This is a genomic window from Paenibacillus profundus, from assembly GCF_021369635.1.
GTDB classification, from domain to species: domain Bacteria; phylum Bacillota; class Bacilli; order Paenibacillales; family Paenibacillaceae; genus Paenibacillus_B; species Paenibacillus_B profundus.
The window spans coordinates 1-115,343 of sequence record NZ_JAJNBZ010000010.1 but is presented as its reverse complement, the minus strand read 5'-3'; the positions used below and the strand labels follow the sequence as shown (position 1 = coordinate 115,343).

General features: G+C 50.1%; 111 protein-coding genes and 1 pseudogene (1 of these 112 running past the window's edge). 26 read left to right on the top strand and 86 right to left on the bottom strand.

The genetic code is table 11. From position 1 onward, the window contains the following. From LQV63_RS14390 to LQV63_RS14375, 4 genes are all read right to left on the bottom strand, one after another. Positions 1 to 669, bottom strand: partial view of a cyclase family protein gene (locus tag LQV63_RS14390; RefSeq protein ID WP_233697241.1) — the 5' portion only. 6 nt of this gene lie to the left of the window's left edge; the window shows 669 of its 675 coding nt (coding positions 1-669); the start codon lies at positions 667 to 669; the stop codon falls past the left edge of the window. Between the two features lie 10 nt (positions 670 to 679). Further along, entirely contained in the window at positions 680 to 1,474 is a 795-nt protein-coding gene (locus LQV63_RS14385; RefSeq protein ID WP_019424052.1) for an SDR family NAD(P)-dependent oxidoreductase, read from the bottom strand. Positions 1,475 to 1,550: 76 nt separating this feature from the next. After that, complete coding sequence (locus LQV63_RS14380; protein WP_233697240.1) at positions 1,551 to 2,714, bottom strand: UxaA family hydrolase; 1,164 nt, start codon at positions 2,712 to 2,714, stop codon at positions 1,551 to 1,553. Between the two features lie 63 nt (positions 2,715 to 2,777). Beyond that, positions 2,778 to 3,116, bottom strand: coding sequence for a UxaA family hydrolase (locus LQV63_RS14375; RefSeq protein ID WP_233697239.1), 339 nt, complete (start codon positions 3,114 to 3,116; stop codon positions 2,778 to 2,780). A 155-nt stretch (positions 3,117 to 3,271) separates the two neighbouring features. Here LQV63_RS14375 and LQV63_RS14370 point away from each other — a divergent pair, with 155 nt between their 5' ends. Continuing rightward, complete coding sequence (locus LQV63_RS14370; RefSeq protein WP_233697238.1) at positions 3,272 to 4,291, top strand: LacI family DNA-binding transcriptional regulator; 1,020 nt, start codon at positions 3,272 to 3,274, stop codon at positions 4,289 to 4,291. A gap of 186 nt (positions 4,292 to 4,477) precedes the next feature. On the opposite strand, the gene LQV63_RS14365 is transcribed toward LQV63_RS14370, so the two are convergent. Continuing rightward, positions 4,478 to 5,836 carry an aminotransferase-like domain-containing protein gene (locus LQV63_RS14365; RefSeq protein WP_233697237.1) on the bottom strand — a complete coding sequence of 453 codons (1,359 nt, stop codon included), beginning with the start codon at positions 5,834 to 5,836 and terminating at the stop codon, positions 4,478 to 4,480. Between the two features lie 283 nt (positions 5,837 to 6,119). Between LQV63_RS14365 and LQV63_RS14360 the strand changes: the two genes are divergently transcribed. Further along, positions 6,120 to 7,040 (top strand): DMT family transporter, encoded by a 921-nt coding sequence (locus tag LQV63_RS14360; protein ID WP_019424057.1) that lies wholly within the window; start codon positions 6,120 to 6,122, stop codon positions 7,038 to 7,040. Positions 7,041 to 7,113: 73 nt separating this feature from the next. On the opposite strand, the gene LQV63_RS14355 is transcribed toward LQV63_RS14360, so the two are convergent. From LQV63_RS14355 to LQV63_RS14325, 7 genes are all read right to left on the bottom strand, one after another. Next, a complete protein-coding gene (locus LQV63_RS14355; protein WP_233697236.1) occupies positions 7,114 to 8,958 on the bottom strand; it encodes an ABC transporter ATP-binding protein in 1,845 nt (614 codons plus the stop codon). Continuing rightward, the gene (locus LQV63_RS14350) at positions 8,939 to 10,681 is read right to left on the bottom strand and encodes an ABC transporter ATP-binding protein (RefSeq protein WP_233697235.1); all 1,743 of its coding nucleotides are present in this window, start codon (positions 10,679 to 10,681) and stop codon (positions 8,939 to 8,941) included. The genes LQV63_RS14355 and LQV63_RS14350 overlap by 20 nt, the downstream gene beginning before the upstream one ends. A 972-nt stretch (positions 10,682 to 11,653) precedes the next feature. Continuing rightward, positions 11,654 to 12,544, bottom strand: coding sequence for a carbohydrate ABC transporter permease (locus LQV63_RS14345; protein WP_407672922.1), 891 nt, complete (start codon positions 12,542 to 12,544; stop codon positions 11,654 to 11,656). Between the two features lie 107 nt (positions 12,545 to 12,651). After that, complete coding sequence (locus tag LQV63_RS14340; protein ID WP_019424061.1) at positions 12,652 to 13,527, bottom strand: carbohydrate ABC transporter permease; 876 nt, start codon at positions 13,525 to 13,527, stop codon at positions 12,652 to 12,654. Between the two features lie 825 nt (positions 13,528 to 14,352). Further along, positions 14,353 to 15,726, bottom strand: coding sequence for an extracellular solute-binding protein (locus tag LQV63_RS14335; RefSeq protein ID WP_233697267.1), 1,374 nt, complete (start codon positions 15,724 to 15,726; stop codon positions 14,353 to 14,355). A 204-nt stretch (positions 15,727 to 15,930) separates the two neighbouring features. Then, positions 15,931 to 17,634, bottom strand: a complete 1,704-nt coding sequence (locus LQV63_RS14330; RefSeq protein WP_233697234.1) for a response regulator transcription factor — start codon at positions 17,632 to 17,634, stop codon at positions 15,931 to 15,933. Then, the gene (locus LQV63_RS14325; protein WP_233697233.1) at positions 17,634 to 19,445 is read right to left on the bottom strand and encodes a cache domain-containing sensor histidine kinase; all 1,812 of its coding nucleotides are present in this window, start codon (positions 19,443 to 19,445) and stop codon (positions 17,634 to 17,636) included. The genes LQV63_RS14330 and LQV63_RS14325 overlap by 1 nt, the downstream gene beginning before the upstream one ends. Positions 19,446 to 19,630: 185 nt before the next feature. On the opposite strand from LQV63_RS14325, the gene LQV63_RS14320 reads away from it, so the two are divergent. The 4 genes from LQV63_RS14320 to LQV63_RS14305 all read left to right on the top strand — a co-directional run bounded on the left by LQV63_RS14320 (position 19,631) and on the right by LQV63_RS14305 (position 23,665). Then, complete coding sequence (locus LQV63_RS14320; protein WP_019424065.1) at positions 19,631 to 20,272, top strand: helix-turn-helix transcriptional regulator; 642 nt, start codon at positions 19,631 to 19,633, stop codon at positions 20,270 to 20,272. Between the two features lie 15 nt (positions 20,273 to 20,287). Continuing rightward, positions 20,288 to 21,457: an alanine racemase gene (locus LQV63_RS14315; RefSeq protein WP_233697232.1), complete on the top strand. Its 1,170-nt coding sequence runs from the start codon at positions 20,288 to 20,290 to the stop codon at positions 21,455 to 21,457. Between the two features lie 22 nt (positions 21,458 to 21,479). Then, positions 21,480 to 23,114, top strand: coding sequence for an N-acyl-D-amino-acid deacylase family protein (locus LQV63_RS14310; protein ID WP_019424067.1), 1,635 nt, complete (start codon positions 21,480 to 21,482; stop codon positions 23,112 to 23,114). A gap of 80 nt (positions 23,115 to 23,194) precedes the next feature. After that, a complete protein-coding gene (locus LQV63_RS14305; protein WP_019424068.1) occupies positions 23,195 to 23,665 on the top strand; it encodes a RidA family protein in 471 nt (156 codons plus the stop codon). Positions 23,666 to 23,774: 109 nt separating this feature from the next. Here LQV63_RS14305 and LQV63_RS14300 read toward each other — a convergent pair whose 3' ends face one another. The 4 genes from LQV63_RS14300 to LQV63_RS14285 all read right to left on the bottom strand — a co-directional run bounded on the left by LQV63_RS14300 (position 23,775) and on the right by LQV63_RS14285 (position 28,453). Then, positions 23,775 to 25,406, bottom strand: a complete 1,632-nt coding sequence (locus tag LQV63_RS14300; protein WP_233697231.1) for an extracellular solute-binding protein — start codon at positions 25,404 to 25,406, stop codon at positions 23,775 to 23,777. Positions 25,407 to 25,517: 111 nt separating this feature from the next. Beyond that, on the bottom strand, positions 25,518 to 26,414 hold the full coding sequence (locus LQV63_RS14295) for a carbohydrate ABC transporter permease (protein WP_019424070.1): 897 nt from the start codon (positions 26,412 to 26,414) through the stop codon (positions 25,518 to 25,520). Positions 26,415 to 26,444: 30 nt separating this feature from the next. Continuing rightward, positions 26,445 to 27,374: an ABC transporter permease gene (locus tag LQV63_RS14290; RefSeq protein WP_233697230.1), complete on the bottom strand. Its 930-nt coding sequence runs from the start codon at positions 27,372 to 27,374 to the stop codon at positions 26,445 to 26,447. 125 nt (positions 27,375 to 27,499) lie between these two features. Continuing rightward, positions 27,500 to 28,453, bottom strand: coding sequence for an AraC family transcriptional regulator (locus tag LQV63_RS14285; protein WP_233697229.1), 954 nt, complete (start codon positions 28,451 to 28,453; stop codon positions 27,500 to 27,502). A gap of 307 nt (positions 28,454 to 28,760) precedes the next feature. On the opposite strand from LQV63_RS14285, the gene nhaC reads away from it, so the two are divergent. The 7 genes from nhaC (at position 28,761) to LQV63_RS14250 (ending at position 35,236) form a co-directional block, all read left to right on the top strand. Then, positions 28,761 to 30,164 carry a Na+/H+ antiporter NhaC gene (gene nhaC, locus LQV63_RS14280; RefSeq protein WP_233697228.1) on the top strand — a complete coding sequence of 468 codons (1,404 nt, stop codon included), beginning with the start codon at positions 28,761 to 28,763 and terminating at the stop codon, positions 30,162 to 30,164. Between the two features lie 664 nt (positions 30,165 to 30,828). Next, positions 30,829 to 31,185 (top strand): hypothetical protein, encoded by a 357-nt coding sequence (locus LQV63_RS14275; protein WP_233697227.1) that lies wholly within the window; start codon positions 30,829 to 30,831, stop codon positions 31,183 to 31,185. A 67-nt stretch (positions 31,186 to 31,252) separates the two neighbouring features. Beyond that, the gene (locus LQV63_RS14270; protein WP_019424077.1) at positions 31,253 to 31,420 is read left to right on the top strand and encodes a hypothetical protein; all 168 of its coding nucleotides are present in this window, start codon (positions 31,253 to 31,255) and stop codon (positions 31,418 to 31,420) included. Positions 31,421 to 31,700: 280 nt separating this feature from the next. Further along, positions 31,701 to 32,534, top strand: a complete 834-nt coding sequence (kduI, locus tag LQV63_RS14265; protein WP_019424078.1) for a 5-dehydro-4-deoxy-D-glucuronate isomerase — start codon at positions 31,701 to 31,703, stop codon at positions 32,532 to 32,534. Then, the gene (locus tag LQV63_RS14260; protein WP_019424079.1) at positions 32,535 to 33,287 is read left to right on the top strand and encodes a DeoR/GlpR family DNA-binding transcription regulator; all 753 of its coding nucleotides are present in this window, start codon (positions 32,535 to 32,537) and stop codon (positions 33,285 to 33,287) included. Between the two features lie 26 nt (positions 33,288 to 33,313). After that, a complete protein-coding gene (kduD, locus tag LQV63_RS14255; RefSeq protein WP_019424080.1) occupies positions 33,314 to 34,072 on the top strand; it encodes a 2-dehydro-3-deoxy-D-gluconate 5-dehydrogenase KduD in 759 nt (252 codons plus the stop codon). A gap of 30 nt (positions 34,073 to 34,102) precedes the next feature. Further along, positions 34,103 to 35,236, top strand: a complete 1,134-nt coding sequence (locus tag LQV63_RS14250; RefSeq protein ID WP_233697226.1) for a glycoside hydrolase family 88 protein — start codon at positions 34,103 to 34,105, stop codon at positions 35,234 to 35,236. Positions 35,237 to 35,334: 98 nt separating this feature from the next. On the opposite strand, the gene LQV63_RS14245 is transcribed toward LQV63_RS14250, so the two are convergent. Beyond that, on the bottom strand, positions 35,335 to 36,207 hold the full coding sequence (locus LQV63_RS14245; protein WP_233697225.1) for an AraC family transcriptional regulator: 873 nt from the start codon (positions 36,205 to 36,207) through the stop codon (positions 35,335 to 35,337). A 175-nt stretch (positions 36,208 to 36,382) separates the two neighbouring features. Here LQV63_RS14245 and melA point away from each other — a divergent pair, with 175 nt between their 5' ends. Continuing rightward, positions 36,383 to 37,681, top strand: a complete 1,299-nt coding sequence (gene melA, locus LQV63_RS14240) for an alpha-glucosidase/alpha-galactosidase (protein WP_233697224.1) — start codon at positions 36,383 to 36,385, stop codon at positions 37,679 to 37,681. 224 nt (positions 37,682 to 37,905) lie between these two features. On the opposite strand, the gene LQV63_RS14235 is transcribed toward melA, so the two are convergent. After that, a complete protein-coding gene (locus LQV63_RS14235) occupies positions 37,906 to 38,631 on the bottom strand; it encodes a TerC family protein (protein WP_019424084.1) in 726 nt (241 codons plus the stop codon). A gap of 370 nt (positions 38,632 to 39,001) precedes the next feature. Here LQV63_RS14235 and msrA point away from each other — a divergent pair, with 370 nt between their 5' ends. Continuing rightward, entirely contained in the window at positions 39,002 to 39,985 is a 984-nt protein-coding gene (gene msrA / locus LQV63_RS14230) for a peptide-methionine (S)-S-oxide reductase MsrA (protein WP_233697223.1), read from the top strand. Between the two features lie 15 nt (positions 39,986 to 40,000). Here the strand turns inward: msrA and LQV63_RS14225 are convergent, their stop codons facing one another. From LQV63_RS14225 to LQV63_RS14215, 3 genes are all read right to left on the bottom strand, one after another. Then, positions 40,001 to 40,891: a protein phosphatase 2C domain-containing protein gene (locus LQV63_RS14225; RefSeq protein ID WP_233697222.1), complete on the bottom strand. Its 891-nt coding sequence runs from the start codon at positions 40,889 to 40,891 to the stop codon at positions 40,001 to 40,003. Then, complete coding sequence (locus LQV63_RS14220) at positions 40,888 to 41,913, bottom strand: Gfo/Idh/MocA family protein (RefSeq protein ID WP_233697221.1); 1,026 nt, start codon at positions 41,911 to 41,913, stop codon at positions 40,888 to 40,890. The genes LQV63_RS14225 and LQV63_RS14220 overlap by 4 nt, the downstream gene beginning before the upstream one ends. A 919-nt stretch (positions 41,914 to 42,832) precedes the next feature. Beyond that, a complete protein-coding gene (locus LQV63_RS14215) occupies positions 42,833 to 43,375 on the bottom strand; it encodes a hypothetical protein (RefSeq protein WP_233697220.1) in 543 nt (180 codons plus the stop codon). A gap of 243 nt (positions 43,376 to 43,618) precedes the next feature. Here LQV63_RS14215 and LQV63_RS14210 point away from each other — a divergent pair, with 243 nt between their 5' ends. Then, a complete protein-coding gene (locus tag LQV63_RS14210; RefSeq protein ID WP_233697219.1) occupies positions 43,619 to 44,467 on the top strand; it encodes a DegV family protein in 849 nt (282 codons plus the stop codon). Between the two features lie 206 nt (positions 44,468 to 44,673). Here LQV63_RS14210 and lepB read toward each other — a convergent pair whose 3' ends face one another. The 8 genes from lepB to LQV63_RS14170 all read right to left on the bottom strand — a co-directional run bounded on the left by lepB (position 44,674) and on the right by LQV63_RS14170 (position 54,801). Then, positions 44,674 to 45,177 carry a signal peptidase I gene (gene lepB, locus LQV63_RS14205; protein WP_233697218.1) on the bottom strand — a complete coding sequence of 168 codons (504 nt, stop codon included), beginning with the start codon at positions 45,175 to 45,177 and terminating at the stop codon, positions 44,674 to 44,676. Positions 45,178 to 45,255: 78 nt separating this feature from the next. Beyond that, positions 45,256 to 45,852, bottom strand: a complete 597-nt coding sequence (locus tag LQV63_RS14200; protein ID WP_019424091.1) for a hypothetical protein — start codon at positions 45,850 to 45,852, stop codon at positions 45,256 to 45,258. 71 nt (positions 45,853 to 45,923) lie between these two features. Then, positions 45,924 to 47,678, bottom strand: coding sequence for a sensor histidine kinase (locus LQV63_RS14195; RefSeq protein WP_233697217.1), 1,755 nt, complete (start codon positions 47,676 to 47,678; stop codon positions 45,924 to 45,926). A gap of 13 nt (positions 47,679 to 47,691) precedes the next feature. Beyond that, positions 47,692 to 49,275 (bottom strand): response regulator, encoded by a 1,584-nt coding sequence (locus LQV63_RS14190; protein WP_233697216.1) that lies wholly within the window; start codon positions 49,273 to 49,275, stop codon positions 47,692 to 47,694. Between the two features lie 201 nt (positions 49,276 to 49,476). Beyond that, positions 49,477 to 51,150, bottom strand: coding sequence for an extracellular solute-binding protein (locus LQV63_RS14185; RefSeq protein WP_233697215.1), 1,674 nt, complete (start codon positions 51,148 to 51,150; stop codon positions 49,477 to 49,479). A gap of 83 nt (positions 51,151 to 51,233) precedes the next feature. Next, positions 51,234 to 52,130 (bottom strand): carbohydrate ABC transporter permease, encoded by an 897-nt coding sequence (locus LQV63_RS14180; RefSeq protein ID WP_233697214.1) that lies wholly within the window; start codon positions 52,128 to 52,130, stop codon positions 51,234 to 51,236. Between the two features lie 30 nt (positions 52,131 to 52,160). Further along, a complete protein-coding gene (locus LQV63_RS14175; protein WP_233697213.1) occupies positions 52,161 to 53,138 on the bottom strand; it encodes an ABC transporter permease in 978 nt (325 codons plus the stop codon). A 430-nt stretch (positions 53,139 to 53,568) separates the two neighbouring features. Further along, positions 53,569 to 54,801: a metallophosphoesterase gene (locus LQV63_RS14170; RefSeq protein ID WP_233697212.1), complete on the bottom strand. Its 1,233-nt coding sequence runs from the start codon at positions 54,799 to 54,801 to the stop codon at positions 53,569 to 53,571. A gap of 203 nt (positions 54,802 to 55,004) precedes the next feature. Between LQV63_RS14170 and LQV63_RS14165 the strand changes: the two genes are divergently transcribed. Further along, entirely contained in the window at positions 55,005 to 55,826 is an 822-nt protein-coding gene (locus LQV63_RS14165; RefSeq protein ID WP_233697211.1) for a DeoR/GlpR family DNA-binding transcription regulator, read from the top strand. 196 nt (positions 55,827 to 56,022) lie between these two features. Here the strand turns inward: LQV63_RS14165 and LQV63_RS14160 are convergent, their stop codons facing one another. The 4 genes from LQV63_RS14160 to LQV63_RS14145 all read right to left on the bottom strand — a co-directional run bounded on the left by LQV63_RS14160 (position 56,023) and on the right by LQV63_RS14145 (position 60,150). Then, positions 56,023 to 57,921: an FtsX-like permease family protein gene (locus tag LQV63_RS14160; RefSeq protein ID WP_233697210.1), complete on the bottom strand. Its 1,899-nt coding sequence runs from the start codon at positions 57,919 to 57,921 to the stop codon at positions 56,023 to 56,025. Continuing rightward, positions 57,896 to 58,660, bottom strand: a complete 765-nt coding sequence (locus tag LQV63_RS14155) for an ABC transporter ATP-binding protein (RefSeq protein ID WP_019424100.1) — start codon at positions 58,658 to 58,660, stop codon at positions 57,896 to 57,898. The genes LQV63_RS14160 and LQV63_RS14155 overlap by 26 nt, the downstream gene beginning before the upstream one ends. Before the next feature lie 272 nt (positions 58,661 to 58,932). Next, positions 58,933 to 59,280, bottom strand: a complete 348-nt coding sequence (locus tag LQV63_RS14150) for a hypothetical protein (protein ID WP_019424101.1) — start codon at positions 59,278 to 59,280, stop codon at positions 58,933 to 58,935. Between the two features lie 528 nt (positions 59,281 to 59,808). Continuing rightward, a complete protein-coding gene (locus LQV63_RS14145; protein WP_233697209.1) occupies positions 59,809 to 60,150 on the bottom strand; it encodes a hypothetical protein in 342 nt (113 codons plus the stop codon). Between the two features lie 239 nt (positions 60,151 to 60,389). On the opposite strand from LQV63_RS14145, the gene LQV63_RS14140 reads away from it, so the two are divergent. Then, positions 60,390 to 62,570, top strand: coding sequence for a HelD family protein (locus tag LQV63_RS14140; protein WP_233697208.1), 2,181 nt, complete (start codon positions 60,390 to 60,392; stop codon positions 62,568 to 62,570). 196 nt (positions 62,571 to 62,766) lie between these two features. Here LQV63_RS14140 and LQV63_RS14135 read toward each other — a convergent pair whose 3' ends face one another. The 10 genes from LQV63_RS14135 to LQV63_RS14090 form a co-directional block, all read right to left on the bottom strand. Further along, positions 62,767 to 63,507 carry a hypothetical protein gene (locus tag LQV63_RS14135; RefSeq protein ID WP_233697207.1) on the bottom strand — a complete coding sequence of 247 codons (741 nt, stop codon included), beginning with the start codon at positions 63,505 to 63,507 and terminating at the stop codon, positions 62,767 to 62,769. An 82-nt stretch (positions 63,508 to 63,589) separates the two neighbouring features. Further along, positions 63,590 to 64,249, bottom strand: a complete 660-nt coding sequence (locus tag LQV63_RS14130) for a hypothetical protein (protein ID WP_233697206.1) — start codon at positions 64,247 to 64,249, stop codon at positions 63,590 to 63,592. Positions 64,250 to 64,285: 36 nt separating this feature from the next. After that, the gene (locus LQV63_RS14125; RefSeq protein WP_233697205.1) at positions 64,286 to 64,738 is read right to left on the bottom strand and encodes a hypothetical protein; all 453 of its coding nucleotides are present in this window, start codon (positions 64,736 to 64,738) and stop codon (positions 64,286 to 64,288) included. A 19-nt stretch (positions 64,739 to 64,757) separates the two neighbouring features. Next, the gene (locus tag LQV63_RS14120; protein ID WP_233697204.1) at positions 64,758 to 66,011 is read right to left on the bottom strand and encodes a sensor histidine kinase; all 1,254 of its coding nucleotides are present in this window, start codon (positions 66,009 to 66,011) and stop codon (positions 64,758 to 64,760) included. A 49-nt stretch (positions 66,012 to 66,060) separates the two neighbouring features. Further along, on the bottom strand, positions 66,061 to 67,707 hold the full coding sequence (locus LQV63_RS14115; protein ID WP_233697203.1) for a hydroxysqualene dehydroxylase: 1,647 nt from the start codon (positions 67,705 to 67,707) through the stop codon (positions 66,061 to 66,063). A gap of 532 nt (positions 67,708 to 68,239) precedes the next feature. Beyond that, the gene (locus LQV63_RS14110; protein ID WP_233697202.1) at positions 68,240 to 68,974 is read right to left on the bottom strand and encodes an ABC transporter permease; all 735 of its coding nucleotides are present in this window, start codon (positions 68,972 to 68,974) and stop codon (positions 68,240 to 68,242) included. After that, positions 68,971 to 69,732 carry a fluoroquinolone export ABC transporter permease subunit gene (locus tag LQV63_RS14105; protein ID WP_233697201.1) on the bottom strand — a complete coding sequence of 254 codons (762 nt, stop codon included), beginning with the start codon at positions 69,730 to 69,732 and terminating at the stop codon, positions 68,971 to 68,973. The genes LQV63_RS14110 and LQV63_RS14105 overlap by 4 nt, the downstream gene beginning before the upstream one ends. Beyond that, entirely contained in the window at positions 69,729 to 70,583 is an 855-nt protein-coding gene (locus LQV63_RS14100; protein ID WP_233697200.1) for an ABC transporter ATP-binding protein, read from the bottom strand. Before LQV63_RS14100 ends, LQV63_RS14105 begins: the two co-directional genes overlap by 4 nt. Positions 70,584 to 70,585: 2 nt before the next feature. Then, complete coding sequence (locus tag LQV63_RS14095) at positions 70,586 to 71,206, bottom strand: TetR/AcrR family transcriptional regulator (protein ID WP_233697199.1); 621 nt, start codon at positions 71,204 to 71,206, stop codon at positions 70,586 to 70,588. Positions 71,207 to 71,441: 235 nt separating this feature from the next. Continuing rightward, a complete protein-coding gene (locus tag LQV63_RS14090) occupies positions 71,442 to 72,236 on the bottom strand; it encodes a lipid II flippase Amj family protein (RefSeq protein ID WP_233697198.1) in 795 nt (264 codons plus the stop codon). A gap of 166 nt (positions 72,237 to 72,402) precedes the next feature. Here LQV63_RS14090 and LQV63_RS14085 point away from each other — a divergent pair, with 166 nt between their 5' ends. After that, the gene (locus tag LQV63_RS14085; RefSeq protein WP_233697197.1) at positions 72,403 to 72,891 is read left to right on the top strand and encodes a copper amine oxidase N-terminal domain-containing protein; all 489 of its coding nucleotides are present in this window, start codon (positions 72,403 to 72,405) and stop codon (positions 72,889 to 72,891) included. Positions 72,892 to 72,984: 93 nt separating this feature from the next. Continuing rightward, positions 72,985 to 73,272: a hypothetical protein gene (locus LQV63_RS14080; protein ID WP_233697196.1), complete on the top strand. Its 288-nt coding sequence runs from the start codon at positions 72,985 to 72,987 to the stop codon at positions 73,270 to 73,272. Positions 73,273 to 73,362: 90 nt separating this feature from the next. Here LQV63_RS14080 and LQV63_RS14075 read toward each other — a convergent pair whose 3' ends face one another. The 4 genes and pseudogenes from LQV63_RS14075 to LQV63_RS14060 form a co-directional block, all read right to left on the bottom strand. Then, positions 73,363 to 73,932, bottom strand: coding sequence for a GNAT family N-acetyltransferase (locus LQV63_RS14075; protein ID WP_233697195.1), 570 nt, complete (start codon positions 73,930 to 73,932; stop codon positions 73,363 to 73,365). Positions 73,933 to 74,111: 179 nt separating this feature from the next. Continuing rightward, positions 74,112 to 74,555 carry a flavodoxin gene (locus LQV63_RS14070; protein WP_019424118.1) on the bottom strand — a complete coding sequence of 148 codons (444 nt, stop codon included), beginning with the start codon at positions 74,553 to 74,555 and terminating at the stop codon, positions 74,112 to 74,114. A gap of 218 nt (positions 74,556 to 74,773) precedes the next feature. Beyond that, positions 74,774 to 75,592: a GNAT family N-acetyltransferase gene (locus tag LQV63_RS14065; protein WP_233697194.1), complete on the bottom strand. Its 819-nt coding sequence runs from the start codon at positions 75,590 to 75,592 to the stop codon at positions 74,774 to 74,776. A gap of 50 nt (positions 75,593 to 75,642) precedes the next feature. After that, a pseudogene (locus LQV63_RS14060) lies at positions 75,643 to 76,097 on the bottom strand (NUDIX domain-containing protein). Between the two features lie 264 nt (positions 76,098 to 76,361). Here LQV63_RS14060 and LQV63_RS14055 point away from each other — a divergent pair. The 5 genes from LQV63_RS14055 to LQV63_RS14035 all read left to right on the top strand — a co-directional run bounded on the left by LQV63_RS14055 (position 76,362) and on the right by LQV63_RS14035 (position 82,043). Continuing rightward, on the top strand, positions 76,362 to 78,077 hold the full coding sequence (locus tag LQV63_RS14055; RefSeq protein ID WP_233697193.1) for a peptide ABC transporter substrate-binding protein: 1,716 nt from the start codon (positions 76,362 to 76,364) through the stop codon (positions 78,075 to 78,077). Positions 78,078 to 78,187: 110 nt separating this feature from the next. Continuing rightward, positions 78,188 to 79,126, top strand: a complete 939-nt coding sequence (locus tag LQV63_RS14050; protein ID WP_019424122.1) for an ABC transporter permease — start codon at positions 78,188 to 78,190, stop codon at positions 79,124 to 79,126. Next, positions 79,123 to 80,073, top strand: a complete 951-nt coding sequence (locus LQV63_RS14045; RefSeq protein WP_019424123.1) for an ABC transporter permease — start codon at positions 79,123 to 79,125, stop codon at positions 80,071 to 80,073. Before LQV63_RS14050 ends, LQV63_RS14045 begins: the two co-directional genes overlap by 4 nt. A 21-nt stretch (positions 80,074 to 80,094) precedes the next feature. After that, a complete protein-coding gene (locus tag LQV63_RS14040; protein WP_019424124.1) occupies positions 80,095 to 81,087 on the top strand; it encodes an ABC transporter ATP-binding protein in 993 nt (330 codons plus the stop codon). Beyond that, complete coding sequence (locus LQV63_RS14035; RefSeq protein WP_233697192.1) at positions 81,084 to 82,043, top strand: ABC transporter ATP-binding protein; 960 nt, start codon at positions 81,084 to 81,086, stop codon at positions 82,041 to 82,043. Before LQV63_RS14040 ends, LQV63_RS14035 begins: the two co-directional genes overlap by 4 nt. Before the next feature lie 69 nt (positions 82,044 to 82,112). Here LQV63_RS14035 and LQV63_RS14030 read toward each other — a convergent pair whose 3' ends face one another. From LQV63_RS14030 to LQV63_RS13845, 38 genes are all read right to left on the bottom strand, one after another. Further along, positions 82,113 to 83,183 (bottom strand): acyl-CoA dehydrogenase family protein, encoded by a 1,071-nt coding sequence (locus LQV63_RS14030; RefSeq protein WP_233697191.1) that lies wholly within the window; start codon positions 83,181 to 83,183, stop codon positions 82,113 to 82,115. A 104-nt stretch (positions 83,184 to 83,287) separates the two neighbouring features. After that, positions 83,288 to 83,746, bottom strand: coding sequence for a GNAT family N-acetyltransferase (locus LQV63_RS14025; RefSeq protein WP_019424127.1), 459 nt, complete (start codon positions 83,744 to 83,746; stop codon positions 83,288 to 83,290). A 68-nt stretch (positions 83,747 to 83,814) separates the two neighbouring features. Beyond that, positions 83,815 to 84,102, bottom strand: a complete 288-nt coding sequence (locus LQV63_RS14020) for a hypothetical protein (protein WP_233697190.1) — start codon at positions 84,100 to 84,102, stop codon at positions 83,815 to 83,817. Positions 84,103 to 84,152: 50 nt separating this feature from the next. After that, positions 84,153 to 84,965 carry a class I SAM-dependent methyltransferase gene (locus LQV63_RS14015; protein ID WP_407672921.1) on the bottom strand — a complete coding sequence of 271 codons (813 nt, stop codon included), beginning with the start codon at positions 84,963 to 84,965 and terminating at the stop codon, positions 84,153 to 84,155. A gap of 45 nt (positions 84,966 to 85,010) precedes the next feature. After that, entirely contained in the window at positions 85,011 to 85,856 is an 846-nt protein-coding gene (locus tag LQV63_RS14010) for a class I SAM-dependent methyltransferase (protein ID WP_233697189.1), read from the bottom strand. Between the two features lie 154 nt (positions 85,857 to 86,010). Then, positions 86,011 to 86,526 (bottom strand): GNAT family N-acetyltransferase, encoded by a 516-nt coding sequence (locus tag LQV63_RS14005; RefSeq protein ID WP_233697188.1) that lies wholly within the window; start codon positions 86,524 to 86,526, stop codon positions 86,011 to 86,013. 52 nt (positions 86,527 to 86,578) lie between these two features. After that, complete coding sequence (locus LQV63_RS14000; RefSeq protein WP_233697187.1) at positions 86,579 to 86,830, bottom strand: DUF2164 domain-containing protein; 252 nt, start codon at positions 86,828 to 86,830, stop codon at positions 86,579 to 86,581. 221 nt (positions 86,831 to 87,051) lie between these two features. Next, complete coding sequence (locus LQV63_RS13995) at positions 87,052 to 87,759, bottom strand: ABC transporter ATP-binding protein (protein ID WP_233697186.1); 708 nt, start codon at positions 87,757 to 87,759, stop codon at positions 87,052 to 87,054. Positions 87,760 to 87,819: 60 nt separating this feature from the next. Further along, positions 87,820 to 89,070 (bottom strand): hypothetical protein, encoded by a 1,251-nt coding sequence (locus LQV63_RS13990; protein WP_233697185.1) that lies wholly within the window; start codon positions 89,068 to 89,070, stop codon positions 87,820 to 87,822. Positions 89,071 to 89,330: 260 nt separating this feature from the next. Beyond that, the gene (locus LQV63_RS13985) at positions 89,331 to 90,278 is read right to left on the bottom strand and encodes a 5'-nucleotidase (RefSeq protein ID WP_019424135.1); all 948 of its coding nucleotides are present in this window, start codon (positions 90,276 to 90,278) and stop codon (positions 89,331 to 89,333) included. A 29-nt stretch (positions 90,279 to 90,307) separates the two neighbouring features. Continuing rightward, positions 90,308 to 90,478: a hypothetical protein gene (locus LQV63_RS13980; protein WP_233697184.1), complete on the bottom strand. Its 171-nt coding sequence runs from the start codon at positions 90,476 to 90,478 to the stop codon at positions 90,308 to 90,310. 5 nt (positions 90,479 to 90,483) lie between these two features. Further along, a complete protein-coding gene (locus LQV63_RS13975) occupies positions 90,484 to 91,044 on the bottom strand; it encodes a GrpB family protein (RefSeq protein WP_233697183.1) in 561 nt (186 codons plus the stop codon). Beyond that, positions 91,044 to 91,502, bottom strand: a complete 459-nt coding sequence (locus tag LQV63_RS13970) for a GNAT family N-acetyltransferase (protein WP_233697182.1) — start codon at positions 91,500 to 91,502, stop codon at positions 91,044 to 91,046. The genes LQV63_RS13975 and LQV63_RS13970 overlap by 1 nt, the downstream gene beginning before the upstream one ends. A gap of 17 nt (positions 91,503 to 91,519) precedes the next feature. Beyond that, positions 91,520 to 92,071, bottom strand: a complete 552-nt coding sequence (locus LQV63_RS13965; RefSeq protein WP_233697181.1) for a hypothetical protein — start codon at positions 92,069 to 92,071, stop codon at positions 91,520 to 91,522. Between the two features lie 209 nt (positions 92,072 to 92,280). Next, the gene (locus tag LQV63_RS13960) at positions 92,281 to 92,832 is read right to left on the bottom strand and encodes a DUF402 domain-containing protein (protein WP_233697180.1); all 552 of its coding nucleotides are present in this window, start codon (positions 92,830 to 92,832) and stop codon (positions 92,281 to 92,283) included. 495 nt (positions 92,833 to 93,327) lie between these two features. Continuing rightward, positions 93,328 to 94,128, bottom strand: a complete 801-nt coding sequence (locus LQV63_RS13955) for a hypothetical protein (RefSeq protein ID WP_233697179.1) — start codon at positions 94,126 to 94,128, stop codon at positions 93,328 to 93,330. Between the two features lie 111 nt (positions 94,129 to 94,239). Next, the gene (locus LQV63_RS13950; RefSeq protein ID WP_233697178.1) at positions 94,240 to 94,992 is read right to left on the bottom strand and encodes a vWA domain-containing protein; all 753 of its coding nucleotides are present in this window, start codon (positions 94,990 to 94,992) and stop codon (positions 94,240 to 94,242) included. A 37-nt stretch (positions 94,993 to 95,029) separates the two neighbouring features. Further along, entirely contained in the window at positions 95,030 to 97,051 is a 2,022-nt protein-coding gene (locus LQV63_RS13945; protein ID WP_233697177.1) for a serine/threonine-protein kinase, read from the bottom strand. A gap of 237 nt (positions 97,052 to 97,288) precedes the next feature. Further along, complete coding sequence (locus tag LQV63_RS13940; protein ID WP_233697176.1) at positions 97,289 to 97,564, bottom strand: WXG100 family type VII secretion target; 276 nt, start codon at positions 97,562 to 97,564, stop codon at positions 97,289 to 97,291. A 98-nt stretch (positions 97,565 to 97,662) separates the two neighbouring features. Beyond that, complete coding sequence (locus LQV63_RS13935) at positions 97,663 to 97,986, bottom strand: DUF4176 domain-containing protein (RefSeq protein ID WP_233697175.1); 324 nt, start codon at positions 97,984 to 97,986, stop codon at positions 97,663 to 97,665. Between the two features lie 153 nt (positions 97,987 to 98,139). Then, positions 98,140 to 99,306, bottom strand: a complete 1,167-nt coding sequence (locus tag LQV63_RS13930) for a WXG100 family type VII secretion target (protein WP_233697174.1) — start codon at positions 99,304 to 99,306, stop codon at positions 98,140 to 98,142. 5 nt (positions 99,307 to 99,311) lie between these two features. Continuing rightward, a complete protein-coding gene (locus LQV63_RS13925; protein WP_157259750.1) occupies positions 99,312 to 100,151 on the bottom strand; it encodes a hypothetical protein in 840 nt (279 codons plus the stop codon). A gap of 6 nt (positions 100,152 to 100,157) precedes the next feature. Beyond that, entirely contained in the window at positions 100,158 to 104,159 is a 4,002-nt protein-coding gene (gene essC, locus LQV63_RS13920) for a type VII secretion protein EssC (RefSeq protein WP_233697173.1), read from the bottom strand. Positions 104,160 to 104,188: 29 nt separating this feature from the next. Continuing rightward, entirely contained in the window at positions 104,189 to 104,518 is a 330-nt protein-coding gene (locus tag LQV63_RS13915; RefSeq protein WP_233697172.1) for a hypothetical protein, read from the bottom strand. Positions 104,519 to 104,907: 389 nt separating this feature from the next. Further along, positions 104,908 to 105,636, bottom strand: coding sequence for a CoA-transferase subunit beta (locus LQV63_RS13910; RefSeq protein WP_233697171.1), 729 nt, complete (start codon positions 105,634 to 105,636; stop codon positions 104,908 to 104,910). Then, positions 105,633 to 106,469, bottom strand: a complete 837-nt coding sequence (locus tag LQV63_RS13905) for a CoA transferase subunit A (protein ID WP_233697170.1) — start codon at positions 106,467 to 106,469, stop codon at positions 105,633 to 105,635. Before LQV63_RS13905 ends, LQV63_RS13910 begins: the two co-directional genes overlap by 4 nt. 11 nt (positions 106,470 to 106,480) lie before the next feature. Beyond that, on the bottom strand, positions 106,481 to 107,812 hold the full coding sequence (locus tag LQV63_RS13900; RefSeq protein ID WP_233697169.1) for a CoA-disulfide reductase: 1,332 nt from the start codon (positions 107,810 to 107,812) through the stop codon (positions 106,481 to 106,483). 1 nt (position 107,813) lies between these two features. Continuing rightward, positions 107,814 to 108,152 carry a type 2 periplasmic-binding domain-containing protein gene (locus LQV63_RS13895; protein ID WP_233697168.1) on the bottom strand — a complete coding sequence of 113 codons (339 nt, stop codon included), beginning with the start codon at positions 108,150 to 108,152 and terminating at the stop codon, positions 107,814 to 107,816. Positions 108,153 to 108,171: 19 nt separating this feature from the next. Further along, entirely contained in the window at positions 108,172 to 108,444 is a 273-nt protein-coding gene (locus LQV63_RS13890; RefSeq protein WP_036705509.1) for a EutN/CcmL family microcompartment protein, read from the bottom strand. Between the two features lie 17 nt (positions 108,445 to 108,461). Beyond that, positions 108,462 to 109,127, bottom strand: a complete 666-nt coding sequence (gene pduL, locus LQV63_RS13885; RefSeq protein ID WP_233697167.1) for a phosphate propanoyltransferase — start codon at positions 109,125 to 109,127, stop codon at positions 108,462 to 108,464. Positions 109,128 to 109,141: 14 nt separating this feature from the next. Continuing rightward, on the bottom strand, positions 109,142 to 109,417 hold the full coding sequence (locus tag LQV63_RS13880; RefSeq protein WP_019424156.1) for a BMC domain-containing protein: 276 nt from the start codon (positions 109,415 to 109,417) through the stop codon (positions 109,142 to 109,144). Positions 109,418 to 109,468: 51 nt separating this feature from the next. Next, positions 109,469 to 109,744 carry a BMC domain-containing protein gene (locus LQV63_RS13875; RefSeq protein ID WP_019424157.1) on the bottom strand — a complete coding sequence of 92 codons (276 nt, stop codon included), beginning with the start codon at positions 109,742 to 109,744 and terminating at the stop codon, positions 109,469 to 109,471. A gap of 37 nt (positions 109,745 to 109,781) precedes the next feature. Then, positions 109,782 to 110,057, bottom strand: coding sequence for a BMC domain-containing protein (locus LQV63_RS13870; protein WP_233697166.1), 276 nt, complete (start codon positions 110,055 to 110,057; stop codon positions 109,782 to 109,784). A gap of 1 nt (position 110,058) precedes the next feature. Then, entirely contained in the window at positions 110,059 to 110,565 is a 507-nt protein-coding gene (locus LQV63_RS13865) for a BMC domain-containing protein (RefSeq protein WP_233697165.1), read from the bottom strand. Continuing rightward, positions 110,562 to 110,852 (bottom strand): BMC domain-containing protein, encoded by a 291-nt coding sequence (locus tag LQV63_RS13860; protein ID WP_233697164.1) that lies wholly within the window; start codon positions 110,850 to 110,852, stop codon positions 110,562 to 110,564. The genes LQV63_RS13865 and LQV63_RS13860 overlap by 4 nt, the downstream gene beginning before the upstream one ends. 32 nt (positions 110,853 to 110,884) lie before the next feature. Next, positions 110,885 to 111,211, bottom strand: coding sequence for a BMC domain-containing protein (locus LQV63_RS13855; RefSeq protein WP_233697163.1), 327 nt, complete (start codon positions 111,209 to 111,211; stop codon positions 110,885 to 110,887). Positions 111,212 to 111,235: 24 nt separating this feature from the next. Further along, a complete protein-coding gene (locus LQV63_RS13850; RefSeq protein WP_233697162.1) occupies positions 111,236 to 112,744 on the bottom strand; it encodes an aldehyde dehydrogenase family protein in 1,509 nt (502 codons plus the stop codon). A 6-nt stretch (positions 112,745 to 112,750) separates the two neighbouring features. Further along, positions 112,751 to 113,524: a class II aldolase/adducin family protein gene (locus LQV63_RS13845; protein ID WP_267934045.1), complete on the bottom strand. Its 774-nt coding sequence runs from the start codon at positions 113,522 to 113,524 to the stop codon at positions 112,751 to 112,753. Positions 113,525 to 113,857: 333 nt separating this feature from the next. On the opposite strand from LQV63_RS13845, the gene LQV63_RS13840 reads away from it, so the two are divergent. After that, the gene (locus LQV63_RS13840) at positions 113,858 to 114,619 is read left to right on the top strand and encodes a DeoR/GlpR family DNA-binding transcription regulator (protein WP_233697160.1); all 762 of its coding nucleotides are present in this window, start codon (positions 113,858 to 113,860) and stop codon (positions 114,617 to 114,619) included. A gap of 93 nt (positions 114,620 to 114,712) precedes the next feature. Here LQV63_RS13840 and LQV63_RS13835 read toward each other — a convergent pair whose 3' ends face one another. Beyond that, on the bottom strand, positions 114,713 to 115,135 hold the full coding sequence (locus LQV63_RS13835) for a DUF4183 domain-containing protein (RefSeq protein ID WP_233697265.1): 423 nt from the start codon (positions 115,133 to 115,135) through the stop codon (positions 114,713 to 114,715). Positions 115,136 to 115,343: the final 208 nt, after the last annotated feature.

The following is a 115,343-nucleotide window of genomic DNA, read 5'->3' as shown; positions in this document are numbered from 1 at the left end:
TGATTCAACCTCCCATTGGAAGGCCACCACACGGGCCGGAGCGCCACTTGAATCACGGATGTGAATCGGCAGCGCCATGACATGCCAATCTCCCTCACGAAGCGTCGGATCATTCAACTGCAAGCCTTCCGCCACCCAGATGTTCGCTCCCAAGACGATGCGGTGTGTCTCCTCGTTTTCTTCTCCTGTGCCGCCGATGCTGAAATGATCGATGCCAACTGCCTTAATGCCCCGTTCAACCAAATAACGGGCGCCTTCGTTGGACAAATAAGGAGACTCATAAATCCATTCCTTCGTCCAACCGCGCTTCTCACCCCAACCGGTATACAGCAGCACAATCGAATGCTCGTTCAACTGCTCCTCATACGGTTCCAGATCCGCACGCCCGATCGGATGCTTCGCCCCTCTGTCCTGCAGCGGCACGAACACCATCCGCCCTTGAAACTGCTGCACTGGAATGCGATCCAGCGTAAGATCGAATTCGCCGAGATGGGCAGGCGCATCCATATGGGTTCCGGTATGCAGGTTCATCGTAATCTTCTCCAGCTTCCAACCGTCCCGCGGTCCTACACAGATGTAATCCATCTTCGGCGGTTCAAAGTCCGGCAGCACCGGACACAGATGATACAGATCCTGCGACAGATCGACCATTCTCGAAATGTTAAGCATATGCCGTCACCTACCGTTCCATATGGTCTTCCGGTTGTGCCGCCTTAACGGTAAGGCCGCCGTCCACCATGAGCAGATGACCGTTCACCTGCATCGCTTCCTCGGACGCCAAGAATACAACTGCATCGCCGATTTGGCGTGCCGTTCCGAGCCGCTTCATCGGATTCGCCTGCTCTTCCTTTTCACGCATGCCTGGAGCTGCCAAGAAGTCCGTACACATATCGGTATCGACCGTGCTAGGCCCGACCGCGTTCACGTTAATGTTATATTTGCCCAGCTCGATCGCCATGCCCTTCGTCAGCATATGAGCAGCTGCTTTTGAAGATTGATAGTGCGGAATAACAGGGCTTGTGACCATCAAGCTGGCTGTCGACAGCACGTTGACGATCTTGCCGTATCCCTTCTCAATCATATGTTCCGCCGCGCGCTGCGACGTCATGAAGATTGCTTTGACGTTCGTGTTGTACGTACGATCCCACGTTTCTTCCGTCACCTTCATGAACGACTCGAACGGCGCGATGCCCGCGTTGTTCACGAGCACATCAACGTAGCCCAATTCCTTCTCGACTTCGTCGAACATGTTCAGCACTTCAGCCTTGCTGCCGATGTCCGCTTGCACGACAACCGCCTTACGACCCAGTTCCTCAACCTTCTGCTTTACAGCCAATGCCTTCTCGTAAGATGACGCAGAGGCGTAATTAATTGCGACGTCCGCTCCTTCTTCCGCCAATCGATATACAATCGCTTCTCCAATACCGCGGCTCCCCCCGGTAACTAATGCAATACGTCCCGCTAAACGCCCCATGTTAGTTCCTCCTGTTATCCCATAAGTAATCATTGATTATAAGTGCGTGTTCAAAAAGCACCCTTTTGAACATCTTCTATAAGCTCGGACCGATTCGGTTAATGCTGAACTCCGCATGGCCGAGCACTTCCGCCTTCGTCAATTGACCATCGCTCACGGCGCGAATTTCATCCCAAATATGGTTGCCCGCTTCCTGCAAGGAGACGCTTCCTTCCAGCATTCCGCTGACGTCCACATCCATGTTGTCTGCCATCCGTTCCGCGCAGATGCGGTTGCCGGTAATCTTGATCACCGGAATAACCGCTGAGCCGGTAGGCGTTCCGCGCCCCGTCGTGAAGCAGACCAAATGCGCGCCGCCTGCCGCCATGCCGGATACGCATTCGATGTCATTGCCTGGCGAATCCATAAAATATAGACCGCCTTGCGGAATCGACTCGGCGTATTCAATTACCCCTTCAATCGGCGCTGTTCCGCACTTGCTGATGCAGCCGAGCGACTTCTCCTCGATCGTGCTCAAGCCTCCGGCAATGTTGCCCGGACTCGGATTGCCGCCGCGCATATCGGCTCCCATCCGCTCGACTTCCTTCTCGAAACGGTTCACGATATGATACAGATCGTCCGCCGTCTCCGTCGTGCGGCAGCGGTCTGCCAGCACATGCTCCGCCCCGATAATTTCCGTCGTTTCGCCAATAACGATAGTGCCGCCTTCGGCAATAAGCGCATCGGCAGCCACGCCAAGAGCCGGATTCGACGCGAGACCACTCGTCGCATCGGATCCGCCACATTTCACGCCGATCTTCAGCTCGGAGAACGGAATTGCTTCCTTCGTCATCGCATCCAGCTTCGTTCTCATCTCCTGCGCTAACTGAACTCCATGCTGAATCGCTTTGACCGAACCTCCAACGCTCTGAATATCAAATACTTCCACGAGCTTGCCTGTCTTGCGAATTTCCTCTGCCAGCTGTGTCGGATCGACGACCTCGCAGCCCAAGCTTACGATGACGACCCCGCCGACATTCGGGTTCTTGCCCGTTCCAGCGAGCACGTCGAAGGTGCGATCCTTATCCGCGCCAATCTGGCTGCAGCCGTGCTGATGAGGGATAGCCACCGTATTCGGTACGAGCTGCTGAATACGGTTGCACACTTGATTCGAGCAGATAACGGTAGGAATAATTAATAGATGATTGCGAATCCCGACCTCACCATTCGGTCTCCGATAGCCTTGAAACGTTAAACTCATGCTAGGTTCCCCTTTCCCGTACAAATGAGCTATGCTTGCTATTTCAGGTGCCTGTCGGCTCCGTTACGCTTCCGCCGAGGATGGCTCTCCCCCAGCCTGATCTCCGCGCCCCCGAATCCCTTCGATATTGTGCACATGCACATGATCGCCGACCGGAATGTCGCAGACGGCGCGCCCGATGACTTCCCCATACTTGCGCACATGATCGCCTTCCGTTATGTGAATGACTGCCACCTTATGACCGAAAGGAATCGGCTGATTGACTGCTAGCGACACTGAATTCCCTTGAACTTCGCACGTAATGGTCTCGCCTGGAACAAGCTCCCTCAGAGCGGTCGCGACATGGTCGCGATCATCCATTACGATAACGCTTACACCCTTTTGCATGGCCTTTTCTTTCACGCAAATCCCTCCACCTTTAAATGGAAATGTTACCGTTAACTCAACGATATCACCTGTTCCCCTTGATGTCAATGTTACAAATAGAATAAAATGAAATCGGTATAACTATTTTCGTTCTCGTACCCATTTCAATAAATTATAGGAGAATTCAGTCTATGGCTACCATTTATGATATTGCGAAACGGGCCAATGTGTCGGCGATGACAGTATCACGGGTCATTAACAACACGGGCAGAGTCAGTGAGAAAACCCGTACGAAGGTTAAGAAAGTAATGGAAGAGATGCACTATATCCCCAATTCCGTTGCCCGCTGCCTTGTGACACAGGAGAGCAAAATATTGTCTTTGCTCATTACAGACATAACGAATCCATTTTTTACAACGATGGCGCGAGGTGCGGAAGACGCTGCGATGCGGCACGGTTACCGGCTCATGTTCGGCAATAGTGACGAGAGCTTTGCAAAAGAGAAGGACTATGTAGAAATGATTTTGTCCATGCGTGTGGACGGCGTGCTATTTTCACCGAGCGGTGACCGTTCCCGCGAGCATTTGGAGTGGCTCACCCGTCAGAACGTTCCGTTCGTGCTGCTGGACCGCGAGGTTCCTGGCGTAGAATGCGACGCTGTACTCGGAGACAGCCGTATCGGCGCACAGCAAGTGGTTCGGGAAATGATCCGCTGCGGACACCGCCGCATCGCGCTCGTGAACGGTTCGCAGGACGTATCGACAGCACGGGAACGTCAGGCAGGGTATACGGACGCATTGCAGGAGGCTGGCATTCAATATAACGATCAATTGGTGATGGAGACAAGCTATCTGGGCGAGCATGGGCCGTTATCGCTCGCTCATTGGATGGATTTAGCGCCGGGACAGCGGCCAACGGCTATCTTTGCCGCGAACAACATGCTTGCTTTGTCCGTGCTCAAGGCCGTCCGGGAAATGGGCCTGCGCGTTCCCGAGGACCTCTCGCTCGCTTGCTTCGACGATTTCGGCTGGGCAGAAGAGGCGAATCCGTTCTTCTCAGTCGCTTCGCAGCCTGCGTACGAATTCGGGGAGAAAGGAATTCAACTGCTGCTGGAGCGCATCAAAAATCAGGACGTGCCTCCGAGACGCATTGTGCTCCCTTGCAGCGTACATATGCGTCAGTCGGTCGGACAGCTGCAGCCCGTACAATAAGGCTAGGCTCGGAGTTGCTATAAGAGGTTGTTCTACACTGCGCTCCTTCTTCAGGAATGCTTCCGCTGCAGTTTTCTTACGAAAACTTGTACTTCTCGGTGCTGAAAAGGGGCCACTTGAACCTGCACTTTAAATATTTATAAATAGTACCGGCAAGGAGATACCCTGACAATTTTGGCACAGGACTTACAGGGTCTCTTTGTCGTACTTATTAATCTCTAGCATGACACGTTCAATTCCCCTCTCTATATCCTCGATTTTTACATTCGAGACGTTTAATTTCAGCAGTGAGCTCTTCGGAAAAGAAGATAAATAATTCGCTTCCGCCATGTCGACGAGAATGGATTGCCGCTTCAACCTCGCCATAAGCTCTTGACCCTGCACCCTCTTATCCAGTGACATGTACGTATGAATGCACGGATTACCCGCCGGTGTATAACGGTACAGCCCCTTGCTTTGGCGCTGCGCTTCTTCCAATGCAGAGGTCAAACGTTCCGTTCGCGACGAATAAGCGGAGCGAATCTTCTGCTTGTGGCGCTCGAACATGCCGTTCTTGATGTAGATCTCGAGCGCTGCCTGCGACAGCATAGAGCTGTCGACATCAAGCAGCTTCTTATATTTGTGGAACGGCTCGGCAATGCTTGGCGGGATGACGGCGGCACCGACGCGCAAACCCGGAAAAATGATCTTTGAGTAGCTTTTTAAATAAATGACATGCGCAGAGCGATCATAGGCATATATCGGATCCGCCTTAGCATCCCGATCCAAATCGGCCAAATAGTCGTCCTCCACGATATACACGTCATACCGCTCCGCCAATTTGGCGATCGTCTTTTTCTGCTGCTGAGAGTAAGACGTTCCAAGCGGATTATGAAAGCGCGGCATCGTATAGAAAAACTTAATTCGTTGCGTCTGGAACAGCCGTTCCAGTTCCTGCAGGTCTATGCCTTCGCTCGTGCGCTCAATCCCCAGCACGGGCACGTTATGCGTCTCCACATATTCGATATACAAATGATAGCCCGGCTGTTCGATCAATATCGTATCCTTCCCGTTCGGAAACGGAATGGTCGTCAGCAGCGCCAATGCTTGTTGAATGCCAGAAGTGATATAGATGTGATCTGCACTCGTAAACACTTGATAATTCGCCAACTGCTTCTCGATCACCTTGATTAACGAAGGCAGCCCTTGCCTGGTTCCATACACAAATAGTTCATTTTTGTAAATATCGATCGCTTTATTGATGCATTGCTGAAAATCCAAATACGGAAACACCTCTGGATCCGGTGCAGAGGAGGCAAAATCGACCGTGGACCGATCGCTATGCCGCCGCGGTTGCTTTCGTTTCATCACATAATATCCGCTTTTCGCAACAGAGTACACCATATGCCGCTGCTCCAGTTCATCGAGCGCACGGATAATCGTGCTTTTGCTGCAGCGATATTGCTCGGCCAGCATGCGAATCGATGGCAGCTTGTCCCCCTCTTTGTACTCGCCGCTCTGAATCCAATGCTCCAAGTCATTTAACAAGGATAAGTATTTATACATAGACGCCTCTCAACCTCATTCCGAATTCTATACCGGTACAGATATAGTTTATTTGTATTGTATCATGTAGGGGGATTTAATACGATGTAACTATACCGGCCGGTACCTATTAAGCGCGCTTCACTGTGTATGAGAGATCATACAGGTAACTTTCGGATTAGGTGCAATGCTTTGGCACTCCTTCCGCAGCAGCTGAAAAACAGCCGGCTCTACTGGACAAAGCATAGTCCACGTGCCGTTTAGCCGCTCAACTTATATACACCTCTATAAAGGAAGTGGAACCATGATAGATTCATCCCAGAAAAAGGCTTATCTTGCAGCTATATTATACGCCTTCATCATCGGCTTCTCGTTCGTGTTCGTAAAGTTGGCCCTGACGGCAACCGATCCGATGAGCACGCTCGCCCATCGCTTTACCATATCCATTGTCATCGCAACCATACCTGTTATATTCGGGTGGGTAAAGCTGAACATAACGCCCAAAGACATTGTGCGCATCCTGCCGTTGGCGCTGTTCTATCCGGCGATGTTTTTCGCCTTCCAAGCGTTCGGCTTAGTCTACGCCAGTTCCTCCGAAGCGGGAATCATTCAGGCGGCGGTGCCGATTTTCACGATGCTGCTTGCTTCCTATTTTTTAAAAGAACGTTCGAGTCTATGGCAGAAGCTGTCCGTCGCCTTGTCCGTTGCCGGGGTCATTTACATCTTCGTCATGAATGGAGTCGCCATTGATGCTTCCAACGTGAAAGGGACCGTTCTCATCTTGTTGTCCGCGCTCGCCTCGGCAGGGTACAACGTGATGGCGCGGCCGATGACGCGCAGATTCAAGCTCATCGATATCACGTATATGATGACGCTCGTCGGCTTCCTGACGTTTAATGTGATGTCGCTCGTGAACCACGGCCTGAACGGTACGGTATCGCTCTACTTCGCGCCTTTCACGGATACGACGTTTATTATATCGATCTTGTATTTGGGCGTGTTGTCTTCACTCGTCACCTCCTTTTTGTCCAACTACGCCCTCTCGCATATGGAAGCCTCGAAGATGAGCGTGTTCGGCAATTTCGCCACGCTCATTACGATGATTGCCGGCGTCCTGGTGCTAGATGAGCAGCTGAAATATTTTCACCTGATTGGCGCCTGCATGATTATTCTCGGCATATTGGGAACTGCATTTCTCGGCAAACGCAAAGCGAGAGCGCATTGACGCCAACGAAAAGCCAAACACACGTTGCTCGTAATCCGCAACGTGTGTTTGGTGTTCCTTATAACCCGAATTCTTACCCGCTAATGCGATGGAATTGACTGTTCACCAAGCCGTGGTAAAATCCTCTCTGCGCCATCAGAGAATCGTGCGATCCTTGCTCGATAATGGTGCCCTCTTCCAGCACGAGAATGAGATCGGCTTGCCGAATCGTATTCAGCCTGTGTGCGATGACGATATTCGTTCGCCCCTTCATCAGCCGGTACAGCGCCTCTTGGATTTTCAGCTCCGTGATCGTATCGATGCTGCTCGTCGCCTCATCCAATATTAAGATAGCCGGGTCGGCCAGCAGCGCGCGGGCGATGGATAACAGCTGCTTCTGCCCTTGGCTGATGCCGCTGCCGTCCTGCTCCAGCACCGTGTCGTACTGCTGCGGCATCTTCATAATGAAGGAATGGGCATTCGCCAGCTTGGCTGCCCGCTCCACCTCGGCGTTGGTCGCATCGAGCTTCCCGTAGCGGATGTTGTCGCGAATCGTGCCTTGGAACAGGTAGGAATCCTGCAGCACGAACCCCATATGCAAGCGCAGATTGTTCCGCTTCACTTCCTTGATGTCAACGCCGTCGACACATATATGTCCGCCGTCCGAATCATAAAAGCGGGAGAGCAGCTGCACAATCGTCGTCTTTCCCGCTCCCGTCGGACCGACCAAGGCGACTGTTTCACCAGGAGACGCATGGAACGAAATGTCTGTGACCGTCTGCCCGCCCTTGTCGTAGGCAAAGGACACGTCTGTGAACTCGATTTCGCCGCGCACTTCCGCAAGCTCGACCGCCCGCTGCTCATCCTTGCTCTCCTCATCCTCTTCGAGCACTTCGAATACGCGCTCCGCTCCGGCGATTGCGGATAGAAACGTATTGAACTGGTTCGCCAAATCATTGAGCGGGCGCGTAAACTGCCGCGCATATTCGGAAAACGTGACGATGACCCCTATAGTAATCATGCCTTGAACGGCAAGCACGCCGCCCGCTCCGGCGATGATCGCAAAGCTCAAGTTGTTCAGCACATTCATCAGCTTCGGAATGAAGCCCGAGTACGTCTGCGCCCAGTAGCCGGACATCTTCAGCTTCTCGCTCTTCTCGACGAACTGCGAGATGACTCTTTGCTCCTGCGAGAACGTCTTGACGATTTTTTGACCAGAGAACGTTTCTTCGATAAATCCGTTCAAATCCCCCAAATTGCGCTGCTGTTCCTTGAAATATTTCCCCGTCCGCTTCGTAATCCACTTCATGCCAAGAAACATGAGCGGGACGATGATTAACGTAATCAAGGTCAGAAGCGGGCTGAGCCACAACATGAGTGTAATCATGCCGATGAACGTCAATATGCTGGATGACAATTGAATGAACGAGCTGTTCAGCGTCTGGCTCACATTGTCGATATCATTGGTGAGGCGGCTCATGAGCTCGCCATGCTGCCGCTTAGCAAAGTACGATACCGGAAGCCGATGCAGCTTACGGAACAGCTCCGTCCGCATGCTGTACACTGCTTTCTGGGCGATCCCTATCATCCAGTAGTTCTGCAGCCAGAGCGATGCGAAGTTCAGCACATACACGCCCGCTATGAGCACGATAAGCAGGATGAGTCCCTGACTGTCGCTCGCCACGATGAACTGATCGACGGCTATCCCCACGAAAAAAGGTCCGAGCAGCCCCATAATGGTGCTTGTCAGTACCATGATGAAGATGAGCGTTAATAGCCCTTTATAGTCCGCTAAGTAGGACCAGATTTTTTTCAGCGTGCCCGCCCAATCTTTCGGTCTTGATTTGGACTTGCCTCCCGGTGCGGCATTGTTCTTGCCGATCGCTCCATGAGTTTCCCTTGCGCCAGGTTGAACAGGCTTATGTGACGGTATTGGCATGGGTTGCAACCTCCTCTCCGAACTGGGATTGAACGATGCGTCGGTACATCTCCGAATGCTGTGAGAGGGATGCATGATCGCCCTGTGCCAGCAGCTTGCCATCCTCCAGCAGAAGAATGGTGTCGGCCTGCAGCGCCGTGCTGATTTTTTGCGTAATAATCAAGGTTGTACACGGATACTCTTGGAGCGATGCGAGCAATCTTGCTTCCGTATTGACGTCCAAGGCGCTCGTGCTGTCATCCAAGAGCAGAATCGCCGGCTTCCGGATGAGCGCCCGCGCGATAGACAAGCGCTGCTTCTGACCGCCGGACAGATTGACGCCCTTCTGTCCCAACACCGTGTCATATTGCTGCGGGAGCCTCATAATCGTGTCATGGATCTGGGCGTTGCGGGTGGCGGCAATTACTTCTTCCGTCGTGGCGCCTTCTTTGCCCCATTTTATATTATCCATGACCGTTCCCGAGAACAGGAGCGCTTCCTGCGGCACGAATCCGATGCCGCGACGAAGCGTATCAAGCTTCATCGTCCGGATATCCATATCATCGATCCGCACGCTTCCTCCGCTCACGTCATATAGGCGGGGAATGAGCTGGAACAACGAGGTCTTCCCCGAACCGGTTGCGCCGAGGATGGCGACCGTCTCTCCCGGATGTGCAGTGAATGTAACGGACTGCAGGACAGGCACCGTCGTTCCCGGATAGCGAAACGACACGTCCTCAAACGCTATCTTCCCGTTCCGGATGGACAGGGATGCATTCGCATCGTCGGCATCGGTTATATCCGCATCGGTGCCAAGCACCTCCGCTACCCGCTGCCCCGACGCCTTCGCACGGGAAATGACCATCAATATCATCGACACCATGGACATGGCTCCCGTCATCCGTGCCGCATAATTAACGATAGCGACGACATCGCCGACGTTCACTCCGCCTGCATTCACTTCCAAATGGCCGAACCAGAGGATGCCGAGCACACTAAGGTTCATGATGAGCAGCAGCAGCGGAATCGTCAGCTCGACGAGGCGCAGAGCGGCTACGGTCTTGGCCATCAACTCCTCATTGGACTTCGCAAACCGTTTGTTTTCATGGCGGTGCCGCACGAATGCTTTGATCAATCTCATGCCAAGCAGATTCTCACGCAGCACGCTGTTCGCCTCGTCCAATTTTTCCTGGACGGAACGGAACAACACGAATCCCTTGCTCATAATCCAAATGAGGAGCACAAGCAGAAGCGGCATGACCACCGCCAATATCAGGCCCAGCTTCACGTTAACGGCCAGCGCCATGATTAGACCGCCGATAACGAGCAGTGGAGCCCGCATCATGATGCGCAAGCTCATGAATACGACGTTCTGCATTTGCGTCACGTCGCTCGTTACGCGGGTAATCAAGGTAGCGGTCGAGAATCGATCGAAGCTGGCGAAAGAAAACGATTGGATTTTTTCGAATAGATGTTTTCGGATGTCGAAACCAAAGTTCTGACTGACGCGGGCAGCATAAAACGAATTGATGATGCCGCAGATGAATCCGATCAAGGCCAACGCGACCATGAATCCTCCCCAGCGAAGCACGACGGAAAGATCTTGCTGCATAATGCCTTCATTAATAATTTTGGCAGCGATTAAAGGATGCCACAGCTCTACAGTGAGCTCGATAAGCATTAGGAAAAGCGCGATGCCCATCGGCCTTCGGTACGGAATGAGAAACGATAACACCTTGCGCATGAATCAGCCTCCAACGATTATGATATAGTTCCATTATTTTACAATTTTAATGGGAGCATTTGTATTCTATTATACAATATCCGGCCTCGGGCAGACTGAATATTTCAAAATTCACGTAATCTAGTCGTAACATAGGGAAGCCGCAAGGAGTCGGCGCGTTCTCGTCATGCACTCCTGCTGCTAATGCGTATTGCTTGAGTCCCGTCTCACGTCTTCGGTTCAGTAAATGCAATAATACACGCTCTAACTGCATTTGTACATTTACTTGACCCATTCCCATTGTTCGAAAATTGTTGTGCTGGACTGCAAAAGTGAAGTTTATTTTTTTATAATAATATAAATAATGGCAGTTTCAATATTTTCAACTGCACAATTGCATTCAGCCCATTTCTATCCTACCCTGCCACCTTCCGAAAACACTGCCGCCTCTGCCAACTGAGCTGCACATACTCCTCCGCCAAACCTGCGTTCAGCGTCCAAACGCCTGAGTAACTGCTGCTTCCACCAGCCTTCAGCATCCAAGCGTCTGAGCACCTGCTGCTTCCACCAGCATTTAGTATCCAAGCGCCTGAGTACCTACTGCTTTCACTAACTTGAGTACTTGCGCCCGCCCTATCCGTTCAATCATACTTCAGAACATAAAAAAAGTGCCGGTATAGAAGGAAACCGACAGGTAGCTTCCTTCCACCGACACGAATGGGTTGGGGGCAAGTTCGTCCTCGAGGGAACTGTTATGCCATCGACATGCAATTGTAATCCGATAACGAACTCACCCCAGGATGGGTCGTATGAGTAATAGGGTTAAACATGACACAAAAATTAACTGTGGTAGAACATGAGATAAGTAACCGCCAGTCATGGCATCGCCTGTCTTGAATCCTATTGTAGTCTCTGTTGGTGCAACCAGCCATTTAACTTACTTACAATCAGCTTACATTGTTGTAAGAGTGGTAACATCCTGTTCATTGTCTGTTACCCTTTTACCGCTCCCGCCGCCATTCCTTTCATCACCTGTTCCTGAAACAGGATATAGATGACGATCGTAGGCAGCGCCGCCATGCCCAATGCCGCCATCGTCAGCTTATAGTCCGTTGAGTAGCCGGTGGCGAATACGGATAGACTGAGTGGCAGCGTCTTCAGCGCCGGACTGTTGATGAACACGAGTGCAAAGGCAAAGTCGTTCCAGAAGCGCAAAAAGCCGAGGATGGCCACCGTCGCCAACGCCGGCAGAGAGACCGGAAGCATGATGCGGGTGAAAATGCCGGTGTAGCCACAGCCGTCGACGAGCGCCGCTTCCTCCATTTCCTTCGGAATATTGGCCAAGTAAGCCGCCACGATAAAGATAGCGATAGGAAGCTCAAATGCTGTATACGGCAATATAAGAGCAGCATACGTGTTCAATATCCCCATCTGATTCATCATCATAAACAGCGGCACGAGCGTGCTGTGAATCGGAATGAGCATGCCAAGCACGAACAACAGATGAATGAAGGCCCTGCCGCGAAACGTGAAGCGCGCCAAAATATAAGCCGCCAACGCCCCCAGCAGCAAAGTGAGCGCTAACGACAGTGTCGTGACGATGAATGAATTCAGCATGGACAGTCCCATCCCCGATACTTCCCAAGCACGGGCGAAGTTCGACCATTGCCAGGATTGCGGCAGTCCGAACGGATGCGCGTAAAATTCCTCATTCGTCTTAAACGCGCTCAAATAGAGCCAAATGAGCGGATACAACGTAACTACAGCATACACGGCCAATCCGCAAGAAACACAGAAGCGTGTGATGTGCTCCTTCCATCGTCTGACTGACATCTGATATGGCCCCCGAGCCCGCACGGCCGCTGCTGCTGAGGATGATTTCATACCGATTCCCTCCTTTCAAATTACGTGTTCAAAAAGGTCCCTTTTCAGCACCAAGGAGTGCAAGTCATCGCAAGAAAACTATATCGGAAGCATTGCTCTCATTGCTCTCATCTCTGCTCCTTCTTCATCAGCCATTGCGATCCAGCGACCATCAGCAAGCTGATAATAACGATAAGGGTGGATACAGCACTGCCATATCCGAAGCGATAGACGGTAAAGGTGCTGTTGTACATATACGAGGCAAGCAGCTCTGTCGCATGAGCGGGACCGCCATTCGTCATGACATAAATCAGATCGAACGCCTTCAAGCTCCCCGAGATGCACAGAACGATCGTGACCTTGAGCGTATCCCAGATGAGCGGCAGCGTAATGAAGCCCAGCTTCCGCAAGCCTGTCGCGCCGTCCAGATGTGCCGCATCGTCCATTTCAGACGGGATGCTGTGCAGCGCAGCCAAAAACATAATTAAATACGGGCCGATATAATTCCACACGATCGGAATCGCAATCATCCACATGGCGATGCCAGGTTCGGATAGCCATGCGCGCCGCCACTCTTCGAGACCGACAGCACTGAGCGCCGCATTCAGCAGCCCTGTCTGCGGATGATAGATGTTGCTCCAAATAATCCCGATTACGACCGATGAGAGCACCATTGGCATAAAAACAGCAGACCGGACGAAGCGCTGAAACCATGTGCCGCGCTTTAAGAGCAGTGCTAGCAAGAGCGCGATCGGCACCTGACCGAAGACAGAGGCAACGACAACGATCATATTGTTGCGGAGCGACAGCCAGAAGACCGAATCCTTAAGCGCTTCAACGAAGTTATCCAAGCCGATGAAACGGGCAGCCCCGATTCCTTTCCAATCAAAAAATCCGTAATAAGCCGACCAAAAGATCGGAATGATGACAAAAATGGTGTACAAGACGAGCGCGGGGGTCAATCCTGCCGTAATAAACGACCGTTTATTGGTCCAAGCGCGCATAGGGGCTCCTCCTTCCTCTGTACGAAAGACGCTCTTTCTAGCTAACCCGGTTAAGAAAATCACTATCGAATTGTTCACGTCCATACAATGGCGCGTTCAGGCTGAGGTGCTCCGCTTCATCCACCCCTTTGGTTCATTCTCCCCCTCCTTCAGGAGGCGGCACGAACAAGGATGACTCTAGCTATCTGTCATGATGAGCGACCGCTGCATGGCATGGTATATACAATTGGCAGATATCTTATCCCCATCGTCATCCTTCCTGACGGTATGGAGAATGGACATCAGGACCTTTTGCAGAGTAGTCCGACAACCTATTCTCGTTGGGCGCTCCCATTCTGAATAAAGGGGAGAAGAACCTAATAGGAAGTTTGCCAAAAAGCCCTTTTGCTCACTAGCCCCACTACTCAGAAAATGCGAACCCCATCGAATCGCCGTTTGGCTAAACTTAATCACCCTTAACTAAAGGGATTAGACCCTTCTTCCCGTTTTCAGAATCCGCTCTCCCCCGCAATATTGCACCTTTTTTCACAACTTAATTACTCCTTGTTGCGCACTCGTCATTCATTGCGCAATCTGAATCATTGGGAGAGTGAACAAAAGGGGGAATTAGAACAGGATTGAGAGACTGCGAATGCTAGCGTTGAGATGCGTATTTGAAGAGGGAAACCGCATCATTCAGGCCACCACCAATTGACTAGGCGACTTCGTGGCCCAGAACACTTATAGTTTCTTATCTGTTATGGCAACGGGCGCGCCCCGCCAACATGCTAGCTGGCAGGGCGCCGTCCCCATTTCCAACCTCGTTCAAGTTCAGCGCCTCCCGGCTTACTTGCCAAGCGCTTTCGCCTGCGCCTCCTGAATCTTCTGCGCCACGCCCTCGGGCTTGCCGCCCATCAGCAGCTCCTGCAGCCCGTTGTTGACCGCATCCGTTCCGGCGCTCGTTAAGACAGCGTCGTATACCGGCGTGCGCTTCACTTCATTGACGAGTCGGTTTACCTTGGCAAAGAGCGGCGATACTTTGCTCTCATCCAGCTCCAGCTTGAAGCTGACCAACTGATTCGCTTCCAGTGTCCGCTTCTGCGCCTCTGGTCCAGACATGGCGTAAATCAAGTCGTAAGCCGCTTCCTTGCGCTTGCCTTCTACCTTTTTGCTCAATCCAAGACCGACGCCGACGACACCGGACAATGTCTTCGGGTCACCCTTCCCGCCTGGGACGGACGGGAGAACGGTCGCGCCCATTTGCTGCAACGCCTCCGGCGTCGCATTCGCGGACAGGTTGGTCAAGGCCCAGCCGCCGTCAATCATCATCGCCGCTTGACCCTGGGCGAACATCATTTCCATCTGCGTGTTGTCTATGCTGTTCGCTCCATCTTGGAATGCGCCAGCCTCCTGTAAACCTTGGAACAACTCCAGCGCTTTGACGAATTCCGAATCCGTAAATTGGGCCCCGTCCTGATTTGCCGCCTTCAGAAACCATTCCGTTCCGGTCACTCGGTCGGCGAGCGAGCTAATAATGCTTGATTGCGCCAGCCATGCCGCCTTGTTGCCAAGTGCAATCGGCGTCACTTTATTCTCCTTCAGCGTCGCGACCGCCTGCATCAAATCGTCCCACGTCGCAGGAACTTGAAGACCGTGCTTATCCAATAACGCCTGATTGTAATAAAGAATGGAGGTTGGCGAAAGTCCCATCGGCGCGCTGTATGTGGCCCCGTCAAGTGTAAAATCGTCAAACGCTCCTGGGAGGAAGCCACTTTTCCAATCCGGCTTGCTGTCGAGCAGCTCATTGATCGGCTGAATCAAGCCGCCGCCGTGAAATTCTTTCGTCATCGTGCCCGGCCACATAAGGAATACGTCAGGCATTTCATTGGCTGCCGCTACCGTCTTCAAGCGCGTTTTATAGCCATCCGGCGGTATCGCCTGAATGTCTAAGGCGACATGCGGATGGTTCTGCTTAAATTGTTCGATAATGTCACGCATCGCCTGGGCGCGCAGATCGTCTCCCGTAAAGTTATGCCATAAAGACAGCTTTACGGACTCACCGCTGTCCTTCCCGCCGCCTTGGTTAGCGGACGAATTCGACTCCGAGCCGCCCGCTGCTCCATCCTTGCCTGACGTCGTTGTGCCCGTTCCGCCTGCACATGCGGTAAAAATGGAAACGACAAGCAGGAACACGAGCACAGAAATCCACCGTTTGCGCATCATAACCCTCCTGACCATTCTGTTCATGTTCACCGGACCTATTCTGCTGTCGTCAGCGCGGGTATCTCGTCATCGCGTTCCGGTGTATACCCAGTATAAGTAAGCGCTTTAATTATGCGTTAGGGAAAAAATCAAGCCGCAACGGGGAATCTTTTCAGCTCTGGCAGGTTGTTCTGGCGGCTCCCTTTTGATTGCGCACTATTGTCAACATTTGTCCCGGTATTCGGATGGAGTGCAGCCGATATGCTTCTTAAACAGCTGTGAAAAGTATTTTAAATCCTCATAACCGACCAACTGAGCCACGGCCGACACTTTAGCGGAGCCGTCTTGAAAATAGCGGCAAGCCTGAGCCATACGGGCTTGGGTCACATATTCAATATAATTGATGCCCGTTTCTTGCTTGAACCTGTCGCTCAAATGGTTCGGATGCACCCCGACGACTCGAGCCACATGCTGCAGCGTCAGACTGCCGTCCGCCTTCTCGCGAATGTAATTCATGGCGCGGGTAACCACTGATGCGGAGGAGTCCGCAATGACATCGCGAAAATATTGCATCGCTTCCTGCAGCGCAATGAACAGCGCACGCTCCCATTGCTCCGGCGCGGCCGTACGCGGCGAGGCTAGATCAGGCGCGGGCCGGCCAACAGCCGCGCAATCGGCTCCGGCGCTTGAAGCCGGCTCGGACGCAAGCCCGAAGGCGCGGGCCTGCGCATGTCGAGATGCGCTCCATGACGCGCATGCCACCCCGCCATCCTGAGCGCAGCATCCGCTATCCGCCGGCTGCAATCCGCCAGCCTGTGCCGGCGCGGACACTTCAGCGCACCGTTCCAGCCAACGCCGCGCCGCGATGAGCAGCGATTGGCCGTAAGACTGAATCGAGGCCGGAGTCGCTTCCGGTTCGTCAATAAGTCGCTGGACCTGTTCGTGCACGAAACGGCGCAGCTCCTCGGGCTCGCCTGATTTCAAACAGCGAATGAGTTCTGCTTCATCCTGCGCAGTACAAATGGAAGGCCGCCCTGCCCGTGAAGCTGCCTCCTGCCAAGTCAGCATTCTTTTGTTGCCTTTGAACCAATGGTACGCATAAGCCTCCTTCGCGGTGCGGCACGAATCGCGCACCTCTACCGGCGCTGTCACCAAGCGGCCGATTCCGGCAAACAGCCGGCATTTCAGCTTGCGCTCGATTAGCGCAAGCTCATAATCCCACGAGTCCGAGCTTATGGCCGTCCCTTCTGTCAGACGCAGCACAAGCAAGCGGGACTCCTCACGCAGCGCAAGCCCCGCCACCATTTCTGTCAGCATATTGCCGACCGCAAACAGCAGCAGCTTCTCCTGCGCTTCGCCCCAGCCTTCCGCCTGAATGCATGCCACGTCAAAGACGACTTTCCGTGTCGACGAGTGCGTCCTGTCTGCCAACAGCAGCGTATCCACCAGCATGCGGCACTCCGCCTCGCTCAGCGGCTCATGCAGCAGCTTATGCAGCAGCTGTTCGCGGTAGGTAGCTTCTATCTTCGACATGCTCTTGCTGCGTTCCAGCTTCTCCACTATCCGCTCCTTGGCGCGAATCGCCGCTCTCATAATGTCGTCAGGTCGACTCGTCTTCAGCAAATAGTCGCACACTCCTTCCCGCAGCGCCCGCTGTGCATAGCGGAAATCATCATAGCCTGTCAGCACAATCATCTCCGTGTCCGGACTCACCTCGCGAATGTAAGCGGCAAGCGTCAACCCGTCGGCGCCGGTCATGCGGATATCGGTCAGCACAAGATGCGGCTTATCCGCTGATATCGCCTCCATCGCCTCTTCCGCCGATGCACACGGAGGCAGCACCTCAAATCCTAAATCATGCCAAGTTATCACTTGAGCAAGTCCAGTGCGAATAATGACTTCGTCATCCACAATTAACAATTTCATCAATAAGACCCCTTTCCTTGCTCGTATGTGCAGCCTGGCGACGGAATCGCAAACGTAACGGTCGTTCCTTCTCCTGCGATACTTTCGATGTGCAAGGACGCGCCCTCGCCATAATGAAGCTGCAATCTGCGCTGGACATTGAATAGGCCGTAACCGCTGCCGGCGCTTGCATCACCGCTTGGCGGCCGACGTTCTCCCGTCCGCAGCTGCCGCCTGAGGCTCTCCGCCGCATCTGGACTCATACCAGCGCCATTATCCCGAACAATAAATTGAATTCCCCCCTCATCTGCCATCAACATTTCCAAATAGAGAAATCCGTTATTTCCATGCGCTCCCGGTTTCAGAACCCCATGCAATAAAGCGTTTTCAATTAACGGTTGCAGCAGCAGCTTGAGCATTGGCGCCTCTTCCAGCTCAACCGGCAGCACGATCTGGAACTGAAACCGTTCCGGATAGCGCATCGCTTGAATATGCATATAATTTTTCACATGCTCCACCTCTTGGCCAATCGTGCAATATTCAAGCCCCCGGTTCAGGCTGAAGCGCAAAAAGTCACCCAGCGCCCCTACCATCTCGGCTATTTTCCCGTTTCCATCCATCCATGCGAGCCACTGCACGGAAGAGAGCGTGTTATATAGAAAATGCGGATGAATTTGTGCCTGCAGCGCTTGCAGATCCGCTTCCATTTTTTGCGCTTCATTCCGTTTCACCTGCTCGGTCAATTCGCGGATATTATCGCTTAGCCGATTATAGCTGCGCACGACAAAGCCAATTTCGTCTTGCGAAGTGAGCGGCAGCGGCCGGAACGGGGAATCCGGCTGCACCGATCCGATCGAACGGGCCAGCCGGACAAGCGGCTTCGTAACCCGTCTGACGAAATAAGCAACTGCTGCCACGATCACAAGCAGGGCAACGCCCACCGTCACGGCAGTCAATTGAAGCACATAGCGGTTCTGTTCGCTGAACGTCTGGTACGGGATCATCGCGTACACATCCCATGGGGCGAGCGGAACCTTCATGGTCACGACCACATGGCGGCCGCTCCCTTCCCCGACATCGAAAAACTGCGCTTCGTTGCCCGTAATCGCGCCGCCAAGCGACGCAAGCTGCGGTTGCCAGGCGGCAGCCGTCGCATCATCGGCTCCAGAAGCGACGATGTTCCCCTCGTTATCTGCAAGAATGAGGCTTCCTCCGCCTTCCACGACAGCATTGCCCAGCCGGGCGGTCAGCGCATCCCCGTCGATGCCGATGGACAGCATGCCAAGCGATTCAAACGTATTCATATTGCGAATTGGCCGGACAAGCGACACCGTGCGTTTGCGCCCCAGACTCGTATCGATCGGAATCGGAGGGGACCACCAGGTCGGATGCTCCTCCCAATAATCAGGCGAGGCCGGAACTTGCTGGAACAGCGAGGAGGTCAAAATCGTCGTGTTGGACAGCTCTGGATTTCCGTTGAGCGGAATGATGCGGATGTCGGCAATGTAGTCTTTGGAAAAAGCCAAATTCGTCAAAAATCCGATCATGCGCAAATAGTCGTTGGCGCTGGCCCGCTCCTTCTTCGCCAAATAGGTCTGAACATCATGCTGTCCGATTAAGAAGACAGACATATTCTCGACGTCCTGGGCAATCATCTCGAGAATGGCGCTAATCTGTCTCAACGTGTTCAAGCTCGCCTGCTTCGTCTTCTCCTCGGTAATCGACCATGCGGTGCGGTAAGAGACGTAGCCGAGCAGCATGACCGGCAAAATGATGCAGGCCAGCAGCAAAATCAACAATTTTCGGTGCAGCGAACGTGCGATCCAATTCACAATTAGCCCTCCTTCCTATTTCTTCCTCTGTCACGATCATTATGCAGCATTAATTTTTGTTAGGTCAACAAACTTTTAGTTTGATCGCTGGCAAAATTATGATACGATGAGGTGGAGAGCGATGGAGCATGAAATTATGAAATGGCTCCCATCCGCAGCTCCACTTCAATTTGAGGGAGGATGCAATGGAATCCATACAAGAAGAACTTCCCTTTCTACAGGCAGTTGTCAAAGGGATAGCCGCCCAGTTCGGCGATCAGTGCGAGGTTGTGCTCCATGATTTGACGCTGCCGTATGATCGTACGATCGTTGCGATTGAAAACGGTCACATTACGGGCCGCCATGTCGGTGATCCTGGCACGAATCTTGGCCTAGAGCTGTTGCGCGGCACACAGCAAGACGGCAATAAAATCAACTATATTACGCAGACGAAGGATGGCCGCTTGCTCCGCTCCACTTCATTGTATATGCGCAATCGCGAAGGGCAGATTATCGGGTCGCTATGCATTAATTACGATATTACCGACCTGACGATGGCGGAGAAAGCGCTGAAGTCACTCACCATGGCCGGATTACAGCCGGAAGTGAAGGAATCGTTCGTGACCAATGTGAACGATTTATTGGATACTCTCATTCAAGAAGCTCAGGCGCAGATCGATAAACCGGTTGCATTGATGACGAAGGAGGACAAGATGAAGCTGCTCGTTCTTTTGGACGACAAAGGGGCCTTCCTCATCAAAAAAGCCGGGGAGAAAATTTGCACGTACTTGGGCATATCGAAATATACGTTATATAGCTACTTGGAAGAAGCCAAGCAATCTACCTAACGGAGCGTGAAACTCATGACGAAGGAACTGCAAATCGGACAAATGGAGAACGTTGCTGCTCTATCGAATCTATCCGTTCAGCATCCGCAGCTAGCAATAGCCGAGACTCCTTTTCTGCTCATCGATTTGGAACGAACAGAGCGCAATATATCCGCAATGGCTCAAGCGGCAGCCCAGAATGGAGTGCAGCTGCGTCCCCATCTGAAGACACATAAGATGCCGCGCATTGCGCAAATGCAATTGCATCATGGCGCCTCCGGCATTACGGCAGCGAAGGTGTCAGAAGCGGAGATCATGGTGGAGCATGGAATTCTCGATATTTTCATTGCCTATCCGCTCGTTACCCCTTCCAAAGTACGCCGGGCGATCGCTTTAACTTCACGAGCCCGCATTATTGTCGGGGTCGACAGCATCGCCGGCGCCGGCATACTGGAAGAGATCGCGCAGGAGTGCGATGTTGTGCTTGAGGTGCGGCTGGAAATCGACACTGGCTTGAAGCGCTCGGGCGCGCGTGCAGCCGACATTATGCCGATAGCTCAATTCATCGCGCACTGCCCGCACCTGCAGCTTGGCGGCATCTTCACCTTCCGCGGAGCGCTGCTGAACGGAGAAGGTACGCTCGATGTGCAGAGCGCGGGGCGCGATGAAGGCTTGACCATGGTCCGGATCGCAGACATGCTGCGTGAAGCCGGTCATGACATCCGGGATGTCAGCGTCGGTTCGACTCCAACAGGCACTTATGCGGCTGCCGTTCCTGGCGTGACGGAAATCCGTCCGGGCACATACGTGTTTCAAGACCGCATGCAAGTCGAATTCGGCGGATGCATGCTCGATGACTGCGCCGGTTGCGTAGCCGTTACCGTCGTCAGCTGCCCGCAAGACGACATCATTATCGTCGATGGCGGCAGCAAAGCATTCGCTACCGACGTACAGCCGAACACGCCCCCACTTCTTTTGCAAGGCTTCGGTCATATTATGGAAGCTCCCGAAGCCGTGTTGGAGCGATTATCCGAGGAGCATGGCACGATTCGTATTACGGCCGGTCATTCCTTCAAGGTCGGCGATCGCTTACATATTATTCCTAATCACATTTGCAGCACTCTTAATTTATATAACAAGGCATGGCTTGTTCAATCGGACTGTGCGGTCCACGTTCCGATCGAAGCACGCGGACACAGCTGGTAAACATAATGAAGGAGGAAGGATCATGCTTGATGTAATCATTCGGAATACACGCGTTGCCGACGGTACCGGCAACCCTTGGTTTTGGGGCGAAATCGGAGTAAAGGACGGACAGATTACCCATGTCGCGTCTCCGGGTTCCATTGATGTCGAGGCACGGGACACGATTGATGCGCAAGGGCACATCATCGCTCCTGGATTCATTGACGGACATTGTCACTCCGACCTGATGATTATGGATTACCCTGACAGCAACATTAAAATGCAGCAAGGCGTAACGACTGAAGTTGTCGGCAATTGCGGCTTGGCGCCTGCACCGTTCGTGCCCGCACGCGGCGACTTGCTGCGGGAATACATTACGCCAGTCATTGGGACAACGAACAAGCCGTGGACGTGGAACAGCATCGCAGAATATATGGACGCCGTTCAGAGCTGCTCTCCAGCCGAGCACCTCGCTACCTACGTAGCGCACGGCGCGCTCCGAATTGCCGTCATGGGCTTCGATCATCGTCCGCCTACGCCTGCGGAATTGAATGAAATGAAGACGATTCTGCGCGAAGGAATGGAAGCGGGCGCTATCGGCCTCTCCATCGGCTTGCTGTACGCGCCAGGCAGTTACGCGGACAAAAATGAAATTGCGGAATTGTCCCGCGTCGTCGCCCAATACGGCGGGCTGCTGTCCACGCATATTCGCGGCGAAGGACGCCACCTGCTCGCTTCGATTGATGAAGTGATCTGGATTGCGGAGCAATCCGGAGTGACTCTGCACATCAGCCATCTCAAAGCTGCTGGAAAGCGCAGCTGGGGCCAAGTGCTGGATGCGCTCGAGCGCATTGAAGCGGCGCGGGCCCGCGGAATGGACGTCACATGCGACGTATATCCGTACCATGCTGGCTCCACCACGCTCACGACGGTGCTGCCGCCTTGGATCTTGGAAGGCGGCTTGCCTGCCACGCTGGAAGCGCTACAGCGTCCGGCTATCCGGCAGCGTCTGCATGAAGAGCTGGCAGAGGAGCAAGACACATGGGACAATCTCGTCGCTTCCACCGGCTGGCACAGCGTCGTTATCTCTGCGGTGCAGACAGATCGCAACAAAGAGCTCGAAGGGCTATCGATTGCGGATGTTGCCGCGAAGCGCGGCATTCACCCTGTCGATGCCATGATTGAACTGCTGCTGGAAGAGCAAGGCAAGATCACCATCGTCTATTACCATATGGCAGAATCCGACGTCGATCAGGTCATCGCTTATTCGCGCTCGCTCATCGCTTCTGACAGTCTGCACTGCGAGACCGGCAAGCCTCATCCGCGGCTCTATGGAACGTTCCCGCGCATACTTGGCACATATGTGCGCGAGCGCAAGCTGCTTACCGTGGAGGATGCGGTGCGCAAGATGAGCGCCTTTCCGGCGGCGCGCTTCCGCCTAGGCCGACGCGGCCTGCTTGTGCCGGGATATGCGGCGGATCTCGTCGTCTTCAATCCGGACACGGTGCAGGATACGGCCACCTTCGAAGAACCGCGCCAGTTCCCTAACGGAATATCGCATGTGTTCGTTAACGGTCAGCTTGCGCTGCGGCACGGCGAATTTCAGTCCGTACACGCCGGTTCCATGCTCAAAGCGGAACGCCGCCTTCAGCTTCACCATACTTGCGGTTGCTGCTGACCGCTTCATCAGGAATGGATTGACTAATCAATTTTTTTAACTACTTATTTAACATACTACCTACTAAAGGAGCGAATAATATGGGTCAAATCGAACAACGTCTGCAGCAATTAGGAATCGAGCTGCCAGCTGTAGGGGAACCGAAATTTTCTTATATTCCTTGCAATCGCACAGGCAATCTATTGTACACATCAGGCATGGATTGCCGAATTGACGGCGTGCTCATGTATGAGGGCAAGGTCGGCGCGGAGCTGACGATTGAAGAAGGCCAACGCGCCGCGCGCCAAGTCATCATTAACGCCTTGGCTGTCATCAAGCATGAGCTTGGCACCTTGGATAAAGTGGCCAAGGTCGTGAAGATGCTAGCGTTCGTCAACAGCGCACCGGGATTTGCCGATCAGCCTTACGTCATTAACGGGGCTTCGGATTTGCTTATCGAGGTGTTCGGAGACGCAGGAAGACACGCGCGTTCAGCGATTGGCACGAGCGACTTGCCGTTCCATACGCCAGTCGAAATCGAAATCATTGTGGAAGTAAAAGAAGAAGCATAGATTCACATAGATTCAACACACATTAAACCGCAATAATGCCGCAGACTGCGCCAGAGGTTTTATCCCTCTGAAACAGCCTGCGGCCTTTTCATTTTTCATGCGCATCAGTCTATTTTAGTTTTTTCACGTTTTCCTGCCACTTCTCGGTTTTATAAGCTAATAGCTTGGCGTAACCGACTTGCTGCGCCTTCGTCTCGGCCTCATCGAGAAGCCGCAGCACATCATCGTCACTTTTGGCATTGAGAAGGATCTTCGCCCTCGTTTCGGAATAAATATCCGCTATGCTTTGCGCGGCAATGCCTTCCTCCGTGTCTCCCGGCGGGTCCAAATTGACAAATTCGGTTCCATTATATTGGGTCTTCCACGTTATTTCAGTTTGCCAGCGCGTTTCCCAATTCCGCTTCTCCTCCGGCAGTGTCTGTTCAAATTTGCTCTTGGATGTATCGACGTATACCGTATTTCCGTTCCATTGGAAGTTGATGGTGGAGTCCATCAGTTTGTTGCGGTTCTCGATGTCCGTCGTGAACTTCTCTGTAAAAATCGGCGCATCGTCCGCATCTGTCCCCTCCCAATACAACCCCTCAGGTCCCCAGAAAATAATCCGTTGACCTTCCGGTCCGGTCAGCCAATCCAGAAATGCGAATGTCGCTTCGGGGTTGTCCGCCGCTTTCGTAATCACGCTGACATTCCAGCCGAGCTGCTTGAAATCGCCCGGATATATTTTGTTTTTATCCAAGCCTTCTTTGCGCAGCGGCCATACCATCATATAGCCGTCATCCGGGTCCTCCGCTCTCAGCATATTGTCCCCTCTCGAGGCGAATTCGGTCGGACTGGAGCCGGCCAGCACCGCAACTCTGCCAGATACGATTTTCTCTGCCAGTTGATCTCTCGTTTGCGACATCGTATCCTGCGACATTAATCTCTCACGGAACAGCCTGCTGGCATAGACCATCGCCTCGCGAAACACGGGATCCGTAAATATCGATGTCAGCTCGTCACCCATCGGCACGGCTTGCATGACGTTGAAGAGGGAAGGGCGGTTTTCCGCAAAGGCGGACGTCAATATTTCCACTCCTTCTGCGCCTGATCCGACTTCGAGCGGCACTGCGTTCGGATAGTTCTGCTTCACCTTTTTTAGATACGCATATAAATCATCGGTTGTCTCCAGCTTGGGGGAGCCGAGTTCCATATATATTTTTTTGTTCACGACATAACCGGCATTTCCATTTGGCTGCGTCGTGTACCAGTTCGGAAACTGATAGATTTTCCCGTCAGGGGAGCGCAGCATATTGAGCGTTGATTCCCCCGCCCATTTTTTTAAATTCGGATACTTGTCCAAATATTCATCTAACGGCACCAGCAGATCGGCTGCTCGCAATCGCTCGACATCGGCACCACGCTCCAACCAAATGACATCGGGCAATTCGTCGGACGCGATCATCGTATTAAGCTTCTGTTTGGCATTGCCTCCGGAACTAATCGCGGTAATCTCCACTTTTTTATTCTCTCTAATCCATTTCGTGGCCAAGTCCTTGCCCCACGGCGGCATCGTATACCAATCATAGTTGCCATAGAAAGAGAAGGCTATCGTCGCCTCTCCAAACGCTGCCGCATTGATTAGCTCCCCCTCTTGTTTGTTCCCGGCAGCTTCTTGTTGGGTCGAAGGGCCGCATGCCGCTAGCAGCGATGCAAGCATCACCAACGCAAGGCTCAACGCCATCCATGTTCTCCCGTGCTTCATTTTCCCTATCCCCTTTCCCCTCGTTGCAGAATGAATCCCGTCACTTATAAATACATGCATCGGCAAAGCGGTATGCGCTGTATAGAAAGCAATCTGCGCTGCGCTTAACCGTTATTCCTTCAACGATCCGATGAGGACTCCCTTGACAAAATATTTTTGCACAAAAGGATACACGCAGATGACCGGCACGGTCGCAACCATCATCGTTGCCATGGAGAGCGACTTGCTCGTGATCGTTTTCATCCGTTCCATGTGGCCTTTCGCTGCGGAATCCATTTGCGCCATTTGCTCGCTCATAATGTTGGAGCTCAAAATCTGCTGCAGCTTCGTCTGGATAGGCAATAAATCCAAATTGGAAATGTAAATGCTCGGCGTGAACCAGTCGTTCCAATGGTATATGGCCGTGAACAGCGATAACGTAGCCAGCACGGGACCGGATAGCGGCAGCACGATGCGGAATAAGACGCCCCAGTTCGTACATCCGTCTATCTTCGCCGACTCCTCTAATCCGTTGGGAAGACCCATAAAGAATGTCCGGAAAATAATCATGTTATATACGCTAATCAGTCCGGGAATAATCATGACCCAGAACGTGTTCATCAGACCCAACTCCCGGATTAATAAAAAGGATGGAATGAGTCCGCCCCCGAAATACATCGTAATAATGCCCATAATCATGTACAGCTTTTTCCCGATCAGCTCCCTCTTCGTCATCCCGTAGGCAAAGATCGCCGTTGCCAATATCGCCAAAACGGTGCCGATAAGCGTTCTGATTACCGATATTAGAAACCCATTCAGCAAGCGGGCATCCCGAAATACAATTGTATAATTGTCTACCGTCAGATCACGAGGCCAAAAGGTAACTCCGCCCAAGAGCGTATCCGTGCCGCTGTTAAACGAAATAACCGCCGCATTCCAGAATGGATAAAACGTAACAAAGCCCAATACCAACAAGCAGACGTGAATGAGGAAAGACATCACTCTGTCGCCAAAACCATCCTTAACCAAGCTGCATCCTTCTCTCTATCCATAATCGCGTCACCACAAGCTGTTCCCTGTCCTCCGGGCAATATAGTTGGCCCCTGCCAGCATCGCGACGCTAATGACCGCTTTGAACAGCCCAGCTGCCGTCGCGTATGAAAACCGGGAGTTCTGAATGCCGATCCGGTACACGTATGTATCTAGCACGTCGGCAACCTCCCTGACGGCAGGACTCGCTCCCAACAGCAAAATGTCTTCAAAGCCGGCATTCAGCAAATTGCCGATGGCCAGTATCATGAAGATGATAATGATCGGCATAATCGCGGGCAGCGTAATGAGGAACATTTGCTTGAAGCGGCTGGCTCCGTCAATGGAAGCCGCTTCATACATGTGCGGGTCGACACCAGCAATCGCTGCCAAGTATACGATGGAGGAGAAGCCAATCTCCTTCCATATTCCCGTGGTGACAAGAATCGTCCAAAAGTATTCTGGCATAGAAAGAAAGTTGATTGGTTCGTCAATCACTCCGATACGCTCAAACAACATATTCACACTTCCGTTGTCCGTCGATAATAGCGACATGACAAAGCCTGATACGATAACCCACGATAGAAAATGCGGCAAATAGCTGACGGTTTGAATCACCCGCTTGAACACCATGTTTTTCACTTCGTTCAGCATTAGCGCCAACAGGATCGGGGCCGGAAAGCCGATACAGAATTTGAGCAAGCTAATGACGACCGTATTGCGCATGACATTCCAAAACTCGGGCGCTTGAAAAAACATGCCGAAATGCTTCAAGCCGACCCATGGACTGTGCAGAAAGCCTTTAAATATGTTGTAGTCTTGAAACGACATAAGCACGCCGTACATCGGGATGTAGCTGAACACAAAAATGAACGCTATTGCGGGCAGCACCATGAGCTGAATATCCCATTGTTCAAAAATACGCTTGAAGCGGCCTAGTAACACCATGATCGTATGCATTCCCTCCTTGGTCGGTCCGTGAACTGCAGACCGAAATACTTCATGTCATGGCCGATGTCTTACTTGATTGTAAATTGCGGCCTGCCCTGTTTCCTCCAGTATTCTTCTGCTTAGACTGTATAATGTTATCGTTTTGCAAATCCCCCTGACCGTACTTCGCTCGGCGCATAACCCGTACTGCTTTTGAATAGCCGATAAAAGTTGGACAGATTGCGAAAGCCGCATTCTAGCGCAATGTTAATAATCTGCAAGTCTGACGATTCAAGCAGCCTCACTGCATGCTTAATGCGGACGGAAATTAGGTATTCAACGGGCGAGACGCCGACCGTTTGCTTAAACACGGCACTGAATCGGGATGGGCTTAAGTAGACAAGTCCGGCAAGCTCCTTTAAGGTCCACGGCCGGGCGAAATCCCGATCCATCGCTTGAATGGCGGCGCGTACCTTCACATCATGTTCGGAGCTAGGATGCCGTGCTGCGCCGTCTGGAGATAGCGGAGCTTCGCTGCGCAAATAACGGCTCACATAAGCCAAAAACCGGATGAGGTGCGATCGCACTATCGATACATGTAACGGCTGACTCCGGTTGTACTCCTCCTGCATGTCGCTGAGGATGGATTGCAGCAGCTTGCTGTGGTCCCGGCTAAGCAGATGCGTAAAATGTATGCCCAGCTCTGCAAAAGGCGCCAGCAGATCATGCTCGTAGCGCAGATCATGTACAAACCAGGAAGCGTCAAAAGCCGTTACCTGCATAACGAGATGTTCTTTTTCATATGCCCTGTGCAAATCATTCGAGTTAATCAGCAAAATATCTCCTTCTTGAAAATTAATCCGCTGCCCATTGATGATGTAATGGCCCGATCCGGATTTAATCCAATTAATCTCCAGCACATCATGGCGATGAAGCCGCTGATATTCCGGCGCTACGCCAATCGTATCGATAATATGGATCGGGAATTGTCTCGACAAAGTCATAGCGACTTCCTCGCAAGGAATCGTCGCTTCCTGACACGAAATCAACTTAGCATTCCCCTCCCGTGACACGCCTTTGTCTCCAGCCCGTTCTATTGTTGCACTCACTTCCATATTCACCAGCCTTTTTTAGTGTTTATAAATATCAAAATACCATTATAACATTTATAAATGCAATATTGTTTTTAATACACGCAAATAAGGCTCACCGCTGATATGAGCGCTGAGCCTTCAAAAAAACTGGTTATTGTTACCGTTGACCTTATAGTCAAGTCACGATAAGTTATAATAGGTTTATTCACTTGCTTTAACACGGACAAGCGTGTAAGCGAAGAAGCGATTATGTAATCAAGTCATACGTTAATATCGAACCAGCTATGAACTACAATGTATATAGTATCAAGGAGATGACACCATGCAAGCCCACCAGCAACACAACGAGACTCGTCCGCTTAGCTTCGCGCAAAGTGTTACGATTTTCACCAGCATTATCGTCCTGCTCTTACTTACCATTCTCGTATGGCAGGCAGAGCCCCATATTCCGCTCATCACCGCCGCCGTATTGACCGGGTGTCTGCTGCTCGCCTTCGGCCAATCGTGGAAATCGGTTGAACAAGCACTCATGCGCGGACTTCAGGCATCCGTCATGCCGGCGGCGCTGCTATCTCTCATCGGCATTCTAATCGCAGTCTGGATGATGAGCGGTACAGTTCCGACACTGCTTGTATATGGAACCACTTGGTTCCAGCCGCAGTGGTTCACAATTAGTGCGATGCTGCTTACCGTCGTCGTGTCGATGTTCGTCGGCAGCTCACTTACGACCGTCGGCACGTTCGGTGTCGCCCTGGTCGGCATGGCAGGCTCTATGGGCGTCCATCCAGCCATCGTGGCGGGTGCCGTCGTATCTGGTGCATGCTTCGGAGATAAAATGTCTCCGCTCTCCGATACGACCAATTTCGCATCTGCCGTCGCACGCGTGCAAATGCCTGATCATATCCGGAACATGACGCGGACGACCGTGCCGGCATTCGTATTGACCCTCGCCGCATTTTTCTTTTTTGGTTCATCGTCCCAGACAGACTTGTCGCAGCTCGAAGCGATGCAGCGTGATATTAGCCAGTCGTTTCATATTCACCCACTGACGCTGCTTCCGCTTGTCGTCGTGCTTGCCGCAGCCTTTAAGCGGCTGCCCATCATCATTACGATGCTGCTCGGTATCGGCACAGGCTTGCTCATAGCGCTGTTCATTCAAGGAGATTTCGCTGTTACGCAATGGATTGTTATGATGAACCACGGATATCAAGGCTCCTTCCAACTGGAAGAAGTCGCGCGCATCGTCAATCGCGGCGGGCTTCAATCGATGACCGGGGCCATTACACTTATCGCTATCGCATTCGCATTAGGCGGACTGCTGCAGCACTGCGGAGTCATCCAGACGATGTTCAATCGTCTCATCGCTCCGGTAAAGAGCAAAGAAGCGCTCGTCGTAACGAGCGGGCTCAGCTCCATTGGCGTCAATATCATTACCGGTGAACAGTATATGTCTATTCTGCTGCCGGGCCAGCTCTTTGAAGAAGAATATGAGAAACGCGGCATTCCGCGCGTTACCCTCTCACGCACATTGGAAGATTGCGGGACCTTGGTCAATCCGCTCATTCCGTGGGGTGTCAGCGGAGCGATGATGACGAGCGCATTGGGACTGACGGTGCTCGATTATGCGCCGTACGCCTTTTTCCTCTGGCTGTCCCCGTTGGTGACATTTGCGTTCGCGCTCATTCCGGGCTTGAAGAGAGAAACTTTGGGTATGGCTCGGAAATGATAGGCATATCAATTGAAGCGGGTTTGCGCGGAGGCGCAATACTCGCTTCTTTCTTTTTGCATCCGTTTGTGGATTTTTCCGGTTCGGCTTCTCTCAAGGCAATTGCCTTACCGTTGTGCAAGCAGCTTTGCTTTCTCCAGACAGATAAGGATATGAAAAGGAAACGAGGTAAATGGTTCTCTTCGGACGAGGTCGAAGCAAGATCCATTGGAAAACATACAGTAAAATGTATGGACTCTACGGCTAAATGGCATGCAGACTGTAATTTGTCCAATGGATCGGGCTCTTTTCAGCCATTAGTGCGGATGGAGTGTCAAGCCATTGGATGAACTCCAATGGAACCGACCCGAAAGAGCTGCACCCCGCTATTTCATTGGACGAAATCCAATGGATGAAACAAAGGCCCAAACCTTCCGCCCTGCTTTTTCTCTTCGGGCAGGAGACGGGTCGGATGTTTATCATCGCACACAATCTTATCTTATAATCCTTCCCGCAATCAGCCGGGTCCTGTTCCAGTGAATTAGACAGTTACAAGGCAGCATTATCACAGAACAACAATACCCGAAAATGATAGGCATTGTCCCCCTTCTCTTGTTATGATACGCTTTAAGTATCTATGTGCACGACAAGGTGCATACCATTCGGAATGAAAGGGAGGAACTTGATGATTAAACATGTGAACGGCCGCTTGCCCCGCTGCGCCGTCATCATCATTTGCGTGCTCATGCTGCTCTGTTCCTCCCTGCTGCCTGCGCTGTCAGCAGATCCGCTCGGACAGCCCAGCGCGGATGCGGAATACGCCCATGCGCTGCATTATGAGACGGTGGTCGGGATTCCGCATCACTATATCGTGAAAATTCATACGTTCATGCAATGGGCTGTTCTCTTTTTCATTTACCTGTTCATTCTCATAATACGGAATATCGTTCCCAAATATTTATTCGATGTGCCTTTCCGCCTTCTATTGCTCAGCATCTGTCTCATGCCCTTAAAGTTTACCTCCAAGTACGTCGTTCGCTGATCGGATGTATACAGTTCTATCATACCGGCAGTAAACAACGATAGTTACGAGGAGGAATAATTTCCATATGAACCAGATCAATGAACAGGAACAGCATGAACTTACGAAGAAGCAGGGCAAGCATTCTTCAGGATTGAAGACGGATATGAAAGTCATTAATCGAGATATGATGAACATCATCATGTTCATTGTACTATCAGCGGCAGTAATCGCTGCACTTTACTTCCTACTGTAGAATTAATGTTCATCACCCCTATCCTGCTCAGCGCCATGCTGAGTAAGATAGGGTTTTTTATTGTGTTGCAACACGGCGCTTAAGCTGTTTGTAACATTTCTACGTTCATTTCTACGTTCATCTCAACGTTCAATTATATGTTCATTTCCATATTAAAAGCTATATTTTTTCATAAAATAAACTTATATAAACATTCAATTGAACTTAAATGAACATTGAGCTATAATAGACAGCATCAGGCAAGATTAACCAATCATTCATTCATAGGAGGAATCATAACATGGAAATGCGTCACGCAAGTCATCCAGAGAGTGCGAAAGGCTACGATACGGATCGTCTGAGAAAAGAGTTCCTGATTGAGAAGCTGTTCGTGGAGAACGAGATTCAGATGGTGTACAGCCACGTCGATCGTTATATTATTGGCGGTGCGCTGCCAACAACAGGCACACTGCAATTGGAAGCGGATTCAAAGGAAATCGGCGCCGATTATGTGCTGGAGCGTCGTGAAATCGGTATCATCAACGTGGGTGCTGCCGGCATCATCAACGTTGACGGGACGGAATATGCCGTGGAGGCGCGCGACTGCCTATACATCGGCATGGGAAGCCGCGATGTGACGTTCGCTAGCCGGGATGCCGCGAATCCGGCACGCTTCTACTTCATCTCCACACCAGCTCATAAGACATATCCGACCGTGCTGCTGCCGATTGCCGAAGCTACGCCGCAGCATCTTGGCAGCTTGGCTTCGTCTAACGAGCGCACGATTTATAAATATATCCACAAGGGCGGCATTCAAAGCTGTCAACTCATGCTCGGCATGACGCTGCTGAAGCCGAACAACATGTGGAATACAATGCCTTGCCATACTCACGACCGACGCTCCGAAGTATATTTCTACTTCGACATGCCAGAAGACGGTCTTGTCTTCCACTTCATGGGGGAGCCGCAAGAGACGCGGCATTTGGTCATGCGCAACGAGCAGGTCGCCATCTCACCGAGCTGGTCCATCCATAGCGGTGTAGGCACGAGCAATTATACGTTCATTTGGGCCATGGCCGGCGAGAATCAAACGTTTGAAGATATGGATATGATTGCCATGAAGGATTTGAAGTAAATGTCGAACGTAAAACGCCATCAACAGATTATGGAACTTCTCATTCAACAAGGCGAAGTCAAAGTAAACGAGCTTAGCGAGCAGCTTCAGGTTACCGGCAAGACGATTCGCGCGGATCTTGAGCTGCTGGAAGAGCAAGGCTTGCTTACCCGGGTTCATGGCGGAGCCGTGTTGAAGCATATGTCCGACCTCGGACTGCTGCCGGTGCAAGCACCGAACCAGCAGCACCTAACCGAAAAAGCAGAAATTGCTGAGAAAGCCGTACGCCTCATAGAGCCAGATGACATCATTGCGCTTGATGGCGGCAGCACGACCTTGGAAATGGCAAAGCGATTGGACAATGCGCCCATTACCGTCATAACGAATGATTTATTCATCATCGCTGAGCTGACGCGCAAGCCGGAGATACGACTCGTCGTGCCCGGCGGATACCGCAATCGGAATCTGCTCGTCAGCAGCGAAGCGGTGCAGTTGATACGCAAGTTGAATATCCAGAAAGCTTTTATATCCGCCACAGGCATTCATATCGAAAATGGCTTGACGATCTATACCAGCGAGCTGTATGAGCTAAAACGCGCATGGATTGACACGGCGAAGCGAACTTATGGTGTTGCGGATTATACGAAATTCGATAAATCGGCTCTGCTCACCTTCGCAACGCTGCAAGAAATGACCGCCATCATTTCCGATCATCAGCTGCCGGCGGACGTTCAGGAGAAATATGCGGCAGCCGGCGCATCGATATTGCTGTAGGTCGTCAAGCTCAAGGAGGAAAGATCATGCAATTGTTCAATTTACATGGTCGTACTGCGGTAGTCACGGGAGGAGCCGTCGGCTTAGGCTTCGGCATGGCTTACGGGCTTGCGCAAGCTGGCGCGGACCTGGTGCTCATTACGAGCAACGGCCCGCGCGGGGATGCGGCAGAGAAGCTGCAAGCCCTTGGCCGCAAGGTTACTTTTATTCAGGCAGATCTAATGGACTTAGACGGAATGAACGATGTTGTGAACTCATGTGTGGAAGCAGCCAATGGCAAAGTGGATATTTTGGTCAACAATGCGGGCATTATCCGCCGTACCCCTGCCGCCGAACATTCGCTGCAGGATTGGCATGACGTGCTGCAGTTGAACCTGAATTCCGTCTTCTATTTATGTCAAGCCTTTGGCAATCATATGCTTCAGCAAGGCTCTGGCAAGATAATCAACATTGCTTCCATGCTCTCCTTCCAAGGAGGGATTAATGTTCCTGGCTATACTGCAGCAAAACATGGGATTGCCGGCGTCACCAAAGCACTTGCCAATGAATGGTCAAGCAAAGGCGTGTACGTCAATGCTATAGCTCCCGGCTACATGGCCACAGACAATACCCAGCAGCTGCGCGATGATCCGAAGCGCAGCGCCGATATATTAGGAAGAATTCCTGCAGGCCGTTGGGGCACACCTGAAGATCTGGCCGGTCCGGTCGTCTTCTTGGCATCTGCTGCATCGGACTATGTGAATGGACATATTTTGTGCGTTGACGGCGGATGGATGAATCGTTAATCAACGGATATCGATTGGGAGGAACGAGAGATGGACAATGTATGGTCAGCCGCAATTCATGACGCTGTGCAGAAGACGAAGGCGAATATTGCACGTTATGGGGACCAATTTCCTCACGTAAGCAAAAACGGAACATACTTGCTGAATGATAATACCGATTGGACTGACGGATTTTGGAGCGGTATGCTGTGGCTCTGCTATGAATATACGCAAGACGAGACGTTCGCCGAAGCGGCACGCAAAACCGTCCAAAGCTTCAAGCAGCGCTTGGAGCAGGATGTGGCGCTGGACCATCACGATATCGGCTTCCTCTACTCCTTATCAGCGAAAGCCCAATGGATAATTGACGGAGATGAAGAGGCGAAGCAGCTGACGATCCGAGCGGCGGATAAGCTGCTGAGCCGCTGGCGGGAAGAAGGACAGTACATCCAAGCTTGGGGGCCAAAGGGTGATCCGAAGAATGGCGGATGCATCATTATCGACTGCCTGATGAACCTCCCGCTATTGTATTGGGCATCGAATGCTACTGGAAATCCGCGTTATGCAGAGGTTGCGCGCATTCATGCGGAGCAGAGCCGCCGTTATTTAGTGCGGGGAGACGATTCCTCTTATCATACCTTCCACTTTGATACGGACACAGGGATTCCGATTGGAGGCTCGACACACCAAGGTTACAATAACGGATCTACTTGGACACGGGGACAAGCGTGGGGTGTTTACGGGTTTGCGCTATCGTATCGCTATACACAGGAACAGCACTATTTAGAAACATCCCGTCGCATGGCCCAGTATTTCTTAACCGAGCTGCCCGAGGACGATGTAGCCTATTGGGATTTCAATGCTGCGATAGACGAGAACACAAAACGCGACAGCTCCGCGTCAGCCATCGTGGCAGCGGGTCTGTTGGAACTGCTGGATCATTTGCCGGCAGATGATCCGGACAGAAGCTTCTTCGAGGACGGCCTTGACCGTTCGCTGCGCTCACTCGTTGCGAACTACTCAACGATGAATCAACCAGAAGCGGAAGGCCTCATCGAGCATGGCTCTTACGCGGTTCTGCTCGGACACAGTCCTGACGACTTTACGATTTGGGGCGATTATTACTACCTGGAAGCGTTAGTACGACTGGAAAAAGGAATAAAAGGCTATTGGTATGAGCGCTAATTGTAATTGTTTATATCGTTCTCTCTTGTAATTCCAAGCCCCCTTCATTGCCGGATTCATGTGACGATCGGCGATAAGGGGGCTCTTTATATGATGTGTTAACGATACGAGCAATCGGTCATTTGCTGAGACTGCAGTTCGATGCGATGGGCAGTAGGGGCACGAGTATACCATTTTTTATACAGCTTGGAAAAGTAGAGCGCATCTTCATAGCCTACTGACGCGGCAATCTGTTCGATCGTCAGTTGGGTCGTCATAAGCAGCGTTCTGGCCCGCTCCATCCGAATCCGCAGGAGAAATTGCATCGGAGGCTCACCCATCTGCTTGCGGAACATTTTCGATAAGTATGTCCTATGATAACCAAGCATGTGCGCAAGCTCATCGATGGATATCGCTTTGTCATGCTGTAATGTAAGCCAACGCGCCGCTTGTTCCACCTGACGTTCGATATCTGTGCGCATATCGCCTTTAGAGCCGCCTCTCCCGGTGCTTGCCACGCGAGCATATTCGGCAAGAGCCACTCGGAAGTAGCCTTCGGCTTCAATGTCGCTTGCTTCCCCTCCCTGATGCAGCGCTTTCATTGCATTGCGGAATAGAGCCTCCACCCGGTGCTTTCGATAGCCTTTCAGTACAGGAACATGCGGGCCAATGCCTATATTGGCAAGTATTTGCTCTGCATTATTACCACGAAAGCCAATCCAACGGTATTCCCACGGGTGCTGTTCATTTGCCTCGTAATATACCAATTCGCCTGGGAAGATAAAGAAGCTATCTCCTGCGCTGACTTCAAATTCCTGTCCCCGCATCGCGAACTTTCCCTTGCCGGACAGCACGCAATGGACGATCCCATAGTCATGCACCGTCGGACCGATTCGATGGCCTGGTTCCGTATTCGATTGGCCACTGAATAAGACGGTCAGTTCACCGCGAGACGGAGCTTCGTTGATGGCGATATTCGCTCGCTCAGCCACAGCGTCCCCTCCCTTTTTCGGCTACAATGCTCCATACTCATAATCATTTTGCCCATACACAGTTTCACCAAATTCAGCTACATTGATTGTACAGCATTTTATTCCATGTTGCATCAGACCATATGAACTTTAAAAAAAATCAAACTTTTCCTCTCGCAGAAAGGATGAAGGAATCATGGGCAAAATTACTTTTCTAGGTGCCGGCAGCACCGTATTCGCTAAAAACGTGCTGGGAGATTGCATGTTAACTCCGGCACTGCAAGAGTTCGAACTCGCTCTGTTCGATATCGATCACGAACGGCTGCACGATTCGGAACGGATGCTGAACAACCTGTTGTCTACGTCTGGCAGCACATGCCGCGTCGTCGCCTATCACGATCGCAAAGAAGCGTTGCGCGGAGCCAAATATGTCGTCAATGCCATTCAAGTGGGAGGCTACGACCCATGTACGATTACCGACTTTGAGATTCCTAAAAAGTATGGACTGCGCCAAACGATCGGAGACACGTTGGGCATCGGTGGCATCTTCCGCAACCTGCGCACCATCCCGGTGATGCTTGACTTCGCGAAGGACATCCAAGAAGTATGTCCTGACGCTTGGTTCCTCAACTATACGAATCCGATGGCTGTTCTGACGAATGTCATGAATACATATGGCGGTGTTCGTACGGTCGGTCTCTGTCATAGCGTGCAAGCGTGTGTGCCTCATCTGTTCCGCAGCTTGGAGCTAGACGCAGAAGGCGTGCAAGCGAAGATCGCCGGAATTAACCATATGGCCTGGCTTCTGGAAGTGACTAAGGACGGTGAAGATTTATATCCGGAAATTAAACGCCGGGCGATAGAGAAACAAAAAGAAAAGCATCATGACATGGTGCGCTTCGAACTAATGTTCAAGTTCGGCTATTATGTAACAGAGTCATCAGAGCACAATGCGGAATACCATCCTTATTTCATTAAGAAGCAGTACCCCGAACTCATTGAGCAGCTTAGCATTCCACTTGACGAATATCCGCGCCGCTGCGTCCATCAAATTGAACAATGGAAGCACATGCGCGAGCAGTTGGTGAACAATCAACAATTGGAGCATACACGTTCGCACGAATATGCTTCATATATGCTCGAAGCGATGGAGACGGGCGTGCCGTTCAAGATCGGCGGCAACGTGATGAACACTGGATTGATTACGAATCTGCCGAAGGAAGCTTGCGTGGAAGTGCCGTGCTTCGTCGATCGCAGCGGGATCACGCCAACTTATGTCGGGAATCTGCCTCCACAGCTTGCTGCACTGAATCGCACGAATATTAATACACAACTGCTTACGATCGAAGCGGCCATGACAGGCAAGAAGGAGCACATCTATCACGCAGCCATGCTGGATCCGCATACATCGGCAGAGCTAAGCATGGACGATATCGTCTCCTTGTGCGACACTCTGATTGAAGCGCATGGCACTTGGCTGCCAACGTTTAAATAAGTCAGTTTTTACAGTAAAGAGGGCGCTCCGGGAGGGGCGCTCATTTCGTCGCCGCGATTGGTTCCAGCTCGTCCGCTAGTCCTCAGCGGTCATCATGTATCGCGCGAGTCACTTGTGTGTCATGATCAGCATATACATATATAAATGAGCCGCTAGAACGATTCTAGGGCTCATTGCAGTGTGCTCTGCACGGCTGTGCAATGCATTTGTTTTGTTTACATTGTTTATTGCGCACGTTGACGCATGTCGTCGGAATTGTCTGGCAGCTGTTGTTGCTTCTTTTTGCGGTTGCGTTTAATGATAAGACCGGTAGCAACGACTAGGACAACGACGATAATTTCGAATCCGTACTTAATAACCGGGTTCTCAAAATAAGGTGCAATCGACTCGAATTTTTCGAATTCGCCGACGAACATTTTGGCAGATGTCCAAGCAAGAACCGCAGACCCGACAACGATAATAGCCGGATAGCGCTCGATGAATTTCAATACGATGGTACTTCCCCATACGACGATTGGCACAGAGATGGCAAGCCCTAAGACGACAAGCCCACCGTGTCCTCCCGCCGCTCCGGCAACGGCCAAGACGTTATCCAACCCCATCGCGGCATCGGCGACAATAATCGTCCGTACCGCTGCCCAGAAGTTCGTGCCGGCTTGCACGTTATGCTCTTTCTCCTCCACCATGAGCTTAATGGCGATCCAGAGAAGCACGGCGCCACCTACAACGAGCAGGAACGGTATTTTCAGGAGCCACACGACTCCCAAGGTCGCTAGCGCGCGGATAATAACGGCTCCGACTGTCCCCCATATAATTACTTTTTTCTGGTCCTGCTTCGGCAAGTTCCGAGCCGCCAGACCGATGACAATTGCGTTATCGCCGGCAAGTACCAAATCGATAACAACAATAGACAGCAACGCCGTCCAGAATTCTAATGAGAATAATTCCATCTGTTGCATCCCCCTTATCTTTAGTATGTATTACGGACGCGAAAAACATGAACGCCGTTACCACGAGGTAACGGCGCTCAGATCAAAAGAGACCTTCACCAACGTTACAATCGTGGCAAAGGTCTCGCAAACAACGCTATACGTTGCCAGTATAGCCGAGGACCGCTAGGGAACGGATCCCGTAATGACGACTTATACTGTGCTAGCTACTCCCCTTTGGAGTATTCATTTTCGGTGAACTAATAATAACATCGAATAATGAATTGTTCAACCCTTATTTTCACCTATTTTTCAAGGTGCACGGTTGAGCCATTGTTCAATCGGGTACAATTGGTTATGATTATTTTATTGAAAAGGAGGTAGCCTATAAATGAGTATTCTTGATGAACATGCCCCATTGGAGCAAGCGACTTTTGCCGGTGGCTGCTTCTGGTGTATGGTAACACCGTTTGAAGAGCTTCCTGGCATTCACTCCATCATTTCTGGCTATACAGGCGGCCATACCGATTGTCCTACATACGAGGAAGTATGCACCGATAAGACAGGACATGCGGAAGCCGTGCAAATTACGTTTCAACCGCAGTTGTTCCCTTACGAGAAGCTGCTTGAAATATTTTGGCAGCAAATCGACCCTACCGATGAAGGCGGGCAGTTCCACGATCGCGGCTCATCGTATCGGACGGCGATTTTCTATCATAATGAAGAGCAGCGGCAGACAGCAGAGCAATCCAAGCTTGAATTGGAACAGAGCGGCCGCTTCGACAAGCCGATCGCCACTGAGATCTTACCCGCGGGAACGTTCTATCCCGCTGAAGAACATCATCAAGATTATCATATGAAAAACCCTGCGCATTACAAGCGGTATCGCAAAGGGTCTGGCCGGGATGCCTTTATCTCTTCCCATTGGGCGATTCAAGCAAAGGATAAGATCGGGCTGAAAGATACATTGAATTCGATGCAATATCATGTGACGCAAAATAGCGGAACCGAGCCGCCATTCCAGAACGAATTCTGGGACCATAAAGCAGAAGGCATTTATGTAGATATCGTATCTGGCGAACCTTTGTTCAGTTCGAAGGAAAAATTCGATTCCGGCTGTGGTTGGCCAAGCTTTACGAAGCCGCTTCGTCCGCATCACGTCGAGGAACAGCTTGACTTATCGCACGGCATGGTTCGTATGGAGGTGCGCAGCCGTTTCGGGGAGTCGCATCTCGGCCACGTCTTTGACGATGGTCCGGGTCCGAATGGATTGCGGTACTGTATTAATTCCGCCGCCCTCCGCTTTATTCGTAAAGAAGATCTGGAACGAGAAGGATATGGAGAATTTTTGTCTCTGTTCGAAGCTCAGTCATAGAACAAATGAGATCAATCACGTCTGCGCAAGCGTGAGCAAAATGCCTGTCTTATCGTCGGACATTTTGAACCGGGGAATTTGGTTGCAGTGTTCATCCTGTCGCTCGTTCGCTTCCAGCACTGCCAAGCTCTGTCCAATCCCGGTATGGACTACATATTGAATCCATGCCTCCGTCGTACGCTGACGGTCGTCAAGGTGCCAAGGATATAGCCCATCCGTTACGAGGAGCAAATGCGTCATGCCTTGCAGCGCGATGCTGCCATACTCCATATGCCATTCGACAGCCGGATCGCCGTTTAATACACTGTAGCCTGGATTGGAGTTCGCGTGTGTCCGATTGTTTGCAAGCATAGCTTGAACCTCATCCGGCCGTTCATGCTTCAACCAGGCTTCGTCATTCTGCTGCCATGTCTCAAGCGCGTGCGAGTCATAGTATTCGACACGGTCATGCGTTATAGTTCGTATTTGTCCCGTCTCATAGACGGCATAAATCATACAATCTCCCGTCTGAACCCAATGCGCGTGAGTCTCATCCAGCAGTACGAAGGCGTGAACAGCACCGAAGCGCCGTTCCTTTCTGCTGAGGTCGATTCCTTGCTCCAGCATAATTCCGTTCAACCGTTCGTTCGCTTGCAGGCTCGTGCGCACCAGCAAGTCGAGCGGACGGGATGATCGGTCTGGGTCAGTGACGGCAGAAGCCCATGGCTGTGCCACAGTCCGCGCTGCCAGCTCCCCCGCCGTTCTCCCCTCATCATCCAGAGGCACTTGTATTCCCGATACGCCGTCAATGACACCGAATAATCGTTCCTCCGGAAACACGACAAGCCGATCCTCATTCCGTGTTCCTTGGCCTTTCCTCGTTACGGCGTCGATAAGCAACTGATAGCTGAAGCTGACCGGCTTCATGAACTCAACCCCTGCGCTAACAGCGTCGGAATATGGATCGTCTTGCCCAGCTTGGCGCTCTCGATCGCTCCGAACACCATCGCAATGCTTTTCAGATTATCTTCCGCATTCGTCTCCGCCGGCCGTCCTTCCTCCAGCGCGAGGAACATTTCATCCAAGCACCCGAAATGCCCCTCCTGCCCGTTCCAATCGGTCGTTCCTTGCGTTCTGCTCCCTTGACCATCCTTGTCAAAGGATTCGGCCTCTATCCGCTCGCCATCCCATATAGCGGTCCCTTGGCTTCCTACTACGCGCCATGAAGCCTCCCAAGAGGTTGGAAATCCTTGTGCACACCAGGATCCGCGGTAATTGAACATCGAGCCGTCATTCATCTCGAACGTGCATATTGCTGAAGCGCTGCCACGGTACCAAGAGCCGGGCGGGTTCCACTCCTGGCAAGTAACGTTGATAGGATCCGCGCCTGTAATGAATCTAGCTTGGTCGAACGTATGAATCGACATATCCAATACAAGCGGACTCGCCATTTCTTCCCGGAAGCCGCCGAAGCGGGGAGCAAGGAAGAAGTCGGCTCCGATGAACCCGACCGAACCTATTGCGCCTGTCCGGATTAGTTCGCGGTAGGCTCGAATGGAGCGAAGATAGCGACGGTTCTGCATAATGGCCAATGACCGCTGTGCTTGCCGGGCGATCTTCGTTAATTGCACAGCTTCGGACATGTGCGCCGCGAGCGGCTTCTCCGCCATAACGTGGCAGCCCATTTCCAACGCCGTTCCAGACGTGCTGAGGTGCGCATTGGGTGTCGTAATATCAAATACCAAGTTAGCCCCACTGCGCCGGATTGCTTCCTTCAGATCGGAATATAAGCCGCAGTTCAAGTCATGTCTATCAGCCATCGAGAGCGACGCTTCCGCCTGCACATCCACCAAGCCGACAATAGCTGCGTCATGGCGCGTCTTCACATATTCAATCCAAGTGTTGGCCATTTGTCCGCAGCCGGCAACGACAATGTTCCATTGTGCCACTTTTAAGCACTCTCCTTTGTTAGCATAATGATCATCTAATGTTCGGTTTCGTCATGACTTCAGCATTTCCTGCCTCCAATTTAAGAAAAACACTCTCGAGACCTTTATAGCCATAAGGAATGTCTCCACAATCTTGCTAATGATCATAAAAATCGCCTGAAGACGTACCATCTGTTAAATAGCAAGGCATCGACTCTTCATAATTAACGAGATGTTCCGTCCGTACAGTGGTGCGTTCAGACTAAAGGGGATTTGCTTTATCTGGCTCTTTGCTTCATTCTCCCCTTTCATCAGGAAGCGGCACTCCCAATCATGACTCTGAACGCTGCCAAATTACTGCTGCCTTGCTCAGCTGCTTCAGCGCATGGCATCTATTTAAAACTCCCGCACCGAGCATAGAAATCAATGTCTCTGACAGGCTGCTTGACATAGTGTATACACGAAATGGTATGCATGCACCTTATTCTCGACGTTATCCTTCCTGATTGTATGGGAGAATGGATCTAAGAGCCATTGAACGGAAGCCTGACATCATGCTCTTTATTTAAGGACGGATTTTCAAGCCAAATGCGACAGTTCTTCAAAAAAACAATTCCTGTTCTCCGTGATCGAAGTAAGTTCCATTGGAAAATATACAGTAAAACCGATGGTTCAAGCGGCTAAATGGCGTTTAGACTGTACTTTGTCCAATGGATTTGGCTGTTTTTCAGCGATTGCTCGAAATGAGAGTCGAACCATTGGATCAACTCCAATGAAACCTGCCGTAAAGAGATATACGCTGTTGTTTCACTGTACATATTCCAATGCAGGATGAGACAAGGGAGATACGGCCCAGCCTTTAGATCCGCTTTCTCTCCTGACAATCCGCCCAACTTTATAAAATTAAAAAAAGACCAAAAAAGGTCTTTTTTTCCAGAGGCTATGATTGCTTCGACGCAAGCTTGGCAGCTTGTCCGAATAATCCCATCAGCATGAAGACGACAATAATGTACAGCAGGAACATTGGCGCGGACATCGCTGAAAATACCATGGGGGATGCCAAAGCAAAACCGATCATGCTCATGGAACATACTAATGCAATCACAAAATATAACGACCTGCGGCGGGCCGTATGAGCAAAGGAGGCTTGTCCCCTCTCTAGCGCAATCTCTCTTAATCCGCTGCACATCAGCGTCACTAACGTAATATTCAATCCGGTCTCCACAACGCTGCGAATGACGCCGAACCAGGCACGGAACAGTGAAGGCGTTCCGGAGATAAGGAGCGGCTGCAGCACCTCGATTATCGCCAGCACAATTAGCGGTATACATACGTTCTTCGCTTGACGGTACCGAACGGACTCAGCAGACAGCTCATTTAGCCCGCTCCATATCAGTGCTAGCCCTACAATATCAGGTAACAGGTCAATGCCGCCCGGGGCATAATCTATAAAGAATAAAAAACCCCATTGAATACGTCTCATTGCTTTTGCTTCTGTAATCATCTTCGCTGCTCTATATCCTTTCCATTCGATATATTCATACCCGTATGTAGTGTAAATTCTGTTTCAGTATACCCTCATGGCATATCGCACGCAACAACCAGCGGAATTTGGAACATTTTTCTACAGCCGTCAATGGGGCTGGCGCATGTATGTTTTTTCATTTTGCAGTATAATGGTTAGATGTCTCATGGAAAGGTTACATATCATTCGGGAGGAAGCATCATGAACAACGTAAAACTATTTTCGGACAGTACATGCGATCTGCCGAAAGAACTGATTGAACAATACGATATCGGCATCATTCCGTTATACGTTACTTTCAACGATACAGCCTACCGGGACGGCGTAGACATCACGACGCCCGAATTATATGAGCGAGTAAAGGAATCTGGCAAGCTGCCGAAGACATCGGCTCCATCTCCCGCTGATTTTATGAAGGCGTTCGAACCATATGTACATCAAGGGCACACGATATTATTCATTGGACTGTCCTCCCAATTGTCTTCCACGATTCAAAATGCAACCATCGCAGGGGAAATGCTCGGAGAGGGTACGGTTAAGGTCATGGATTCATTGAATCTATCTACCGGAATCGGAATTCAGGTGCTGAAGGCGGCGCGAGCGTTGGAAGCAGGGAAATCATTGGATGAAGTCGTGCAGTTGGTAGAATCGGTCAAGGGCAAAGTCGAGACGGAATTTATTATTGACACGCTGGATTATTTATATAAAGGAGGACGCTGCAGCGGATTGCAAAATATTATCGGCAGCCTGTTGAAGATTCGTCCGGTCATCAAAGTCATTGAAGGGAAAATGACCCCTGCCAACAAGATTCGCGGCAAACGTGAGAAAGCGCTCGAGCAGTTGAAAAATAACGCGCTGTCCCTCCAAGGCAGCATGGATTTAGATACGATATTCGTAACACATTCGCTATCACACGATGATGCCGCCATGCTGCAGTCGGAACTGAAGCAGCGCACCGGCGCCAAGCATGTCTATATATCGGATTGCGGCTGTGTTATTTCCAGCCATTGCGGTCCGAACACGATCGGGATAGTGTTCGCGTTACAATAAACGAAGAAAGCGGTGAATCCGGGCAGCTGCCTGGACATTCACCGCTTTCCTATTTCGTGTGTGCCTTCGCTTGCAGCCCTCTTGGGTCATTCACCCATTTGCGAATTGCCGGAATCTTCTTGCCGATATTCTCTCAAGATGATGCGCCTGCCAATATAATGCGGCATGAATGTCTCCCCCAACATGCAGATGTGGGACCCTTCGGTTTACCACAGAGGCCATACCTTCCATTCGACTTTGCCTTCGAGCTTCGCCACAGGCACCGGCCCGAACCTGCGGCTGTCTTCGCTAATCTCGCGATTATCCCCTAGGACGAACACATGCCCTTTAGGAACGACACAAGGAAACTCAACTTCTCTCGGCCATGTCTCTCCTTCCGCGTACGGTTCGTCAATGACGTTCCCATTGACGATCAGATGACCGTCACGAAGGTCCAATGTATCCCCTGCAGCGCCAACGACGCGTTTAATGAAGCGTTTCCCGTCGAAGGTCGGATCAATAATGACTACATCTCCATATGCCGGATCGGACCAATGGTATACCCATTTATTTTCGATGAGCCGATCTCCCGGATGGTACGTATTTTGCATCGAATGCTGTTGTACGACAACTTGGGCATATGCAACCTTCTGCACAAGAAAGCTGAGGCTGAACACTAGTATAATCGGAATAATGTAGCCTCTCACAATCAATTTCCATCTATTATCCATCATCATTCCTCCTCTTACCCAAACACGCTCCATCTGCGCATTATCGTTGCTCGTCTTCTATGCTATCCATCGTCAAAGCTACGTCGTATGGGAGCGCGTAATAAACCGTGTGATTCCGCCTGCACTTATCGTGAGACAGAAGCCGAGCAACAGCTTCACGATAATTTGCAGGAAGCTTGCATTGAACTCTCGCTGCATCTGATCCGGGTACATTCCCGTATCCACATAAGACAGCGTCACAATCATATGAATGAACTCAGGAATGCTCAACACCAGCAAAATAATTCCGGATATGCCCAGTGCTATCTGAAGCAACGGCTTCGTCAGCGGAGCAAGCGCATGAGTCTTCGTGCGGAGCGGCACTGGCTCGTCGTCCCGTTCTGCTTCCCGTATCAAAAAGGCGGTCTCATTCATTCCTGACGGGGATAACGCGCCTGAAATACGGTAGGCCGACCACCATAAGACGCAAGCGGCAAGCAGCATGACGACAGCCGGAAGCAGCATCATCACGATGAGTATTACATTCTGATTCATATCATGAGACAATGCTTCTTTATTGTATAAGAGCGGTGGCAGGCTAACTTGCGCCACATTCGATAATTGAACGATGGAAGTAATGAAGAAGTACAGCGCCAACAGTCGAACAGCCACATAGGCCAATGACCTCGTATTCAATCCTTTCCCTCCATTCCAGAACAAAATGCATATTTGTCTATTATACAGGATGTCTGGTACTTGGTGGGAAATTAATTACGCTTTGCCGGAATTCGAATCGTTACCGAAGTGCCGACGCCCAAGCGGCTGAAGATGCTTATCCCATACTGTGCTCCATAATGCAGCTTAATTCGCTGATCGACATTGCGAATCCCGTAGCCCGCATTTACATGATCACGCATATCAAATATTTGACGGATACGCTCCGCAGTCGTACCTACCCCGTCGTCAATGATGCGAAACACAATTTCATTCCTTTCCTTTTTGCCGACAACCCGAATGTGAATCCGGTCTCCGCACCACGCATGCTCCAGCACGTTCTCAATAAATGGTTGCAGCACAAGCTTAACCGTACGATATGACAAGATGTCCGGATCGATATCGAACATGACTTCCATCCGGTCCCCATATTTAATTTTTTGAATATCGATATAGGCCTTTGCTTGCTCAAGCTCTTTATGTACTGAAATAATCATCTGCCCGTCATTCAACGCCAACCGATAAAATTTCGCCAAATCCATCACCATGCGGTGCAGTTTATCCGTCTCGCCGAACTTGGCCAAGCGGCTTATGGACGAGAGCGTATTATATAAAAAATGCGGATTGATCTGCGCTTGCAGCGATTCCAGCTCCGCTTCCTTTTTCTGAATTTGCGTCATATATACTTCTTGAATCAGATCGCCTATATTTTGCCCCATCTCATTGAGCGCCACCGCAATTTGCGAGAATTCATCTTTGCCCTTGTAGGTCATGCGCTTGTGAAGATCCCCTTCACGGAAGGCGTTAAGAACGGATACGATCTTCGTCATGCGGATGGAGAAATATCTGGAAATAAAAATACCCGCAAACGTAAAAACGATCCCGCACAACAGACAGATTCCAATAATGAACATGCGGACCTTCATCGAATCGCGTTCCATAATGGTCGTAGGCACGTAAGCAACCAATTCCCAGGCCGGTTGGCTCATCGTTTCCTTAATCGTTAGATAATGGCTCTTCGGAATATTCTCAGCATTAAGACCGTTCGGCAGGACACCCGACTGGTACAGAATGTTCCCCTGTTCATCCTTAATGGCCAAAACGCTGCCTTCATCGATCTTTCGGTAATCGACGCTTTGAAACAGCTCCTGAATGCGAACGCTCAGCCGGATAAATCCGATCTCCTTCAATCGGAGGGGTACTTTGCTGTCCACTAGACGGCGCAGCAAAGAAATGCGGCCGAAGTCCCCGTCCCGTTCCACCTGCTGCCATCGCATCGTCTCACCGTATTGCTCTATAGGATAATTTTGGTACCATGGTTTGTCCGTAATACGTTTTAAATGGTATAGATTATAATTTCGTTCCAGTTTTTCTGGATTTTCGTTCGTAAATGAACCATGATAGATTTCAGGCAGCGTATCGTTGGCCAGAAACAAGTACATCGCTAAGTCCAAGCCGGTCGCATTAAGCGCAATATTGAACTTTGGCGTCACAATTTTTGTCGTCCGCTCATAGCTCTCCCAGCCTTCCTCGTAGCTGCGCAGCTGTGTAACGAGCGAGTAGTCGAAATAGAGCATGGACGACACGCGCTGAACGTCCTCCATTTTATACTGGATATTATCCCGAATTTGCAGCAGAGTGCCCTGAATGTTCGACCTTGTCTGCTTGCGGATGGAATCCTGGTACATGGAATGCGAAAAATATCCGATGGCAATGACCGGAATGATAATAAAAACCATATAGGTAAGCATCAGCTTATAGCCGAACGGCAAATATTTCGGTTTTTTTGCTTGTATACGCATTGACATGATTTGTCCTCCGTCACAACTCTCGTTTGCGGAATTCCATAGGCGTCATACCGAAGGTTTCCTTGAACTGTCTGCTAAAATACGGAATGTACCGATATCCCACTTGATTGGCAACTTCGTAAATTTTGAGTGTCTGATCCTTGAGCAGGTCGCATGCCCGCTCCATTCTGATTTGGATGAGCATCTCACTGAAGGTCTTGCCCACCTCTTCCTTGAACATATGTCCCAAATAGTTCGGCGAAAATGAAAATTGATGAGATATGTCTTTCAACGTGATGTTCTCATGCGAGCGTTCCTTCACGGTCTTCAAAATTTCCCGGATGAGCTTGCTGTTTTTGGATCTTTCTTTTTCATGCAGCATCTCGGAAATTTCGAACACTTTGCGGATGAGCCATGAACGAATATCTCCAACCGTCTCGAATTGCAGCAAAATATCAAGATTATGCAGCTCCATGCCCAACATGTCGAACAAATTTTCATCGTTGGAATCCAGATACTGATCCAGCTTCCACACCATATACATCGCCAAATTATGGATTGTAAATTTCGAACGGAGCGAGCACACCGACTGGAACAGATTCTCTATCTCGTCGTGAATGCTCACCAGCTCATATTGAGACATCGCCTTGAACAACGCGTCCAAGCGGATATCGAGCGTTCTTGCATCCTTCAGCTCCGGTGCGCGTTTAACATCTTCGTAGTCGATAAGATTGCCTCTGCCGAGGAACATTTTGCCGTCCAGCGCTTCCAGAGCCTGTTTATATGAAATATGCACTTGGTCCAAGCTTTGTATCGGCTTGCCCAAGCCAATCGTCATGGAAAGGGATAATTTTGAATTCATCGAATTATACATCTCGTCGATGCAATCGCGAACGCCGTCATCATGCATCACGATGGCCAGACGCTGCCGCGACAGCTTGCAGCAATGGGGCATGCCATGCCGGAGACTGATCTCGCGAATCTCGTACAGAAATGCGGCGCGCATGTCCTGGTGCGCCGCTTCGCTGCTGCCCGGCTGCAGCCACACCGCATCATCCAGTTCCATCACAGCCACTCGAACCGGCCACTTCAACGCATCCAATCCATAGGAAGAGGCCAGCCTCATGGAGCCCCCGGACCGATACCACGACAGATCTCCTTCAAAGATACGGATGAGCAGGTCGTTCTTCGCCAGCGGAATCATATGCTGATAATCTTCTTCTGTCTCCCGCCGCCGTTTCTCTTCATCCAGTTCTTGGATGACTTTATGAAGAGAGGCTACCAATTCATCATCATCCATAGGCTTCAACACATAACTGCATGCTTTCAGGGAAAGCGCTTGCTTCACGTAATGGAAATCCTGGTAACCGCTTACAAAAATAATCCGAACATCTGATCTCTTATCGATGGCTCGCCGTGCAAGCTCCAGACCGGACATATTCGGCATATTTACATCCGTCACTAAAATATCGATAGACTGCTGTTCCATTACTTCACAGGCCGAAAAGCCGTTGTTAACCGCACCCACCACTTCAAGACCGAGCTCAGACCAAGGAATGAACTGCTTCATCCCTTCCAAATCGAGCATCTCATCATCCGCCAGCAGTACTTTGTACATGTATGCAGACTCCTCCTGTGACATATTATCACGATCCGCTGATGTCGAATATTTACAACTATATTGCAAGTATACCCTCTACCGCAGCCACTTGAAAAGTTAAATCGGTTACATGCTTGTACGTCTGATGCTCTTACACACAAAACGAGGGGATCCCCGTCAATGGGTCCCCCTCGCAGTGTACATCTTATAGCATAAAAATTAACCGTTAATAATCTTTAAGTTCTCATGCCATCTCGTCGCGTAGAAGTCGAGCACCTGCTGGAAGCCTGCCGCCATGGAATCTTCATGCGCCTTATCCAGAATGTCTAGAGCCTCTTGGTCTGACTTCGCGTACAATGCTTGCGCCCGCGCCTTCAACCATGTATCTTTAACGCGCTGATGAACGATGCCTTCTTCCGTCTCCGGCAGTGGATTCAAATTAATGAATTCGGTCGAATCGCCCTGTGTCTTCCATGTAATCTCATATTGCCAGTAAGTGGACCAATTCCGTTCATTATCTGGAAGCGTCGCTTCGAATTTACCTTTAATATCATCAACATAGACCGTATTGCCTACCCACATGAGCGGATCCATTTTAGATTGGTATTTTGCAAGTCCTTCCTTGTCAGTCGTATATTTTTCCGTAAACTTCGGTGTAACTCCATCAGCTTCTAACCCTTTCCAATACTCGCCTTCCAGTCCCCACATCTGAAGAGTCATCCCTTCAGACCCCGTATACCAGTCGAGGAAAGCGAAGATTGCTTCCGGATTTTTTGCGCTCGTCGTAATGACGGCCGCGTTCCAGCCAAGCTTGTTGTACGTGCCTGGATAGATCTTGTTTTTGTCCAGACCTTCCTTATAAATTGGCCACACCATGAAATATCCGGCATCTGGATCCTTCTTCGTCAATTCGGAATGCGCCTGCATTCCATTGACCGTCGGATTGGAAGATGCATAAACCGCAACGCGCCCGTTCATCATTTTTTCCTTGACTTGGTCTTGAGTTTGCGTCATCGCATCTTGTGTAATCAACTTCTCGCGGAACAGCTTTGCCGCGAAGACGACCGATTCGCGGAACGCTTCATCCTTGTAAATCGACTTCATCTTATCGCCATCTGGCACCGCGAAATATCGCGTAAAGCTCAGGTTGTTCTCCTTGAAGGCGGAGTACAGCTGATCGATACCGTGGCCATCTTTTGCCAAGTCCGTCTCAAATGGGATGACATCCGGGTATTTCTCTTTTACCATTTTCAAATAAGTGTACAGATCGTCGGTCGTTTCTAATTTAGGCGAACCGAGCTCCGTATAGATTTTTTTATTCACGACCCAGCCGGCATTGCCATTTGGACGGTTCGTATACCAGTTCGGGAATTGATACAATTTCCCATCCGGCGAACGCAGCATGTTCAGCGCCTTTGAATCTAGCCACTTTTTCAGGTTCGGATATTTATCGACGTAATCATCCAGCGCTACAAGCATGCCCGCTTCGCGCAGCCGTTCCACATCAGCGCCCCGCTCGCCCCAGATGACATCCGGCAGCTCGCCGGAAGCAATCATCGTGTTGAGCTTCTGCACGTTATTGCCGCCGTTCGGAATCTCTTTGATGGTCACTTTCTTGTTCTCTTTAATCCAGGCGGTCGTCTCGTCTTTGCCCCACGGCGGCATCGTGTACCACTCATAGTTGCCGAACAACGTGAAATCGAGCGGCTCTTTGCCTAGCTCATACAGCTGAGAGGCTTGTTCCCCTCCCTGCTTCTCCTCGGTCTGTCCAGCATTCGATTCCTGCTTCGGCGGTTCCGCATTCGTACCACTATTGCCGCTGCAACCGACAAGCAAAGATAGAACCATCAACACGGACATGACACTAACGAACAGCTTTCTCCTATTCTTCATCTCGCTGTTTTCCCCTTTCAACACTTAATTTTATGTTTAAAGCAAATTGCTCTAAACGCGTTATCGGGCCAATCCAGATTCGTCTACTCCTTCAAGGATCCGACGAGTACCCCTTTAACGAAATACTTCTGAACGAAAGGATACACCATGACGATAGGTATTGTCGCCACCATCATCGTCGCCATGGAGAGCGACTTGCTCGTGACGGTCTTCGCCTGCTGCATGCGTGCCAGAGCCGCGGAATCCATGCCGGCTGTCTGCTCGGATACGATATTGGAAGCAAGAATTTGCTTCAGAATGGTTTGAATCGGGAGCAATTCCTCCTTTGAAATGTAAATGCTCGCCGTAAACCATTCGTTCCAGTGCGCAACCGCCGTGAACAGCGATAGCGTCGCGACCACGGGCCCCGACAGCGGCAGCACGATGCGGAACAGCGTTCCCCAGTTGCCGCAGCCGTCAATCTTAGCGGATTCCTCCAGGCCTGCTGGAAGCCCCCGGAAGAACGTTCGGAAAATAATCATGTTCCACACGCCAATGAGCGAAGGGATGATAAACACCCAGAACGAGTTCATCAATCCGAGACTGCGAATAAGCAGGAAAGACGGAATGAGCCCGCCGGTAAAATACATCGTAAAAACGCACATAATCATATAATACTTGCGTCCCATTAGCTCCTTTTTCGACATTCCGTATGAGAAAATGGCCGTCGCCAATATGGCGGATATGGTACCGATTATCGTACGCAGAACGGAGATGACAAAGCCGTTCATCAATCGTTCATCCTTGAAGACGATAGAGTAGTTCTCTAACGTAAACTCCCGCGGCCAAAAGGTAACTCCGCCTCTGGTCGTATCCATACCTTCGTTAAATGAGATGACGATGGCATTCCAGAACGGATAAAAAGTTGAAAAGGCAAGAATTGTAAGAAACGCATAAATGAAAACGGTCAAACACCGATCGCCGAAGCTTTCACGCACCACCGACATGCACCCCCTCTAAATGTGTCCTAACTACCACAGGCTGTTACCTGCTCTTCTAGCTACGTAGTTGGCTATCGTGAGCAAGCCGACGCTGATGACAGCCTTGAACAAACCAACGGCGGTCGCATAGGAATACCGGTAATTATTAATACCGACTCGTATGACGTACGTATCAATAACGTCGGACACATCCCTCAACGCCGGATTCGAGGCAAGAATGAGAATGTCTTCGAAGCCTGCGCTCAACAGGTTGCCTATAGCCAATATGAGGAAGATAGTAACAACCGGCATGATGCTCGGAAGCGTTATCAAGTATATTTGTTTGAAGCGGTTCGCTCCGTCCATGGAAGCGGCTTCATACATATGCGGGTCGATACCCGCAATGGCAGCCAAGTATACGATGGAACCGAACCCGATTTCTTTCCAGACGTTGGTTGTTACCAGAATACTCCAGAAATATTCGGACATAGACAAGAAGTTAATCGGGTCGTCGATGACCCTCAGCGTCTCGAGCAGCATGTTAATGCTGCCATTATCCGTCGCAAGCATCGTGCTGACCATGCCGCCGACGATAACCCATGACATGAAGTGCGGCAAATAGGTAATCGTTTGCACGACTCGCTTGAACACGATTTTGCGGACTTCATTCAACATGAGCGCCAGTATGATCGGCGCGGGAAAACCGATGATGAGTTTCAAAAAGCTGATGACAATTGTATTGCGCATAACGACATTGAAATCGGGTGAGTCGAAGAAGGCCTTGAAGTGCTTCAATCCGACCCAAGGGCTGCTCAGGAAGCTGCCGCTGCCGATTTTATAGTCCTGAAACGCGATCAGAACACCGTACATCGGAATATAGCTAAATACAAATATAAGTATTAAAGCGGGTATGACCATCAACTGCAAATCTATTTGTCCGAAAAATCGAGTGAAGTTGTTCTTCTTTTTCTTGGGATTACCAAGGCTCATCCCACTCTCTGCATCAGGGCTGACTGTTAATCGCGCCATCAGTTGACCCTCCTTATCTATACTTGTTGATTGATAGAAGTTCCATGTAACGCCTTACACCGTATCTGTACCGTAATCATAATCTGTACCGTAATTATTATAAAAACGGTTACCTTTTTCATTCCATATTCTTCTGTTTCTTCTCTCTCTATACATGGCCACTCTTCCCTCTCCTCCCATTTGTCTGTTTATCTTTTCGTGTACCTTCATTGTAAGATTAAAGCGGTTAAACTGATATATGAACAATCAACGAAAAATGATACTTTTCCATGGAGTTTAATGCCAATTGATTAACCAAACAGGAAACAAGGCAAAATAAAATGCGGCTCGCAACCCCCGATTCGCAAAAGGGGCACTAGCCGCAATTATTTATTCTCTCATTTCTGCCACACGACTTATACAGACCAGTTCCGTGCGTGCGTCCGCTGACCTAGACGGACGTCGGAACAGGCCCCGTACGGAACGCTGCCTTCAGGCCGTGATCGCTAACATTTTGGAATGCATCGATGGCATGTATTTCAAGCTCGTACCCTTGGTTCGGCTGCAAATCTGGCAACGTTACGCTCACTTTATCCACGAGCGGATAGTTGTAATATTCAGAATAAGCCAAATGCTGCACCTCTTCATTTCCATCTGTACGCTTCACTTGAATGCGATAGGAATGAACCAGCTCGTCATCAACCGCTTGATCAAACGATATGCGTACAGAATTCGGCGCCGTATGCTCCTCATCGACAACGATACCCGCGTGCTGCGGGAAAGTAGGCTTTTCAGCATCTCGTTCATTCGTATAAATAAATGATGCTTTATCCGCAGGAACCCTGACCATCCAGGCCTCTCCGATTTCCCGTTCATTCAAGAAATCCATGCGCGTAATAACGACTTTGTCCTCATACACCTCAACTAGACAGCCTTGACTGAATTCGCGGTGACCAGGTGGAAGATTCCCTTGCAGCTTCCCGCTCTCCACTTCCATATAGCTTAGGGAAGCGGTACCAATTGAAGTGAAACACTCCTGGTGAATGCTGCGCGGATCGTTCAATGGATAATGCGAATGCCCCGAGAACGTGATGACTTGCGGATAAGGCTTCAGCGCGTTCATCAGCGCTTCGATGTTCTCTTGAATCCCCCACTCCTCACTGCCGTATACCGTATCCTTCAGGTGCTGGTGAAGGAACACGAAGATCGGCTGCGCCGGAGCATCAGCGGCCGCTTCTGCCAGTTGCTTGCTCAGCCATTCAATCTGTTCGAGCGAGAAGTATCCATGCGTCATCGTATCTTCCGTAGCCAAGACAATGAAATGATGCCCCTGAATGACACGATGATAATATATCGACTCCATGCCCGTCATTTCAAGAAAGCGAGCTTGGGCTGCTGCAGGCGGCAGGCCGTTCCAATAATCATGGTTCCCGATTGCAATGAGCGCCTCTGCCTCCGGCAGCTTGTGCTGTTGGAAGGTCTTCATATGACGTTCATACTCTTCCACCGTTCCGTTGTTCGTCAGGTCCCCTACAATGATGAAGGCATCCTGCTGCGGTGCGCGCGCATTCAATTGCTGCAGCGCACGCTCGAACTTATGAATGCACTCTTCTCCTGTCGGCGCGATATGCACGTCGCTAATTACCGGAAAGACAAGGCGGGGCTGGGATTGCATCGAAGACATTGAGAGCTTCAACTCCTTTGATCATTACAGTATGAATGCGATTTCATAATGAAATCCATTTCAGTCTACTCCTTTCTGTCCCATTTGAAAAGATGCGTTCGGATAAAATGTTCTCGATATGATCTAGTGAATTCGCCAAAATTTTCCGATATAATAGAGGTCACCACGAACAAGCGATGTCATTAACGAAACAATAAGGATGTGTGATTGCGTTGTTAGCGATTGAACGCCGGAAAGGCATCATGCAGCACTTGCACCGTGATGGCAGAGTGTTGGTTGCCGAACTAAGCAGGAATTTCCGCGTATCTGAGGAAACCATTCGCAGAGACTTGGACCGTCTGGAAAGAGAAGGGCTGCTGCAGCGGACGCACGGCGGCGCTTTTCTGGAAGATGACCTTATTACCGATCTTCCGATATGGGTGCGGGAAGACTTTTATTTGGCCGAGAAAATGTGGATAGGCTCCAAATGCGCGCGGCTTGTCAAAAACGGAGACACGATTATGCTCGATTCCAGTACAACCTCGCTTCATATTGCCAGGTCAGTAAAAACGCTTAAACATTTGACCGTCATTACGAACTCTCTCAAAGTAATTACGGAACTGTCCGATGCCGATCATCTGAAGTTAATATGTACCGGAGGCACGTTGCGGCATCATTCTTTATCTTATTCGGGACATGCGGCCGCCAAAGCGATGTCTTTGTATTTGGCTGACAAAGCGTTCATCTCCTGCTCTGGTATGGATATGCGGCACGGGGTGACGGATACGAATGAGAATGAAGCGGAAATACGCAAAATGATGATACAAAATGCCAAACATAGCTTCCTTGTAGCGGATCAGTCCAAATGCGACAGAATTGGCCTTGCCAAAATTGCGGGCTATGCCGCCTTTCATAAGCTCATTACGAATGCCCCGTTGAATAGCGAATGGCGGGAGCATTTGAGCAAATACGCCATCAGCATCGATGATCAACCAGCTCCCCGCACTGACGAAAGAATGGACACAAGCACAATTAAAGCGGAATGAGTTCGAAGCACTCCGCTTATTGTGTATCACCAAGCCCCATTAATCTATGCAATGACAGCATCCTTCAACCAGAACCGCATAGGTCTATCATCGGATACGAGGTATGCAATATCCGTGAGCTCACAGCAAATAAGGAGCAGGCCGGTATCCGGCTTGCTCCTTATTTTAGACAAGCTATGCATTTCGATGCATATCGTTACATTACGTCTTTCAACTTTTTCACATAATTGGCGCGAATAAATACGAAATAGATGATCTGAATGACTAGGAAAGCCCCCAAGACGAGCGACGATTCCAATACCAAATTCGTACTGAACGTATTCTGGAGTGTGTTCAAGGCGACTGCACCGTGAATGACAGCGACGATAATCGGCACGAAGAACAGCAATCCGATCTGGGTGGATACAATCTTGGACAATTCACCTTCTGTCAACCCGAGCTTGCTGATAGCGCGGTACTGAATGCGATCGTTGTCCAGATCTGCGTACAGACGGAAGTATAGAAAGCTTCCTGCGGCGACGAAGAACACTGCGCCGATGAACAGCCCTGTCAACAGGATTTGACCGAAGCCCTGATTGATGTCGTTCAATTCATAGGCACGTGAAGAAAAGCGGTAATGCTCTCCGTTCCCTTTCAATTCCGTCATCAATTGTTTGGATACTGCCAGCGTCTGCTGCCAATCTGCGACATCGTATACATACATGGTAGAGTCGTGCTTGGATCCAGGCAGCTCTTGGAATACTTCGTCGGATACGACCGCGACGCTGGATCCTCCTGCGCTCTGCAGCAGCGGAGCCGGCATCTCGCCGTTCTCTGTGACAGCGAGTTTACGGCCGCCCTCAAGCGTCAAGGATGTCTCCTGCCCCTTGCTGATGCCTCTATCGTAGCCCATATCTATGTCTTTGCGATAGAACAAGCGCGCTTCGTCCTGGCCTAGAGCAACGTCTTCCTTCATTATGCGGTTATAGTCAGATGCTTTAATGAAGATGAAGTCTTTGTTCGTCCCGGTATCGGTCACGTTCTTCTCTTTGATGACAAGTAGCTCGAAGCTGATATTTCTCTTCGCTAGCGCTTGTTCGATCAGCGCGGCATGTTCCGCCGCCTGCTTATTATCTGCATACGACTCATACTTTAGCGGAGGTGTTGATGACGATATCATGTTCGTAAACATCGACTTCATCCCCACCAGCGTGCCGATGGCTGTAAAGGCGACGGTAGAGATAATGGCCACCAGAAAGAACATGCGTGCGTTGTCTTTCATGCGGTACGCCAAATCAGACAGTGTAATCATGTTCGTGCTGCTGCGGTACAGCTTCTTTTTGTTTTTCAGCTTATTGATGATGTACACGCTCAGCTGCGTAAACAGGAAATACGTCCCTACGCTGACGATAATCGCCACGGGGAGTAACGCGAACAGGACGAGAACCCCTCTGACGACAAATGCGATAGCGTAACCGATGATGAGCAGCACAGCTGCCAAAATGGCCAGCACGCGCGAAGCTTTCGGCTCGGGCTTCGGCTTGGCCGTTCCTTTCAACAGATCGATCAGCGAACTGCTGCGCAGAATCGTTGCAGTGAACAACGAGATAAATAAGAATAGCAGCGTGAATGCGGCAAAGGATAGCCAGATCGCCTTTACCGGCATGTAGAAGGACAGCGATTTCTCAAGCGACAACACCGAGGATCCCAGCATCAGCATCCCTTTGGATAGTAAGAGTCCGATCGCAATCCCTGATACAGTAGCTGTCAATCCGATGATGATATTTTCCAGGAAGACGAGCCGTCTCAGCTGCATATCAGACATCCCCTGCATAATGCAGATGCCGAATTCCTTTTTTCGCGACTTCAGGAAGACGCTCATGGAATACAAGATAAAGAAAAACGTGAACACATAAATAATATATTGCGCCACATCCATTCCTGTCTGCGCGCCTTTTCCGTAATTACCCTGACCTTGAAAGCTCAATTCGGGGTGAAACGCCAGCATCGAATAGACGAAGAAAATCATGACCGAGAAGGCGCAGCTGAAGAAATAGCCTGCATACAGCCGTTTGTTGCGAAATACGTTTTTAAACGCGAACTGCCGAAAATTCATCTTCCGTTCCTCCTATTACCGACAATACGTTCATGATTTCCTGGAAGAACACTTCACGGCCATTCGACCGGTGAATCTCTCGGTATAACGAACCGTCCTTAATAAAGATGACGCGATCGCAGTAGCTAGCCGCCTGGGCGTCATGCGTAACCATCATCATCGTGGCTTCTTCTTCCTTGTTCAGCCTCTGAAGGGTCTCCAACACATCTTTTGCCGATTTCGAATCAAGGTTGCCGGTCGGCTCATCCGCCAATATCAGCTTCGGATCATGGATGATGGCCCGTGCGATGGCTGTACGCTGACATTGTCCTCCTGATATTTCATAAGTGCGCTTGTTGAGGATATGAGTGATGCCGAGCTTATCGGCAATCCGGTTTACTCGTTCGTCCTGCTCTTTGATGCTGACATTTTCCAGCGTGAGCGGGAAGATAATGTTCTCTTTTACCGTCAACGTCTGCAGCAGATTAAAATCCTGAAAGACGAATCCTAGCTCCCGGCGGCGGAACAACGCCAACTGACGCTTGCTCAATTTATGAGTCTGCTGTCCGCCAATGAACACCTCGCCCGATGAGGGCTTGTCAATGGTAGAGACGACATTGAGCAAGGTCGTCTTCCCGCTGCCAGACGGTCCCATGACGCCGACGAATTCACCCTTCTGCACGGTCAAATTCAAATTCGATAGCGCTTGATAAGCTACTTTGCCTTCATATACTTTCGATACGTTCCGGACTTCTAACATCGGTAATACGCACGCTCCTTCGGTGTAATCTTTATATCAACACTGTAATCCTTAATGGAAATCGGAGCCATTGGTATACCTTACGTTAACCTTTCGTTTTTGTAATATTGAATGAGCATGCAGTCAGGATCATCGGAACCACATTGCGAATCGACGTTTCGGTGATCTCATTAAGATGTTGCGGACATACGGGACAACACTTAAAAGAGGGGCCCCCGCATCCATCGATGCGAAGCCCCTCTCCTGTCACTATGACACTTAATCATGCATTCCTAATCGTCGCGCCGCTTCTTGCGGCTAAGCGACAACCCGCCGAAGCCGCCCAATATGGCCAAGTAGAATCCAAGGTCGTACCACCAGCCCGTATTGTTCACCTCATACACGCGAATGTCTCCGTTGAAAGCACCAATGATGAGCGAAACCGGCGCGATCCAGCCATGCCAGATGCCCCAGAAAAATCCCGCCGGATCCGCCTGCGTGTAAGAGCCGTCTCCCGGCACACAGCCGCTCAGCAGACCCACCATAAGTGCCAATGCAGCACACAGCCCGACGTAGCGAGCATTACGGCTTTTCTTCGTTTTTTTCTTGTTAAAGTCCGCTTCTTGCCTATGTTCTATCATCTTTCATTCCTCCCTGCTAGCTGACAGCTGTTACTACATATCACTTAAATTCCGGCAAGCAAAATCAGTCTTTTATAGTTACATTTTACAGACTTGAGCGTATTTTTATAGCTTTTATAGTGCTTCAGTAGTCACATTATGAATGGTTAGTCCTTTGCCTATGAACATTTGCAAAATGAGCCTCTGAGCTGCTTTGAACAGCGCAAGGGCGCTTCCCAATTACACGTAAGGCGGCGAACACGCAACATCCATTGGAAAGTATCCAACAGAATAGCCCACTTCATGCGATAACTCTTCATTCTATTGGAAAACATCCATTCAAATCAGACAGATTCCGACTTCACAACTGATAAAGGGAAGAATCCGTTGGACAATTTCCAATGAAACGTCTCACAATCAGCCCATGCACCCGGTTACGTTGGACAAAATCCAATAGAAAAAGCAATGAATACGGACAGCGGCCGCAACAACGTACCCTGTCGTGCTGTGTCTAAATACATTACCGCCTCACCCTCGACAAAACCGCCATCACCTCACTGTCATCACAACGAATGGCTGCTTGCTTAACCCTGCCCCGCCATGACGATGCGCCGATGCATCTGCCTCGAGCAAGGGAGCGTACATCATGAGCGCGTGATTCTCTGTCACATATTTGTCAGCACAGCATTCTCCATCGGCATTGAATGCTTTGCGGTACAATATATTATGCCGCACATACCCTCCCCAATGATCCTGCCGAATGGAGTGCTCGCACTCATATACTTCGTACGTATACCACGCAGGATTCGCCGAGTGCCATGCACCCGCAAGCGTATCCCCGGTCAGCGTTAACTCTAACTGAAACGGCTCCCCAGTCGGATGAAAAGTCATCAGATTCGCAGCATCTTGTAGGCCAATCGACCGCAGACAAGGCGAAGCTTGGAACGCGGTATTGGCTGCAAGGACTTGCGCACTGGTAGCAAACGGGCACCTCTTTATTCATTGCTATTTCTGACAGGTTATGATATAGTTATCATTCCTTTTTCCATTTTTGCACAGAAGTATGGAATGTCAAGTGTCATCTTTGTTGCGTCTTTTATTTAAATATGATTCTTAGGAGGTAACTGAAAGTGAGCGATACGTTTCAAAGTGCCTATCAAGAAGAGGAGCTCCGGCTGCGGGATACGATGGAAGAAATCGATCGTCAATACCTACGGCTAGTGCAGATTCCGGTCTATACGGGGCATGATTTTACTGAGCAAGTAATGGAAGATACACGCGAACTGCGTCGACAGCGGCTGAAGCGGGCTTTGAAGGAGCCTTACTTCGGCCGCCTTGATTTTGAAGAGATGGGCCAACCAGCGCCTTCCGCTCTCTATGTTGGGAAGCACGGCGTCGACTGCGAGGTCGAACTGGGCCAGGCCGATGCCTACCCGCTCGTCGTCGATTGGCGGGCACCGATTGCGAGCCTGTTCTACTCCTTCTCTGGCGGAGTCGACTCCGTAACGTTCAAAGCGCCTGAAGGCGCTGTCGAGGGCCACGTCCATCTGAAGCGCAACCTTGTCATTCGCGGTCAGGTGCTGCAGCGGGTCGTGGATACGTACAATCGGTCCGAAGGTGAGGGCCATGTGACAGACGAATTCCTCGTCTACCGCCTAGGTGAGAACAAAGATAACCGCTTGCGCGATATCGTCTCAACCATTCAGGCAGAGCAGGATCGGATCATCCGCGCGCCGAAAAATATGGCGCTATTCATTCAAGGGGTGGCGGGGAGCGGCAAGACGACCGTTGCGCTGCACCGGCTCGCCTTCCTGTTGTATCAATACCAAGAGCAAATTCGGGCGGAAAAAATGATGATTTTCGCACCGAACCGCATGTTTCTCGATTATATATCCGACGTTCTTCCCGAGCTCGGCGTCGGAAATATCCAACAGCGCACGTTCCCGGAATGGGCGCTTGAAGTGACGGGATTAGAGCATACGGTACAGCTTGCTTCGCCGATGGAACAGATCGAGTTGTGGTACGGATCGTTGAACAACCGCCCCATGCTCGATAATCAGGCATCCGGCCGCTTCAAAGGCTCGCTTGCCTTCAAGACTTACATGGATGACCAGTTGACCCGTATGGAGCGAGAAGCCGTACCTGTGATGGATTTTAGTCCATGGGACGGAGCGGTATTAAGCTACGATACGATCTCCGTGTGGTACCATGAGGAGTATCGTTCCTATGAGCTGGCGAAGCGCAAAGAACGCGTCGTGGCACGGATTCAACGCTGGATTGAGATGGAGCTGAAGCAAGAGCGCTCCAAGGAGCAGCATAAGGCAAAGAAGAAACTGTCAACCCCGCGGATGAAGGCGTATATGAAGAAATGGGCTGCCTTCGATGCGCTGGCATTATACAAGACGCTATTCGATCCGAAGCGCAACGTCACTCAAGAGGCTCAAACGGTGATTCCGGCCAAGCTCTGCAAGGAAACGTCCGCTTACTTGAAAAAGAACACCGTCAGGAACGAAGATTTGGCGGCACTGCTCTATTTGCACATCCGCCTGCACGGCATACCGGGCGATTACCGTTACGATCATATCGTCATCGATGAAGCGCAGGATTTCTCGCCGCTCCAGATAGCCGTTCTCGACGGGTTCGCCAGAAATCATTCGTTCACGATCTTGGGTGATTTGTCTCAGGGCATCCATGCGTATGCCGGCATACACGATTGGTCGGAAATGCGTGACCTGTTCGAGCTTGAAGCGACCGATTATTTTGCTTTAACGCGAAGCTACCGCTCCACGATGGAGATTATCCATTTCGCGAATGTCGTGCTTGAGCGGGGCGTCCGCACCGACATGCTGGCGATTCCGGTATTCCGCAGTGGGCAGAAGGTCCGGATCGTCTCGGAACCCCCGGAGCAGCAGCCAGACCTGCTTGCCCAAGCGCTTGCGCAATTCGGAAGCAGCGGCTACAACACAATAGCGCTGCTCACTCGTACAGCGGAAGAAGCGCGAGCATTGCATGCGAGATTGAGCTTGCATTGCTCGGATAGGGATATCCACCTTATTGACGGTAATGAGCAGCAGTACGAGGGCGGCATATCGGTGCTCCCGATCTATCTTTCAAAAGGGCTGGAGTTCGACGCCGTCCTGTTGATGGATGCGGACGCCGCCCATTACCCATCCGATCCGCTTGACGCCAAGCTGCTGTATGTCGGTTGTACGCGTGCCCTGCATGAGCTGTGGGTGCTGCATGATTCTGCTCAACCGCTGTCGCCGCTTATATGCACAGACGACGAAGAAACGGTTGTACACGGTTTATAGAGGTTGTTCAAAAAGCTCCATCAAGGACATTCCGATGCTCATAGCAGCCAAGGAATGTCCTTTTGCTTATTCATCTGCGGCACAAAACGCGTCCCTGAGCATCATTGTTCATGCCATCCTCATGTACTCGAACGCGTAGGCGGGCAGCCATATTCCTTGCGGCAACGCGAGTGTGTTTCCTGCTGTGCTGTAAAGTTTACCATGAAAATAAACCGGGCCGTCCGTTCGCGAATCCGCGAAATTCGATCGCCAGCACCATATGGAACGGACTGTGCTCATCTTTTCGCTTGAACAAGCCAAAATAGCCCTCGTCACCGAACGTAATATATTCTTGATTCGTCAATCGGTCTGGCCTTTTAGATTGGAACCAATACTCCGGATAAGACTCCCTTATCCCGAAGTTCAGCCATTCATAGCTTGGAATGTCAATCCCACGCTGATTCAACACCCATGCGCGGAACAGAAACATCGGATCCTGCTCGGCCGCATAGTCCTGATTCGAATCCGCGAGGCGCAACCGTTGAATATCATCTCCGAGGGCGTCCAAAAACGGAGCATTTTCCGCGAATCGATGCATGGCGGTCACGTCTTGGAATTGCTGCTTGTACTGCTGCTCCGTACGCAGTTCCCGTATGTCACTGAACGTGGTGAACGGAAGCGACTCTATCAGTATAAGATAGACTAGCCCGAAGAGGAGCGCGATCTTCTTATTCATCTGATTGTGCTTCGAGCGCTTGGCGACAAACCACCAGCCGAGCAGGAAGCCAAGCGGAAGAAACCAATACGAATCCGTCCCGGGTATAAATCGAAAGGAAAACGAACCGATCATGAAAAAAAGAAATAATCGAGCGGGCAGGAGCATCTCCTTCTCCCTCGGCCTCTGCCACAACGCGATGATAAAAAGGCAGCACAGCCCGGCTAACACTATCCAATTCATCCGTTCATACCGCCTTTCCGCCGCCTCTGCATCTGAAGACTACGCAGCAGCAGCATGCATATTCCGATTCAACCAAGTCTGGTCATGTCCCGGAAATCCAGAACCAGTGCTTGCCTAATTCCCTTTGCTTTACAATTTTGGTCCCGAGGTTTTCCACATCTGGCTCCCCTTCGGACACATATACGAGGCCAGAAAAGTTATCCAAAAGCCCGCGCATCGTGAAGAATAACACTTGGAGCGATTCTCCATTCCGAACGACCAAGATTTCTCCGCCCCCGCGGGAGAGATGGCGAAGATCGTCCGGAAGCTGCAGCAGCGTGCCGCGATCTGAGCCAGCCGTGCTCCAATCGCTTTGCGTCAAGCGCTCGATAGCCTGCTGGCGCTGCTCGCGATACATCCACTCGTCCAATGCCGCACGAGTCTGATGCAATGGAAGCTCTAAGGCGATATAGACGGCGCCCAGCTGCGCCACGATCGGAATGAGTATGAGCGCCCAATAACGAAGCGGTCTTCTTTTCACCAAAGCGACGATGATGTCGATGATCGCCCATATAACAGACACGATAAAAACGAGTGCGAACAACGCGAAAAAGATAACTGTACCCAAAAATTCAATATCCATGCTGAAAAAGAACAGCAACAGCCATGCGATTGCCATCACGGCGGAAAATCCAAAGATGAATCGCTTGCGCGTCCGCACGATATATTGTGAAATCGGCTGTTCTGTATCGATAGAATCCATTGTGATGACTCCAATCCTATTTTTGTATCATATGCTTCATTCAAATGCCGACTTTCGGACCGTAAACAGACTGATGACTCCGGCAAGCAGCACCGCGATCCCGATGAGCAGCATGAACGTATACCCGTTGCACAGCACCCCGTTATTGTGCATGGTTAACGGGGACAGACCCGGATCGTAGCTCTGGTGCTTCATCACTTCTGATCGGACATGTCGAGATAAAGCTGCAGCAGGCACGCCCATGCTGACCACGAGCAGTCCGCCTGCCGCTATCGTCCCCCAGCGCCATCGAAGATCGTGATCCCGCAGCCATCGGTATACATAAATGCCGATAGACAGGACATACGCAGCCACGGTCAATGCCAGCGGAATCACTAGCAGGAGAATCGGATTGCCGTTCCCGGAAGAGCGCTGCGGAGGTGTTGCGGTATAAGAGATAAACCAAACCTCTATAACGTCAAAGCCCAGCCATAAGTTGCAATTATTCATGGCTGGGCTCGTTATCGTATTACAATAAGAGTTGTTTGAACTTCAGCACGCAAGTCGTTCCTTCGTCTGGTCGGCTGTAATAGGATATAGTGCCGTTCATCGCCTTCACGAGGCTGATGACGACCATCAAGCCGAGCCCGGTTCCTTTCTCCTTCGTCGTGTAGAAAGGCATGCCGATGCGCTTGATTTGATAATCGCTCATGCCGACTCCAGTATCCTTAACATGGATATGAACGCCTTCATTGTCCGACCACGTTGTCACTGTCATCACACCGCCATCCGGCATCGACTCCACCGCATTTTTCATAATATTGAGCAGGCATTGTTGGAATTTTTTCGCTTCGCCCATCACATAAATCGGCTGCTTCGATAAATGCTTGATGACTACTTCAATCTTGGATATGACGCAGAGCGGCGACATCATCGGAATAATGCCGTCAATCTCTTCTTGGATGTGAATCGGGCGTGCCAGCTCCACTGCCGGCTTCGCATAGTTTAAATAATCGGTAATGATGGAGTTCGCCTGCTCGATGCCCGATATGGCATAATTCCGATATGTTTCGAGTTGCGCTGGAGTCAGATTATCCCTGTTCATCAGCTGTAGAAAGCCTTGCGCCGTCGTTAATGGATTGCGAATCTCATGAGAAATGGATGCCGCCAGCTGTCCGATGACTTGATATTTTTCCGCTCTAAAGAGCTCTTCACGCATTTTCTCTTGATTTTTGACATGATTATAAATATAACTCACATACATGGAAGACAAGTAGGTGCCCACAACGGCAATCCCGACTTCGGTACCACTCACTGTATCCCAATCGTCGAACACAGATAAAAAGCCGAGCAAATAAATCGTAATGAGCGTCATCGAAATGAGGCAAATTTGCCAGTACGTGCTTCGCAGCACCTGCTTGTAATGGAATGTGAGGCCCAAGACGAGCAGCAGCGTGGATCCGATGACTGTTGGCACAAAATCATCCATCATAACGATGGTGCAAATATTAAATGCAGCCCAAGTGAATATTCCCGGCAAAAAGCCTTCGAACAGCGCCGCTAACGCAAGCGACACTGGTGTAAGATGAATGCCGTATATAAGCGGATCGATATCTTCATATTGCGTATAAAAAAACGTAAGCACAAAAAGAATGAGAATAAACAAAATTTTGCGGCGATAATTGGCGAACATGAATTGAGGGGTAATAATAAGGAACATGAGACATGCGCTCATAATATAGAGCAGTCCCTTGAATTCATACGCTATGATGGACTGAATCAACGTTGACCGTTCCTTTCCTGGTAAGATACGGTACGCAGAAATGAAGGCGTCAACCGATTATTTTCCCGTTCCATGGCAGTCCCTTCTGAAAGCGGGAACGATCATTTGAACGCCAAGCCGATAACAATGGATAATCATACATGTCCCATATTTTGCAAGGAGGCACATCCATATCGGATAACTGGATAATGCAATTCACCGCCCGTCTCGCCGCTTCATTCGCCCCTTCCATCGTTGCCAAGTCCGTGTTCGTTCGCACATAATCCGACGCGAGAAACAAGTTGGGAATCGCCGTATATGCATTGGGCCGCAAGTTCCATGTATTTACGTGATTCACAAGCAAAGGCTCCATATTAATCGCTTCATGCGGATTCGGAAATTGAATATCTTCGTCCAAATACCACGTCACCACCATATGATCGGACAACACCGTCTTCCCTTGGTTTAGACTGCGCTTCAACTGTTCCCACACTTCAGCTCGAATTTCTTCTCTTGAACACTCCATGGCCGGCTTGCCATATAAGATGCCGGGAGTTCTCCAGTCTGACACATCGATGGAGATGATTCCCTTGACTTCGCCATTCCCGTATTTGCTTAAATCGAAGTTCGGCCAAAATTGCGCCTGTGACACCGACGTCAACGCCCACGGGCTGTCCATATAGATGACATGACCATGGATAATCGGCACGTCTTCCTTCAAATAAAACTGGACGCCGTTCATCCATTCGACGTTCTCTGCCAGCTCCGTCAACCCGCCCAGCAGTGGATCCGCCTCAATTAAATCTTCATTCAATAAGCCAGCCATGACTTCAACCGGAAGCGCAGCAATATAATAATCTCCCGTCACCATCTCAGTACGTCCATTCTCTGTAATGGTCACTCCTTGGATGCGCCCCTGCCGGCAATGTATGTATTCAACCTTCGCGCCGAGGTGGTAGTCGACTCCGCCTGCACGCAGATGATCAAGCCACGGATTGAGCCATACATCATTGGTCGGACCGTTCAATAAACGGTCTGCGCTTCCCCCCGGAAGCACCATATCGAGCATGATGGTCGCCCCGACAGTTCCGACCGTGCACACATTCGCTTCCTGCGCTCTGGCGGCTACGAGAATCCGTGTCAAGCCCGTAAATATTTTACGAAATTGCGCCGACTGCTTCTCCGCTTGCAGGAAATCCCACCAGGCGATTCGTTGATAATCCAACAGTCGCCTTTCATCGCAACTTGTGAGTACTTGCCATAGACAAGATACGTAATGTTCAATATCTTGCTCGCTAAGCTCTAGATTGTTGTCGAAAAGGGATTTGAGCAACGTTCTCCAACCGCTGATCGATTGTGGAAATTCAGTCAGAAAGGGCTGCATCGGGCGATCGAAAAATGCCAGTCCCAGATTAGTCCCTTCAATGAGGTTATGATACACGCTATGTCTATTACTCTTATACGGTATTCGCTTCATCGTATCGGTTATATGTTTATAAAATTTCGGAAAGAAGCGGAAGCCATGCTCTCCCGGCAAATCGTGGCGCCCATTCTCTCCCGAATTCGGAACAGGCATGCTGCGAGCTTTACCTCCTGGAATCTGTCTCCACTCATATACAGAAACCTGAAACCCCCGTTCCATTAATTCATGGGCAGCGCTCATTCCGGCGATTCCGCCGCCAAGCACTACCACTTTTGGCTGAACTGTTCCTATCATAAAGGTTGCTGCACTCCTATTCCACGAGATACTTGGAAAAAATCAACTATTTTCATATTACTATACAACCATCAAAATACAACAGATTTCAACATATTTTTGCAGGAAAACTCTGCTTTTGGCGATAGACCCCGCTTAGAGTCAGGTTCGTGCAGCGGCGCGTTCAGATTGGAAGAGATGCGCTCGGTCCACCCCTTTGCTTCACTCTCCCCTTCCATCAGTAGGCGGTATGCCCAATGACGATTCTGGCGCGCTGCCATCATAATCGGCCGCTTCGTATCATGGGGTACTTGTACGACATGTGCCTAGCCCTCGTTGTTTCCTTCCTGACCGTATGGGAGAATGGACATAAGGACCATTGTAATAGAATCCCGTTAATGTTTTCGTAGTAACGAAATTAACTTTGTCGATTCACGAAACTTAAATATTCCTTTAAGCAAAAAAACTGCCGAACCGTTAGATTCGACAGTTTCCTTTTTTATGGTTAGCGCCCCCACTCCGACTCGCTTATCGGCTAGGTAATGGTGCATCATCAAGCTATCATTCTTGCATATTTACGGTACAGAACCGTAATGAAGATAAGGTGGACCCCCAGTCCTATGCCGCCAGCGAGAAGAAGTTCCAGCTCATTCCATTGCATGGTCCGGTTGTGAACAAATAGCTCAATAACCCAATAGGTCGGTGTCACCGCTGCACCCCAACGCCATGGCTCTGGCAGCATATAGGCCAACACCGGGATAAAGATCAACAATCCGCCTAGCTTAGACCATGCCAGCCCCTCCACTTTATTGGAGGCGAACGAGGTCAACAAGAGGGCCATCATCGGCCCTTCCAGCAGCAGCATTACAAAGGCGAAGCCATACTGACCAGCACTCCAAGCTGAGAAATCAACCACAATAAATGCCAGCAAAATATAGATTCCGGACAATAGCGTCGGTAGAGTCAACCGATGAATGAAATACCCTTCCTGCGAGAGAGGGGTGATCGCATAATAGGCGATGAGCTGCTCATCTCTTTCGTCGAGCATCAGCAGGCCAGCCATCACACCGATGACGAGAGGAATGAGCAATAATGACGTGCCGAACAGCACTCCGTAATGGGCCGTTAGATCAAATCCCGTCTGCGCAACGAGCTGTGCCGAGACGAGCGGCACTCCGTATTTCAGCGCCAGCACCAACAATAAGGGGGCAACCGTAATGAAAATAAGCATCGGATCGCGTCTGACCTGCTTCATATCACTAAGCAACAGCTGTGCAGCTCGATTCACGCGTCTCTTCCCCCTTTCGCATCACCGAGTATATTAGATTGCAAGGAGCTATACGCCCAATAGAATGCAATCCCTATCCAGATGAGTAAGCTGGATACCGCGTAAACGCTATCTGCGCCTGAAATAGGCTCGAAAACCGATGTCAGCAGCAGCAGTGATCCGGTGGCCGGAAAGAGCAGAAAGAGCTTGCTTGTATAGACCTGCAGTATTTCTAGTACGGGCAGCACGAGTATGGTAGAATACACAACGGATGAGAAGAAGAATCCGTTAATCGTATGGCAGCGAACGGCAACTCCCAACCCGACCAAAGTAAAAAAGACGGCCGTCAGTGTGACACCCGCGATGAACGCGCCGATACGCTGATGGATGCCGAAGGTGCTTATATGGATGAACAAGCTGCTTATCAGCGACAGACATGTCAGCGAGATCGTCTTCGACCAGATATAGGATGCCGGCGAATGCGGTGTAACGAACAGGTTGTCATGAATATGCTGTCCTTTCTCAAGCAAGATGAGGCCGCCGATAAAGAAGAACCCGAGCATGCTCGGATCAGAAAACGTCAGCAGCACATTCAACTTCGCTTGATAGGTATCAGGCAGCATCCGCAGAAGAATGATGTAAGCGATACTGATTAGCAAATAGGCGCTGTAAAAATGATGACGGAACTGGAGCTTCATATCCTGTCTCCATGAGCTGAAGAAGCGACGCACACCCGAATAAGGCAGCCGGGGCCGAAGAGTGATAGCTTTATTATTCATGTCAATGTTCTCCCTGTCACTTGGATAAAAAGCTGATCCAGCGAAGCCTCTTGGGTGTGTATCGTCTCAATCGAACCGTTCCGCAGCAGCCGGAGGAACGATTCGTTGTCGCCAATTCCCTCTAATTGATAGTCGGCCTGTCTCAGCGCTGTACCTTCTCTATACTCGAGGCGTACCGCTTTTTTCCCTTCCCGGACTTTGAGCGCGCGCGGCGCATCAATCAAGCGGATTTCCCCATCTACGATAAAAGCGACTCTATCGCATATCTCCTCAGCGACATTCATGTTATGAGTCGTAATAATAATCGTGTTCCCCAACGATTTTAGCTGTAAAATGATATCCTTCACGGTCTTCGCATTTACGGGATCGAGACCTGATGTCGGTTCATCCAGAAACAGAATATCCGGCCGATGCATCAGCGCCCGACATAGATTGAGGCGCATCTTCATTCCTTTTGAGAAGTCGGACACTTTCATATGGCCGTACTCCTCAAGCGACACCCGGGCAAGAAGCTTCTTCGGCTCCTCGGTCTTCACATCATACAGTGAACGGAAAAGGTCCAAATTCTCCAACGCCGTGAATCGGCTGTAAAAGTTCGGGAATTCGAACGCAACGCCAATCGCATTATAATAATCGCGGCCATGATCCTTCAGCTGCTTCCCCATGATGCGCACGCTGCCTTCATATCGCTTCAGCATGCCGATAAGTATTTTCTGTGTCGTGCTCTTTCCCGCTCCGGACGGCCCGAGAAATCCGAAAATTTCACCTTGCGGAATATGAAAATCTAGCCCTTTCAGCGTAAAATCCTTATGTCTGGGATATTTGAAGCGGAGCTGGTTCACTTCAATCATGCTTAATCCTCCTCATTCTGGTCGATGATTAACCCATCGGCGATCAAATCAACGAACAATCCCATCGTGTCGCCGTAGCGCTCCTCGCCGATTAGGTGCTTCTGCAAGGCAAGCAGAATGAGCGATCGGATCAGGCTTACAATGATTTCCGGCTGCTGCGGCTTCATCCACCCTTGCTGCTGACCGAGCACGATAATCGGCAGCAGATCATCCGCATCCTTGGCGAAGTGACGCTCCAATTTGTCAGGCGGAAGCTTGCGGAATAACGCTTCCATCATTTCTTCATCGTATAGCTGCTGCAGAAACGGATTGTTCTCCATCGTGGCAAGCGATTCGTGCAAGAAGCGCTTGAAGCTGTCCCGGCTCACGGGAGAATCGCTTTGAAAATATACGCTGGTGAGGCGCTCCCGAATGTACTCCTCCTCTTGCTCAAGCAGCTCGAAATACAGCTCTTCCTTGGACGGATAGAACAAATAGAACGTCCCTTGCGCAATGCCCACCGCTTTGGTTAGATCGGCGACGCTCGTCTTCTTCAGTCCGTACAGAGCAAACAGCTGCTTGCCTTTCTGCTGCAGCTCCCGCCGAATGTTCTCTTTCTCCTGTTTACTAAATCGCGGCATCATTTACACCCCTATATGATTTTATGAATAATTTTATTTTATATTCATAATTAAAATGCATCTCATTTCTTTTGTCAACAATAACCAACAAAAAAACCGCTGCCCCCTTTGCTAAGGAGGAGTGCGCGGTCTTTGCAGGAAATTGACGCCCAATCATTCACATTTATGATAATATTGAAATTAATACCATGTTCATTTAGGTTGATTTGGGTTAATGTGTAAATATCATCGTTTTCTATTAAAGGTATTGCACAATCCATGAAATCCATAGCGCTGCCGGATAGAAGAATAGTTGGGCCAACACGGTTCCCAACGCGCGCGACATGATAAGCAGCGCAAATATTTTTCCCAATCGCTGCCTTGCGGCAGTATCTGCCATCGCTCGATCCGTGAGCATAGCCATTTGCGGGTCGACGAATATGGTCAATAGGATGGTCGCCACTCCGTTGATAAAGCCGGATGATTGAGACGCCGCTGTGCTGAATTCTGTAGTAAGAACTGAGGCGTAAAGGGCAGACATCACCCCGATCGTATAGATCCCTGTCACGCAGCTATTCAGAAGCAGCAAGCGTTTTGGAATGCCCATAATCCGCAAGGATGTGAGCATCTTCCATGTGGGCTTGCGGATATGATGCCTGACATGCTTCAGCTGATCAAGCGATACGGAACTGATCATTTTGGGAATCGATCCCGACACTTCTAAGTGACGTATCACCCGGGCAGCCAACAGAACGGCGCTAGGAAACAATAGTAGAGCAAGCAGTGTTCCAATCGTCGAGGAGCCGATAATGATACGGATGTTGGATACCAGATCGAATTCCGGGTGCTCCCTTGCGTAGTCGATAACTTTGCCCGTCATAGGTGCTTGTATGAGATTGGAGGTACGGGAGACAAGCACGATAATACCGGTCAGAGACAGTGAGACCGCTAACCGACCGGCTCGCACGCCGGCATAGCGGACGGCATAGGATAAGGTTTCAAACATGTGTATACATAGCGTAAACAGAGCGATGACTATTATTTTGTCTATCAAGCATAATCCTCCCCGTATCTCGAAAGGTTTCCATGAAATTACATCTGCGAAAGTGAGATAATTGTCTCATGTCTTTTTATGGCTTGTCCAGTGAAAAAAGATTTTCGTCACTGCAACTTTTTCACTCGCCAAACGTTTTAACTGGTAAAGGAGGTTTCCGGTTCCCATGCATGTTTCATTCCGTAAATATAGTATACATGTGTTGCTTGGATGTCTATTACTGTCATTAAGCATTCCGCTTACTGCAGCTGCGGCCGACATTACGGAGCAACCTACTCAACTCACTCAACCTATGGTGCAAGTGCTGAACAAAGAGGGCGAACCGATTACGAAGGACTGTCTGATCCTTCACGATCTAACTTATTTGCCAATTAAAGATATTGGCCCTAATCTGGATCTGAAAGTGCGCTGGGAAGCAAGCAGCCATACGGTGTATATCGAAGGAACCCTGGCTGAGATCACATGGAACTCGCTGACGAACAAGATGCAGGTGAACAGCAAAGACACGATACTTACAATAAAGCCAGAAATTGTAAATAACAAAACATATATTCCCCTTCAATTGTTGCATGAAGTGTTTCAAATCAACTATGATTGGGACGGAACTACGAAGACGGTAACACTACTCTATGACCCCCAAAATGCAAATCTGTAGCACAATAACTGAGCAATGCTGGTTCCTTCAACCAAGTACTGCTCTTTTTTATGTGGGAGGCGCGCTTCTCACCCAATCAAGCAAATCGAGTTGTTGAATAAACGAAAAACAATTATTGCTCAAAAAATGGTTGTCGTAGCGAGAGGCGATGACGATAAAAAATTGAAAGATGAAAAAATTAGAGCCCTCACTATGGAAATCAATGCGATTGATCTGCAAATTAATCAACTTATCAAAAAGAAGATGGAGCTGAAAGAAAATAAAAATGATCCATCAAAAGCAAATAGCAGCACAAATGAGATTGGTCCTTCAGCAAGCGACCTGATTCAACCTGGCAATAAGCAGCAGGGAAATCATATCTTCATTGATATGAAACTCTAGTGTCCGATAGAAAGATACGGATAAGACTGCGGAGTGCGTTACACAACGAAAGCAGCGAGGCCGGTAACGGTACCGGCCTCGCTGCTTTCGTTACATCCCATGTAATAGCGGTTCATTAATGATAGAATACTGCTTTACGTCCTCATATCGTCCGTTATTGAATAAATGTTTGCGCAAAACACCTTCAAATTGCATGTCGCATTTCTCCATCACTTTCGCCGACCCCGCATTATCCAGATGACAGCGGGCTTCAATGCGCACCAGCTTCATGGTATGGAACCCGTAGCGTATCACTTCGTTGACGACTTCAGTCATATAGCCTTGATTCCAGTAATCCCTGGATAATACGTAGCCAATCTCTGCCCGCCCATGAGTCGGCCTCCAGCTTACGAAGCCACATGTGCCAATCAGTCTGTCATTTTCCACATCAACGATCCCCCAAGGGGCAATCTCTCCTCTGTCATACCGTTGAATGACGAATTCCAAGAAATGATACGTGTCCGCCATCCGCTGATGCGTCGGCCAAGTCGTAAATCGCGACACCTCTTCGTCCGCACAATACATGAACATATCCTCTGCATCATGAAGTGTCATTTTACGAAGCAGCGTCCTTGCTGTCTTCAATACAGGCAATTGAAAGAACGGTCCCGAATTCATCATCGGTATCCACACCCTCTTTATCGGTTACAACCATCCCATGTCCATAAAATATTTTGCCACAAACAGGGCAGCTGTGTCCATTCTTAGCTTCTCCCTCACATTGTGTCAGGATAAGCTGGCGAACGTGTAGGCGTGTGGTCAATTCGAATATCGCAAGCATGCTGGTAATAAAGCATCCGCTAGGAACGAAGCTTCTCCACGAACTGGGCTCCGAATTCGCTGCACAGCTTAATATCATCTGATTTAGGAGATAATTCTACCTTCAATCCCTCCAACACGACTTCACATCCGCGCTCCTTAAGTTTTTTGATTAAAATATCCACCGCCGCACCGTACTCAGGATAACAGGAATCACAGGAACCGAATACGGCCGCTTTTTTCCCCGTCAGGTCGATGTTGTCCATCTCTTCATAGAAATCGAGAAACTCATCCGGGAGCTCTCCGTCACCCCATGTATATGCTCCAAGCAGAATTCCCTCGTGCCCAGCCAGATCGGCTCCATACGCATCCATGACCTCCTTCATCTGAAGCTCTTCTCCCGCTGCCCGAACATTAGCTGCTATCGTCTCCGCCATCTCCTCGGTATTGCCAGTCATGCTTGCATAGATCAATATCGTACTCATCTATGTACCTCCGCCTTTCGGATATATGCTGTGTCACTTCATCATTGATGATATTGATAATCATTATCATCAATGTTCACATGCCCATTATACATGCACGCGATATTCATTTACAAGCAAAACTTTGCTGAGAGAAAATGGGGAAGTCCACAAAAAAAAACGAGGATGCTAGCAAGCAGCGTCCTCGTCAGATATGTCGAATTCCAGCCAATCACCTATTATACAGGCATCGTCCATGTTGCACGGACGTAACCCAATTTCATTCCGGCGCGTTCCATATTGCGATGACTTTGTGACAGGTAGCTTGCTTGACTGACAACCAGCCGGCAGCCGCTCAAGGCCGCTTCATGAATTCGCCTCCGCAGCAAAGCCGCATGCATTCCGATGTTGCGGTAAGATGGCAGTGTCGCTGCAAACGTAAGCGAAGCAATGCCGTTCTGGCGGTACATCACGCCTGTCGCAGCAGCCTTCTCCTCCTGGAATCCGATAAAATACGACCACCCCGGACGTTTCAACAGCACCTCATTATTGCGCGCCACAGCAGAAATGCCGTCATCTCCAAGCCCCGTTCCCCGGCAATGTATCGCCGCATAAGTCATCATGTCTTCTTCTGCATACGGAAGAACGCGTATCTCTTCTTCTGAGCCCGGATCCAGATCGAATAGAGCTTCCCGTTCTGCAGCGCCATACAGCGTGGCATGGAATCCGGATTGATAGCAGCCGCTTTCACTCAGCTTCTTGAACAGAAGCGGGTGCGCTTGCTTGGGAACGATCTCGAATTGGCAAGTCCGATTACGCGTGCGAAAGAACGAGATAATTTCATCTATGTGATGGATATCTTCCCCCCGCATCCCTTTCACCGTATTGAATTGCGGCCACGGCATTGTATCGCTATAGTATAGCCTCGCGTGTCCGAATCGCGCCAGATGAATTCCTTCCGGATTGCCCTCGATGTCTTGGATCGCCTTCATCCGATCCGTCATATAATCGATTTCGGACTGCTCCAATGCGTCGGCGACCGCTTCAGTCAAATGCATGACCACCCCTCCTAACTTATGAAATTTTTCACAATTAACATTCATAAGCATTAATTGGTATCTCCTAAATAACAAGGCGCTTGCGCTCGCTGCTGCAATATGGGAACCAGCTTATGAGGGTAGACGCGAATCTGCTCCAGCTCTTGGAGCGGAATCCATTCGACGCCGACCTGATGCTCATCAGGATTACTTCCTGTAAATGAGGATGGGATTCGTTCAAGTTCACATTGAAAATAAAATTCCACCTGATGAATAGGCGTGTCCCATTCGGAAAATTGATGGTTTTTCCAATATATTCACGCACATGAAGGAGATGATCAACAATGACTGCACAGCCTATTTCCTCAATGCATTCCCGTCGAAGCGCCTCGCTCAACTCTTCCCCGTGCTCTTGTCCTCCGCCCGGGAACAGATAAAAATATCCATCACGGTCTTGATTCTTCGTCAGTAATACTTTGTTATCTTGAATAATAACAGCTTTTGCTGAATTGCGTATCGGTTTCATTGCTGCGGTGCTCCTTTATAATGGAAAGTTATAATGGATAGAAGTGGTTATTTCTACCTTACTATGAACATGGAACAGACGCAACACGTTTGACTGTATGTAAATTTTTTATAAAATTTGAAAAAAGATAAAGACGAATCTTAATTGTTATGGTAGTATATGCTACAAACCAAATGTCAATTTTCTCCTCGGGGCCCCAACAGCTTAGTTCAGTAGTTGGCGATTGGTAAACAGATTATTCCAAGAGAGGGGAACAGTACAAGCATGAAACGTAAATCCATGATGCTCGTCTTGACATTGCTTCTCGTAGTCACCACGTTTGTAAGCGCTTGCTCCAGCAGCACAGGCAATTCTTCGTCTCCGAATCCAGATACGGCGAAGGATTCACCGTCCAATACGGACAATGGCGATAAGAAGAACGAACCGTCCAAGGGATCGGACAAAGAACAAGTATTCCGCTTCAATCTTCACTCCGATCCGCCTTCGCTCGATCCGGGTCTGTCACAAGACACCGTATCCTCCTCCATATTGAACGCCATGTACGAAGGTTTGGTTCGTGTCGACGAGAATGCGAAGCCTGTACCTGGAGTTGCTGAGAAATGGGAGGAATCGCCCGATCATAAGAAATTCACTTTCCACCTGCGCAAAGATGCCAAATGGTCCAACGGCGACCCAGTCACTGCTCACGATTTTATATTTGCTTGGGAAAGGGTGCTGAATCCGAAGACTGAACCGGCTCCACCTTACGCCTACCAGCTCTACTACTTCAAAAATGCGGAAGCCTATAATAAAGAGAAAATCAACGACTTTTCTCAAGTTGGCGTCAAAGCGCTTGATGAGCATACCCTGGAAATCGAACTTGAAGCTCCTACCTCCTACTTCTTGAGCCTACTTTCCTTCACTACCTACTATCCAGTGCACAAATCAACGAAAGACAATTCGAAATGGGCCGCGGAAGCCAACACGATGATCTCCAACGGTCCTTTCAAAATAAGTGAGTGGAAGCACCAAAACTTGCTTGAACTGGCCAAAAACGAACATTATTATGCCGCCGATACAATTAAATTTACCAAAATAAAAGCGACAATGGTGCAGGACTCCGCGTCTGAATTGAATATGTATGAAGCCGGAGACATTGATTTTGCCGGGCATCCGACGGGCGAACTGCCGACGGATCAGATTCCGGTTCTGAAAGAAACGAAGCCGGATGAGCTGCAAATTCAAGGAATCGCATCCAGCTACTATTACTTGTTCAACAACAAACAGGCGCCATTCAACAACGCGAATATCCGTAAAGCGCTCTCGATGGCAGTCGATCGCAAGCTAATTACCGATAAAGTAACGCTCGGCGGCGAACAGCCTGCATTTGGCATCGTTCCGCCCGGCATTACCGGCAACGCCGATCAGTACCGCAACGAAGTGAAGGATGAATACTTCAAGGAGGATGTGAATGAAGCGAAAGCGCTGCTGGCCAAAGGGCTGTCCGAGCTTGGCTTGAAGGAAATGCCTGAATTCACGCTCGGCTACAATACGAACGATAAACATAAGAAGATCGCCCAGGCCGTTGCCGACATGTGGAGCAAAAACCTTAACTTAAAAGTGAAAATCGAGAACCAAGAGTGGGGCGTCTACTTGAAGAGCCGGACCAGCTTGAACTATCAGGTCGCCCGCGCCGGCTGGACTACCGACTATAACGATCCGATGTCGTTCATTGATCTGTATATGACAGGCAGCGGCAACAACGATATTGGCTACAACAACCCAGAGTTCGATGATCTCGTCAAAAAGGCCAAGACATCCGTGGATTCAAAAGAGCGGATGGATCTGATGGCGAAAGCGGAGAAAATTCTCATCCAAGACGACCAGGCGATTCTCCCGCTGTTCTACTATACAAGCGTTCACTTGATAAAACCGGGAGTCAAAAATGTATTCGTTGATTATAGAGGCATGTTCGACTTCACCCGTGGCTATTTAGAGTAACTAGTCTGTAACATCATCCAGATGGTAGCCGATCGGGATACATATGGCGTACAGCATATGTGTCCCGATTTTTTCATTGGACCTATGGAAAGAAGGAGGATTGATGAAATGTGACTCGGTATATATTGGTTAAGCTATTCTACCTTGTCGTGTCGCTGTGGATTCTTGCTTCAGTAACGTTCCTCTTAATGAAGGCCATTCCAGGCGACCCATTCATGTCGGAAAGAGCGGTTCCGCCGGAAATCAAAGCCCGCCTAATGGCTCAGTACGGGTTGGACAAGCCGTTGTATGAACAATATTTCATTTACTTGAACAAGCTGGTGCATGGGGATCTGGGCATTTCCATGAAAATGCAAGATCGCGAAGTCGTGCAAGCGATCCGGGATTCCTTTCCGTATTCGTTGCGTCTCGGCATTGTGGCAATCATCGTGTCCGTTGCCGTCGGCGTGTCATTAGGCATGCTGGCCGCGCTGCGCCATCGCAAGCTGTTGGATACGTCTTCCATGGTGCTTGCCGTCATTGGCGTATCGGTTCCGAGTTTTGTGCTCGCCTCCTTTTTTCAATACCTGTTCGGGGTCAAGCTCAAGTGGTTCGCGGTTGTTGGGCTCAACGCTCCGTTGGATTACGTTTTGCCGACGATAGCGCTATCCGCCCTGCCGATTGCCTTTATCGCCCGCTTGACACGCTCCAACATGCTTGAAGTGCTGCATTCCGACTACATAAAGACAGCCAAATCAAAAGGGCTTACCGCTGGAGTCATCGTCCGCAGACACGTCCTGCGCAACGGCATATTGCCAGTCGTCACATATCTTGGGCCACTGACTGCCAATGTGGTGACGGGTTCCTTTATTATTGAACAGATCTTCGGCATCGGCGGACTGGGCAAAGTATTCGTCATCAGCATCAGCAACCGGGACTATTCCCTTATTATGGGGATTACGATTTTTTACGGATTAATATTGATGAGCGCTCGTTTCCTCACCGACCTGGCGTATGGGTTCATTGATCCCCGCATCAAGCTTGGCAATGGAAAGGAGAAAGCGGCATGATTAGTTTTAATAAACGGAATCCCTTGCAAGATATCCCGGTAACAGCTGACCATTTCAAAAAAACATCGATTGACGAACATGCGGCAGAGGCGATCGAACGCGAGAGCATATCCGCATGGCGTGATGCTTGGCTTCGTCTGCGCAGCAACTGGATTGCAATGACAGGGCTCGTCTGCCTGGTTTTGCTTATCTTAATGGCAATTATCGGACCCTTTATCACTCCGTACGATTATTACACGAATAACCTGGAGCTGACGAACCTGCCTCCGTCTGCAGAACATTGGTTCGGCACGGACGATCTCGGCCGCGACATGTTCGCCCGCACTTGGATGGGTGCCCGCATTTCCCTTATCGTCGGTTTTTCGGCCGCAGCCATCAACCTCCTTATGGGAGTCATATATGGCGGTATTATGGGGTATGTAGGCGGTCGCCTCGATAATGTCATGAATAAAGTATCGGAGATCATTTATTCCGTTCCTGACTTGCTCGTTGCAATTTTGCTCGTCGTCGTATTTGAACCGAGCATAACGACGATTATTTTGGCACTCTGTGTTACGGGCTGGATTAACATGGCATGGATCGTGCGCGGACAGATGATGCAGCTGAAAAATCAAGAGTTCGTGCTTGCTTCCCGTTCTCTTGGCGCTGCCGGGTCCAGAATTCTGTTCCGCCATCTCATCCCGAACTCGCTCGGACCGATCATCGTGACATTGACGCTAGCCGTCCCCAGCGCCATCTTCAGTGAAGCCGTGTTAAGCTTCCTCGGCCTAGGTGTGCAGTTGCCAGCCGCTTCGTGGGGGACGATGATTAATGACTCTTTGAAGGCAATGGTCATCTATCCTTGGCGTCTCGCCTTCCCGGCGCTGTTCATCAGCTTGACGATGCTCTCATTCAATATGTTCGGCGATGGTCTGCGCGATGCGCTCGACCCGAAGATGAAGAAATAGACGGCGAGGAGGAAGACAGGAATGCAACCGATATTGGAAGTAAATGACCTGCAAGTCTCATTCCACGTTCGTGCAGGTGAAGTTCAAGCAGTTCGAGGAATCCAATTCCATGTCAATGAAGGAGAAGCAGTAGCTATCGTAGGAGAATCGGGTTGCGGCAAGAGTGTAACCGCCCAGTCGATTTTGCGACTGCTTCCGAGTCCGCCCAGTCGGGTAAAGAATGGTGAAATTCGCTTTAAAGGCAAAGACCTGCTCAAAATAAAAGAGCGGGAAATGCAGTCCATTCGCGGCAAAGATATCGGCATGATCTTTCAAGATCCGATGACGTCGTTGAATCCGACGATGACCATTGGCCGTCAAATTTCAGAAGTATTAATCAAGCATCAAAACTTGAGCGCTGCTCAGGCAAAAAAACGTGCGATTGAAATGCTATCTTTGGTTGGCATACCTAATCCCGCTTCGCGCTTCGTCCAGTATCCGCACGAATTTTCCGGTGGAATGAGGCAGCGGGCCATGATTGCCATCGCGCTTGCCTGCAGGCCTTCACTCCTAATTGCAGATGAGCCGACGACAGCACTCGATGTGACAATACAAGCACAAATATTACGTGTCATGAAGGATTTGCAACGGGAGTTCGGCACCTCGATCATATTGATTACGCATGATCTGGGCATCGTCGCCGATTTATGCGACCGCGTCATCGTCATGTATGCCGGCAAGATTGTCGAGACTGGGACAAAATGGGAAATATTCAAAAACCCGCAGCATCCGTATACGAAGGGGCTGCTCCGTTCGCTGCCGCGTCTCGATCAGAAGAGGGACGAAGCACTCATTCCGATTTATGGGACACCGCCCGATCTGTTGAAACCGCCTGCAGGATGTGGATTTTGCGCCCGCTGCGATGAAGCGATGCGTATTTGTATCACGCACGATCCGGATGCGACAAGCTTAAGCGCATCGCACCAGGCGAACTGCTGGCTTCTTCATCCGATGGCGAAGGAGGTTGCACAATGAGCGGCGGGGCACTATTGGAAGTGAATCAGCTGCGGAAATTTTTCAATCTTGGCCGTGGCAACATCTTAAAAGCGGTAAATGATGTCAGCTTTACGATTCAGCGTGGCGAGACGTTAGGCATGGTGGGTGAATCAGGATGCGGCAAGTCGACCGCAGGCCGCACTATTTTGCGCTTGTATGAGCCTACACAAGGACAAGTCAGGTATAACGGCACGGACATATATCGGGTCAAGCGCGGACAAATGAAGGCGTTGCGGCGCGAGATGCAAATGATATTCCAAGATCCGTATGCCTCATTGAATCCGCGCATGACGATAACCGATATTATCGGCGAGGCGCTGGATATACATGGTCTTGCCGGCAGTCGATCAGCCCGCAAGAAACGGGTGGAGGATTTGCTTGATCTAGTCGGGCTCAACCCGGATCATGCCACTCGCTACCCGCACGAGTTCTCAGGCGGTCAGCGCCAACGCATCGGAATTGCGCGCGCGCTTGCCGTCGACCCGAAATTCATCATCTGCGATGAACCGATTTCAGCGCTCGACGTATCCATTCAAGCGCAGATCGTCAACCTGCTGCAAGATTTGCAGAAGCAGTTCGGTCTTACTTATTTGTTCATCGCCCACGACCTGTCCATGGTGAAGCATATCAGTGATCGGGTAGCCGTCATGTATCTAGGGAAAATGGTTGAACTGTCTGACAGCGAGAGCATTTATGCGGAACCGCTTCATCCGTATACCCGTGCTTTAATGTCATCCATACCGGTTCCAGACCCGGAAATTGAAGCGCAGAAAGAACGAATTGTGCTTAGCGGCGAACTGCCCAGTCCGATCCATCCGCCGAGCGGCTGCCACTTCCGCACGCGCTGTCCGCTTGCCTCGGACCGCTGCGCACAAGCAGAACCTCCGTTCCGCGAAGCGAAGCCGGGCCACTTCGTTGCCTGCCATCTCGTATAATTATGAATACAAAGGCAGAGTCATCCGCGTCCCGAATGGGAGGCTGTAGGATACTCTGCCTTGTAGAGGTTATTCAAATGCAACGAGCAGCGAATGATGACATACCGTATGCAAGTCCCTGAAAATTTGATTTATCGTCGTATCCTCCATCACCGCATGAATACCCATGTAAGGGAAGATAGAATCCGCGCATGATAAGGCCACGCTGCCGCTCTCCTTGCACTGGCGAGACAGCCGCATGCTCTCTTCCTCTGAGAGCGGTAGACCGTTCACATGCCGTGTCCATGATTCCTCAATGACATCATAGAATTGCGTCACTGAGCGGGCAAGCAGTGCATCCATCTTATCGATCTTCGCTTGTACCGCTGCATAGCGATTCACGGATGAACTTTCCCATACTTCCTTATTTCGTTCCAGGATGAGCTTCGCTTCATCCAAGAAGTGACGGCTAAGCCCGATGCTTACAGCCGCAAACGAAGCTTCAGCAAATGGCAGGAATGGATACGTGTACACTGGATCGCCATAAGAACCTGCAGGTTGACTAATATCGAAGGTCAACTCATCGGGAACGAATAACTCGTTAACGACAATGGAATGGCTCTCCGTCGCCTTAAGACCGAAGGCCTTCCAATCTTTTATTATTTCGACTTGATTCGGCCAAAAAATAAAGGAACGGATCTGAGGTGTCTCGCTGCTGTCCCCCGTATCTACGGTACAATTGGCCGTAAAGACCGTCGCATGTGTGGAACCGCTGCAAAATTTCCATCTCCCGCTGACTATATATCCGCCGTCCACCTTCTGCGCTGTTCCGGATGGATGTCCCGATCCTGCAACGACCGCTTGCGGGCTGGCGAATACTGCTCGCGCTACCGACGGCGATACGAACGGCGCAAAAAATCCTCCACCCGATCCGATAGTAATAAGCCAACCAAAGCTGCCGTTAATCCAAGAAGCGTGTTCGAACCGCTTCAATGCCTCCGGCAAGGGGGTCATATGTCCTTCAAGCTGTTCTGGTACGAACAGCTTGAATAGGCCCCGTTCATAAATCCAATCCAAAAATATCTGCGGCAGCTTGCCTGACGTCTCCATCGCCAGAGCTTGGCTGCGTATCGTCTCAATCTCTTCTACCGTAAAAGTCATCTTCATCCATCTCCAATCTCTCTACCACATGCGAAAAAGGATTGGTCTTTCCGCAACTACATGGAAAGAGCTCAATCCAAATCTAATATTTATTATAATATAAGTTACAGTTGAAGGCGCAATCGGATCATGTCCCGGCATGGAATACCATTTTCTTCAATCGGCTCCTCGTAATGAATCGTGAAGAAATCAGGATCTACGCCGCAAATGCGAAACCCGCACTTTTGATATAAAGCAAGCTGGTCCAGGCTGGAATTGCCCGTCCCCACTTCGAGCACGTGATACCCCAGCTCCTTCGCAGCATGTATGGCATGCATAACAAGACGCTTGCCGTATCCCCGGCCTTGCCACGCTTCATCCACCGCCACGTTCACCAGCTCAAGCGTATGTGGACGCGTCGGCAGCAGCAGTATTGCTCCCTTCGTCTCCCCTTGATCTTTTATAACAAAGCCATGGCTTCGATCCAGATAACTGTATACCGCTGTTTCTTCGGGATCTGCAAGCAGCAGCAGCTCCATCGGAATGTCGCGGTTGTTCTCGATTGTTGTAATTTGCACTGTCATCATTTCATTCTCCTCTCGAACGAGGCACCGTCACTTCTGTACCTGCGTTCGGCCAATTATAATGTGATTTAAGCTGTCCGGCATCCTTCTTCAGCATATATCCCGTGTTCCAAATAATGTTTGTAAATATGAAAAAACACGCGAATGCCGGCAAAGAAATTCTCATCGTGCGGACATTTTGTTATCAAATAAATGGTATCTTCAATTGCGGGACTTTCCCCTCGTGCCATCATGGCGTGGTGTTGATCCAAGTCAATTTCGAACAGGCCAGCCATGTCGTCAAGCGCTTGCCCATAAGCATACAACGCGCTTGAACCTTTCATTTCCTGCAGCCTGTAGCATAATGCTGTTGCCATGTAAATCACCTACTTGTTCAAAATATCATGTTCATCATCCCAATGCTGAATTACGTCGCTTGAAGCGGCGCTTCTTTTCTGGCAACTATATAAAAGCGGTGGCACGTCGCATCGAAATATCCTGTGCGTGACATCCGTTCGTGCAATTGTTCCAGCGGTTCTCTATAGGCTTCAATCGAAAATTCAGGAATTTGCCAAGGAATGGCCTTCAAGTAAAATACGATCGCTCCCAGATCATAAAAGCGAGTAAACGTTCGTTCTTCATCCTGCTTCAGTACCGTGAATCCGGCTTCTTCAAGCTGTGCTCTAGCAGCCTCACAACTCCAAGCGGCGTAATCGAACGGCGGAACGCGCATAGCCTCATTCATTTCCTTATCATTATCTCCACCGACTTGCTGCGTCAGGAAGATGCCGCCCGGCTTTAAGATCCGCCATAACTCACGCGCTGAAAAGGATTCATGCCGGTTCACCACCAGATCGAACTGCGCATCAGCGAAGGGCAGCCGCTCCTCGTCATCGAACGGCAACACCTGTACCCCAAGCGGTTCCAAGCGGCTTCTCGCGACGGCAACATTAGGCGGATAGCCTTCGGTTGCGCACGTATGCACAGGCAGCGGCTGCATGGAAGCGAGGAATTCGCCGCCTCCGGTTCCCATATCGAGCATCGCTTGGCTTCTGCGCATCAGTCTCTCGACCATACTTGTATAGTTCCAACGTACAGGACATTCTTGCATTCTTCCTTTTTGCGTCAAATAGGAGAAATCCCAACCGGAGAATGCTTGTTCATCATTTGCAAGGACGTGTTCAAAGGACGGCTCATCCAGCCAATGCATAGCATCCTCATCTGCGTCTGTTGACCTCATATTCCTGCCTCCTTCTGCTATTTCAGTACGTATGAAATACGATGTTTACCGTTTAACCGCTACCGAAATAATATGTGGACTCATTCCCATAATGCTGTTCTCTTCTTCGACCTGCCGGCTTAATTGGATTAGGCGATTGCGGCTGGATTCGTCAGACCACTTCTCCTCGAAGGTTGGAATTATCCAGACCGGGCCCTCCACTGCTAACGTTTGCAAATGCTCCAACCCCACTGCTTCCATTTCTTCTTGCAATTCGTTCGGCAGATGAAAATAAGATCGGGCGATAAACCCTGGATACTTATCTGGTCGCACGTGCTGGCCTTCGCTTATTTCACGTTCAATCATGAACATGAAGTCATCCTCGTTAATGAGTTGATTATCTCTGCCGTACACAGACAAGCCATAGAGCATCGCCCCATAGCGCGTAATGGCTGCAGCAATTAGGATACCGCCGTCCTTGAGCAAGCGTTTCGCTTCCGCTAGCGCCGCAATGCGATCCTCTCGTTCTGTCAAATGATACAACGGCCCCATTAACAACACGGCATCAGCAGACTTATCCGCTCTCGCAATCTGACGCGCATCCGCGACTTCAATGCTTTGGATAGGACGGGTAAGCTGCTGATTAAGCTCGGCTGCCATATCTGCCGATCTGGAAGCCAGATCGAACAGATGCACCTCGTGTCCTTGCTCGGCCAGCCAACCAGAATAGACTCCAGCTCCGCCCCCGATATCATAGATTACGAGCCCGCTGCCTTGGATATAGCGGGAAATAATTTCTTTAGACCGTTCAAGCTCAAGCTTTTCAATACCGCGTGACAGCCTGCTCTTCTCCAAGCCTTGATTGTAGCACGCCATAATTTGCTCCATCTCTTCTGTAGGGTTATCCGTCATATGATCACCACCACGCAAGGAAGCTTCTCCAGAATAAACTCCGTTCCTTCCGTGTATCCTTTCTTCACCGCATGATGTCCGTTCCTTCCGTTGATGACGCTTACATATACGATATAGTCTGATCGCTAAAGAAAGCTACAGACCAAGCCTACTTTTATATTGCTTTCAGATCATTCCATTGCAAAGCGATTTCCGTGTGACGTTCTCCCCCGATTTCAATTTCCGTATCACCGATGACTTCCGCGCCGGTGCGACGATAGAAATGGAGTGCGTCGTTTCCTTTTAGCACCCATACGAGCATGCTGTTGAATCCGTCTCCGTGCATACAGCTGGCAATCGCCTGCACCAACTGCCTTCCCAAGCCTTGACCCTGTACCTGCTGCAACAAGTATAGAGCATACAGCTCCGCACGATCGGTATATTCCTCGCTGCGGCTGGGACCTCCCATGGCAAACCCGACAACCAGGCCATCCGAATCCTCCACGACCAACAAGCATTTGTCCGGAGTCAGCTGTTCAATGGCATGCGCCCACAAATTATGTCGCGATTCAATGGACAGTCCACTTAAATATTCATCAGACACAAGACCCTGATACGTCGTACGCCAGCTTTCCACATGCACACGGGCAATATTGGCCGCATCTTTCACTTCCGCAGAACGAATGTTCATGCAACCTCACCTTCCGTTCCGACCACAGTGTAATTGTGTGGCTATCGTGTCGTTATCTCCTGTCATTTATCGGTTTATGTAGCGCATACAGGTCATCTTCCAAGTTCATCATACGCTCGGTCAACAGCTTTCTCGCGTCTTCCAGCGCTTGATTATAAATGATGGGGCCAAGCATCGCCAGCATATCATCGACAGTCTGTTCGGCAGCAATGTCGCCCATCGCTTCGCCGCGTTCGTCAAAATAACTCTTGATCTGCTCTACCAGCTCTTTCTTCTGTTCTCTTGGAAGTTTGATCGGAATCAAGACGTTGTTCCTCCTTCTCCGGGTTATGCTCCCGCTGCAGTTTTCTCACTAAAACAGATACTATACTATGATGAATGTTCATTTTTTTGATTAAGACAATTTAAAGGTTTCCTATAGTTTATTCTAGTCTACCATATTGAACCGCGTTTCTGTCAGATCTAAATACACCAAACCAAACAAAAAGGATGATTACCGAGATATTTATTATTCAGCAAGCCCAATTATCTGTGTGCGACATATAAACCTTCCAAATCTTCTGTCGAGTCACCACAATACACGAGTTGACCGTTTCGTAAAATAGCAACCTGCTGAGCTAACTTTTCTGCCAATCCGATAATATGTGTTGATAATAAAATAAGGGCGCCATTCTCGCTGTACTCCTGCAGCGTGTTCCGGACGATCATGACCTGATCGGGGTCAAGACCGTTCGTCGGTTCGTCTAAAATGAGAATGTCCGGCTCGTGAAGAAGCGTTGATGCAAGGGCTACTCTTTTTTTGGTTCCTTGAGATAATGCATCCATCTGGTGATTGTGATAAACTTGCAATTCGAATCGTTCAAGCCAGTGCATAATACGGTCTTCAAGTTGCCCCCTCTGTATGTTACGCAGACCACCGTTCAATCTCATCATCTCTACGACCGTAAGTGATGGATAATAGAAAGGAAACTCCATCAAGTATCCAATACGTTGTTTGTAACGTTGATCTTGCCACTGTAAAACATGATGATTTAGAGAAATTGTTCCTTGCTGTGGTTGGTTAAGCCCTGCAATTAAGTTCAATAAAGTGGTTTTACCCGCTCCGTTAGGTCCAAGCAGAACGGTTATTTGCCCCGAATAAAAGGTACAATCTATCTCGTGAAGAATTTCTTTGGAACCATATGTATAGCAAATTTGATTTAATTGCAAGGATATAGTCTCTTTATTGTTCATGATATACAGTCCACTCCTTGAAAAAATGGTGGTGGTGTTCCCCTTTTTGACAATTCACCGTCAAATATCATTCGGTACTCGTCGATAAAACCTAACAAAACGCATATGGATGATGACAGTAGCAATAACAAAGAGGACAAATTGAGTTTGATGCAAATATACGAGAAATATCATGCCTAGTGCAATAATGAGATTGCTAAAAAAAGGGATTCGTTCACGAACCGTAAATCTGTATCCTGCCAATAAACCAAAGCTGACCATCGTTGCAGAAAGAAATGCGCTCTGCACCAATTGCTCAAGCCATTTATCCCAAGCAAGTTCTTCTAACACGAGCCCCCACACAAGCTGATTAATAGCCGCAATGCTTGTACCGAGTCCCCAACATACGAACCATTTCGCAGACAGCATTTTACGCCAAGCATAGAACGTCACGGTATATAACGACAGCCCTCTTCCTTCATAAGCAAAGCTTCTAACTGTCCAAATATCATTGACAAACCAAATAAGCAGAGCTGAGCTTATGGGCAAAAAAACAGGGGTCTCTGCTACGATGTAATAATTGAGCAATTCAAGCGCAAACACGCAAACGACAAACGGAAAAACATCTCTAAAGCGGATAATAAATAGAAGTTCCTTTTTAAGTAATGGATGCTTCGACAGCCAGCGTGTCTGATGATGATCCGTTACAAAAAAATGAAAACTTAACACTTTAGGCCAAGCTTGTTGTGCAACCCAAAATGTTAAGGCTAAAATGATGACCGTTAACAATAGCAAGCAGGTAATACGTCCAGTCGGGTTGAATTGCGCAAAAACAGCCCACAAGTTGATTGCTAGCATCAACGTCGAAATTAACAAATACCGAATTCGTTTTAAGAGATAGGAATATCCAACCAGTTCAGCATAGGAGAAACCGGCAACCATCATCACCAACCATTGCCACACGTCTATCTGTGCTGGATTCCACAATAGCTGGCCGACGGTTATCCATACAAGCAGCAACAAAAAAGGCATCTTTTTAAGAAATGCATAAGTGGTTAAAAAGGTATGCTTCTGCCCTAATGACCATAAAAATCGTACTTCCTCTACTTTATAACTAGAAGCAAACAGACTCAGCCCCGAAAAAAAACCAATAAGCCAGTATCCAAGCAGCATGTCAACAAATTCTATGTAATTGGAGTATAAGAGTGCAGTTAATTGATCTGCTCCTTTAGGGAGTAAGAAAAGGATCAGCGAGAATAACAAAACATCGCGCCGTGATACATTCTTCAATCGACAAACATACACTTGTCTATACAATTGAAAACTTGTCATTATGTCTCCTTCTCCCAACAAGACACACGTTTGAATTTACGAGAACCATCGTGACAACCTTCTTGACAATCTAAAACTTTAAGTGTAGATCAAGATACGTATTTCGATCTGCTCGGTGGAACTGCAGGTATTATATGTGCCTTCATTATCTACAGCCATCACAGGTCAATCGGTAATATCGAAATAATCCCCTTGAAATCCCGGTATATCGTCCACGTCGATTCGGACAGCACCGTAACATGTCTTTCCTCTTTTCTAAGTTAGGATGTAGTCATTGTCAGTTCTTGATTGGCCACACCAAACGGAACATGAACAGACGGAGCAATACGAGCGACGCCTTCGATATGTCCCAGTTGATCATCAAAGAAAATGTGCGGCTTGAATATTTTGAGGACGCGTCCTTTGTCAATGCCACCTAGAAAGAAAGCTTCATCCACTTGAATTCCCAGCTGCCGCAACGTAGAAATAACACGCTCATGGGCAGGCGCATTGCGCGCGGTTACGATTGCTATGCGAATGCGCGGCCGGTATTCCGCATCCTGCTCTCTCTTATTACGCTCAAATTGCTGCAACCTTGCAATTTCCTTGAAAAATTTCAATAACGGTCCTGGTGGAAGCGGCTCATTCGCGAACTGCTGCTCATGCCGATGGAACGCCTGGAGCTTACCGCCCTTCTGATAGACCGCTTCTGCGGAATCATCGGCAATAATGCCATCGAAATCAAAAGCGATGCGCAGCTCGGGTTCTTCCTCATCATCTATGTACTCGGTCGGATATACACATCCCGCAGGGAGCCCGCTAGCAACCGCTTCCCGTACATCTTCAGGATTGCCTGACAGAAAGAGCGATGCGTTGAATGCTTCCATGTAAACGAACGGATTGCTTCCCGTGACAAATGCCGCCCGTGAAATGGGCAAGCCATGGTGCTCAATCGATTTAAATACACGGAGTCCGGTATCCGGATCGTTCCGGGATAATAGCACTACTTCAACATGCTGATCATTCGATGAATTTCCGTTAATCCCAAGCAGCCTCCGCACGAGCGGAAAGGCTACGCCTGGAAGGAACGGCTCTTGCTCATGTTCCCGCTGATATTTGCGGTACTCTTCTTCTCCCTGAGCCCGAAATACTTGATCCGCCTGACTCAAATCGAATAACGCGCTCGAAGCGACCGCGACGACGAATTTGTGTGAAATATCATAAGCCATTCCATGTCGGGCCCCCTTTCTCCCTTACTTTAGCGAATCATCAGTGTACGTTTCTTATCCAAAATGTATAAGTCCAACGCTTGTATAGCCCGTCGCAGCAGCTTGATAACCAAATAGGCGATGTAGATCCCTACAATAATGGTGACAACATAGAACAGTTGAATGAACAATGACATAAGCATATAGCTCATGTGATTCATGAATATCAGCTCCTTCCTTGATCCGTCCCCCGCCCTGTGCTCCAACCTGTAAGCTGGCTCCACTCGGATGCCTTTTGCATAACGCTCCATATAAACGGTGACTTGGCATCTGTGTAGCCGTGGCGATCGTGACGGTACTGCTCCGCCAGACGCAGCTTCATATCCGCATAGGCATCGCGCTCTTCAGGATGGCAGCGAAGATAATCGCGGAACAGCAAGGCGAACTGCTCAGACCAGCTCCCCGCTTGTCTGACATGGATGTGCGTGCGCTCGCATCCGGGTGATTCTCTAAAAAAGCGCTTGGTCAAATCCGGATTGTCCGCCCGATGCATCCACCCCAGCTCCCGTAGAGGATGGACATAGCCCTCTAGTGATTGTAAATCGGTTACCGAGATTTGAATGTCGATGATAGGCTTCGCCGCACATCCCGGTATGGAGGTGGAACCGATATGCTCCACCCGGACAGCAATATCCTGCAACGACCTGCGTATCGGAGTAGCAATGCGTTCAAATTGGGCGGGCCACTGTGTCTGACAAGGCATAATCTGCACTTCATACGCATTCACTAGATTTGCGCCCCCAACTGCAGTATAATTTCCTCCCCATCCTTCTCTCCGGTATCACGAAAGCCTAGCTTCACATACAACTCACGGGCCACCGTATTATCCGGCACGTATGAAATGCGAATGGCGGTCGCCTTGTAATCCTGCTTCAGCGTGTCGATTACGGTTAGCAATGCCGCTGTTCCATAGCCTTGTCCTTGGTAAGCGGCATCGATCATGAAGCGCATAATCCAATGGCAGCCATCATCAGGGTACGGAACCGTATCGAACATGACGAAGCCTGTCATCGTATCTTCTGCATAGATTGCACACGGCTTCAAATTAGGTTCCACCTTCGATTGAGCGATGGAATACAGATTCGAAGCAACGAAGTTTCTCTGCTCCTCTTTCGGAGAAAGCTGAATGCAGTTCTTCCAGTTGTCCACCGTCACATCCACTAATGATATATTTTTTTGTTCCATGATCTCCCTCCTTACATTTATTCCTCATTCCTGTTCTTCCTTCGAATCGTAGTCATACAATTGATTCCAATAGCAACCGCCGCAAGGAACAGAAGAGCAGAATAAGAGGAGTTGACGTTCCTTCCTTTGCCAAGCACTTGAATATCCTCCGCTGCATCTTCAAGCGGAGCAGTACGAGTGCACAGATGCGTCATGTATTTCCCATCACTATGATAAGCATATACAAGATACTCTTTTCCGGGTTCAAATTCGTATCCGCAGCTTGCTGAGGACAGCGCGGTGACGACTTTGGCATTGGATGGAACATTTCCTTTCCATACGCGCTTCACTTGAAAAGAAACTTTCACAGGATCTGCAGTAGAAAAAGTCATTTTGGTCCAACTGCGGCTCACATGGGTCACCTTGCCAGCGAACACAGCCGCTGCATCTCGCTTGGCATCCTCGATGCTCGGGCTCGCCGCGCAGGAGCAGGCGGAGACGGGAGCCGCAAATAGAAACGAGAGCCCAAACATGACGACAGTCATCATTAAAATGCAGGCGAACGGTAATCTTGTCGGGGTACGCTTCAACGAATATCCCTCCTGGAGTTTTACCTATGTAACCTGTACGAAATAAAGCAGGAAAATGTTTCATAATCGCGCCGTTTCTTATTGGGGGAGCATCCTGACATGTAAACGTTGATCAAAGACAGCAGGATGAGCAATGTCGCGGATGAATAGAATATAGAAAATGATATCGCATCAGCGACAGAATGAGGCGGTTGGAGAAAGTGGAAGCATCACCCTTCTTGAGAAGTACGAAGACGCGGCTTCATCATACGGAAATAATCCATCCCTTTAAGGATGACTGGATGTTCCTTCACACGAGAAATGAAACGGCTCGCCTCGGCAACTGCTAGGTCATATTGCGACTTCGAAATTCGGCCCCATTCGAGGGCCTCCTCCAATTCATTCTCATCCAGCAGGAAAACTTGTCCAGAGGGCAACAATACCACATCCAAATACAAGTCATCATAATACGGAATCCCGCGTTGATCCACGTCGACATGTTCGCATATATCAATATACCATTGCACGATTTTTTCCTGATCATTGAACATAGTCGTGACCGAATAGTGGGCGTGCAGAGGGAAATGCTGCATCCAATAATATCCTGTGTTCACGAGAGGTATCTTTGTTCCGCCCATTTCCTTAACAAGCGGTGCCCGAACGGAATTGAATTTAATGAGAGAGACATGGCCGGTGAAATGGGTGTCCTCAACATAGGTCAATGCAAAGTCTTTCGATAAAATTCGTTTCCAATCACCGCGATCTGCATATTTTCTCTTCATACGGCCAGCCCTTCTTTACGCTTGATTCAGTCCTTGCTGCGCGAACGTTTCATTTTGTGAACAATCAATTTCAACCAATTAATTCCTTTCTATTATAACGCTTTATTCAGCAAAAATCCGTAAAAAAAGATCACATTTCCAGCCAATAACGATACGCTGCCAAGTACATCTCTCCATTCTCCCTCTCGTTCAGAAGGGGCATCCCTCTGTAGGGTGAGGTTAACTTTGATGTATATGTCTCCAGATTGCTTCTCAGACGATGCAGCAACATCATCGTTAGCTCACACCGCCTAGCGCCTGAACATACGGGAATCGTTGTTACTGATCGAAGGGGAGAGTGATCGGAAGCGCCGAACGGAGAGAGTATCGCGTCTCAAGCAGCAGGACTGCTAACAACAAATACAAATAGACGGGCCGAGGATGATAACCTTGGACCCGTCTATTTTGGCGCGTTAGTTAAGGAGGAGACTTTTGGGACAGCCCCTGTATAGAATCCTACCATTGTATCTCTATCAAGGAAGCATCGTCGGCCAGCACACCTTCTTGCGGCTGATCCAACATGCGCTGCAGTTCCTTGTCTGACACCCGTTCGCTGTAGGCATCCAGCTCATGCAGTCCGTCCGTATACAATAAGAGCCTGTAACGATGTGAGCCCGACTGCTGGCAATCCATCTGTAACACATGGGGGCGGTCGCCGACAGGACCATATAAAGACGACCATCTTTCGCTGGTTCGGCATTTATCTGCGAACGGTTGGCGATATTCCGACTCGTTGTGCCACAATCGCAGACGACAGTCTCCCTGCCAGGCCAACCACAGCCGTCCTTTGCGGAACCGCCTGCTCCGGTTGATGCCATCGATGCGGCCGCATACGAACATCGCTTCACTCCCCCGTCGCTTCTTATCCTCCAACACCTCGCGCAGGAGCCGCGGGGCCCCTGCCGGAACAGCCAGTTGTTCAACCTCTGTCGTTGCTGGTCCCGTAAGCGCCGATACATATTCATGAAACAGCGGTTCTTTCAATACGGCTTGACTGACAAGCCAATCCAGCAGACGTTCGCCCAGAAAGCGCGCAGCGAAGTCCCCTTGATAACTCATGCTGACACCGTCACACAGAACAAAGCTAAGCGTGTCGCCCTGCATCTGCAGGGCGATGAAGTCCTGGCCGTTTTCCTGCAGCCGCGCCGTCTCTTCTGCACGTGCATAAGCATGCCGGCAGCGGAACGTCCTCTCGATTGTCGTCACCGGCTGCTCCGCCTGTTGGGAGCAAACGTAGCGGTATTCCGTCTGCTTCACATATGTCCCCTGCCTTCCCCTGATGTTCGTTCGTATATGAGGTTGCTCAAAAAGTCACCTTTTTGAATACGCACATATATGATTCACTCATGAAGCGCGGCGACGTCATCCTTATCGAACCGGGGTAGCGGCAGACATCTGGAACCCGATGGATACCAGCTCCGGACAGTTCCCTGGGAGCATCATATACGCCCCTGACGCTAAATGATAATCTGCTTCCACGAGCATCTCGCGATAGCTTTCCGGCAGGACGGATGACATGCTCCGCAATTTGATTGCATGCTCATCCTTGAGTGCTGTATCTGCCAATATGCCTTTCCAGCGACGGGGTTCAGCTATCGGGCCCTCAAGCGTATGGTCTGAAATAAATATATTTTCCACCAGCACATTGCCGTCAGGAATGCTCATCTGCATAATACGCTTCGCTATCGGCTCGGGATCGTCTCCGGTTGCTACGCCATCCGTCATATGGCAGACGAGCGGTGCAGGGCAATCCTGCATATACGGCAGCTCCGCTTCAAGTATTTTCTCGGCTTGCTGGAACGCCTTGGCCGAATCCGAGAATCGGACCGGGGTCAAGTCCGGCAATGAACCGAGACTTGCAATCTCGTCAATGCCTTTAATTCCGTTCAGCAGGTCGTACACATCATCGCTATAAGCCAGTATAGCGATGCGGTAACGCGGTGTCAGCCGGTTCCCTTTCGTTGAACGGAATACCATCTGACGAATGGCCAAGGAGAGTGCATCGTACACGATATCAATCCGGCGCTTGTTCTCCATCAACATATTCATGGAGGCGCTGATGTCGATTAAATAAATGATAAGAGCAGGCGTTCTCTGTGATGCTTGAATCGTGTAGTTCATCCGTCCGTTTCACCTCTGCTACTCATATCGTCAACCGTTAAATATCCGGCAATGCATGCTTGGTATTACTTAAAAATTTATAAATATGATCTGCCCGTTCGCCCATTTTCCCGACTTTCTTGAAATAACTTGGATCTTTTTCATACCGTTTGGCGAATTCGAGCGCGTTTGTTTTCGCATTTTTCAGATTATCCTGTGCAATCGCATTATAGGTCATGTTGTATGATGCGATAAGCAAAACGACATCCCGGCTGCGAATCTTCTTCAGCTCGGCCGCTTCCTTCTGCTTCCGCTGGCGCTCCAACTCCTGTTGACGGCGCAGCCGCTCATCCTTCTCTTTTTTCCACTGCACATACTTCTCGTACTTCGCTTGTGCATCGTACTTTTGCTGCAGCTGCTTGTGCTCGGCTTCCTTCTTTTTCTGCTCCTCTTGCTTCTGTTTCTCTGCCGCAAGACGCTGCTGCTCCGCTTCTTTGCGCTTGATCTCTTCTTGCTTCTTCTCTTCTTCCTGCATTAACCGCTCTTCTTCCGCTTGCTTGCGTTCCGCCTCTGCCTTCTGTCTGGCAGCTTCCTCTTCGCGCTGCTTCGCTTGAAGCCGCTCGGCTTCTGCCTGCTCCGCTGCAGCCTGCGAATCGGCCTGCAGCATGCTAACCATGAACGGGCTTGCCCCTAGCAGCAGCACGGCGAGGGCAGATGTAAGCAGAATGGCAGTGCGCTTGCGGAGTTTTGGCTTCTTGGTGTGTGCCGGAGCAGCATCAGCGGCAAGCTTCTGCTCCAATCCGCCGATCGCCGCCGCAAGCTCGACTTCAAGCGGACTTCCATGCGGTACGAAATGGTGAGCAGAACGATATACCTCTAGCGCGCCTTGCAGTTGCTCCTTCTGCTCCAATTCCCGCGCTTGATTAAACAAGCGGTTGACCACATTCGGGTCAGACACTGTCACCGCCGCAGCTGACACACCGCTCTCCTGAGTTGGCGATTGCTGCCCGGATACTTGCTCCGCTTGCACAGAAGCCTTCGCTGGCTTCCCAGTGTTCACCGAGGATTCTGAATCAGCAGCTGTGGGAATGGATGAGCTCGCCTCCAAGGCACCTGCACTTGCAGGCTTGACCGCAATCGGTTCTTCATCCGCCACCCCGGACAAGACGATAAGCCATTCTCCGAAAGTTGGACAACTGCTCAAGTCGTGACTTTCCCAAGCACGAACAAACAGTTCAGTCACTTTGGAACCCCACCGTTCGTCCAGCGACCGCTTCATTACGCCATACCGTTCACATACCGTTTGCATTTCATGTTGATCAAAGTAACTTTCGCCCCACGCGCGCTGCACCAATTTCGAGTCCGACCAGCCGAGCATCTCCGCAAGGATAACCGCGCCAGCGAACCGATCCGCATAAGCGCTCCACAATCCGCTATGTATCGTGCGATGCGCAGCATATCCCGGAGAACCCGCAAGCAGGACGTCCGGGCGGTCCATTTTCGGACTGTATAGCTGTTCCACATCAACCAATTCGATTGGAGAAGTTTCTGACGACCGTTTAACTTCCGAAAAAAACGGAAGCAGTAAGTTCGGTGCCGACAAATCGCAATGCGCCAGCCCCTTTTGCTCCATACCCGAACAAATCTGAGCGAGGGATCTGGCAAGATGCAGGCTGTCTTTGCGGGTAAGCACGCGCTGATCCGCGACGATATCCAGCCAAGTGGGACCGTGTACCCAAGGCATCAGCACCGCGTAAAGCAAATCCGTATGCGCTTGAATGATTCCTCCGTTTTTTTCGGGGGTCAATACGTTGCGTTTACATACCTTAAGCCCTTGTAGCCCGCTGTAGGCCTCCAACTGTTCGGACTGATACACCATTGCAGGAATCCGATACTTCGGAAAAAACACCTTCAGCGCTTTGGCATCAAGCACATCGCCGTGCTTCAGAAAGAGCTGATACACCATCCCTTGCCTCCCCGCCTGCGCATAAGCCAGACCAGGGGCGGCTGGATGCTCGCCGACTCGATATTCGGTTTCGTTAATGATGTATGTGTCTCCTGGATTCGGCTGAAATGCCATCCCTTCCATCCTCCCGTCTACAAAACGAGCTCTACTGTGAGAAAACCTCTATCAAGGCCTTTCGACGATGAGCGAACGCGTTTAAAGGTACGTTTTATCGCCATAAGGAATATTGGTTTCGCTTGATCGGTTAACACAGAATTTAAACATTCCTTAGCGGTAAGAAAACCGGGAGTCGTTCAACGCCCGGTTGCTCTTGTCTATTCAGCTCGTCTGTACATCGCCATGAATCTATAATTAGCGCTGCTCATCCACCGTACGGAATTTCTGAGCAATGGCTTTCAGTTCTTCGCTGATGGTGTTCAACGTTTGAACGAACGATTGCATTTGCTTGCTCGCTTCTTGGAATTCTTGGAAGAAACGCTGCTTCGTCATCCCTTCCCATTGTCCTTCCATACCTTGGATCGATTGCGTCAAAGTAGATACAATTTGTTGACTTTGGTCTCCGCTTTGTCTGAATTGATTCGCTACCTGGTCAATCTGTTCCGGCGTAACTAAAATGCGACCTGCCATAATTTATTCCTCCTCTATTTCCATATGCCCTAATATGAAATATTTACTAGGAACTATTTTACATGATTGCTATTCCTATTTCGTAAGAGGCTACGGTCCTAATTCTGTTTCACCTTCTCTGCCGGCAATGAAACATCTTGTAAAATGTTTTGAAATTCTTCTTCTTCATAGTTGGAAAATCCAACGTGAGCGACTACGTCAATATCTTCATGATTGAAGAGAAATGAAAAATTTTCATCAATATAGCCTTCCGGATACACCACGCCTAAATAGTCGAACAAACGATTCGTGTTGATTTGCAACTGCTTGCGACCGTATATCATAAGCTTCTTGCTGCCCTCACGGAGCAAGACGATAGAGCCTAAAGGAAGCAATGTCTTCTCACTATGTAACTGTTCATGTTGTTCTGTATGTTTCTCCATATCGCACCTTCCCTTTCCGCGTTCTGTTGCACCTCGTCACCAAGGTCGCGTCATCGTGCAAACTAATAAAAATAGTGTATAATTAGAATAAAAGTGAGTCTTCAGACCCATCGGGTTAGCCTGAAAATAATCGACCGCTGTATAATAGAGTGCTCACCCTGGAAGCAGCTTACCTAAACCGCCGAATGTTTCAGATACTTTGTCGGTGATTTTCTTTACCGTCTTCGTCGTACCGCTCTTCACCGCCTTCACACTATCCTGGACGGTGCCAGAGACTGCTTTCGCTCCTTCGGACACTTTATCAGTCACCGAATCGATAACGGTATCCACGGCATCGATAGCATGTGTCTTCAACGATTTCCCGTTAATCGTCACCTCGGATACAAGCGAGATGACTGCCCCAGTAGCTAAGCCGACGCCGGCGCCGATGATCGTCCCGGCCCCTGGCACGACAGATCCGACCCAAGCGCCTACTGCCGCACTGGCCGCCATTGTTCCGACTCCTACGGAGCCATTGACGACGGCGCTCGCTACGGCACGGCTTGTTCCGCCTGTCTCATAATCAGTAACGACAGCCGTTCCGGTATCATAGGCAAGGCCAGCATATCCCAACTTGGCGGCCATGCCCTTCAACGAGAACGCCTCTTGCACCGCAATCTTCGGATCGACGAATTTCCATGCACTCGTATTGTTAGCAGCATTGCTAGCTGCGTATCGTGTTCCTAGAATGCCTTCGGATAGAGCGAACTTGGAACGCGCACCGGTAATGGTCGCATAACCATTGCCGCGCAGATTCACATTGAAGTTGCTCTGGTACATATTCAACATCCGATATCCGTCTTTTCCGTAACCGTACAGCTCTGATGTCGTAGGCTTCCAGTTCAAGCCGATGTCCGCTCCTCCGCTGCCGCCCATAGCTCGAACGGCAGAATTCGGATTGGAGATGGCACCGATGCCTGCACCGGCACCGGGCAGGATAAGGGATGTTCCGGCCAATCCCATACCTGCATATAAAGCGGTCGCCGATCCAATTCCATAGGCGCTGCCTAATATCGAATTGGTCTGCTGATCCGCAGTCTGGAATTGATCTGCTTTTATCTGCACTTGTCTGCTCAGTTCAAACAGCATCGCATGGATCTGAGACGATAACCGAGCGGCTTGCTGCCATTGTTGCATGATGGCCTCTCTAACGGAAGTCTCCCACGCCAATGATTGTAATGCTTGACTCAAAGTGGATTGAATTTGATTTAGCTGCTCCGCTGCAATCTGTAACTGACGGCTTAAAGCGCGAAGAGCATCCGGTTGAACAATAATGCGCACGGTTGTCACCTTCCTTCATCTTTCGATAGCTGCCTGTCCCACTCCAAGAACATGTTCTGGAATTGTTCTTTCGTCGTAGGGGTAGCTGTCAGCCAGTCCTCATCTCCCTTGGAGCTTTTCCGGATAAGCCAATTCGAAGATCCGCCTGCAATAAATGCTACGCCCTGAACCTCCCAGTTTTTCTTATTCCATACCAAAAACAAAAATTCGCCCTCCGAGGATCGCTGCTTCAAAGAATGAGCCAGCGCTCGCGCGCCCTCTTCTTCTCCGTCAAAGGTCATGAGCTGGCTTGTCATCTGTTCGACCGTTAAATTCGGTGCTTGCTCATACAATTTATGAAAATGTCGTTTGGAAAGCATCACCGAAGTAATATGACTTTCAGGCTGTTCAACCCACCGCATCCGTTCCATCAAGTTGCGGCATGCCTCTTCCACCGACTTGATCTCGTACAGGGTATACGTAGCTGGATGTTCCTGCAGATGAACACGTTCAATGACCAAATCGTCGGTAAAATGAAAGTAACCCTCAAATGTCTCGCTTTCATTCGCGAATTTCACCCAGCAGGATCGTTCCGCAAGCCCGGTCACCGCAATACTTGAGAATACATGCGGCGGCATCGCATATTCCACGCCATCCTGCTCTTCGATCAAATACCCTTTTTGAAGCAATGTCGCCTTGGCTTTATCCCATTCATCAGCTATCTCTTCTGATAAGTACCCGCGGAAGGGATCTTCGATTCCGAGCAATCGGTCTGAACCGATAATTCCCGTTAAAAAATACAACTCTTTGGAATCTAGCGTAATTCCTTCTCTATGAGCTTCGTCTGTTGTTATCAATCCATGCACCCCCCATCAGACCCGTACATTCCATCGCTCGCGAATTCGTTCTGACCATGTTACTGGAGTCCACAACTCGTCATATGGAAAAGCGGCTTTTATCTTTGTAAATTTGCGTCGCATAAAGTATCCTTGACCCGGAGGCAGCATCTTCGTTCCTCCCGTACCTGCCGATTGTGATTCCGATATCGGAATACGCAGGAAAGACAAGTCATTCGCATCTATCGTACCAAATAAAAATCCGGATTGCGTCGCCTTCACATCATTGAACCAATCGACACCGAAGGTTGGGAAATCGGATGGCACGCCGGCCAAGATGACATGCACATTTTTATCACGACCCTGCCGTACGATGTCAGACAGTTGATTCTTGACTGCAAAATCCGTAATTTGTTTACATAAATAATCGGCATCATCCATGACGAACAGCAGCGCAGGCTCTTGACCGTCTTGAGTTCGAGTCTGCACTTGCTCGTGCACCGTCTGGATCAGCAACGGGATCTCTTCTTCTCGAGTCGCACAGCCTCTCATATGCGGCAAATCTTGCAGCGCACGAAGCCCTTCGCTTCCGTATCGCGTATCCACTGCATAAATGTGCACCTGTTCCGGTGAAGCATGGTAGGCCAGCGAGAGCATCCAGCTCGCGAGAAAGGATGTCTTGCCGCTTTCCATCGGACTGGCTACTACAAAGTGTGGTCCTTCCTTCAGGTCAATGCAGAAAGGCTCCAAATCATCAGAACGTATACCTACAGGCACGTTGAATGGTTCATCTTCTTCCTTATCGCTTGGTCTATCAGCAGGATGTACCAGCTCAGACAGCTTCACGAATTCAGGAAGCGGGCGAATCGGCGGTGCCTCTTTGCCATGCCACATCGCTTTCAATGCTTTCATCTGGTTGCGAAGCTCCACGATGCGCTCCGTCTCATCCAATCCGCCAGAAGGCAGCGCCGTCTGGAACTCTAGCGGCGGAAGCGCACCCTTGACCAGCCCTCTGCCGGGAGGCAGCTGCGATGGCGCCTTCATCGGCCGGCCAACAGCAAAATAATAATCGCTCGGATCGGCCAGCTCGAAGGACACGGCGTTCGGAATATTGCTGCGCACCTTCTCGAAAATGTCGGTAACCCGGTTGGCTGTAATGACGAACGTAATCGCCAGACTGCCGCCTTCTCGCAGCAAGTATTCCAATATATCATTTTCTTCCGGGTATGTCGTGCGGAAGGTCAAATACCCGTCGATAACGACTACGATGTTCGGAACCGATTCTCGCGTCACTTTCCGGTAGGAAGCAATCGTCTTGACGCCCGACTCCGATATCATTTCCTTCCGTTCTTTCACTTGATTAACAAGATAACGGAACAGTCGGTTGATCCGGTCGTCCTCTTCCATCAACATCACCGAGCCAACATGGGGCAGATGGGCAAAGTCCTTCATTATTCTGCCCATATCTACCACATAACCATGCCACTCATCCGGAGACAACTGTGTTGCGAGCGACATCAACAACGTCTGCACGAACGTAGTCTTCCCGGTGCCTGGCATACCGTATACCGCTATATGTCCTTGGTCTAAATTTATGGTTAACGCTTCTTGCCTCTGATTCATCAAATCGTCTACCACACCGACGGCTGGACGCAGTTCGGACTCTGGCATCCAGCTGGACGGAGTATCCTTCTGCATGGCAAGCACATCTGCCAGTTCGAGATGCTCCGGCAGCGGCGGCAGCCATGGTCCCTGCAGGCGTGGAATGCCAGCTCGCTTCGCCGCTTCCGCCACATGCTCGATAAATACTTGCAGCTGCTTCGGCGGCTCCTTATCCATGAAGGCAGTCGCCATCGTGTCTCCTGGAAGGAGCGGCTCTTGCTTCCCGTTGAGACGCACTTCGTTCGCATGAATGCGAAGCGACTGCTCATCTTCTCTCTTGACCAAGTAAGGAGCCCCGCTCCAGGCAAACTGCATCTCTTCAAATACCTCATCGCTGCCGACTTGGAAATAACCTCTGCCGGGATGGGTAATCCAAGCGGCATTCGGTATTTTCAGCATGTCTCGGCTGTCGCCTTCGCTCTGTACGCGCAGACAGATGCGGAAGCGGGTGTTGCTCCAGATTTTCTCGTCAACGACACCGCCCGGCTTCTGTGTCGCCAAAATCAAATGAACGCCCAACGTCCGCCCAATCGTCGCGATGCTTATCAATTCATCCATGAATTCAGGCTGGTCTTTTTTCAATTGTGCGAACTCGTCAATAATGATCACGAGATGGGGCAGCGGCTTCTCCGTCCGGTCGGCCGTCTTGTAATACTCGTCAATATGCTGCAGATTGCCTGCATCGTTCAAGATGCGCTGCCTCCGAATCAGCTCGGCCCGCAGCGATACTTTGGCACGCTCGATCAAGCTGCCTTCCAGATTCGTTATCGTCCCCACGACATGCGGGAGATCAACGAACGTATTCGACATACCGCCACCTTTATAGTCAATCAGCATGAACGCCAGCTCATGTGGATGGAACTCGGCAGATAGCGATGCCACAAGCGATTGGAGCACCTCGCTCTTCCCCGACCCGGTCGTTCCGGCGATCAATCCGTGCGGTCCATGTCCTTTGCGCTCTATTTTATCATGCAAATTGAGCATAATCTTCTTCCCGCCGGCCCGAACGCCGACCGGAACCGGTAAAGTATCGGGATACCGGTTGAGACGCCAACGGCCTGCTGCATCCAATTGTTCGATTTCCTTAATGCCGAGCATATCGAACAGCGTCAGCACAGTCGGTATGTCCGATGCGGACGATCGCTTTAACCGGATAGGCGCCATTAGCCGTGCAAACGCATCAGCCCTGTCGCGAGTCATACGATCTATCGCATAGACTTGATGTAGAATCCCTTCTTCTTCTGTCTTATGGGTGGAGGCGCCTCTGTTCGGCCCTACCTCTACGATGAGCTGACACTGCATAGGCAAGCGCTCCTTGCAATCTGACAGCACGATCGTGCAGCAGTCGACACGTCCCGCTTCTTCCAATAGCAGCGGAAATAACGGCTCTTCTTCAATCAATTGAGAGTCTGAGAGCAGCACAACATAACAGGGAATTTCCATCTTCTTCTGTCCGGATGTCTGGAAGCTCTTGCGCCGATTGAGCAGACTGAATAGTTGATCAGCAAGCTGGTGCGCCGTACTGCGGCGGTCAGCCATATAACGCTGCGTTCGGTCATCGTCCCACGTATGCGGCAACCAGCGCATCCCGTTCCATTCTTCTGCTTCCCGTTCGTCATAAAATGCGGCCAGCTTCACTTCGTCCGGCGAATGCCGGGTCGTCAACTGCGCTACGATGACGCGAATCGCATTCAGGACAGATTCTCTATCACCGACAACACCGACTACCTTAGACTGATATAACGGCAAGGCGATCGGCGCATCGGCCACCGTATTGAACTCAGATTCCACCTCATGCGCAGCTTCAATAAGCGGATCCCGTTCGTAGCCGTCAATCCGCGGCACTTCAATTTCAATATGAAAGGGTACATCTCCAGTGCCGATGCGAACATGCATGAAATCATCATCCAGAGGCCCGCGTTCCCACAGACTGCTATTGCGGTTCTTCACGATTTGATAGCATACATCCGGGTCTCCATGGATTCCATGCATCGCCTTCAACTGCTCGTGCTGCTTCTCTGTCAATTCGGAACGGTGCTTATCCAACTGTGCGCGGTACATCTGGTTCCGTTCGAACTTTCTGCGTTCATATCCCTTCTTATTGCTTAAGTACATAAAGAATGGGAGAGTATACGAAGTTAACATCATGATGATAGTAATCATCTGAAACATCAAATAATTGCTGTTGCCCAACTTGCCGGACATCGACATATATATGTAAAATCCGATGCTGACGAGCGTCATGACAATAGGGATAATAATCGTGATCATCGCAAACGTCGGGCGTGACGGCTCAGCAGGCGGTCTTAATATTTCGAGTTTCTCTTTAGGTAACGTAGGTTTAATTCTAGGTGACCTCTGATACATCACGTTCACTAAGAACAACTCCTCGTCTCAATCACTAATTATTCGCTTACCTGCCCCTTCTCATCTTGAAACAGCAACCTCCGCCCATACGCGGGCACAGATTCTGCCGTGGTAGAGAAAGCACGCTGTACGCGGACAAATGCGCCTTCCCGAAGTCCCGCTTCCATAAGACGCTGTTGTTCTTGGACGACGAACCATAACCCTTCCGGTTGCTTCGCTTCCAATATGTATTGTACATGATTCTTAGGGGCTTCCCCATATAGCTTCAATCCGAGGATTGCTTTCAATTGAAGTCCCGTGCTTTCATCCGGCACCTCGATGTCAAACCACTCTTGCCCCTGCCTTCCGGCGGTGACCGTCAGCATCATCGACCCTTCCCATCCTTTCCATGTCTGACTTATGATGATGATCGTAGAGCGAGTGTACTATTTTCTATGAAATACTTTAGCACTGTTTGATTGCTTATATCAATACGAGACGGCTTCTCGTCTTCTTACGATTGTAACAGAAGTGAAACGAGCTGTACTCCTATATTGTATATATTGGAATTGGTCCTTTTCAATATGTCTTGAGGCTTGTTTGTGCCGGAAGTCACAATTTTCTTACAAACAGCAAAACACCACACCCCCAGATTTCCCGCTTCAGGGAACCCAGAGGTGTGGTTGGCCGAAACACAGCTTTTACATCGGCATGCTTGCTTTTCATTTAAAGTTCGTAATTCAAAGGTCACTAAAAGGGGGCTTTTTGAACAACCTTTTTAAAATTCACTTGAGCGGTAATCGAACGGATCAATCTGTTTCAGCACGCTTAATTCCCGCGCAGTCGGCATTGGGGTGAAGCGAATGTCGTCGTACTTCACTTCGAAGCCGGTGTTCTGCACAACCTCCTCCAATGAGGAGGTCGGATGAATACTTTCCAGCATCAATGCTCCGTCCTTCATCGCGAATACGCACAGAGGGGTTACAATCCTCCACACATTGCCCCGTGTCGTCACAAAATCAACCTTTTCCACAAAAGTGCGCCGGTCGTGCTTCGTCCGCCAAATAATCGCTTTCTTCGCGGTCGGTATGAGCACGGCGCTTCCGGCTCCGCCGGGCAATCTGACCTTCGGCTTATGGTAGTCTCCAATGACGGAGGCATTCACATTGCCCCGCGCATCGAACTGCACGCCGCCCAGAAAGGCAACATCCAGCCCTCCGCGCATCGACAGGTCGAACACCTGCTCAAGAGGAAAGTAAGCTTCTGCGCTGGCAAGCAAATCCGCGCCCGCAGAAGAATACGATGCTTTCTTAATCGAGGAAGGATTGACACCTCCCGGAATGTTAAGATGGACCAGATTCGGCGCATGCAAATGCCGGGCCAGCATCATTGCTACCATCGGCATTTGCGAAGAGACGCCGTGAAACACCGTCTCTCCGTCTTGGAGCATACGGGCAATCGCACATATCATAATGTCACTCACTCTTGCTTGATTCGCCGTGTTCACCAATTACCACCTGCCCTTGTCCCGCTTCGATCCTTACTTTCGTAAGCTTGCACATACTGTTCAATTTCGTCTGCCGTCTTCATTTTCACAAACTGTTCCAGCATTTTGAAGTCTGCTTCATAGCTCTTCTCGCAGGAGCACGGTGCGGCACCCCGCGGAACCGGAACGACCGCTTGCACCAGAAAATGGGGAATGTCCACATTGTCGGGACGCATTCTCATTTTGCTCTTCGGAACAATTTTCTCGGTCGTCAAAATGACTTTCTTGGCTGCACGACTCATCAGTACATCCTCGAACTTCGGGCCGGCAACGATGGCATTGCCATCCTCGTCGCATTCCTGTACATGCAGCACTGCCACATCTGGAACGATGGCGCGTACTACCGTAACCGGCTCATCGCCGAACGGATTCGCGATGACTTGAAAGTAATCGTTAGCCTCGATTAAATCTCCCGTTTTCAATCCCGCCACAGGCATAAAAGGCGCGCCTGAGGCTGCGGCCCGCAGCGCGCAGATGACCGTATAGCAAGCATGCTCATGGCCTTGCACTTCGCCTCTTTCCACAGCTTTACGGTAATGCATGGCCAGACCGAATTCGGTTTCATAGCTGACAAATCCCGCATCGACCGACTGAACGCAGCCTGCTGCACACAGCAAATCGATGTCATGCGCACCCGCTGTCTTCACGAGACGCAAGCGGCGTTTTTTTTGTCTGACCAGCTCGCGGACCATCGCCATCGGCGCACGGTGGAGCACATTGCCGCCGAGAGCTACGGTGGCGCCGTCGCGCACTAGGGCGGAAGCTTCTTGAAGACTCATTAATTTTCGATTCATTCTGTCACCACCTATTTGATAGCATTACACGCAATATGAACAGCATCCCATACTCCAGCGAACGGCGGCGCATAACACAAGTCAACCATTCCCATCTCAGCTGCAGTCATACGGTTATGGATAGCTACGGCCAAAATATCGATGCGGAGCACGACCCCTTTCTCACCGATGCCTTGTGCTCCGAGCAAAACGCCCGTTTTCTTCTCATAGATGAGCTTCAAGTGGATCGGCGTCGGGTCAGGGTAATATTTGGGATGGTCGGCAGCACTTACCCATACTGTGCCATAGTCAATCGCAAGCCGCTTCGCATCCTCTTCCGCCATGCCGGTGCGGCCGAGCTCTAGACCAAGCACTTTAATTGCGGCGCTGCCGAGCGTGCCAATGAACTTCTCGTGCTTGCCGAGCAGGTTCACTCCGGTAATACGTCCGCATTTGTTCGCCGTCGTGCCGAGCGGAATATATGTGTTCTCTTCCATGACGCGGCTGTATACTTCGGCGCAATCCCCCGCTGCATAAATGTCTTCCACGCTCGTTCTCATCTCGCGATCGATGATGACAGCGCCGTTGCGGGCCACACGTATATCCGTACCTTTGACAAATCCGGTCGCCGGCTTGACGCCGACGGATAGAATGACCAAGTCCGCAGGATACGTCCCCTTATCCGTGCATATGCCTGAGACTCGATCCGTCCCGGTAATTTCTTCTACTTTTTCCCCAGTATTCAAGCTAACGCCTTTCGCCAGTAATTCCTGAGAAGCGATATCGGTAAGTTCTTGATCAAACGTCTTGAGAATGCGATCGCCAAGCTCGACGACCCGAACCCGTTTACCGAGCTCGACCATCGCCTCGGCCACTTCGATGCCAATATAACCGCCGCCAACGATAACCACATCCTGAATGTCCGGCGAAGTTATCTTTTCCTTCAACGCAATGCCGTCTTCCAGTGTCTTCAGCACATGCACGCCTGGCAGTTCCTTGCCTGGCAGCGGTGGCACGACAGGGACAGTTCCGGTTGCAATCATCAATTTGTCGTAATGGTCCAAAAACACTTTGTTCTTTTCTAAATCCTTGACCATAATCCGCTTGGACTCGGGAACGAGCTTGATCACCTCGTGCCGCAGGCGGGTGTGAATTCCTGCTTGCTCGAATTGTTCGCGTGTACGCGCAATCATTTTCCGGTAATCATCGTTGGCGCCCGACACGTAGTAAGGCAGGCCACAAGCGCCGTAAGACAAAAAGCGGCCTTTTTCATACACAATGACTTCCGCATCCGGATCGGTGCGTTTAATTTTGGATGCGGCCGACATGCCTGCCGCAACACCGCCGATAATGATGATTTTCATATCAGCTTCCTCCTTCCTGCAAGGCAATAATTCTTGCCTCGGCCCGCTTCAGAGCCGCTTCTGCGCTCCGCAGCCCTTGAAACGCTTCAAATATCTCCTGATACAGCACGCCCATCACTTCGCCTGCCCGCACCAGCGAGGGCAGAGGCTGCGCATATTGCTGCAGCATACTGAGATGAGCATCGTACCACGAATGCTTGTCTCCATCACTATCGTACGTGGATAGCCGCACAGGCGATCCCGCATAGGCGCCGATAATCCGATCCGCTTCCTTGGAGGAAAGATACCGCAGCAGCGCATTGGCTTCGTCCTGCTTCAACACTTTCAAAGATTCGCTCATCTTTCCCCTCCGTTCTTGATCACAAGTGCCGTGTGGCGGAAAATACAGGCTCGTTGTCAATAATGCCGACGACAAGCGCGTCAATCGGCGCAGGCTTCGCGAGCGCTTGCTGTATATTGGCGCCCTCAGACACGAGCACCAGTTGGTCCGTGCCCGCTCCGATCGTATCGGCAGCGACAATATACGTTTTTTGCTCGGTATAACACAGTTCAATGATAAGAAGCTTGTATCCTTGAAGCCCATCATATTTGCGAGTGGATACCATGTTCCCCACCACTTTGCCTATCTTCATCGCCATGAGCCTCACTTTCACCGTAGGATTTCGAGTGTATCCCCCTGCTTGATGCCAAAAGCGTTGGAATCATCTGTATCGATGTGCATTTCCAATGCATAATCAGCGCGCACTTTAATCGATACACAGTCCATAATCCCACCCTTTTCACCGGTTACCTTCACTTGAACCTTCTGTCCATGCTGAACGCCGTATGCTCTGGCATCATCAGGCGTCATATGAATATGGCGTTCGGCTACAATGCATCCTTGCTCCAGTGTGACAGTGCCGTTCGGACCGGCAAGCTGCAGGCCGGGAGAGCCTTCAATCCGGCCCGATTCCCTTACCGGCGGATGAACGCCCAACTTGCGCGCTTCACTTGCCGCAATTTCAATTTGCGTGTTTTTACGGAACGGGCCCAAGATGCGCACATTCTCGATCATTCCTTTTGGACCGATGAGCGTAACTTTCTCGTTCGCTGCAAATTGCCCCGGCTGGGATATATCTTTGAATTTGGTTAACGGCTTGTCTTTGCCAAACAGCAGTTCCATATGCTCTGCCGACACGTGCACATGTCTCGCAGAGACGCCGACCGGTACGAGATTCAGAGGCTCCCAGGCGGGAGCCAAGTCGTACCGTTGCAACTCTTCCATTATTAATTGAGTAATGTAGTCCGTTAATTCCTTATTAACCTGTTCCGTCATGTTCATCACCGCTGTCATTTCATTGATGGCAGAATCTTAGCAATATCTTCGTGCGGCCTTGGGATGACGTGAACGGCCACCAGCTCCCCAACTCTTTGTACCGCTTCTGCTCCGACCTCTATCGCCGCTTTGACGGCGCCGACTTCCCCTTTAACCATGATGGTTACCAGTCCGGAGCCAATTTTCTCTGTACCGACGATTTCCACGTTGGCCGCCTTTAGCATCGCGTCCGCCGCCTCAATGGCCGCCGTCAATCCTCTTGTTTCGATCATGCCCAGTGATTCATTCATGTGCGGCTTCCTCCTCTACGAGATTGGTAAGGATGAACGGTTCGTTCCTGATTATTTCAAGCAGGGCAGTATTTTGGCCACATCGCTATGCGGTCTCGGAATGACGTGCGCCGCCACCAGCTCCCCTAGACGCTGTACGGCTTCCGCGCCGACTTCCGTAGCGGCTTTGACTGCTCCGACATCTCCCCGGACAATAATCGTAACGAGTCCAGAACCGATTTTCTCCGTACCGACGATTTCCACATTGGCCGCCTTCAGCATCGCATCCGCCGCTTCAATCGCCGCCGTTAACCCTCTTGTCTCAATGATTCCCAATGATTCGTTCATCTGAAAAACCTCCTTCGGAAGTTGAGTTTCCATTTTCTTATTTCACTGCAGAGATAAGCTTGGCCACATCGCTATGCGGGCGTGGAATAACATGAACTGCTACCAATTCACCTACGCGCTGCGCCGCTTCTGCTCCGACTTCAGCCGCTGCCTTAACCGCACCTACATCTCCTTGCACCATAACGGATACGAGTCCGGAACCGATTTTCTCGGTGCCCACAATTTCCACATTCGCCGCTTTCAGCATCGCATCTGCCGCTTCAATCGCCGCCGTTAATCCTCTTGTTTCTACAATAGCTAATGATTGGTTCATTTCATTTTTCCTCCTTCATGTTCTTCTTCTCCGACGCAGCCGGCCGGGAAGCTTTTAGTTTCGTTTTTGTTTTCGCATCCATCTCATCCGTCTTGCTGGACGAAGCCGTAATATTCTCGTTGCCAGCAACGTCCGGCTGCGCTTGCTGCCGCTCCACCGCCGTCTTCTGTTCCGTCGGCTGCACCATCTCTTCATCTGCCATCTTATCCAGCTCCTGCCCTGAAGAAGGCATGATAAACTTCATAATTTCAGCGTGAGGCTTCAATATGACGGCTGCGTTAGCAAGCGGATTGTGCGCTTTGCCGGCGCATACCGCCTCGGCCGCTTCCACCGCCGCCTTCACATTGGCAATATCGCCGCCTACTACGACCGTTACCAGCTTCCCGCCCAAATAGTTCTCACTTGCCAACCATTCTACCTGGGCCGCTTTGCTCATCGCATCGGTCATTTCCAGTGCGGTCGCAAAATAACGGGCTTCGATCACGCCTATCGCATCGTAAGACATCATAGTGTTCCCTCCGTTCCATCACGCGGCAACAGCTGCCCGATTCCATCGTCAGGATTGTTGATGATATGGACGGCTGCAAGCTCCCCCGTATTCTGGGCTTCAAGCGCTCCGATGTCGAGTGCGGCTTGAACGGAATCCAGCTTTCCTTGAATGAGCACCGTCACTATGCCCGATCCTGATTTTTCAAAGCCTAATACGGTTACATAAGCGCATTTCACCATCATATCCGCAGCGCGTATGGCCGGTGTCATGCCGATCGTTTCAATCATGCCAAGGGATTCTTTCATGCCGCACCCCCAATAGTGCTTCTTCACACACTCTATTTCACGGATACTTTGCCTTGCGTCATTAAAGAGGCAATTCCCGCGCTGCCCGACGTAATGCATTTCGTGATCACTTGGTCATCGCGCAAATATGACAACGCCTCTTCCCGCGCTACAGCGAGCGCCGTCTGCACGTGACTGACGGTTCCGCTGAACTTCACTTGAATCATGACCGGAATGGAAGCCGGCATGTCATCGGGCGGGTTGTTCGCATCAATACCGTGAATGTGCACATCGGCCGCCTTGCAAGCTTTGTCCATAACGGCCAAGGCTACGCTGTACCCCTGAACTTCTAAAAATCCCAATGCTTTGCCGTCTGTCATCGTCATCTACCTCTCTTGCCGGATTCAACGTTCCGCAAGAACGCACCGCTTCTTTCTCGTGAAGGTACGAGCTGATGTCAGACCTTCGCCCGTCGGACCTGCGATTGTCATCGTCGTACAGCCCTCTCCGCCAGCGCCGACACCAGCCAGAGACGAAGCGTTCTTCACAAAGATCGTCGTGCCGATCGCGCGCTCAAATGCAGCGAAGTTAGCTACATTGGTGGAATGCATCAGCGCGGTATGCCGATTGTCATGCTCCGCCTCTACAGCCAAGCGAATCGCTTCATCCAGGTCACTCACCCGTACGATTGGCAATACCGGCATCATCTGCTCCAATTGCACGAACGGATGGTCGAAGTCGACTTCGCAAATAAGGAGCTTCACTTCTTTTTCAGGTGTAACGCCGATTTTCTCTAAAAATAAAGCCGCATCCTTACCGATCCACTCTTTCACGGTGTGGTATTCACGCTTCGTATCCAGTGAGCAGCCGCCTGCCGTCTCGTTCACGTTCGCTTCCAATGCGAAGCTCATCACCTGTTCGAGCTCGCGATCGTCCAATCGGTATGCCCCGTGATTCAACATGTGGAACAGGAGATCGTCAGCCACTTTGTCAACGACGAACACTTCCTTCTCCGCAATGCATAAAATGTTGTTCTCGAAGGACGCCCCTGCAATAATCTCTTTCGCCGCCAGTTCTATGTTAGCGGTTTCATCAACAATAACAGGAGGATTGCCTGCGCCTGCTCCAATCGCTTTCTTGCCGGAACGAAGCAACGCCCTTACCAACCCGGGACCTCCCGTGCCGACGAGCAGTTGAACCTTCGGCGATTGTGTGATCGCATCCAGTGTTTCTTTAGTCGGCTCCTTCACCATCGTCACCAGATGCTCCGGTCCGCCTGCTTCCTGAACCGCCCGGTTTATCATTTTTACCGCGTAAGCGCAACAAGCTTTGGAGGATGGGTGGACATTGTATACGACTGCATTGCCCGCAGCAAGCATCCCGATGGCGTTATTGATAACCGTCTCTACTGAGTTCGTCACTGGAGTTACGGCCCCGATTACGCCAAACGGCCCATCCTTCACCAACGTAAGCCCATTATCTCCAGAAAACGCTTTCGTTTCCAAATCCTCTGTGCCAGGCGTTTTGAGAGCGGTTAACTCTAACTTGGCGATTTTATCCTCATAACGTCCGAGCTTCGTTTCTTTCAATACCATGCTTGCCAATGTTTCCTTATGTTCGAGCGTCGCTTTGCGAATGGCGGCAATAAAGCGCTCCCGATCCTGCATACTGAAATGGTGAGCGTATGCTCTCTGAGCCTGATAAGCAGCAGCTATCGCCGCTTCCACCTCATCGAACACTCCGTAATCGCCGTTGCTCCGCACAGGCTCAGCGGCCACAGGTGCTGATTCAGGCTTTGCCTGTCCGGTTGCCGCGTCATCTGCAGCTTGCGCGCCGGACAGATTGTGCTCGATATTTTTCAACACGCCCTGAATAATGTTCTGGATGTCCGTTTCCGTCAACTTGATGCTCAATCTCGTTCACCCCTTCAATTGCAGCTTCTGCAACACTTGTTCCGTCACTTTAGCAACAATTTGATTGACGAGGTCCGCTTTATCCGCTTCGCTCGGAATTTGTGCTTCCTCCCGGCTGCGCACATCGGTTCGAACCGGCTTGCAGCTTGGCGTTCCCCCGCTATGAATTCCCATCTTCTTGCGAATTTCGATTAAATCGGATACTTGGTTGCAATTCAATTCATTCGCTTGTTCAATGATTTTTCCGGAATACATCAGCATGAGCGCATAATGCTCCAACGACTCGAGGCGGTAATAAGCTTCCACAATATCTTTGCCCCAAGTCAGCGCGCCGTGATTCGCCAACAACACCGCGTTGTAGTCCTTGCAGTACGGAGCAATCGAGTCCGGCACTTCCTGCGTTCCCGGTGTCGCATATGGAGCGACCGGAACTTTCCCCAGAATAACAACTGCCTCTGGCGAAACGGCCTGATCCAAATCGATGCCCGCAATCGCAAACGATGTCGCCACTGGCGGGTGTGCGTGAGTAACAGCCTGAACGTCAGGATTTTCTGCGTATACCCGCAGATGCATCTTGATCTCGGAGGAAGGCTTGCGGTTGCCGGCTAGCACCTTGCCGTTCAAATCCATCTTGACGAGCATGTCCGGCGTCATGAACCCTTTGCTCACCCCAGTCGGCGTGGCCCATATCGTGTTGGGGCCTGTTTTTACGGTAATGTTCCCGTCGTTAGCGGCCACGAAATTTTTGAGGTACATTCTTCTGCCCATTTCGCATATCATCTTTTTCGCTTCAAAATCAGAATAGTACGTTATCTTTTTAAGCACGATGTCACCTCCTGTGTGATGCCTTATATGTGTGTCTTTATGTCATTTATTTTCCTACTTCTTACGTTGTTTGTCAATGATTTATTTTGACTTTTATTGTTTCTTGTTTGTTTTTTTGAATAACCTTTTAAGAACTATCTCTTTTTTGTTATTTTTAAGTTTGAATGTTATACTATTAGTGTATAAACAACACCCAAACCACAAAAACCACATCTATTTTTGGTAGTGAAGTGTGATATACTTATTAAAACCAATAAAATGTATGTGTTTTAGGAGCGAATTTGTGCAATGTTACCAGTAGCGAGAAAAGCCAAAATTAAAGAGATTATTATGGAAGAGAAAAGCGTGACCGTTGCCGCGCTTACTTCTTTGTTCAGCGTGACGGAGGAAACGATCCGCCGCGACCTGAAGCAGTTAGAGGACGAAGGCATCCTGACACGCACTTATGGCGGAGCCTATATTCCAGACGGGGTGCAAAATGATGTGAACGTGAATTTGCGGGAGCACATCCATGTCGACGGCAAGAAGCGCATTGCCGCAAAATGCGCTGAATTCATCGGCAACGGCGACTCTATCTTCTTGGATGCTTCCACCACGTCGTTGTATATTGCGCAGCAATTGGAGGATAAGCGGATAACCGTCGTCACCAATTCGATTAAGATTGTCAACGCCCTAATCGACAACAAGAATGTCCATTTGGTCATCATCGGCGGCGGCATCTCCTCCAGTTCCATGTCCGCTCTCGGACGCAACGCCGAATTGAACATGAACAGTTATTTTTTCGATTTGGCCTTTATCTCCTGCCGATCCGTCAGCATGCAGCATGGCATTACCGATTCGAACGAGCAGCAGGCGGAGGTGCGCCGGCTGGCCGTCGAGCGCGCCAACAAAGTCCATCTCGTGGCGGATATTACGAAGTTCGACCGCACTTCCTTTGCCAGCATCTGCGACCTCGATAATATTCATACGATCGTTACCGACAAGAAGCTGGGAGAAGCATGGCATGAATTTTTGAATACGCACAACATTGCCCTGCATGAGTGCATCTGATTGCCTGAGCAACACGACAAAGGCTGCATCGCCGCAATTCACGGGCGAGCAGCCTTTTTTATTAATGATTGGGATGCCCATTTACAGAGCATTTTAGCTATAGGAGAAAATTTTAATAAATTGAAGAGTTATGGGAACACCTTTTTCTGGAACTACATCTACTGTGAGGACTCCTTCGGATACTTTATACACAATAAGCGGTTGTAACATTCCGTTTATAAATAGATTCATGTAAGATACAGTGGCTGGATTCAGTATCCCTGTGCTCCCGAATTGAGTTAGCTCATCCTGATTCGTGTAAGTATTCTTAACGCCATCTGAAACCGTAATGTATTGGAAGGTTTCGACCTTAAGAACCCCTGTTGTAGGTGGGGGTGGAGGTGGAGGTGGAGGGACGGGAAAGAGGACGGAGCAATCCTGCGGAGGGAAAATTGTATTGCATGGCAGTGTGGAAGACGTTTCAACATAGCTGAACTTTAGATGACGATCCCACGGTTTCGCCGTTATCCGAATCACATTGCTTACCTCATTCACCTTTAAGATTCACCTCCTACCAGTCACTAAATTGTTTATTGACCAATTCAATTTCTCATAGCACTTCATGATATGCACGTTCAGCTGTTCTGTTCCCGCCTGTATGCAGGTTTATAAATAAAAAGGCTGCCCTAGAGTTGAACTGCACCCCGTCAAGTAGACAGTACAAAAAATAAAAATCAATTAAGCG

Excerpts from the sequence above, each read along its gene's own strand:
- LQV63_RS13985 (WP_019424135.1), bottom strand. The coding sequence starts at position 90,278 with ATGGCTTATGATATTTCACACAAATTCGTCGTCGCGGTCGCTTCGAGC.
- LQV63_RS14055 (WP_233697193.1), top strand. The coding sequence starts at position 76,362 with ATGAAACGTAAATCCATGATGCTCGTCTTGACATTGCTTCTCGTAGTC.
- LQV63_RS14130 (WP_233697206.1), bottom strand. The coding sequence starts at position 64,249 with ATGGATTCTATCGATACAGAACAGCCGATTTCACAATATATCGTGCGG.
- LQV63_RS14040 (WP_019424124.1), top strand. The coding sequence starts at position 80,095 with ATGCAACCGATATTGGAAGTAAATGACCTGCAAGTCTCATTCCACGTT.
- LQV63_RS13895 (WP_233697168.1), bottom strand. The coding sequence starts at position 108,152 with ATGAGCGAATCTTTGAAAGTGTTGAAGCAGGACGAAGCCAATGCGCTG.
- LQV63_RS14115 (WP_233697203.1), bottom strand. The coding sequence starts at position 67,707 with ATGATAGGAACAGTTCAGCCAAAAGTGGTAGTGCTTGGCGGCGGAATC.
- LQV63_RS14340 (WP_019424061.1), bottom strand. The coding sequence starts at position 13,527 with ATGCGCGCTTGGACCAATAAACGGTCGTTTATTACGGCAGGATTGACC.
- LQV63_RS14175 (WP_233697213.1), bottom strand. The coding sequence starts at position 53,138 with ATGGCGCGATTAACAGTCAGCCCTGATGCAGAGAGTGGGATGAGCCTT.
- LQV63_RS14380 (WP_233697240.1), bottom strand. The coding sequence starts at position 2,714 with ATGAGTTTAACGTTTCAAGGCTATCGGAGACCGAATGGTGAGGTCGGG.
- LQV63_RS14035 (WP_233697192.1), top strand. The coding sequence starts at position 81,084 with ATGAGCGGCGGGGCACTATTGGAAGTGAATCAGCTGCGGAAATTTTTC.
- LQV63_RS13865 (WP_233697165.1), bottom strand. The coding sequence starts at position 110,565 with ATGATGTCTTACGATGCGATAGGCGTGATCGAAGCCCGTTATTTTGCG.
- LQV63_RS14135 (WP_233697207.1), bottom strand. The coding sequence starts at position 63,507 with ATGAATTGGATAGTGTTAGCCGGGCTGTGCTGCCTTTTTATCATCGCG.
- LQV63_RS14335 (WP_233697267.1), bottom strand. The coding sequence starts at position 15,726 with ATGCGCAAACGGTGGATTTCTGTGCTCGTGTTCCTGCTTGTCGTTTCC.
- LQV63_RS14330 (WP_233697234.1), bottom strand. The coding sequence starts at position 17,634 with ATGAAATTGTTAATTGTGGATGACGAAGTCATTATTCGCACTGGACTT.
- LQV63_RS13905 (WP_233697170.1), bottom strand. The coding sequence starts at position 106,469 with ATGAATCGAAAATTAATGAGTCTTCAAGAAGCTTCCGCCCTAGTGCGC.
- LQV63_RS14320 (WP_019424065.1), top strand. The coding sequence starts at position 19,631 with ATGGAATCCATACAAGAAGAACTTCCCTTTCTACAGGCAGTTGTCAAA.
- LQV63_RS13970 (WP_233697182.1), bottom strand. The coding sequence starts at position 91,502 with ATGGAACAAAAAAATATATCATTAGTGGATGTGACGGTGGACAACTGG.
- LQV63_RS14015 (WP_407672921.1), bottom strand. The coding sequence starts at position 84,965 with ATGAGGTCAACAGACGCAGATGAGGATGCTATGCATTGGCTGGATGAG.
- melA (WP_233697224.1), top strand. The coding sequence starts at position 36,383 with ATGGGCAAAATTACTTTTCTAGGTGCCGGCAGCACCGTATTCGCTAAA.
- LQV63_RS14235 (WP_019424084.1), bottom strand. The coding sequence starts at position 38,631 with ATGGAATTATTCTCATTAGAATTCTGGACGGCGTTGCTGTCTATTGTT.
- LQV63_RS13855 (WP_233697163.1), bottom strand. The coding sequence starts at position 111,211 with ATGACAGACGGCAAAGCATTGGGATTTTTAGAAGTTCAGGGGTACAGC.
- LQV63_RS14210 (WP_233697219.1), top strand. The coding sequence starts at position 43,619 with ATGAACAACGTAAAACTATTTTCGGACAGTACATGCGATCTGCCGAAA.
- LQV63_RS14145 (WP_233697209.1), bottom strand. The coding sequence starts at position 60,150 with ATGACTTTTCATCCGACTGGGGAGCCGTTTCAGTTAGAGTTAACGCTG.
- LQV63_RS14260 (WP_019424079.1), top strand. The coding sequence starts at position 32,535 with ATGTCGAACGTAAAACGCCATCAACAGATTATGGAACTTCTCATTCAA.
- LQV63_RS14075 (WP_233697195.1), bottom strand. The coding sequence starts at position 73,932 with ATGATGAATTCGGGACCGTTCTTTCAATTGCCTGTATTGAAGACAGCA.
- LQV63_RS14095 (WP_233697199.1), bottom strand. The coding sequence starts at position 71,206 with ATGATGCCGCGATTTAGTAAACAGGAGAAAGAGAACATTCGGCGGGAG.
- LQV63_RS13935 (WP_233697175.1), bottom strand. The coding sequence starts at position 97,986 with ATGGAGAAACATACAGAACAACATGAACAGTTACATAGTGAGAAGACA.
- LQV63_RS14170 (WP_233697212.1), bottom strand. The coding sequence starts at position 54,801 with ATGTCTTCGATGCAATCCCAGCCCCGCCTTGTCTTTCCGGTAATTAGC.
- LQV63_RS14160 (WP_233697210.1), bottom strand. The coding sequence starts at position 57,921 with ATGAATTTTCGGCAGTTCGCGTTTAAAAACGTATTTCGCAACAAACGG.
- msrA (WP_233697223.1), top strand. The coding sequence starts at position 39,002 with ATGAGTATTCTTGATGAACATGCCCCATTGGAGCAAGCGACTTTTGCC.
- LQV63_RS13915 (WP_233697172.1), bottom strand. The coding sequence starts at position 104,518 with ATGATGCTGACGGTCACCGCCGGAAGGCAGGGGCAAGAGTGGTTTGAC.
- nhaC (WP_233697228.1), top strand. The coding sequence starts at position 28,761 with ATGCAAGCCCACCAGCAACACAACGAGACTCGTCCGCTTAGCTTCGCG.
- LQV63_RS14030 (WP_233697191.1), bottom strand. The coding sequence starts at position 83,183 with ATGACTTTTACGGTAGAAGAGATTGAGACGATACGCAGCCAAGCTCTG.
- LQV63_RS14195 (WP_233697217.1), bottom strand. The coding sequence starts at position 47,678 with ATGTCAATGCGTATACAAGCAAAAAAACCGAAATATTTGCCGTTCGGC.
- LQV63_RS14010 (WP_233697189.1), bottom strand. The coding sequence starts at position 85,856 with ATGACGGATAACCCTACAGAAGAGATGGAGCAAATTATGGCGTGCTAC.
- LQV63_RS13890 (WP_036705509.1), bottom strand. The coding sequence starts at position 108,444 with ATGAAGATAGGCAAAGTGGTGGGGAACATGGTATCCACTCGCAAATAT.
- LQV63_RS13880 (WP_019424156.1), bottom strand. The coding sequence starts at position 109,417 with ATGAATGAATCACTGGGCATGATCGAAACAAGAGGATTGACGGCGGCC.
- LQV63_RS14100 (WP_233697200.1), bottom strand. The coding sequence starts at position 70,583 with ATGATTGAAGTGAACCAGCTCCGCTTCAAATATCCCAGACATAAGGAT.
- LQV63_RS13840 (WP_233697160.1), top strand. The coding sequence starts at position 113,858 with ATGTTACCAGTAGCGAGAAAAGCCAAAATTAAAGAGATTATTATGGAA.
- LQV63_RS13950 (WP_233697178.1), bottom strand. The coding sequence starts at position 94,992 with ATGAACTACACGATTCAAGCATCACAGAGAACGCCTGCTCTTATCATT.
- kduD (WP_019424080.1), top strand. The coding sequence starts at position 33,314 with ATGCAATTGTTCAATTTACATGGTCGTACTGCGGTAGTCACGGGAGGA.
- LQV63_RS14290 (WP_233697230.1), bottom strand. The coding sequence starts at position 27,374 with ATGCATACGATCATGGTGTTACTAGGCCGCTTCAAGCGTATTTTTGAA.
- LQV63_RS14270 (WP_019424077.1), top strand. The coding sequence starts at position 31,253 with ATGAACCAGATCAATGAACAGGAACAGCATGAACTTACGAAGAAGCAG.
- LQV63_RS14190 (WP_233697216.1), bottom strand. The coding sequence starts at position 49,275 with ATGTACAAAGTACTGCTGGCGGATGATGAGATGCTCGATTTGGAAGGG.
- LQV63_RS14310 (WP_019424067.1), top strand. The coding sequence starts at position 21,480 with ATGCTTGATGTAATCATTCGGAATACACGCGTTGCCGACGGTACCGGC.
- LQV63_RS14005 (WP_233697188.1), bottom strand. The coding sequence starts at position 86,526 with ATGAACATTCGTTCTGCGGAAGTGAAAGATGCGGCCAATATTGCCCGT.
- LQV63_RS14275 (WP_233697227.1), top strand. The coding sequence starts at position 30,829 with ATGATTAAACATGTGAACGGCCGCTTGCCCCGCTGCGCCGTCATCATC.
- LQV63_RS14085 (WP_233697197.1), top strand. The coding sequence starts at position 72,403 with ATGCATGTTTCATTCCGTAAATATAGTATACATGTGTTGCTTGGATGT.
- LQV63_RS13870 (WP_233697166.1), bottom strand. The coding sequence starts at position 110,057 with ATGAACCAATCATTAGCTATTGTAGAAACAAGAGGATTAACGGCGGCG.
- LQV63_RS13940 (WP_233697176.1), bottom strand. The coding sequence starts at position 97,564 with ATGGCAGGTCGCATTTTAGTTACGCCGGAACAGATTGACCAGGTAGCG.
- LQV63_RS14360 (WP_019424057.1), top strand. The coding sequence starts at position 6,120 with ATGATAGATTCATCCCAGAAAAAGGCTTATCTTGCAGCTATATTATAC.
- LQV63_RS14070 (WP_019424118.1), bottom strand. The coding sequence starts at position 74,555 with ATGAGTACGATATTGATCTATGCAAGCATGACTGGCAATACCGAGGAG.
- LQV63_RS14385 (WP_019424052.1), bottom strand. The coding sequence starts at position 1,474 with ATGGGGCGTTTAGCGGGACGTATTGCATTAGTTACCGGGGGGAGCCGC.
- LQV63_RS14355 (WP_233697236.1), bottom strand. The coding sequence starts at position 8,958 with ATGCCAATACCGTCACATAAGCCTGTTCAACCTGGCGCAAGGGAAACT.
- kduI (WP_019424078.1), top strand. The coding sequence starts at position 31,701 with ATGGAAATGCGTCACGCAAGTCATCCAGAGAGTGCGAAAGGCTACGAT.
- LQV63_RS14045 (WP_019424123.1), top strand. The coding sequence starts at position 79,123 with ATGATTAGTTTTAATAAACGGAATCCCTTGCAAGATATCCCGGTAACA.
- LQV63_RS13875 (WP_019424157.1), bottom strand. The coding sequence starts at position 109,744 with ATGAACGAATCATTGGGAATCATTGAGACAAGAGGGTTAACGGCGGCG.
- LQV63_RS14315 (WP_233697232.1), top strand. The coding sequence starts at position 20,288 with ATGACGAAGGAACTGCAAATCGGACAAATGGAGAACGTTGCTGCTCTA.
- LQV63_RS13945 (WP_233697177.1), bottom strand. The coding sequence starts at position 97,051 with ATGGCATTTCAGCCGAATCCAGGAGACACATACATCATTAACGAAACC.
- LQV63_RS14065 (WP_233697194.1), bottom strand. The coding sequence starts at position 75,592 with ATGCATTTGACTGAAGCGGTCGCCGACGCATTGGAGCAGTCCGAAATC.
- pduL (WP_233697167.1), bottom strand. The coding sequence starts at position 109,127 with ATGACGGAACAGGTTAATAAGGAATTAACGGACTACATTACTCAATTA.
- LQV63_RS13960 (WP_233697180.1), bottom strand. The coding sequence starts at position 92,832 with ATGAAGAGAAAATATGCAGATCGCGGTGATTGGAAACGAATTTTATCG.
- LQV63_RS14020 (WP_233697190.1), bottom strand. The coding sequence starts at position 84,102 with ATGGCAACAGCATTATGCTACAGGCTGCAGGAAATGAAAGGTTCAAGC.
- LQV63_RS13900 (WP_233697169.1), bottom strand. The coding sequence starts at position 107,812 with ATGAAAATCATCATTATCGGCGGTGTTGCGGCAGGCATGTCGGCCGCA.
- LQV63_RS13845 (WP_267934045.1), bottom strand. The coding sequence starts at position 113,524 with ATGATATGCGAAATGGGCAGAAGAATGTACCTCAAAAATTTCGTGGCC.
- LQV63_RS14155 (WP_019424100.1), bottom strand. The coding sequence starts at position 58,660 with ATGTTAGAAGTCCGGAACGTATCGAAAGTATATGAAGGCAAAGTAGCT.
- LQV63_RS13860 (WP_233697164.1), bottom strand. The coding sequence starts at position 110,852 with ATGAAAGAATCCCTTGGCATGATTGAAACGATCGGCATGACACCGGCC.
- LQV63_RS14250 (WP_233697226.1), top strand. The coding sequence starts at position 34,103 with ATGGACAATGTATGGTCAGCCGCAATTCATGACGCTGTGCAGAAGACG.
- LQV63_RS13995 (WP_233697186.1), bottom strand. The coding sequence starts at position 87,759 with ATGAACAATAAAGAGACTATATCCTTGCAATTAAATCAAATTTGCTAT.
- LQV63_RS14305 (WP_019424068.1), top strand. The coding sequence starts at position 23,195 with ATGGGTCAAATCGAACAACGTCTGCAGCAATTAGGAATCGAGCTGCCA.
- LQV63_RS14185 (WP_233697215.1), bottom strand. The coding sequence starts at position 51,150 with ATGAAGAATAGGAGAAAGCTGTTCGTTAGTGTCATGTCCGTGTTGATG.
- lepB (WP_233697218.1), bottom strand. The coding sequence starts at position 45,177 with ATGGATAATAGATGGAAATTGATTGTGAGAGGCTACATTATTCCGATT.
- LQV63_RS14225 (WP_233697222.1), bottom strand. The coding sequence starts at position 40,891 with ATGAAGCCGGTCAGCTTCAGCTATCAGTTGCTTATCGACGCCGTAACG.
- LQV63_RS14150 (WP_019424101.1), bottom strand. The coding sequence starts at position 59,280 with ATGATAGAACATAGGCAAGAAGCGGACTTTAACAAGAAAAAAACGAAG.
- LQV63_RS14350 (WP_233697235.1), bottom strand. The coding sequence starts at position 10,681 with ATGCGCAAGGTGTTATCGTTTCTCATTCCGTACCGAAGGCCGATGGGC.
- LQV63_RS14105 (WP_233697201.1), bottom strand. The coding sequence starts at position 69,732 with ATGAATAATAAAGCTATCACTCTTCGGCCCCGGCTGCCTTATTCGGGT.
- LQV63_RS14345 (WP_407672922.1), bottom strand. The coding sequence starts at position 12,544 with ATGAAATCATCCTCAGCAGCAGCGGCCGTGCGGGCTCGGGGGCCATAT.
- LQV63_RS14365 (WP_233697237.1), bottom strand. The coding sequence starts at position 5,836 with ATGTATAAATACTTATCCTTGTTAAATGACTTGGAGCATTGGATTCAG.
- LQV63_RS14370 (WP_233697238.1), top strand. The coding sequence starts at position 3,272 with ATGGCTACCATTTATGATATTGCGAAACGGGCCAATGTGTCGGCGATG.
- LQV63_RS13980 (WP_233697184.1), bottom strand. The coding sequence starts at position 90,478 with ATGAATCACATGAGCTATATGCTTATGTCATTGTTCATTCAACTGTTC.
- LQV63_RS14300 (WP_233697231.1), bottom strand. The coding sequence starts at position 25,406 with ATGAAGCACGGGAGAACATGGATGGCGTTGAGCCTTGCGTTGGTGATG.
- LQV63_RS13990 (WP_233697185.1), bottom strand. The coding sequence starts at position 89,070 with ATGACAAGTTTTCAATTGTATAGACAAGTGTATGTTTGTCGATTGAAG.
- LQV63_RS14215 (WP_233697220.1), bottom strand. The coding sequence starts at position 43,375 with ATGAGACGTATTCAATGGGGTTTTTTATTCTTTATAGATTATGCCCCG.
- LQV63_RS14125 (WP_233697205.1), bottom strand. The coding sequence starts at position 64,738 with ATGAATAATTGCAACTTATGGCTGGGCTTTGACGTTATAGAGGTTTGG.
- LQV63_RS14025 (WP_019424127.1), bottom strand. The coding sequence starts at position 83,746 with ATGACAGTGCAAATTACAACAATCGAGAACAACCGCGACATTCCGATG.